Genomic DNA, 115,343 nt, shown 5'->3' with positions numbered 1-115,343 from the left:
TGCTAGCATTTGCGTTTCAATGGACTTGGCTAGTTGCCTTGCTTTGGCTGATTCAGTTGCTTGGCCTAGTAAGTGGTGGGAAATGGAATCTGTTCGTAGTGGTGTCTAAACCGTTTCTATCTCGAAGCGGTATTGAAACACAAGCCGCAGAGTTGACAAGGTTTAACAATACTTTGGCTGTATTATTTCTTACTTTATCACTTGCATCTTTTGCCATCGGTTGGAGTATGGCGGGATATATCTTCACTGGCTTTTTACTCTTAGCTGCAGGCGCAGCCTTGCTGGGCTATTGTATCGGATGTACGATCTATTATCAGTATAAGCAATTCATCCTCAGACGAGAGTGAAGCGCGGTTAAGGAAAGGTAAATATGGAAAGACTCTCACTAGAGCAAGGTGGGAGTCTTTTCTATCCACATAATTAAGTGAAAAAGCTCAAATTAGGGCCAATTATTATTGCCGAAAATATGTTAAAAATAGGATTGACACCTTTAGTAGGTGATGCTAATATTGGTTTATACCTAATTCATACTAAACTTATCGGAATTATATGCGAACGCGAAAGGGAGTTAACATCATGGAGCATGCTATCACAATTCAAAGCGACGACGTCGAATTGGCCGCAACGTTACATTACCCGACAAATCAATCAGGAGCCGCGCAAGTTGATTGTCAACGTTGGCCGCTTATCATCATCTGTCATGGGTTTATTGGCAGCCGGATAGGGGTGGATCGTCTATTTGTGAAAGCAGCTCGTGAGTTTAGCTCGCAAGGATACTTGGTTCTCCGTTTCGATTACGGTGGTTGCGGTGAGAGTACTGGCGACTATGGAGCTGGCGGGCTGGATGTTCTGATTGAACAAACGAGAAGTGTTATTGATTATGCATCGACGATTGATTGTGTAGATCTCAGTCGTGTGATCTTGGTGGGTCATAGCTTAGGCGGTGCGGCTGCAGTTCTAACGGCAGCGAGAGATAATCGCGTGAAAACACTCGTGCTATGGTCAGCTGTCGCTCATCCACACAATGATATTGTAAGAATTGTAAGTAAATCTGAATACGAGAAACTTCCGTTAGGCGGATCGATCGATCATCATGGTTATGTATTGACAAGTAAATTTTTTGATTCTTTATCTCAGCATCAGCCGTTTGAACAACTGCGTAAATTTAACGGTGATGTCCTCGTTATTCACGGTACTGCGGACGATATCATACCAGTCGATTATGCGCCATTATACCAGAAGATGTTCTGGATGCGATCAGAGGGCCAATGCGAACTCGAGCTTGTCTATCAAGCAGATCATACTTATTCAACAACAGGTTCTGCGAAAGAACTTTTTGAGAAAACAGGGAACTGGTTAACCTTTATTCAGAAGCAGAAAAGAGATTGGAATGATTGGACAATTTAATGGAATCGGAGGCAAGAGAATGGCGAAACCACTAGAGTTAGATGATGTTTGGGTGGATAGAATTAAACAAATGTTAAACGGGTTGGAATACGGTTCCGTTCAAATCGTCGTACATGATGGAAAAATTGCTCAAATCGATAAAACAGAGAGAAAACGATTCGACGCGTCATCTCAACCGCAATCCCAACTGCAAGCAGTAAAATCAGTCAAACAAACTAGTAAAGGTTAGCATACAGCGGTTAAGTATAAAAGTGATTTACAAGCCCTCTTTCTTCGGAAAGGGGGCTGTTTTCATAAAGCGGAAGCCTTATAATAATGAAGAACAGGTTGGAGTGAAATGGAAAGTTTATGGGGGGATCCTATGCAGAAGCAGCATTTTATATGGAAAGACTCTAAGCAGATTAATAATTATGTATATGAATGGCTGCCTGATGAGACCACTGAAGTAAAAGCAATTGTTCAAATTGCACATGGCATGTCCGAAACGGCCTTTAGGTACGAGAGGCTTGCTGCTTTATTAACGAGTCAAGGTTTTGCTGTCTATGCGAACGATCATTTGGGGCATGGACGAACTGCAGGAACACCTGAAGCCGTAGGTAAATTTGGCAAAGATTGCTTTCATGGTATGGTTGAAAATATGGGGCAGATCACTAGTGAGATCCGTAAAAGGTATCCAAAGCAGATTCCTTTATTTCTGATGGGCCATAGTATGGGCTCGTTCTTAACACAGCATTACATGGTATCGTATATAAAAGAACATCCCGACAACGTTCAAGGTATCATTCTTTCAGGTACAAATGGCAAACAGGGTGCAGCTTTACATGCAGCAATCGCTATTGCAACAGCAGAAGCAGCTATTCGTGGAGATCATCACCGGAGTAAGCTTGTTACGTCTCTTTCATTTGGAGCTTTTAATAAAAAATTCGCGCCGAACCGAACGCCATTCGATTGGTTAAGTAATGATGCAGCCGAAGTTGATAAGTATGTAGAAGATCCATATTGCGGAGTTACGTTTACATCGGGTTATTTCAGAGATTTCTTTAGAGGACTAAAGGAAATTCATCAAGCTAAGCATGTCCACCAAATCCGTAAAGATTTGCCTATATACGTATTTTCAGGTGAAGAGGATCCGGTTGGTGGAGGTAAGGGGGTGCTCAGGCTGCTTAGCATGTACGAGGAACTTGGGCTTAAAAACGTTAGCAGTAAGCTTTATCCCCACGGCAGACATGAAATGTTGAATGAAGTGAATCGGGATGAAGTCATGGATGACATTGCAGCATGGCTGAATGAGCAGGTTGCATCTAGGGGTTAAAATCATGAAGTGAATAGAAGAGAAAAGAAAAGGCTGCTCCTCTTTGTAGAGAAATCTATGATTGAGGGGCAGCTTTTGCTTTTAAGTGAGTACAAGGAGTGGGAATTATGCGTTTCTTTGGAGCTGCAGGCGAATGCCTTCACGATCGATTTGAATCCAGTATTCTACGATTCGTTCGTTTTCGATGCGATACACGGCACTAGCGATCTCAATGATGGTTTGGCCAGTTGGCGGAAAGCCGTCGACTTCTCCGATGTGAGTGCCGGTCTGTTTCCAGCGTACGTAAACACGATCATCCTGTGCAATAAGTTCTTGTACCTCTAGGTGGAAGTCACCGTAGGATGCGATCATTTCCCTAACGTGGTCCGCATAATTGGCTGGTGTTCGGCGAACGGTGGTTTCGTTTTCTGCGGTCATTTGATGAGCAAGCACCTGCTCGGCCATGAATTGAATGGCGGCATCGGGTTGTTTGCCAGAACGAACTTGGTTGAAAAACTGCAGAACGATTTCTGTTGGCATCTTAGGCATAGGAAATGCTCCTGTCATTATGAATGTATGCTGAGTTTACTGGATAGCCAGGTGGAGTTCAAGCAAAGAATTTGCGGCGATCATGGGCATATCTATGTGGGGGGCGATTAAAGTGCAATACAAGAGTATTAATGAGCCATGGATGAGTGTTGGTATATCACAAGAGCATTGAATAGATATGGATGAGCGTTGGTACATCACAATAGCATTAAATGAGTTTTGGATGAGCGTTTGGTGATGCTGAGTAGCTAAAATATGTAGAATTACTTTTTACCTTTTCTATAAAGACGTTTCATTGGAAAATGTACAATAGAATTGATTCAGCTTTCTAAAAAATTAAAAACCACCCTGATAGCAGGCTGGCCTGATATCATGATGGTTAATTTACAAGTAGAAAGGGAGCCTCTACTTCAACAGCTGGCGGAATTCCTCGGTTAGAAGTGGAACGACTTCGAACAGATCGCCGACGATACCGTAGTCGGCGACTTTAAAGATCGGCGCCTCAGCATCTTTGTTAATCGCGATGATGACGCGCGAGGAGCTCATCCCGGCAAGATGCTGGATGGCGCCGCTAATGCCGCACGCGATGTAGATCTCCGGCGTCACGACCTTGCCGGTCTGGCCGATTTGCATCGCGTACTCGCAGTAGCCCGCGTCGCAGGCTCCGCGGGAAGCCCCAACAGCGCCGCCCAAGACGGCAGCCAGCTCTTCGAGCGGCTGAAAGCCATCGGCGCTGCGAACGCCCCGTCCGCCGGAGACAACGATCTTGGCTTCTGCCAAGTCGATGGTGCCGGACGTTTTCTTGACGACCTCCCGAATGATGCTGCGCAGGGAGGGAGCGGGGTAAGACACATCGATGACCGATGCTTGACGCGATGTGTCAGGCTCGGAGGCTGCGATGTTGTTCGGTCTTATCGTGACGACCCATGTGCCATCCGGGTCGGTAAACGCTTTCTTTTCGACAGCTTTGCCTGCGTAAAGCGGTCGCGTGAACTGCACGCTATCTCCGCTGCGCGAGATAGCCGTTACGTCCGAGAGCTGGCCAGCTGCGAGCTTCGCCGCGGCCAGCGGTGCGAGATCTCGGCCGACTGCGGTGTGGCCGAAGTAGAGCGCGCCTGGCTGTGCGGTATCCGTGACAGCCAGTAAAGCGCTAAAATAGGCTTCCGAGCTGTAGCTCTCCAGCTGGTTGTCTTCGACAACATAGATGGTGTCTGCGCCATAAGCCGCAAGCTCACCAGCAAGCGCTTTGCTTCCTGCACCGCCAATCAATACTGCGGCGATGGCATCACCATCAGCAGCGGAAAGCTGTGCTGCGCGTAACGCTTCAAAGGATACCTGTCGCAGCTTGCCGCCGCGTGCTTCTGCAACAACGAGAAATGTTTTGCTCATAAATGTAGCCTCCCCATATTTAGATCACTTTGGATTCGCTGCGTAATGCTTGCACGAGTTCGGTAACTTGCTGCGGAAGGTCGCCCTTTAGAATACGGCCTGCCTTACGCTCAGGCGGTAGGGTCAATTCCGTGCGTTCTGTTTTGGCGACTGCAGAATCAGCGCCCTCAATATCATCAAGTGATAAGTGCTGGAACGGTTTTTTCTTTGCCTTCATAATCCCAGGAAGTGAAGGATAGCGCGGCTCGTTCAAGCCTTGCTGTGCCGTGAACAGAGCAGGGAGAGGTACCTCGATCACTTCGATATCGCCTTCTGCATCGCGGTGGGCAACTGCTTTTCCTCCGGAAATTTCCAATTTCGTTATAGAAGCAACGTGAGGTAAGCCTAGGAGGTAAGAAAGTCGGATAGCGACTTGCCCAGCCCCATTGTCGACGGAGAAATTACCGCCTAATAGAAGATCGACGGACTGTCCACGCAAATAGTTGGCCAAAATTTCAGCGACTTCGAACTCATCTCCCTTAATGCGCTCATCGGAGATAAGAACGGCTTCATCAGCTCCCATCGCCAGAGCAGTACGTAGAGCTTCAGCGGTACGTTCGGGACCAACGGAGAGCAGGGTGACTTTGCCGCCTAGCTCATCTCGAATTTGAATCGCTTGCTCAACCGCATATTCATCGTAAGGATTAATGACGAATTTTACGCCATCCTCTTGAACGGCCCCATTATGCAGGACGATTTTTTCCTCCGTATCAAACGTTTGCTTCAATAATACAAAAATGTCCATAGTCAAGCTCCTTCCTGAATATACATGTTATACAGACGTTAAGACTCGATGCCTTTCATGAAAAAATTAATGGTAGGTCCAACTTGAGCGGTTAACGAATACTTTTGCCCAGAAATAAGCCAAGAAGTAACGACTTCATCCATGCCGCCAAAAATGAGAAGCCTCACAAGCTTCACTTCAAAATCCGGACGGAAACTGCCGTCTTTCTTACCTTTTTCTAATATATTTTCAATAAGGATAATATATCTCTTTAGTGCAAGGCCAATCTCTTTGCGAAGCTCGAGATCACTCTGTCTGAGCTCGATTTGGGTGAGGTAAGCAAGATGAATATTCCCTTCCAATACACTGAAATGAATCTCACATACTTTGTGCAGCGCTTCTCTAGCTGTCATTTGGTCATTCAGTCCATTATTGAGCTTCTCTACAAGTTCGCCTAATTTCTCCTGAAACAGGCTGGTCAAAATATCCTCCTTCTTCTTGAAATAAAGATAAATGGTGCCATCAGCGACGCCAGCTTCCTTGGCGATTCGGGATACTTGGGATTTGTGAAAGCCATGCTCAGCAAACACTTTCAGAGCGCCTTCGAGAATTGCGTAATACTTGTCTGGTTTTTTGCCACTTGTCAAGGAGATCACCTCGGTGTTAGAATACAAATATCGGTGAATGAATACTCATTCATTTTCGTAATTTCATCATAAAATACGCAGTACGCCTTGTCAACGACTTATTCAGCTTATTAAAGCAAGTAGGAAGGTTTGCCGGCTTACACTCCACAATGAAGCAGTTTTCAACTCTGGGAATAGGGTCAAATGGAACTTGCTTTTTTACGATATTCGAATGTAAGCGGTTACTTTGTTGGGTGTGTGGGGTTACGAGTTCAGTAGAAGGTGGGGCGATGTTATGGCTCATTATTGTTGGATTCGAGCAGGATGTCTTGGCCAGCTTGGAATAAGAGTCCATAAAGACTCCTATATCTGTAAAAGGCAATGAAAATGAGGAAATAGCAGTCTCCAGAGACTCTTATTTATCAGGATTTTGATCAAAAGGTGTGATTCAAGTGGAATAAGAGTCCCTAGAGACTCGTAAATCCGTGGATATCAATGAAAATGGGCAAATAGCAGTCTCCAGAGGCTCTTATTTATCGGGATTTTGATCAAAAAGGTATGATTCAAGTGGAATAAGAGTCCCTAGAGACTCCTATATCGGTAGAAGTCAATGAAAATGAGGAAATAGCAGTCTCCAGAGGCTCTTATTTATCAGGATTTTGGTCAAAAAGGTGTGATTCAAGTGGAATAAGAGTCCCTAGAGACTCCTATATCGGTAGAAGTCAATGAAGATGAGGAAATAGCAGACTGCAGAGACTTTTATTTATCCGGATTTCAAGCAAGATGGTGTGATTCAAGTGGAATAAGAGTCCCTAAAGACTCGTAAATCCCTGGATATCAATGAAAATGGGCAAATAGCAGTCTCTAGAGGCTCTTAATTATGTGAATGACGAGCAAGATGGTGTAGTTCAAGTGGAATAAGAATCCCTAAAGACTCGTAAATCCGTGGATATCAATGAAAATGGGCAAATAGCAGTCTCTAGAGGCTCTTAATTATGTGAATGACGAGCAAGATGGTGTAGTTCAAGTGGAATAAGAGTCCCTAGAGACTCCTATATCTGTAGAAGGCAATGAAGATGAGGAAATAGCAGACTGCAGAGACTCTTATTTATCCGGATTTCAAGCAAGATGGTGTGATTCGTTCGAATCTTATTAACTGCTCATCGCTCAAAACAACCTCATTTGCAGGGATTTTGGATGGAGTAGTAGGGGGACTTGCTAAACTCACTTACGAAATCTTGCAATATCTCACGAAATCTACAAGATCTTACAAAGTCTTACCAAGTATTACCAAGTCCTACGAAGTCTTACGAAGTCCTAGGCAAACGCAGAACATGCTAAAAGAAGAAAGTTTTGCAAAAGCAAAAGGCTAGGGAGGGTCCTCAATGACCGGTTCACTCATTCAGTTTCTATTATTTCTGGCGGTTACGGGGTTTGCAGTGTATTTGTTTGTACGTGTTGTGTATCACCGATATTTGTACATTAGGCTTGGCAAGTCTGTGAATTTGAAAAAGGAAGCGAAAGCAAGGTTGAAGGAGTTTGCGATTCAGGTATTTGGCCAGACCAAGCTGTTGAAGGATAAGAAGAGCGGCATTATGCACATTGTGATCTTTTACGGATTCATTATTTTGCAGCTTGGGGCGCTGGATCTCATTCTGAAGGGATTAATTGGCCATGGGTTACCAATACCAGGTTACGATTATTTCACATTGATGCAGGAAGTGACGGTAGCGCTGATTCTTCTGGCTATGGGATATGCGACCTATCGACGTTATGTAGAAAAGCTAAAACGGCTGAAACGCGGTTGGAAGCCGAGTATCGTTATATTCTTCATTTTTTTCTTGATGCTAACTGTCGTCGTCAGCGGTGGGTTTGAACGGGTAAAGGATGGGATGGAGATATCCACATTTACACCTATTTCATCTCTGTTCGCAGCAGCTTTCAGCGGTATGTCGCATACAGCGGCAACGGTTGGTTTCTATATAAGCTGGTGGATGCATTTGCTGATCCTACTTTCTTTTCTGATCTATGTGCCGCAGTCGAAGCATTTTCACATTATTACAGCACCAATCAATATCTTGCTGCGCCGAACAGAACCTACTGGTAAATTGGCTTCACTGGATTTGGAGGATGAAGAAGCGGAGTCGTTCGGTGTAGGCAAAATCGAAGATTTCACTCAGAAGCAGATGCTTGATTTCTACTCCTGTGTGGAATGTGGGCGCTGCACGAATGTTTGTCCCGCGAATACGACAGGGAAGATGCTATCGCCGATGCATTTGATTACAAAACTTCGTGATCATTTGACGGAAAAAGGCGCAGCCATCACCTCGAAATCACCATGGGTGCCAGCTTTTGCTTTCGCTAGTCCAAGTACTCAAAACCCGCTGGAAGTTGAGCTCATTGGCGGCGTTATAACGGAAGAAGAGCTGTGGGCTTGTACAACCTGCCGCAATTGTGAGGATCAATGTCCTGTAGGAAATGAGCATGTGGATAAGATTATTGATCTGCGCCGACATCTTGTACTGACGCAAGGCATCATGCCTCACGATGGTCAACGAGCATTACAAAACATCGAGAGACAAGGAAATCCTTGGGGCATTAGCCGAAATGATCGCGTGAAATGGGTCAAAGAAGTAGATCCGGATGATGAACTTGGCGTACGTACGGTGAAGGAAAACCCGGAATTCGAGTACTTGTTTTTCTTGGGTTCTATGGGCGCTTATGATAATCGCAGCCGCAAGATCACGCATTCTTTTGTGAAATTGATGAAGGAAGCCGGAGTCTCCTTTGCCATTTTGGGCAATGAGGAGAAGAATTCCGGAGACACACCTCGCCGTATGGGCAATGAATTTTTATTCCAACAGCTGTGTGCGGACAATATTGCGACTTTTCAAAAGTATAAGGTTCAGAAAATCGTAACGACGTGCCCGCATACGTATCATACATTCAAAAATGAATATCCCGAATTTGGCCTTACGGCAGACGTTTTCCATCACACCGAGCTGTTGGATCTGTGGGTGAAAGAGGGGCGTCTTAAGCCGCAACATGAAGTTAGAGAGCGTATTACGTACCACGATTCTTGCTATCTAGGCCGCTACAATGAAGTTTATGAGGAGCCACGCAATGTACTGCGAGCAATTCCAGGGGTTGAGTTGGTTGAGCAAGACCGTTCTCGCGAAAACAGTATGTGCTGCGGTGCCGGAGGCGGCATGATGTGGATGGAAGAAACAGCAGGTACACGCGTTAACGTAGCACGTACTGAACAGCTTTTAAGTGTGAAACCCACTGTTATCAGTTCTGCCTGTCCATATTGCTTAACGATGGTGGAGGATGGAACGAAGCTTAAGGAGGTCGAGGAACAGGTTAAAGCGCGAGATATCGCTGAAATTCTTGCCTTGTCTGTGTTTGGAACGCCTTAATGGGCGAGAGCGGTTGTCAAGGTTGACGCGAAAACTGAAAAAATCATGTAGGAGGAAATTTCCATATGACAAAGATTCGTACAGCGGCCGTTATCGGCTCCGGTGTGATGGGCTCCGGTATCGCTGCCCATTTGGCAAATGTAGGCATTCCTGTGTTATTGCTCGATATGGTGCCTGCTCAGCTGCAGCCGCAAGAACAAGCTGCCGGCCTTACGTTAGATCATCCTAAGGTGCGGAATCGACTTGCTCTTAATGCGATGGATAAGCTCAAGAAGACGAACCCAGCTCCCCTTTATAGTGAATCTTTCGCTGAACGTATTACACCAGGCAATCTAGAGGATGATTTAGCGAAGCTTGGAAGCGTGGATTGGATAATTGAAGTTATTGTGGAAAATTTGCAAGCGAAGCAGCAGCTCATTAACCGTATTGAAACCGTTTGGAAGCCGGGAACGATTGTTTCCTCGAATACATCGGGCATTTCAATCAATGCCATGGTCCAAAGCGCAAGCCCTGAGTTTAAAAAGCATTTCCTTGGCACTCATTTTTTTAATCCTCCTCGTTATATGAAATTATTGGAAGTGATTCCAAATGAACAGACAGACCCTGCAATTGTTGCTTTTATGACTGATTTTTGTGAGAAAAAGCTTGGAAAAGGTGTTGTTCAAGCGAAAGATACGCCGAATTTTATCGGCAATCGCATTGGCACTTATGGGCTTTTAGTTACTTTGCGTGAAATGCTTGCAAATGGATATACCGTCGAAGAAGTGGATGCTGTAACTGGTCCAGCAATGGGCCGCCCTAAGAGCGCGACGTTCCGTACGCTGGATTTGGTGGGTCTAGATACTTTCGTCCATGTAGCCAACAATGTGTTTGATCTTGTGACTGACCCTGCGGAGAAGGAAGTTTTCAATACACCGGCCATTTTAAGAACGATGGTAGAAAAAGGCTGGATCGGAGAGAAGCAGGGCCAAGGGTTTTATAAAAAAGTGAAGTCCGAAGCTGGCAAAGAAATTCAATCCCTAGACTTAAATACCATGGAATATTCGGCAAGCCGCAAAATCAGTTCAGGCTCTTTGGAAGCTGCGAAGCAAGCGAAAGGTACGGTAGGGAAGTTAAAGGCCTTGCTCGGCGCCAAAGATCGCTATTCGGATCTGGCGTGGAACATTTTGAAGCCGGTGCTGCTTTATTCCGCTGAGAAATTAGATGAGATTGCAGATTCCATTGTCGAGATTGATAATGCGCTCAAATGGGGCTTTAACTGGGATCTCGGTCCTTTTGAAACGTGGGATGCTATTGGGCTAAAACGTTCTGTGGAACGAATGGAAGCGGAAGGCAGTAATGTACCTGAGTGGGTAAAAGCTTGGATTGCCGCTGGCAATGACAGCTTTTATGAGAACAGGGAAGGCCAAAGTTTTTACTATCTGAAAAATGAGTTTCGCGGCGTTGAAACAAGGCCAGAACTCATTTCACTTGCTTCATTAAAACAGCAAAATAAAGTCATTCGCTCTAATAGCGGCGCGAGCTTGATAGACATTGGAGACGGGGTAGCTTGCTTAGAGTTTCACTCGCCGAACAATGCCATTGGAGCCGATATTCTCACAATGATTCAGCAAAGCGTGGACGAAGTACGCAGTAACTATCGCGGAATGGTTGTCGCTAACGAAGGTAAAAATTTCTGTGTCGGCGCCAATGTGATGCTGTTGTTAATGGAAGCGCAGGATGGCGAGTGGGATGAAGTTGACGGCATCATTCGTTTATTCCAAAACTCCATGCTGAAGCTCAAAAGGCTGGAAAAGCCAGTTGTTGCTGCTCCGCATAAGATGACGCTGGGTGGCGGAGTTGAGGCTTGTATGCCGGCAGACCAAATCATTTTCTCGGCTGAAACGTATTATGGACTCGTTGAGGTGGGAGTTGGCTTAATTCCTGCCGGTGGCGGATGTAAGGAGTTAGCCCTTCTAGCAAGTCAACAGGTTCGTGACCCAGAAGTTGATCTTCAGCCGTGGATCAATGCGATTTTTGAAACGGTGGCCATGGCAAAGGTGTCGACGAGCGGTCATGATACGAAACGTCTTGGCTATATGCGTGCGGGGGATACGGTCGTTGTGAATCCGGATCATCGTATTTATGAAGCGAAGCAAGCGGTTCTTCGCTTGGAAGCAGCGGGATACACACCTCCTGTGCAAGAGAAAATCCGCGTCGTTGGCGAGAACGGCAAAGCGGTCATGCAGATTGCTGCCTATACGATGCGCCAAGGCGGATATATCAGTGAGCACGATCAATTGATTGCGAATAAGCTTGCGCACGTGCTTGCAGGAGGTAATGTGCCAGCAGGAACGTTAGTCACAGAGCAGTACGTGCTCGATCTAGAGCGTGAAGCTTTCCTTAGTCTTTGTGGAGAGCTGAAAACACAGCAGCGTATGCAATACATGCTTTCCAAAGGGAAGGCACTGCGGAACTAAGGGAGAAGAATTTGCCTTTCTAATTAGAAACCCCGAATGGTGTATGCCTATTACTCATAATGAGGTGAAATCGATGAAAGAAGCAGTCATTGTATCGATAACGCGCACAGCAGTCGGTCGCGCGAAGAAAGGCAGTTTCGCTCAAACGAGAGCGGAGGATCTGGGTAAAGCCGTATTAGAAGAGGCTATACGGCGTGCTCCTGGACTCGACAAAGGTGATGTCGAGGACATCATTATCGGGTGCGCGATGCCCGAAGGCGAGCAAGGGCTGAACTTCGCCCGCACGATGTCGCTGTATGCGGGCTTCCCTGTGACCGTGCCGGCGATCACGGTCAATCGTTTTTGCTCCTCCGGGCTGCAAGCCATCGCATATGCGGCGGAGCGCATTATGCTCGGCCACGCGGAGGTGATCGTCGCCGGAGGCGTTGAGAGCATGAGCCACGTCCCGATGACGGGCTTCAAGCTCTCGCCGCATCCGGGGCTGGTTGAGAGCATGCCCGAGGTGTACATGGGCATGGGCCACACAGCCGAAGAAGTCGCGCAGCGCTTCGGCATCTCGCGCGAAGCGCAGGATGGCTTCGCAACGCGGAGCCATCAGAAGGCAGCCGCAGCGATCGCAGCCGGCAAGTTCGTAGACGAGATCGTGCCGGTAGAGACGAGCGTGAAGGGTGTTGACGAACGCGGTAAGGCGTTCGAGCGGAAGTTCGTGTTTGCCATGGATGAGGGCGTTCGCCCCGATACATCCGTGGAAGGGCTTGCCAAGCTGAAGCCTGCGTTCAGCTTGGGCGGCTCTGTGACGGCGGGCAACGCGTCACAGACGTCGGACGGCGCAGCGGCAGCCGTGCTGATGAGCCGCGAGCGCGCGGAAGCGCTCGGGTTGAAGCCGCTGGCGACGTTCAAGGCTTTCGCGCTTTCCGGCGTAGAGCCGGAAATTATGGGCGTAGGGCCAGTAAAGGCGATTCCGAAGGCTTTGCAGATGGCAGGAATCACGCAAGACCAAGTGAATCTGTTTGAAATCAACGAAGCGTTCGCTTCGCAATGTGTCCATATTATTCGCGAGCTAGGCTTAAATGAAGAATTGGTGAATGTGAACGGTGGTGCCATTGCCCTCGGGCATCCACTCGGGTGTACGGGTGCGAAGCTGACAACGAGCTTAATTCATGAGCTGCAGCGGCGTGGCGGCGGCTATGGCGTAGTGTCCATGTGTATCGGCGGCGGGATGGGAGCTGCCGGTGTATTTGAAGTGCATCCTGTTTAATTGAAGGCAGATAAGGAATAAGAACAGATTCATGAGAGTCTATCTAGGCTCTCATAAATCCTAATATTTACCCTTGTACAATTAATTTAGAGGAGAGATGAACCATGGCGGAGAAAGTTATAGGCGGAAGTTTTGTTATTTCAGATACGGATTTCCATGATATTGTGACCCCTGAGGATTTTACCGAAGAGCATCGCATGATTGCCGATACAACGCGTGATTTTGTAGCTCGGGAAGTCATGCCGAATGATGAGCATTTGGAAAAGCTCGATTATGATTTAACGGTAAAATTGATGCGCAGCGCGGGTGATCTCGGATTACTTGGCTCTGATGTACCTGAGATTTATGGCGGACTTGGGTTGGATAAAGTAAGTTCCACTGTGATTAGTGAAAATCTCGCACGCGCTTCATCCTTTGCTTTGTCCATTGGGGCGCATGTCGGGATAGGTACGTTGCCGATTGTATTTTTTGGCACAACTGAACAGAAGAAGAAGTATTTGCCAGACCTTGCGACAGGCGCGAAAATCGCGGCTTACTGTTTAACGGAACCTACATCCGGCTCGGATGCTTTGGGGGCAAAAACGACAGCTCGGTTGTCTGAGGATGGCAAGTATTACCTATTAAACGGATCCAAATTATATATCACTAATGCCGGATTTGCTGATATTTTCATCGTTTATGCCAAAATCAATGGCACTGATTTCACGGCCTTTATCGTAGAGAAAGGTGATCCTGGCTTTACGATGGGACCGGAAGAGAAGAAGATGGGGATCAAAGGCTCGTCGACGCGTCCGCTTTATTTTGAAGATGTCCGTGTGCCGGTCGAGAACTTATTGGGTGAAATCGGTAAGGGTCACCTGATTGCTTTTAACATTCTAAATATTGGCCGTTACAAATTGGCGACCGGTTGTCTGGGTGCTTCCAAGGAGACGATTGAGTTAGCTTCGAAATATGCGAATACCCGTCAACAGTTTAATACACCCATTTCACGTTTTCCTTTGATTGGTAAAAAGCTGGCGGAAATGAATATTCAAACGTATATGCTGGAAAGCATGGTGTATAGAACGACTGGATTGTTCGATACCATTCTCAAAGACATTGATCATACGAGCCCTGATGCAGGTAAACATTCGTCGAAAGGGATTTCTGAATATGCGTTGGAATGCTCCATTAATAAGGTGTTCGCTTCTGAAGTGTTGGATTTTGTTGCGGATGAGGGCTTGCAAATTCATGGCGGTTACGGTTTTATCCAGGAGTACAAAGTGGAGCGTATTTATCGGGATTCACGGATTAACCGAATTTTTGAAGGTACGAATGAAATTAATCGTCTGCTAATTCCAGGTACATTAGTGAAGAAAGCGATGAAAGGCGAACTGCCTTTGCTGCAAAAAGCACAAGCGCTGCAAGCGGAGTTGCTCTCTATCGTTCCGGGCCAAACGTTTGAAGGCACGCTAGCCGAAGAGGTGCATCTGGTTTCAATGGCTAAGAAAGTATTCCTTATGGTTGGTGGGCTTGCTGTACAGAAATATGGCATGGCACTAGAAAAAAATCAGGAAGTTTTAAGTCATTTAGCCGACATCATGATCCAAATTTTCGCTGCTGAAAGCGGGCTTCTTCGTACGCAAAAGCTGATTGAAAAAGCAGGGGAAGAAAAGGCAAAGAATGCGATCCAAATCACGACAGTTTTTGTTCATGAAGCCTTTGACAAAATAGAGGCATATGCGAAGGAAGCGCTCAGTACGATGGAAGAAGGAGATGTTCTTCGGACTCAATTATCGATTTTGAAAAAGCTGTCCAGACGCAGCAGTGTGAATACGGTTGGTTTGAAGCGCGACATCGCCGCACGTGTTATTCAGGGTGAGAAATTCATCGTATAGTCATCGATGTCAAGAACCTGAAGGGGATGGTTTTGTATGAATGAGGCAAAGCCTTGGCTGCGCCATTATCCGTCTGAAGTGGCGCCGACTTACGAGTACCCGAAGCATAATCTTGCACGTTTGTTGGTAGATTCCGCGCATAAGTTTCCGGACCGACCTGCCTTGTATTTCTTGGGGAAAACGCTGCGTTATCGGGAGGTATTGGAAGCGTCCTATCGTTTTGCCAATGCTTTAAAAGAGCTGGGCGTTAGCCCAGGGGATCGAGTGTCGATTATGCTGCCGAATTGTCCTTCGGCTATCATTGCGTACTTCGGAACCCTGATGATGGGCGGGATCGTCGTCATGACGAATCCGCTCTACGTGGAGCGAGAGCTGGTTCACCAGCTCTCGGATTCCGGAGCAACCGTTATTGTAACGTTGGATTTGCTGTTTGATCGTGTGCAAAAGGCGAAAGCGAAAACACCGATTCAACATGTTATTGTGACTTCAATTAAGGACTATTTGCCCTTTCCCAAAAATGTCTTATATCCGATTAAAATGAAGAAAGATGGTGCAAACCTTGCCGTCACTTACGAGGAGGGTGTCTATTCTTATAAAAAGCTGCTCCGAACAGCTTCTCGGGCCCCAATTTGTATAGATGTGGAGGCTGACGAGGATATTGCCCTTCTTCAATACACGGGTGGGACGACGGGGATATCCAAAGGGGTCATGCTGACTCATACCAATTTGATTGCTAATACGTACCAAACAAGTCATTGGTGTTATCGTATTCGGTTAGGTGAAGAAAGATTCTTGGGAGCCATCCCTTGCTTTCATGTCTTTGGTTTGACAGTCTTGCTGAATCAATCCATGTATAGGGCGGGAATGCTGATCCTCATTCCTAAGTTTGATATCAACCTGATTTTAGATACAATTCATACGCTGAAGCCAACGATTTTCCCAGGTGCGCCAACCATGTACATTGCTTTAATCAATCATAAGCGCGTGAAGGAAGTGGACATTTCCTCTATTAATGTTTGTGTAAGCGGTTCAGCGCCTCTCCCGTTAGAGGTACAAGAGCGCTTCGAGGCACTGACAGGCGGTAGATTAATCGAAGGCTATGGGTTGACGGAAGCATCCCCTGTTACACATGCGAATCCTATTTGGGGTTTTCGGAAAATAGGCTCAATTGGTATCCCTTTTCCAGATACAGATACGAAAGTTGTTGATTCGGATTCAGGTCAAGAGCTGCCGATTGGCGAAATTGGCGAAATTATCATTAAAGGGCCTCAAGTGATGAAAGGGTATTGGCTACGCGAGCACGAAACGGCCATGACCATCAGAAATGGCTGGTTATATACGGGCGACATGGGGCGTATCGACGAGGATGGTTTCTTCTCGATTGTTGATCGCAAGAAGGATTTAATCATAGCCGGAGGCTACAATATTTATCCTCGTGACATAGAGGAGGTTCTCTTCGAGCATCCCGCGATTCTCGAGGCGGCTGTTGCAGGCGTACCGGATGAATATCGGGGAGAAACGGTGAAAGCATTTGTGGTGCTGAGACCGGGAATGACGTTAACGGAAAAGGAGCTAGAATTGTGGTGCCGTGAGCGTTTGGCTGCCTACAAGGTGCCTCGGAAAGTCGAATTCCGCCAGTCTTTGCCGAAAACGATGATTGGAAAGGTGCTGCGCAGGCAATTACTAGAGGAAGAGACGAAGGTTTAAGAGCCTTATCCTGAATAACAATTAAGGGGAAGCCCTTTACAAGAAGAGTGGAGGGAATCCTATGGATGATTCTAACGAACAAATAAATAAGAGACTTCAGCAATTAGCAGCGTCAGCGGAGCCTACGTTTTGGGGCTTTCTTGGCTGTGAATTTGTGAGTATGAAAGACAACATCATCACGATTGCTTTGGAAGCCAAAACGCATCACTTGAACCCGATTGGGATCGTGCATGGCGGTGTACTATCTTCCTTACTGGACAATGCGATGGGGATTGTTGTGATGATGGCTAGGCCGGAGGATAAGGTTGTTACGACGAATTTAAATGTTCATTTCGTAGCTCCGCTATATGAAGGCCGCTTGGTGGTGACGGCTGAGCTTGTTCATCAATCCCGTAAGATGATAACTACCCAAGGTCGTGTTGTTGACCGTGAAGGCAATTTGGGGACGATTGGAACGGGAACGTTTCGAGTGATTTAAGGGTTGAATTATTTAGATGGGGGGCATGTGCTGAGCATGTCTCTCTTTGTTGTGGGTGTTATATTTCATATATTGTGTCATATAACCTTACATAAAATTAGAAATATGTCATAAAATATTCATGAACTTCTTGTTCATGTTATGTAAGTTAACACAAAACCATTGACTGAAATGGCAAGGTCATCCTATAATCATTTAAAAGGCACTAAGGGGGAAGCACCATGCATCTTACCATTCGTGAGGCATTATCCATATATCCATTAACGGAAGCGAAGCTAGTAGCAGGCAAACAAGGTGATTCCCGCATCGTCAAATCAGTCAATGTGATGGACGCTCCTGATATTGCGGATTGGACGAAATCCGGAGAGATGCTCTTCACTACTGCTTTCGCGATGAAGGATAGTCCGCAAGAAACGGTTAATTTACTTCGTAAATTAAATGATCGCGGAGCTGCAGGGTTAGGGATCAAGCTGGGGCGTTTTTGGTCGGAGCTGCCGCAGATTGTGGCAGATGAAGCAGATCGGCTTCATTTTCCAATTATTGAGATGCCATTTCAATTTACGTTCTCTGATCAAATGAATGCCTTGTTTAACGCTGAATACCGCCGCAATACACAGCTGCTGCAATCTGTTCTTGAGAAACAGAAGAAGCTGATGCAATTCGGATTGAAACAGGATAATATGCTTTCCATGTTCCAATTAATCAGTGACATTCTTGGTTATCCTATGGCGGTAGTGGGAGCTAGAGGACAAATTTTATATAACACAAGCGCATGGAGTCCTGATCAACTCTCCCAGAATTGGCCGTGGAAACGGAAATCAGGATGGGTATACGCAGGTAAAGAGCGTGCTTATCGTGTAGGACTGCATCAGCAGGACGATGAGCCTCTTGGACATTTGTTGATCATACCGGATTCGGTTCTGCTCGCAAACGTGGAGGAAGGCTTATTCCAGCAAGCTGCGGATATCCTGACCTTCCATATGTGTTATACATTCCGATCGCATGTGGAAGCATCCGCACAGCGCGATTTACAAAACAATCTCCTACGCTATTTGGAGAAAGGAACCTCTCTAGAGGAGTTCCTTGAACAGGCGGAAGCTAGAGGGCTATCTATCTTTACTGGAGCTTATCAATGTGTGATTAGCAAAAATAAGCCGGAAAATCTGGTGGAGGAGCAGCCCCAAATTAAGCTCAAAAACCTCAAGCAATACATGGAATCACATCCGAAATCAAGCAGTTTGACCGGGCACCATTTTGTGTTCAAGGATATGATGTTCTCGATCTATTCAACGAATCAAGCAGACGGATTTCCAGAGGAAGAGCTGTCACAGCTTCTGACCAAGTACGCTAGCGATTCAGGATGCATCGAAGAAGCCGGAGAAATAACTTTCTATTCGAGCTCCATGAAATTAAAGCCAACAGCGTTAAGGGAAGCCTATATGGAATGTTTGGAGACACAGCGTATGGCGTCCAAGCTTGGACTGCCAGATCGAGTGCTTCATTATGAAACCATTGAATTCGCGCATCTCTTCCAGAGCGTTTCTTCTACTATGATGGAAGATTACTGTGCCAAAATTCTTCGTCCTTTACTTGAAAAAGATGCCGAGTACTCGCAAGAAATGATTCGCACTTTAGAGGTGTTCATTCGTAACGATGGTCAAGTAAGCGAGGCGGCCAAGCAATTATTTATTCATAGGAATACAGTGACGTATCGCTTGGAGAAGATTAGTGATCTCTTACAGGTTGATTTCAAAAAAGTAAACGATCTATTAAAATTGAAGGCCGTCTTCTTATTCCGCCAATTTTTACATGTTAGATAGTAAACATAAAACCCTGAGACGCTTTAGGCGCTCAGGGTTTTCGCTTTTCCAAAGTAATTACGGTAATCTCCGGCCTGCACATTAGGCGAAAGGGGAGTGTCGTTGTTCCAATGCCGCGATTGACGTAAACAAGCATTTTCGAATTAGGCACTTCGCTAAGCCCTATTACATAATTTCTACCGCGCGGTGGTGTGATGACAGCTCCAACTCCCGGTAACCGGATCTGACCGCCATGGGTGTGGCCGGATAGTTGCAAATCGATGGCTTGTTCCGTTACCTTATCCGCGAAATCAGGGCAGTGGGATAGCAGCAAGGTAAATATTTGGGCATTGGCCCCGCGTAAGGTTTTCGCGATATCCGGTTTACCCGTCAGCATATCCTCAACGCCAGCTATCTGAATGGTTTGTCCTTTATAGGTGATCGTCTGAAAAGCGTTAACGAGAGACTGAAAGCCTCCGTTATGCAGGATCGGGAGGGTGTAGTTGTACCCAATCCACTTATCATGGTTGCCAAGTACAGCCCACTTTCCCAAAGGCGCCTCTAAGCTGCCCAGTAACTGACTGGTTAAATCTGGATCTTCACTAATATTGGCGTCAAATAAATCGCCGGTAAAAGTTAGCATGTCCGCTTTTTCTTTCTCAATGAGCTTCACGACACGTTCTAAATCTTGAAGGTCGAAGTGATGACCAATATGGATATCGCTGAATTGTAAAAGTTTAATACCATGGAAGGCATTAGGGAGTCGCTCGAAAGGCAGCGTTATTCTCGTAATCTCAACCCATTTGGGTTCCAAGAAACTAGCATAACTGCCAAGTAATCCTCCGGAAGCGATGAAAGAGCCTGCAAGCACAGTACCTTTCTTGAGAAAAGAGCGTCTTGAGATCGGGGGTGGTGATTGCATATGTTCCTCCTGTTCTTCCCTAGGAATATTTACAATTTTATTATACCAGTTAGATAGAGGGGGTTGCGAGTTGTGTGATTTATGTGATTTGCATATGCTGGTAGCTTACTTTATAATCATTATTAATTAGATAGGAAGGGAGATGTTCATATGTCAGCATGGAAAGAATTAACTACAGTAGAAGAGTGGCAGGAAGTACTGAATCGCTCCTCCGAGAAACCCGCTGTCGTTCTTAAGCACAGCACAACATGTCCAGTAAGTGCAAGCGCACTTGATGAATATGAGGAATATCTGTCCGGTAAACCAAATGCGGATGTGGATTATTTCTTAGTGAAAGTTATCGAATCGCGTCCAGTGTCAAATCAAATTGCAGAGGATCTAGGTATCAAACACGCGTCCCCGCAAATCCTTTATTTTAAAGATAAAGAATCCATTTGGAACACATCTCACTGGTCCGTTACAAACAAACATATCACAGCTGTTTTAGATTAATCCTATAATCCAACTCCAAAGAAGCCCTTGGTTACAGCCTATTTTCATTTAGGTGACCTTAGGGTTTTTTTTATGTTTTACATGTTGTATATATTTTACAATTAATTGAACAAAGTTTAAAAAAGATTGGCAAGCTGTTCTTCCTCCTATATACTTATTTGGCAACTATAAGATATCAACCTCTCAAGGAGTTTCACATCATGAATGCGATGAATAAAACGAAAGTACCAATCTCCATGTTTCTTTTGATCGGCATTATTGCCATTTCATTCTCAGCGATTTTTGTTCGGTGGTCGAATGCGCCTGCTTCTGTCATCGCGATGTATAGACTTCTCATGACGAATGCCTTGATGCTGCCTTTTCTTTGGAATTATAGGAAAGAGATTGCTAGAATTCGACTAAGAGATTGGCTGAGAACAGCCATATCCGGTGTTTCGCTTGGTTTGCATTTCTTATTTTGGATGGATTCCCTTCATTTTACGACAGTGGCGAGTTCGACGGCTATTTTAACGTTAGAGCCCATTTTTGTGCTGCTCGGAGCGTTTCTTCTTTATGGACATCGGACTAGTCGAGCGGCCTTGATCGCCATGTGTATGGCTATTGTGGGTGCGATTTGTATCGGATGGGGAGATTTCCAATTTTCCGGTAACGCGCTTAAGGGAGATTTGTTATCACTGGTCGGTACGCTTGCTGTAGCCTTACATATGCTCTTAGGCAAAAGCTTAAGAGAACATATATCTGCCTTTGTTTATAGTTTTTTTGTGTTCTTGTTCGCAGGGCTGGTACTTGCAGTCACCAATGTGTTTACCGGTGTGTCCTTTACTGCTTACCCAGCGAAAGAGTGGGGGATATTCTTGCTTTTGGCGATTGTTCCAACGGTATTTGGTCATTATGTATTTAATTGGCTGCTTAAATATATGAAGGCTTCTTCCGTCTCAATGACTGTTTTAGGGGAACCGCTAGGTGCCACTTTATTGGCTTACTTCTTGCTCGGAGAAACGATCACAACCATTCAATTGCTAGCCGGTTGTTTGCTGTTAGTTGGCGTGGGCATGTTTTTACGCAGTAATGAAAAGCAGTAATTTTTTTTCGTGATTTATTGAACAAAGGTAGAATAAAAGACGAATGACAAAAGCTTGCAGACGCGGAGGTATATCGTGAGATTTCGTGATTTTCATCGTAATGTCAAACTAAGAATCGGACTTTCCTTCATCTCCGGAACCGCTAATAATATGGTGCTACCCTTCATGTCGATTTATTTTTCTGGAAAATTGGGAGATACAAGTGCTGGTCTAGTCGTAATTCTTGGTATTCTTGCTGGTATCATCGCGGGGATAATTGGCGGCTACTATGCAGATCGAATTGGGCGCAAAAAGCTGATGCTGACTGCAGAATTAGGTTGGATGCTCTGTTTCGTTGGAATGGCGATGGCCAATTCGCCTTGGCTTGAATCTCCGGGGATGACCTTTGTTCTGATGATATTTGTTAGTATGTTCTGGGGAATTCATGGTCCTGCAAATGAAGCCATGCTGCTCGATGTAACAGCTCCGGATGTAAGGAAATTCATGTACGCCATCATGTACTGGATGAACAATTTATCTTTTGCAATTGCAGGACTTGCGGGCGCTTTCTTATTCAAATCTTACTTATTCGAGCTGTTCATTGGCTTGTCCGTCATTGGCTTGTTCACTCTGATCGTAACTTATTTCTTTATTGATGAAGTGTATCAACCACAAGTCGCTAGAGAGGATAAAGGCAGTCGAAAAGGTAGTTTGTCGATGTGGGGCAATTATCGGATGGTGCTGGGAGACAAGACTTTCATGATTTTCACTTTGGCATCGCTCCTGCTAGTATCTGTTGAGTTTCATCTTGGTAATTACGTGGGTGTAAGGCTTGAAAGGGAGATGGTGAATATCCCATTCTTCCCATGGAATGAACAATCTTGGCGTATAGACGGGTTGAAAATGTTAGGCTTTATCCGCACTGAAAATACGGTGCTTGTCGTTGTACTCTCCATCCTTATGGGGGTTATGATGCGCAAGTTCTCCGATAGCAAAGTACTGTTCATTGGGTACACTTGTTACATATTGGGTTACAGCTACCTTGCTTATTGCAATCAACCATGGCTGCTGCTCATCTCGATGTTCATTGCAACGGTTGGAGAGCTCATGTATGTACCGATTAAACAAGCCTATCTTGGTAATATTGCACCTGATCATGCGAGAAGCTCTTATATGGCATTATTCGGAATGGTGTATAAAGGGGCCATGCTTTTAGGAGGTTTCGGTGTCATGCTTGGCGGACTGATATCTTCGTGGATGATGGCATCTCTTATCGCGTTAAGCGGCTTCATTGGCATGATCATGTTCTATGCGATTCTAGCTCAATTAGAAGATCGTAAAGTGAAGGCGGAGATTAGCCACCAGGCTTCTTCTGCGAGCGTTTCGGCGTAATGGTCGGATAGGTGAAGAAGTGAATGGTATTTATCGGATGAGGCAGGTTAGGAGCAATAATTGTTGCACTTTTTACAACATCATACCTCCGAAAGAATTGATTCTTTCCATGCAACCCCAGATTTGCAAGCAAAAAAACGTCTTTATCCACAGCCGCTATCCGGGTGAAAACCAATGAAAAATGTGAAAACCGAGTAAACCGAGTTAAACCAAGATCTCCATACGAGCTCGGCGTAAACAAAGGAGGCAAAATAAGCCGCAAATAAAACAGCCGCATGAAACAGAGCAGGAGCTCAGTTTCATGCGGCTGGTCTTTCGTATGAAGAGTTATTTCTTCGCTGCATCAAATTCTGTTTTGATTTTACTTAACAGATCTGGGCTAGTGAGTACTTCGTATGCTGTGAAAGCCAACAGCTTAGCTGTGAAAATCATCGCATTAAGAGCGGGTTCCTGCAGCGCGAGATCACGGAACTCCTTGGTATGGAGCATATGTCTCTCGTCTGCAACTTTGACGAATGGGTGAATCGTCGGGCATTGGGTAGACACGTTGCCTAGGTCGAGGGAACCGTGATCCTTGCCAACTTCGATCTCTTTCGGATCAATTCCCATTGCTAATAACTGATCAGTAAAGACGGCTGATAGTGTCTCATTGGTTCGAAGTTCGTCATACGAATACTCGTAAAAGGAAGTTTTTAACGTGCAGCCGGTTTGCAGGGCAGCGCCTTCAGCGCAGTGAAGGACTTTCTGGACGAGCTCGTTCGTATACGTTCGGGAAGCTGAACGGACATAGAACTGAGCGACGGCATAGTCAGGGATAATATTTGGGGCTTTGCCGCCTTCGCTAATGATGCCGTGAATACGCGCATCTGACTTGGTTTGTTGGCGCAGCGCATTTATGGAATTGAACAGTTGAAGGACAGCATCAAGTGCGTTAACGCCTTCATAAGGTTGTGCAGCTGCATGAGCGGAACGGCCAAAGAATTCGTACTGAATAGCGTCCATAGCTAGTGATTCGCCTGACTTCTCATACGTATAGTACGGGTGAGCCATCAGCGCGATATCCACATCTTTGAATAGTCCAGCCGCGGCCATTGGCACTTTGGCACCCTTAGTTTCCTCGGCAGGTGTGCCATATACACGGATACTGCCGCCTGTTTCGTCGATGACCGACTTAAGGCCTATGGCTGCGCCAATGCTCATCATGCAGATGAGATGGTGACCGCAAGCGTGCCCCAGATCGGGCAATGCGTCATATTCAGCTAAGAAGGCCACGACAGGGCCAGCTTTACCAGAATCATAGGTAGCAATAAAAGAGGTTGCAATATCTAATACACCGCGTTCAACATGGAAGCCATGATAGGCCAATTCCTCAGTTAAGCGATCAGAAGCTTTAAATTCTTCATGCCCTAGCTCCGGGTTTGCCCCTATAAAGCTGGATATGGCTTTGAATCTGTCCGCATGGTTATCAATGGTTTGCGTAATAGTTGTTTTCATAAATGGAAGGCTCCTTTGTTGAATGGTTCTTAGCTCCATTGTAGTATAAAGGAAGGCGAACTACCACTTTACAGTCCACTGGGTTACAATTAATGAACAAAAAAAGTTAATAAACGCAATCTTACCAAACAAGATTTTTTTGCGTAATATTTAGGGGGACTCACACATGATGAAATATGGAGCCGAACACGAAGAACACCGATTTACATTATCTTTCACGGAATCAGAGGTAAGAGGGCAATGGCGGGACATTTTTTTGGGTATTCATAAAGAAGTTGGCGAGGAGTTTCCGGAGGATTTAATCGATCCCTCTATACTAGTTATCTGTAATCTAGATGGAGAAATTGTTCAAATTGTCCTTCACGACGAGGGCTGTGATTGTGAATTCCAATTTACGTTTTCGGAAAAGGCACAAATCGAAAATTATGTGAAGCAGCATGTAAACGTATAAAAAAACGACGAAAGAACTGGTGAGAGTGTCCCTTCCCAAACTGGGCGCTGGCGCATATAGTATTATACGTCAGGCTTTAGGGAGAGGATAGCAATGGAAAAGACGATCAATTATTTGGCATTTGGAGATTCACTAACGGTTGGTTTTGGAGCTCCGGAAGGTCACGGATTCGTATCTATCTATCGGCAAAAGTTGGAGCAATTGCTGAAGGTTCCTATTCACTTAAAGCCTGCAGGCAAGAATGGTGCTACAACTAGTCAATTGCTTCAAACACTTGAGTTAGATCCGCAGATCCAAAGGGATATAAGAGAAGCGAATCTCATCACGATCACAGCTGGCGGCAATGACTTAATCCAGGCAGCAATTCCTTTCTTTTATCAAGGAGATCCTGCTTACTTAAAATCTGCTCTTCAAACGTATGAATCCAACTATAAGAAATTGATCGGTGAAATTGAGGCGCTGCGGCAAGGGGTTGAGGAGCCTTTCTTAATCGTTTTAGTCGGGCTCTACAATCCTCTGCCGCAGGTGCCGGATGCCGCATATTGGGTACAGCGCTTTAATTTATTTCTTCGCAAATTAGAGCAGCCACATATTCTTGTGGTTCAAGTGTATGATGCTTTCGTAGGGCAAGATAGCCGTTATTTGTCAGAAGACGCCATTCATCCAAATGAAATTGGTTATGAAGAACTGGCGCGTCAAGTGGAGAATGCGGTTTCTCTCCAACATCTCCAGCAATTGATCCAATAATTAAGCGGGTATGACATACCAGAAAATGGAGAAGAAATGACAGGCGCTACCAGCAAGCACGAAAACATGCCATATGGCATGGTGATAAGGGATGCGCCGCCATACATAAAAGATGGAACCAAACGTATAGAACAGTCCGCCTACGACAAGCCACACGATACCGCCAAATGGCAGGTTTAAGTACAATGGTTTAAAGGCAAGAACAATCAACCAACCCATGAGTATATAACAAAGAGTTGAAACCAAGACAAAACGTTTCACGTAGAAAACTTTCAAGACGATCCCGGCAATCGCTAAGCCCCAAATCACACCCAAGAAGGTCCAGCCCAATGGTCCGCGCAATGTGACGAGTAAATAGGGTGTATAGCTGCCTGCAATTAACAAATAAATGGCGGAATGATCGAGAAGCTCAAACACATCCTTCAAACGCGGATGGCTCACACTATGAAGCAGCGTGGAGCAGGTATAAAGTATGACTAAAGCTGCACCAAAAATGCTAAAGCTTACAATGTGCCAAACCGTGCCATGTAAGGAAGCCTGCACGATGAGCAGGACAAGCGCTGCGATGCTTAACAACACGCCTACGCCGTGGCTGATGGCGTTGGCCTTCTCTTCCCGAACGGAATAGTCCATAGATAACCCTTCTTTCACTCTTAAATATCCTACTACCCTATAGATTGGACGATGAAAAGATGTTTTTACCTTCATTTCAATTAATAAATAAAATTGCTTTAGTCACAGGAGCAGGAAGAGGCATTGGCAGAGCGCTAGCGATAGGCCTTGCTGAGGCGGGAGCTGACGTAGCTCTTTTTGCGCGCACAGCGAGTGATATTGAGGAAGTAGCTCATGAAATTCGTGCTATGGGACGAAAGGCATATCCGTTTCCAGTTGATGTCACGAATAGAGAACAGATCGAGGAAGCTGTCCAACAAATCATTGAACAGACGGGGCGACTGGATATTCTAGTGAACAATGCGGGAATGAATATTCGCAGTCAAGCGCTGGCTGTTACGGATGAAGAATGGGACACTATTATGCAGACGAATCTTAAATCTGCTTTCTTGTGCTCTCAAATCGTAGGTCGTCACATGCAGCAAAAGGAATATGGAAGAATTATCAATATCGCTTCTGTTGCAGGACAGGTTGCCCTTCGAACAGGTGTTGTATACGCAGCAACCAAAGCTGCGATGATCCAAATGACGAAGGTGCTAGCACTTGAATGGGGTAAATATGGGATCAATGTGAACAGTATTGGACCATGGTATTTCAAAACACCATTGACAGAGAAAATACTTGCTAATCCGGATTACCTAGCCGAAATTATTGCGCGAACACCTCTAGGGCGCGTGGGTGAGCTTGAGGAGTTGGTAGGGCCCGCTGTTTTTCTCGCTTCAGATGCGGCGAATTATGTAACAGGTCAGACCCTGTTCGTTGATGGTGGGATGACCATTTACGGCTTCTAAATTGGAGCTGCTTTATTTTGTAGGATTGAGCTTTTCGACTAGTTCAATTATACTTTACACAATCTTAATAGAGTTGTTGCGGGTTCAAGATAGATAGACAGCATAGATAAGGTGGTATGACCGAAATGTCCCGGGTTCGTATATGTACCGATAGCACAAGTGACTTAAGCGAAGAGCTTTATCGACGCTTTCAAATAGAGGTAGTGCCTCTTTATGTTATTTTTGAGGACAATTCCTATAAAGATGGTATTTCGATAAAACCTGATAGACTCTATGAATTAGTTGACCAAACCGGCAAGTTACCCAAGACCGCTGCTCCATCACCTATTGATTTCGAACGAGCGTTTGAACCCATTATTCAAAGAGGAGAAGACATTGTCTTTATTGGTCTTTCCTCTGAGCTTTCATCAACGATTCAGAATGCTACTATTGCCGCTGCGAGTTTTCCAGAAGGCAGGGTAATGGTCATTGATTCTAGAAATCTATCAACAGGAATAGGTTTGCTAGTTTTAAAAGCTGCTCAAGCGGCAATGGATGGCCGGAGCAGTGCTGAAATAAAATCAATGATAGAACCTCTAATCACCCGAATGGAAGTTGAATTCATCATTGACACATTGGAATATTTGCATAAAGGCGGAAGATGTTCAAGTGTTCAGCATTTTATTGGAAGTCTGTTGAGAATTAGACCGATCGTTAAAGTCATTGACGGGGCTATGACATCGACGGATAAGGTAAGAGGTAAACGGGAAAAAGCACTTCATCAGCTTCTGGATAATGCTTTAGCTCAAAAAGATGACATGGACACGGAATTTCTGTTTATCACTCACTCTTCGGCAGCAGAAGAAGCTGCTTACATCAAACAACAAATTGAACAACAAACGAATGTGAAACATGTTTATATAACTGAAACGGGCTGCGTTGTTGCCAGCCACTGCGGACCGCATACAGTAGGTATTGTTTTCGCCAAAAAATAAGAAATGAGTGGACACCATGACGACAATCAAGATTATCACAGATAGCAGTTGCGACCTTCCCGAAATGATCGTAGATGAGATAGGGATTGCGATTGTTCCATTATCCGTACATTTTGGAGAGGAATGCATGCCGCCTGACATGGAGCTAGCTGATTTTTATGCGAGAATGAAAAAGGAGAGCGTCCTGCCGAAGACGTCAAGTCCGGCTCCACAGCTGTTCCTCGCTGAGTATCAGAAGGCCCGTGTAGATCAAGATATTCTTGTGATCAGTCTTTCATCGGCGCTTAGCAGTACTTATCATCATGCCGTCATGGCTAAAGAGATGCTCCTAGAAGAAGGTTTTGCAGGTCGTATCGAGGTCATTGATTCGAAAACAACTTCACTTGGACTTGGTGTTCTCGTCTATAAGGCAGCCAAAATGGCAAAAGCGAATGTACCATTTGATCAAATTGTAGAAGTGATAAATCAATCCGTAACGACTTCAGGCACTTTTTTCTTTCTCGACACATTAGAAAATGTAATAAAAGGTGGCAGACTCGACCGAGTGCGGGGAGCAGTTGCTTCTGTGCTGAATATAAAGCTTTTAATGAAAGGCAGTGAAGAAGGTACCATAGAAGTAATTGAGAAAATACGCGGCACCCAGCAAGCTTTGAAACGATTAATCACCAAAATTGGGGAAGCTCACCACGATTTCGATAAAGATGTGATTGCTGTCGCGCATTGCAATTGTGAGGATAGAGCGCGTGAAGTCTTGAAGCAACTACTTGAGAAATATCCTTTCCGCAAAGTGCTGTTCTCTAACATGGGCACGGTTATTGGTACTTATGCTGGTGAAGGCGGCGTGTTGATCGCTTACTAAAAATGTGAGAAAAGACACCTATTTACTCGATCTGTATGATCGGTGAATAGGTGTCTTTTTTCATTGTAGAAACTATGAATTTTACTTTCTTGTTGGCCGACCGGTCGCCACAGAATTAATTGCATCTGTAAAGTTGTATAGCGTGCAACAATTTATCTCGATTTCTTTTACCGACGTGGAGATGTTGTAAGAAGTACAACAATTTAGTCGAATTTCATGCCAAATGGCCATTTTTGGGCTAAATTGTTGTATTTTCTGCAACTTTCTTAGGAAAAGACTCTAATATCTTAGAATAAGTTGTACAATCTACAACATTGCTTAAAACTATTCAGGATAATGGGTTTCCACTATTTCCGTATCTTCTGTCGAGACAAGAGGGGACAGCTCGCCTGGAGCCATCAACCATAATTCATGAAGCGCACGCGTACAGCCTACATACAGAAGCTTGGCATCCATAAAAGTGGCTTCGTAATGCCCGGCAGTAACATCCATAAGCAGCACAGCATCAAATTCAAGTCCCTTGGTCAAAAAGACGGGAAGGACCGAGATGCCACCGCGGTATACCCGTTGCTTGGAGGTTATGAGATTCGTTTCGATACCAGCTTCAGTCAACGCATCATGAAGGTCCTGTGCTTGCTTCTCCGTACGGGCAACAACAGCGATTGTACTCGAGCTCCCTTGTATCAAGGTTGCGATGGCACGCTGCAGCAGCGGCATTCGGCCTTTGATATCCGTCTGTAGGACACGGACTTTGTTGCCGCTGCGGAACACTGGAACAGCAAGGAGCGGATTCTCGACGCCTCGTTTCAAGACCTGATTGGCAAACAAGATGATTTCCATGGTGGAACGATAACTGCGTTCAAGTTCGAAATAACCAGTTTCTTCTACTTCAAACAAGCTGGAAAATTCCTTCCAGTCTGTGATGCCTTGATAAGCGTGAATTCCCTGTGATAAATCGCCTAGTATCGTGAACGAACTATTCCTTGTATAAGAATCAAGCACAGCTACCTGGAAAGGTGAAAAGTCCTGCGCCTCATCGATCACGACATGGTCGAATAACCGATCTGAGGGAATGCCGAATAGACGTGTATGAATATAAAGGAGTGGAGCGAGATCCTCGAGCTGCACTTCTTTTTTCTTGAAAAGCTTCAACGAAGCGGTGACAATAGGTTCTGGTATTTGGTTGAGCAGGTCCATGGGCAAGCTGTCCGGACGACCTTTGTCAGAGAAGAGCATTTTGTAAAAGCTGAATGCCGAGTGATCAGGCCATCCTGTCAGATACGTGCGCAGGCGCTGAGAAGCTTTCTTTTTCAGCTCTTTCTTCCGACTTTGCTCCCAAATCTTGTCGAGCTGAATTTCCATCCAGCGTTTGATCCGAGCAATGACACGCTCCCGCCTTTTGACAAGCGGATAGTGCTTGTTCTCTACGAAAAACCATTCGCGAATGGTTGCAATTGGAAGCTTGATATCCTCCCACGGGATGAAATCCGAAGTAGGTACATAAGACCCCTCGAACCTTGTGAGACAGAGATCTAGGTATTGTTTGAACGCAATGGATCCTTTAAATCGTCCCGGCGCTTGGTCATCGACCGATGGTCTTTTGCTGCCGAGCGAGAACCAGGTTTGAAGAACTAGTGCTTGATCCGCTAGTTTCACTTCTTGGTCGAGCACATCGATTGCCCAATCTGTGAAAGTGCTTTGCTGGATATTTCCGACTCCAAGTTCAGGCAGTACGCCGGATATGTAGTCGAGAAACATGGAGTTGGGTGCAAAAATAATCATCCGTTCTGCACGAACCTGTTCGCGGTATTGATAGAGTAAGAAAGCAAGTCGATGCAGAGCGACTGTTGTTTTACCGCTTCCTGCAACCCCTTGGATAATCAGTGCGGTATTCTTCGCTGCGCGGATAATGCGATCTTGCTCAGCTTGGATCGTAGATACAATGTCGCGCAGCTTATTGTCTTTATTTTCGCCAAGGCGGTAGAGTAAAAACTCATCGCCTACGGCCAGAGAGTCTGCATTGCGGTCATAGGTATCAACGACACGCTGGAGAATTTGTTTACGGACAACTAGGTTTCGCTTGAGATATACGAGGCCATCGATAAGGCCGTCCGGAGAATCATAAGAAGCTGCGTCCAGTCCACCCGTGAATGAATAGAAAAGGCTAGCGACTGGTGCCCGCCAGTCAATGACAAGCAATTGGCCTGTTCGCTCGTCCTCGACGCCTGATTTACCAATATAAAGCGGAAGGGCGGAAGCCGATCCAGTCTCTTGGAAGTCTAGGCGGCCGAAATACGGTTCATCGACGGCTTTAGCTAAATTATGTCGGCCATTCTCGCGTGCTGCCTCCAACGCTTGCTCCGTTAAATCCGGCCCATAATAAACAGGAGTCGACCTAAGCCGCTCAAGCTGTTTGTCAATTTCTGCATTCGTTCGTTCAAGTTGTTGTAATTCTTCTTGATAGGCACTTTGAGTCTTTGTGTCCAAGATCAGTTACCTCCTAAGATCAGATGTTGTTTATTTTATGAAATAAACAGGTAAACAATATATCACACCTGTCAGTATATGGGAAGCTAAACTGTCAAGCTTGAGATTTGGGCTCATTGGTAAAGAATGTTATAATGGACTGGAACTTATTATAATTTGAAGGAGTGCGGAGCTATGTCCATCTATAATATTGACGTTCAAACGATCTCAGGCGAAACGAAGTCACTTTCCGAATATAAAGGAAAAGTACTGCTCATTGTAAATACAGCAAGTGCATGTGGGCTTACACCGCATTATAAAGGGCTCCAAAGCTTATATGAACAGTTTCAAGACAAAGGATTGGTTGTTCTTGGATTCCCTTGTAATCAGTTTGGCGGTCAAGAACCAGGCACGAATGAAGAAATCCAAAGCTTCTGCGAACTCAACTACAAAGTGACATTCCCGTTATTTGATAAAATCGATGTGAAGGGTGAAAATGCTCATCCCTTATATACTTACCTGTTAAGCCATACACCTGAGCCGTATCGTACAGGAGAAATCGAATGGAATTTCGTGAAATTCCTAGTTGACGCAAACGGTATTGTTGTTAAGCAGTACAGCGCAAGTACCGATCCAGCAACTATCGCTCCGGATATCGAAGCCATTTTAGCATAGGATAAATAAAAAAAGCTGTTGCATCTACATCAGCGGCTCGCTATAATCATAATAATCATGAAGTTGAAGGAGACGAATCATATGAAGAATACAACTTGGTTCGTACAAATTCATTATTTTTATAGGCGTTAGCACACACCTGTACATATCAGGGTGGGCTAACGCATTTCGCGTTGGCCTCCCTGCGGGATAGCAATTCGCGCAGGACCATAGGTCCGGCGCGTTTTTTTATCTCGTTAAGAAAGGGAAGGGTGGATGGTATGCGAAACGTGGAAGGATCAAATGTAAGTTGGAGATCAGAAGATTCGTATAGAAAGCAGCTAGAAGAACAAGCTATGGTAATCATTCTTGACCCTATAGCTTCTGAAGCTGCATGTAGAATGACAAATGAGCTGAAACTAGTTGGTATCGGTATAAAGATGGTTGATGAGAAATTGGATGTGGATAAGCAGCTAACTATTGCGAAAAAGCTTGGAATTCGCTTTATCATCTGTATAGGCATGACAGACAGCTCATCTGATCAAGTGAAGTTAATGGATATGCTAGATCTGCATGAGAAAGTGATGCCGATAGATCAAGCCATTTATTGCATCGAAAAGATTTATCCGCCAGCAGATTTTACATAAAAAGAGAGTGGAGTGAAGAGATGAAGCACCGATATGGATTTATATATGCACATCCGGATGATGAGACGTTTCTTAGTGCGTGCATCATTCGCAAGCTTGCCGATCAAGGGGGAAATCCTGTTTTGTTGTTGGCAACACGAGGTGAAGCGGGAAGACAAGGGTTAGAGCGGGCAAAAGATCGATCAGAGCTGGCTAAACTACGAGAGAAAGAGATGGATGAAGCCGCCAAAATACTGGGCTTATCACACGTGGAGCACTTAGGTTGGCCAGATGGTCAGCTCGCAGAGATTAATTTCGATGCACTAGTTGCAGGTGTTATCGCATTTATTCAGCGGTACGAGATTGAGGTACTATTCACTTTTCCAGAGGATGGGGGCAATGGTCACCCTGATCATATCACCATTTCCAAGGCGACAACGGCGGCAGTATTAAGTGGGAAATGTCCGAGTGTGCGCAAGTTATACTATGCAGCAGCCTCATTACTAGCAAAAGGTCACAAGCCTTCGATAGTTGTAGATACAGAAACTGGTTGGCCGATCAAGGCAGCAGCCTTGCGGGCTCATGCAACTCAGCATGTAACAATTTCCAATCATTTCGGTGAACTTGATGTTTTTCCGGAAAATCGTCGATGGGAAGCTTTTGTGCTGGGTTGGCAGGATGGAACAATGTGGCCTGAGCAGGATCGAACGAAGGTACTGGAAGAATAGGGAAAGTAAGTGGTATAATAGGGGACAAGGCAGGTGAACGACATCATGGCAATTATAGCCAAAATTGAAGCTGTACTTATCGCGGATGATGCTTCAACGTTTGTAACGAGAGAAATCGACGGTGTCGAACTAAGTTTTGGGGGCATTGAAGGCGATCGTCACTTCGGTTTATTCGCCAAAGCGGACTCGCGGCAGCCCATGTACAAAAGAGGCCAAGAGATCATGAATCGTCGTCAACTCAGTATCGTATCTGTTGAGGAACTGCAAGGCATTGCGCAGCGACTGGGTGTGGAAACAATTAAACCTGAGTGGTTGGGTGCAAATATTGTTGTGAGCGGTGCTCCTGAATTAACCAAGCTCCCTATGGGAATCCGAATGATTCTGCCAAGTGGCGGCGGACTTGTGTGTGAAGGGGAGAACGAGCCCTGTGCAGGACCTGGCAAGCAGATTGCCAATCATTACGGAGACAGAAGCCTAACGCAACAATTTATCAAACATGCTGGGCAAAGCAGAGGGATTGTCGCTTACGTGGAACGCCCAGGTGAAATAAAACCAGGTGACTTGGTTGAGATTCAAATTTAATTGCATTTATTTTATAAGGTACCCCCAGAAGTGTGCTCCTCTTCTCGAAATCTATATTAGAGAGCTTTATCATAGAGAATTGGATCAGGAAGGTGTGGAGAAATGTCACTTTGCAACTGTGAAACATGCGGACAAGTTTATATTTCGAAATTTGAAAAGCATTGTAAATCTTGCTCCCAGCTTCAATTGAAAGAGTCCCACAAAGTGAAGGATTTCGTTCGGGCTCATCCGCGTGCCACACTTATTGAGGTTTACCACCAAACGGGTGTATCTTTGAAAACGATAAAAGAACTTATGAGAGCTTGAATACATAGAAAATGACAAAAACCATGATGGTCTTCATTGAAGATTTCATGGTTTTTTTATGTGGGAGCAGATTGATTGGCTGCAACTTTAAGGCTTGGAAGGAGTTAGAGACAATAGTTAAAGGCAATAGTGAAAATAACTAGCTAAAGAAACTGGGGTAATGGAACTAGTTAATTGAAGTAGGATGCGCTATTTGTCCAAATACCTTCCTTTATTCGTATAAAGGGAATATGGATTCGTTATTTTGCTGTTTTTGGCGGGAAATGCGGCATCCGAAAGGAAATAAGTGTGACGTTCCGTATCCAAAGCAAAATAGCGACTTTCGAGCAAAATAAGGCATTGACGCTCCGCTCATGAAGGTTCAGGGTGGGGGTATTATGAGAGTGATTGCTATTCTAGTATATGAATCAGTTGAAAACTAGCACCCAGGTCCCCCCGCCGCGCTTTTATTGGTTCAAAACGAAGTAACTGAGACAAGAAAGAAAAAGCCTTCAATTCCCAAGGGATTGAAGGCTTTTTCGCTATTTTAAAACTCTCACTATCGCTTAGCAAACACATCCAGGAGAAGCTCATCCTTCACTGGATCTTGAACATCCCAGGCTGTCGCGAATCTAACTTGGTGAGAAACGCCGACAATTTCGTACTTCTGAACGAGATGTTGGCGCGCGGAGCCGATAATGAGAGAATGCAGCCGCAGCTGCTTCTTCTGACCAAGAGCGCCAAGCTTCTGCAGCGTTGCTTTGGAGATTTGGCCGACACCATCGGTGACCATCACGAAGTCGGCATCGTGAAACTGCCGCTCGTGCTGTACGATGTCCATGCCTCTGCTCAGCGGCGCGTCGAAGTTCGTGCCGCCACCGAAAGCGAGCTGAGCCAGACCATAGAAGCGGTCCCAATCCGGCCGCTTATAAGATAGCACATGCTCGATGAGCTCGCCCTTCGCCCCGAACAGGAGCAGGACGAAGTCCCGCCGTTCGAGGAGGGAGAAGGAGGCGAAGGTCGCCGTAAACAGCTGCGCAAGCCGCAGCTTGCTGCCTCGCATCGAGTGGGAGGTATCGAGCATGCAGATAACAGGACCTTTCTGCGGCTCCTCAACAGAGCCGGTGTAGTTGTAGGTCATGAGCTTATTTTCCATCCATTTGACGAGAAAATAAGGCTCAAAATCTTCATCAGCGAGCAGGCTGGCTTCGCTCGGAAGCAGATGCGCGATGTCGCCAGACTGGCGTAAATCATCGTAGGCTTCCGGAACGTAAGGCGAGCGCAGCTTCTTCCGCTGCACCCGAAGGTGATGGATGTTCCGTCCCACCTCCTGCAGGAAAGACACCAGATCCTTGCTGCGCTTCAGTTTCTCAATCCACTGCACGTAGCGCTCGAACGTCTGCCGCCGCAATTTCCCCAGCTCGCTGCCCCAGCGCCGGTTCGCGAGCCGCTGACTCGCTTGCACGAGCTCGTGCACATTGAAGCTGTCCGCCTCTTCGAGGGACAGCGTCTCCTTTAAAGCTTGCCCGAGCCAGTCGCCAAGCTCGGCCTCGATCTCCTTCATGGCCGCGATGTCGCGCGCGCTCATGCGGTCCAGCTGCCGCTCGCGGCGCTCGAGTTCCTCTTCCGCCTTGCGCAGCTTCGCTTTGAGCTTATCGCGCTTCATGAACTCGGTGCGCATCTCGCTTTGCAGCTCCGTGATGCGCTGCTTCAGCGCGCGTATCTCCTCGGCGATGAGCGGCCTCGAATCGACAGCTTCCTGTTTGTCTTCGACGGCGCGCTTCCCTTGCTGCAGTGTATAGCCTACGAGCCGCAGCTTCTCGATTTGCTTCTCGGAGAGACGCTCACTGACGCTCTTTTCCTCTTGTCCGCTCATCTGCTGCTTCTTCTCGAAGCCGAAGCCGCTCATTTGCTGTTCCTTTTGTCTGCGTTTGACTTCTTTTTCATAGGACTCGGTAAGCCACATCAGCGCCTTAAGCGCTGTTTTGAAAGAGGCATTTACTTGTCCAATTGTTCGAGGATGAATGGACATATAGAAGTACTGCTTGCGCAGCGTTAAGACCATCCATCGGTGGAAAGGGGTTTCCTCTACGGTGCCGTCCACATCAGGCTTCGTTAAATAGAAGCACATAAAGAAATCTGCAAAAAGTTCAAGCGTAAACCAAGGGGCTTGCTTTACGGCCTCGCGCATCCATTCTTGTGCGACGCGCGATGAGTGTACGTAGCCCTCGAACACATACCTGTCAACCCGAGTGCAGCGTATGATCATATAGGTAACCTCTTATAACGTATAGTCGTATATGATTCCCGGGATTTCCCGGTCAAACAATGTGCGATATAAGCCTTGGATCGATTGTAATATGCGCTCTCCTTGAATGCGCAAGTGCGTGAATTTAACGGCATACTGCTCGGGATGCTGCAGAAAAATAGATTGAGAAGCAATCCATTCCGGTAATTTCTTTTCTTTCTCCTGCCAGGAGACAAGTCTGCCGCGTAAGCTTCTGGCTGTTTCTTCCAGCTCAGTGCGGCAATCTTCCAAAGTTACTTTCAATCGCTCGGAAGCATCCTTATTTAAAGCGCCGCCGATTTCTTTTTTAAATTGGAAGGCATGTAATTCATCTTCTTTCTCCAACCATTTCTTAACCGTCAAGTTATATTGAAGCAGCGGGAGTTCTTGTTCCATTTCTCGTTTGAGCATGTCCTGGAATAAGGTGTCGAAGATGGCTTTGAGCTCTGCCAAATCTTCAGGGAAATCCCACAGCATATGCGGGGTTAGTACGGTATCCCACACATTGACAGCGCTGCGCCCATGGATAGCTGCTGAAATCTTCCACGAATGGCCAATCTTGTGGTAGCGTCGATCCGAAAGTACATATTCTTTCTCTTCAAGAGCTGTCTTCAATTGAAAAAGCATGTAAACCAGCGCATCTGGCAATTGAACCTCGGCCGCTTGAGATTTCAACTGTTTCACCAATTCCGTTGATAGAAGGGCAGGGAGAGGTGTGGTTGGTGCCTGAAACATAAGTTCAAAGCTGGATATTTGCTTGACATATTCGACTTCAAAACGGAACAGGAAACGGTCGTACAGCGCTGCTAATTGTTCGTTATCTTCAGGCAATTCATTCGATGCTGCCATTAAGAATAGAAGGGGAGACTGCTGCTTCTGCCGTCCATTGAAGAAGACACGTTCATTCAAGACAGAAAGAAGCGCATTAAGTATGGCACTGTTCGCTTTGAATATTTCATCGAGAAAGGCGAAGCGGGCGCTCGGTAAGTAGCCGTCTGTGAGCCTTACATACTCATCATTTTTAAGCTTTTGTAAGGAGACAGGCCCGAATAATTCGTCAGGTGTTGTGAATCGGGTTAATAAATAATCATAATAAGGTTCGTTACCGAATAATTCGGCGGCAGCGCGTGCTAATTGAGATTTGGCTGAACCGGGAGGTCCAACCAATAAGACATGTTCGCCGCTCATGATAGCGAGCAGTAAGACACGGATGAGCTCTTCCCGTTCCATGAACCGTTTTTCGAGATGACCCATAGCTTCTCTTAATTTGTTCTGTATGACGATGGGTTCTTTCACATTGTTGTCCCCCTTGGCGTAATCAAAGCTCGTATGTTTATATTGTATCAAACTGCCCGGTAAACATCGAATATGCTACAATAAGACCTGTAGTATCTACACTACTTTTATCTGAACCTGCAGCAATCAGTCTTCTAAGAAAATATAAAGGAGCGTTATCCATGCCACAAATGATCGTTAGAGGAATTAGTGTTCCTCAAATTCAATCCATTAGTACGGCGTTAATTGAAGAACTAGCTCAAGTATGCTCGTGCGGAACGGACAATTTTATGCTGGAATGTCTTCCCACAGTTTCTATATTTCAAGGAAAGCAAGTCCATACATACCCTTTTATTGAAGTAGGTTGGTTCGAGAGAGGGCAGGAAACGCGTGACCAGTATGCTAGTGTGCTGACCAAACACGTTCTTTCGCTGGGCATTCCTGAGGTGGAGATCGCTTTTCGGGTATACCGGGAGGACAGCTATTATTGGAATGGGAAGTTAATTTGAACGAATATCATGGCTAATAGATTTAATGAAGGAGTGGTCCATATGCGGATTGGTGTGATCTCGGATACTCATTTATCACCTCGGGTTCAGAAACTGCCAGATGCGTTACTTGCAGGTTTACAAGGTGTTGATCTTATTATTCATGCCGGGGACTGGGTGAGTGAGCACGTTGTCGACTTGGTTGAGCGAATCGCACCTTGCGAATCTGTGGCAGGTAACAATGACGGATCTGACATCATAGAACGATTTGGCTTGAGGAAAATTCTGACACTCGGCGACTATCGAATAGGTCTTATCCATGGAGATGGCTTTCGTAAAACGACAGAGGAAAGAGCCCGAGAAGCGTTCCAGGCCGAGCGGCCGGATATCGTCATCTTCGGACATTCCCATGTTCCATACCAGCAAACGATTAATGGCATTCTCATGTTTAATCCAGGCTCGCCTACGGATAAAAGAAGGCAGCCGCAATACTCCTACGGCATCATCGAGCTCGGTGATAGCATTCATGCGAAGCATTTCTTTTACGATAGTAAGGTTTAGCATCTGTCAGTGCGTACATCTATTTTACCCGCCGGAGACAGCCTGGAAAACGATAAGCTGATCCCCTTGCTGCAGCGTGATATTTAAGTCATCCAGCCATGCGATATTCGTGTCATTGTAATAGAGCAGGACATGCTTTCGGACTTGTCCGGTTTCTGTCCAAAGATGAACGCGCAGCAGGGGATAGCTCGATATAAGTTGATCTAGTGCATCCTGTAACGTAAGCGCATCCAATTGAAATTTGACGTTTCCCCCTGTGCAATCACGCAGCAAAGAGGGGACGCTGACGGTAATAAGCATGCTAGTCCTCCAAAATCATTGGCTTCACAGTTAGGATTCGTGATAATTGTCCTGGCAGACGTTCCCAGCTTTCTCCGCGGTCTAATGAACAGTAAATTTCACCTGATGTTGTTCCAAAATAAAGTCCATAAGGCTCAAGTGAGTCCACAGCCATCGCATCTCTCAGTACGCTGACATGTCGTTCTTCTTCTGGGAGAACATCCCCAATAGGCTTCCAGGTATGTTCACCGCGAGCCATTCTGTAAACTATTAACTTGCCGTCTCGCATAGATCGTTGTTCGCTGCTTTCCAGCGGGATAAGAAATAAATCACCTGTTGGTGAAATGCTAATCGGGAAACCAAACGGGGCATCACCTTCGCGTAATGTAAGACCTTCCTCGATAGGATGCCAGCTGTCACCGCCATCAATGGATTTGAACACCCCGCTATGCTCCTGCATATAGAGAACATCGGAGTTTTCCGGGTCGAGCACCATCTTATGCACACAGTATCCGACACGCTCATCAGGTTGACCTGTTGGTATCCGATTCAAGCCGTTATTGCAGGGCTTCCAGCTAATCCCCCCGTCAAGTGTACGGAAGACACCGACAGCGGATATTCCAATCCACATACGCTGCGAATTCCTTGGATCGATAAGAATGGTATGCAAGCACATACCGCCGGCTCCGGGAAACCACTCGGGACGTGTGGGGTGCTTCGTTAAACCATCTAACTCTTGCCACGTTTGACCGTTGTCGCGGCTAACGAATAATCCCGCTTCTTCGACACCCGCAAAAAGAGTTTCGGGCTGAGAGGCAAGACCAGGCACCAACTGCCAAATACGGTTTAGTGAAAAACCGCTCTCTTCGGAGTACCTCGGACTATCCGCAATCTGTTCCCACGTTTCACCGCCATTGCTGGACACTCGAATGGTCGCTCCATAAGCGGCATGAGAGGTTCCCGCATACAACGTACTTGCTGTTCGTGTATCTCCAAGAACACTATAAGCTTCCCATCCTGGTAAAAAAGGTCCTTGCATGGACCAGTTCCGTCTTTCAGTCGTTGAGGAATAAATGAAAATGCCTTTATTGGTGCCGACGAGCAGTTGAACGCGCTTTGACATAAGTGCCCTCCTATAATCATACTCCTAAGATAATTTCGACAGATGGCAAAAAATTCCTTCTCTTAAATTGTGTCATTTCCTTCCTTTGCTTAGGTGTTCACCGTGTTTGCAAGAGTAAGAGGGACATACACTGTCATAGTTCTATTATTCGAATGGTGGTGATTCGATGCGTGCTACGGTAGGTGTCCTATTGGATTTGGAAACTTATTTGGGTATTGCAAGAGGAAGAACAGGAAATGAACGCTTAGCCCTGTATAACAAAGCAGGAAAGATGCATGGAGTAAGACCTTTTTATATGTGTTTACAGCATGTAAAAGGTAAATCTGCTTTGGGCTATTACTATGAGAATAATGCGTACAGGCTCGTTAGGCGATCTATTCCTCGTGTGACACATAACCGTGCCATTAGCTTATCTCCTTATTTAAGAAAAAAATTAAAAGAGCTTTCGCGATCGAGCATCGTGTTCAACAGGCAAAATCGATACGACAAATATCGCATACATCAACTCTTATACACCAATCATTCGCTGCGCAAGTATCTTCCTGATTCTATTAAATATTCGCGGGAAAAATTAGAAGACTCCATGAAGAAGTACGCCTCACTTTTCATCAAGCCAACAAACAGCAGTGTAGGTGACGGGATCATTAAAATATCCAAGCAGGAGAGTGGGGATTGGACTTTATACTGGATGAAAAAGAAACCAAAGCTTGTTTCCAAGAAGAAAGCCATTTCATTCATTGGGAAGGTAGTGGGTAAACAAAACTACATGATTCAGGAAGCAATCCAGTTAGCAACTTACAAAGAAAGGCCTTATGATCTTCGTGTATCGGTACAGCGTGGAGGTAATGGGCAGTGGCAAGTTACCGGAATGATTGGGAAAGTCGCAGCCTCCGGCCGTCATGTGACTAATGTGGCAAAGGGAGGGAAAGTTAAACGGTGTGAGCAGCTATTTGAGTCCAGTAGATTTGATTCCACCCAAATGAAGCAAGAGTTACAGCAAGTATCTCTGGCTATTGCCCAGTATATTGGCACAAAATTGCCTCATATGGCTGACATCGGATTAGATGTGGGCGTTGATCAGGATGGCCACATTAAATTGATCGAAGTAAACGGCAGAGACCAACGTTACACCTTTAAAAAAGCAGGCCTAGAAACGACTTTTTATCGAACTTATGAAACACCTATGCGATACGCAAAGTTTCTCTTGCATCAATCAACGTAACTGCATGGTTAATTTGCCCCAGTATTCTGGGGCTTTTGAAAAAGAAACTAGGTAGAGACTGATTACAGCGAAATTCTCATTATTTTCTCATTTACATAGCCTATACTTATTGGATTAACGAGACAAGGGAGATATTCATGAAACGGGTATTGCTCATAGAAGATGAAAAAAACTTAGTTCGTTTCATTCAATTGGAACTAGAGCACGAATCATTCGAAGTACATACAGCTTACGATGGGAAAACAGGATTAGAATTAGCCCTTCAAGATCATTGGGATTTGATATTGTTAGATATTATGCTGCCAGAGCTGAACGGAATTGAGGTTTGCCACCGTATACGTGCAGCGAAGAAGACTCCAATCCTCATGTTGACAGCCAGAGATAGCGTTGTTGATCGTGTATCAGGCTTAGATAGCGGCGCCGATGATTATATGCCCAAACCCTTTGCCATTGAGGAATTATTGGCTAGGATAAGGTCTATTTTCCGACGTATCGAACTCGAGGGAAACGACCCGCATGCTATGCTTTCATTTCAAAATATTCACGTCGATATGGATGCTCGTATAGTTTATAAAGACAAACAAATCATTGAGCTTACTAAGCGTGAGTTCGATCTATTAGTGATGTTCATGAAAAACCTTAATCTCGTGCTGACGCGCGATATGCTTTTGGATCATGTATGGGGGTATGATTCGTTAGTGGAGACGAATGTTGTCGATGTTTATGTCAGGTATTTGAGGAACAAGTTAGATCAAGCTGGCGAGAATAGCTGTATTCATACGGTTCGGGGAATCGGATACGTGATGCGATGATGGAACGATTAACTCGTTTATTTCGACAACTCCCCATCAAGTGGAAGCTCATGTTAGGAGCAACTGCCCTCATCTTCCTTTTATTTGCAACCTATAATTTCTCCCAATATCTTGTTCTCAAACAGTGGATGATGAATCAAGAGAAGGACAAAATTCAAGTTAGTATGGCGCAGCTTCAAGACTATTTACTTGAAAAATCAAATACAATGGATGCCTTGTTGATAACGGAAGCTCGTCCCTACATAGAAAAAATGATTGGAAAAAACCAATTAGTACGTATTATTGGGAATAATGGAGAGCCCCTCCTGACCGTATCAAATCATTTTGAAGAAAGTTGGGTTACACCTAGGACTGTGACTGCGCCTGAACTATTTGATACTATCCGCCAAGAAGATCACATTCTCATTTATAGGAGTCCATTTATAACGGCAAAGTTTGTTGGAACCTTAGAGTTCGCAAGTAATCTAGAAACGTTCGATCATTTTAGCCGGACGTTATTCTGGGTGATGCTGATCGGCGGGGTGTTGGCTGTTTTTATAAGTGCAGTTAGTGGCTTAGCAATTGCGAGGCAATTGATGCGCCCTATTCGGGCATTGGCAGCAACCATTCGAAGTGTGAAGGAGAAAGGGCTGAAAGAGCGCGTTAGCAACATAGAAAATGGAGATGAATTATCCAGTTTAGCGCAATTATTTAATGAATTGATGAATCAGTTGGAAGTCTCCTTTCACCAACAAAAGCAATTTGTTGAGGATGCCTCTCATGAGCTGCGGACACCCATAACGATATTGGAAGGTCACTTGTCCCTCTTAAATCGCTGGGGTAAATCAGATCCTGAAGTCTTAAATGAATCTTTGCAAGCTTCCCTCCAAGAGACAAGACGCTTGAAAGGGATCGTCGAAGAACTGCTGACCCTAACGAGAGTAGAAACTCACCTCGATTCTGAAATTAGTGAGCCTATTCCAATAGAACCCGTAATCTTAGAAACGCTCAAAAGATTTGAGGTCCTTAATCCCGATTTTGAATTTCAAGTGAATACGGAGAAAATGAGTGATGCTTTGGTATCCATAAGTCCGCTGCACCTGGAGCAAATTCTCCTAATCATTCTGGAGAACGCGGTTAAATACTCCATGCAAGATAGACGGATCGTTATTGAGGGACTACGATTGATAAATGAAGTGCAAATTACTATCGAAGATCATGGAATAGGGATTCCGCAAGCCGAATTACCCTATGTATTTGATCGGTTCTATCGTGTTGATAAAGCAAGAAATCGTGAGATAGCGGGTACAGGGCTAGGATTGTCTATTGCCAAGCAATTTGTTCACAAGTATCAGGGGGAAATAACCATCCGAAGCAAGGAAAACGAAGGTACCACAGTCATAATTACATTACCAATAAACCAGATTATTAAATAGTGCATTTCTCATGTTGTTCTCATCTTTATCATGTAAAGTCAATGCAAATGCTTTCGTTAGAGCATTCAGTATAAATAAAGGATGATGAAGATGAGCTTTACACAGTTGGATTATCATTGGTTTCAACTCATTAATCAATTAGGGAATACGATACCCGCTCTAAACCCGATTATGCGTTTGTTAGCTTCTTATGCGGAGTACGTGTTTTACATCGGAATTGTGATTTATTGGTTTACGAGGCATGATCTCAAGCGTAGAATGATTGCTGAATCACTTCTGTCCGCATGTGTGGCAGTAGCTTTCAGCGGAATACTTGCGCATTTCTTTTACCGGGATCGTCCGTTTGTCACACATAATGTCATTCAACTGATCGCTCATCCGGCCAATGCCTCTTTTCCAAGTGACCATGCCATCGGCGCTTTCGTTATAGCCACATCCATTTGGATTCACCGGAGAAAAGAAGGGAAGTTATGGCTTGTATTAGCAGCTGGTATTGCTTTCTCAAGAATTTGGACAGGGATTCATTATCCTTCTGATGTTATAGGAGGCGCTGTGATTGGAATCGCTGCCGCGGTTCTCATCCATCAGTTATTTAAGCGTTCGCCGTTGGCACTGACATGGTTGAAGAAATGCATCCATTGCTATGAAGCTGTCGAGTCCAAGATATGGCGAAGGAACGAAGCGCCGCGATCTTCAGTAAATGAATTATGAATACATTCTGGGCGAAAGACCGTAAATGGGTGATTCTTAGTCTTGGAATTACACTGCTAATCGTCATATATGGCGCATGGATAATGTTCCATATACCATCTATACAATGGCATGATCGCTCTTTCAAAGGTATATTTAAAAATTATGGATCTCAAGCAAGTTTTTTATTATTTGCTGTTTTGGCGTACTATGTGCTCAAAATAATGATACAGAGACGATGGGTGGAACAATGGCTTATACTGAAAAGGAGTGTTATTACCCTTTTGAGAATAACTCGGAAATTCCATACACCTATCGCCATTCTTGCCATCGGCGTCATTGTTCTGCATATCGTGGGTGCTATTCTATATGGTATCAAGCTAGACTTTGCCAATATAAGTGGACTTCTAGCAGGACTTGCCTTGTTGCCTGTACCGATTGCAGGGGTATTTCGATCTCGAGGTCTTGATCGGAAATGGCATTTGCGATTAGGACTAATCTTTGCTGTCTTATTTTTAATTCATGCATACCTTTGATAAGCGGGGAATGACGGGAGGACATCCATTGAAAAAAACGTTCTTGGCAGTATCCATTCTTATGCTAATGGTGACAGCTTGTTCCACTCCGGATCAAGGTCATGTAGCGACATCAACCCAACCACAAACTCAAATAGCAACACCCGCTGCTTCGCCAACGGCTTCCCCTGTAAATACGAATAAACCTAATAAACAAGAAGTTCCAATACAAACCCCAACCATATTACCTTCACCAAGTCCGTTGACCACCGCTTCAAGTCCGGCGAAAGTGCCTAACCCGGCAATTTCCGAAGGCGGTAAACCCGACCATGTTGTTATAGTGGTAGAAGAGAATCATTCTTATGAGAAATTAATTGGCAATGCTTCAGCTCCTTATATCAATGCTTTGGCTGGGCAAGGAGCGTTCTTCACACATTCCTATGCGGTGGCACATCCCAGTCAGCCTAATTATTTCGTCTTATTCTCGGGCTCCGATCAAGGTATTAAAAATGATTCTTGCGGTCATGAATTTAAGACGGCTAATTTGGCTAGTGAACTGGTGAAGGCAGGCTATTCATTTGCAGGCTACTCGGAGGATTTACCAGCAATTGCTTCAACCGTTTGTACGAATCAGCAGTATGGCCGCAAACACAGTCCATGGGTTAGTTTCTCCAATGTTGCCAAAGAGAGCAATCAACCTTTTAACCTATTTCCAAAAGACTTCAGCAAACTGCCAACGGTATCTTTCGTTATCCCTAATCAGGATAATGACATGCATGACGGGACAATTCTTGCTGCAGATGAGTGGCTAAAAAAACACATTGGTCCCTATGTAACCTGGGCTCAAAGCCATAACAGCTTGCTCATTCTCACCTGGGACGAAGATGATAATTCCAAAGACAATCATATCCCAACAATCTTTGTAGGACCAATGGTCAAAGCAGCTAAATATGATCAGCATATTACGCATTTGAATGTATTACGTACATTAGAAGAGTTGTATAAACTGCCTTATTTGGGCGGAACAAATGAAGTTCCTGCTATTCAAGGTATTTGGAAGTAAAGTTAAAAACCAAATAACTCACCGCTTTTTGGTGAAACAGTGTGGAAATCCGTTTAGATGCTAAACGGGTTTTTCTTATGTGGGCAGAGAGTTAAGAAAGATTTAAGAAATGGTTCACAAGCACTTCACTATTGTTGACTATGATGTAGTTGTAAGCCCATATCAAAGGAGAGTTTGAGCTCCACTCAAAGATCCCAAAGCGGAGAGACTTTGAGCTCCACTCAAAGATCCCAAAGCGGAGAGACTTTGAGCTCCACTCAAAGATCCCTATATTAGGAGGAGAAAATGAAAAAGAAATGGTTAATGTTAGGCAGCGCTGTTGGAATTAGCAGCATTGTCATGGTGACGACGGGGTTTAGTGCATTGGCGAGTTCATCTGGGTATGATGCTTATAAATCAGCTTTGAAAAACACCAAAACGGTTCAGAATGTAGCTGTACAAGCTTCAGCCGCCTTACAAGATAACGGTAATGTGCTTGCAAGCGCAAATGGAAGCTTCAAAGTGAGCTTGGATACGAAAACGGCAAGCGGAAGTGCAGATGTGTTAGCGAATGGCAGCCAACAATCGCTCAGCTTCTATAAGCAAAATAATCAAACTGTACTTAAATCAAACGCTAGCGATATTTATTTTGTGAAGCAAGAGGGCGTTAAGAAACACAAAACCGAGAAAAAGCTGAATGAAACTGACATTCCTCAGCAAGTTGAGACCGTCATCGACGCTTTAGTTGGTAATCTGAAGGACTATGTGTCCGTTGATACGAAAGCTGATGGGTCGAAAGAGATCGCCATTCAACTCGACAATGCTCAGATTCCTACTGTAGTCAATGCTCTAGCACCGCTTGCAATTAAAGAAGCAACCAAAGCAGAGAATGACGGTGAGACTAATGATGACGCCGTTAAAGGAAATGAGCTGCCGTTCAAAGAAGATTTCTTGAAGAATGCGGCTCCACAGCTAACGCAAGAGATCAAAATCGATAAAGTATCCATTAAGGCAACCGTAGATGCTAATAATTATATCTCTCATCAAGAAGCAGATTTAACGGTCTCTGGTAAAGATGATAGTGGAGTGGTGCACCAAGTTACCCTTCACCTTCAAGCGGATCTGTCCGGTTATAACAGCACAACACCTGAAACCATTGATTTGGCTGGTAAAACCGTACAGACATTGAAGAATGATCACCAAGGTAAACACGGCCATAACGAATAGTAAACCTATTAGGTAATAGCAGATAGGCTTCCCTGTCCGAGCCTATCTGCTTTATCTCTTATGAGAAGGGGGAACTTAATGAACACCATATTAGAAACGGCTCATTTGAGCAAAATGTATGGCAACGATCGCGGAATTCGTGATATGAGTCTCCAGTTACATGAAGGTGACGTTTATGGTTTATTAGGACCGAACGGCGCTGGCAAAACAACGTTTCTTAAGTTGATAACTGGTTTGATACGTCCCGATAAAGGCTCGATTTCATTGTTTAATGCCAATCTTTTCGAACAATTCGAACAAGGAATGCAGCACGTAGGCAGCATGATTGAATCGGCAGATTTTCATGAATTTCTTAGCGCATGGCAGTACTTAGAACTTGTCGCCCGGTACTATCCGAATGTCACGCCGAAGGGTATAGAAGAAGTCTTGGATCTTGTGGGCTTGTTCAAAGTTCGTAAGGAGAAAATCAAAGGCTATTCAACAGGTATGAAACAAAAGCTAGCACTTGCCGCTGCGATCCTGCCGGAACCAAAGCTTGTCATCCTGGATGAGCCTACGAATGGGCTGGATATCGAAGGTACAGTGACGTTTCGAAAGTTGATAAAGCAGTTGACCGAAGAAAAAGGGACATCGTTCTTAATCTCGAGCCATATGATTCATGAGCTAGAGCAGCTATGTAATCGGGTGGGGATTGTCGTAGAAGGACATTTGAAAAAAGAAGGGTACGTATCTGAACTGCTGCAAAGCAATCAATCCTTAGAGCAATTCTATATAGACGAACTTCAGCTTGCAAAGGAGGACAAAGATTGTGCATAGATGGCGCGCCGGTTACTTAAATGAACTTTACTTGCTATGGTATCGAAAGAAAGTAGTTATGTTCGCTATCTTTTCAGCGATTCTTCCTCTCCTGCTTGCCATTTCGCTGGGCGCTTTACAACCAATTCTCGGTCTTATTGCCGAGAGTCAGTCCTTTCCAATTGAGATGTTAACGATTTATACAAGTATTTGGATTCCACTGTTTATCTTAACGGTTACTGGCGATTTATTTCCAAATGAATTGGCATCTAGAACGCTGAAGCTTGCTTTGCTTCGTCCGAATTCACGCTTTCAAGTTTTTGGAACAAAAGTCGCTGCTCTTGGAACAGGTATTGCTGGAATATTGATTCTACTCGGCATTATTACCTTTATTTGCAACCTATTTGCTGGGACATCAGCCAGCTTCACGGATTCGTTCCATATGATGAAAGCTTACATCGCGGCATTTTTCTCCATGTTTGCTTTATCAGCCTTGTTTGTATTCGTTTCTCAGTTTTTCAAAAGTGCTAGCAGCTTCATGGTCTTTTCACACGTATTATACGCGGCTGCAAAAATTGCTCCATTTTTGATGAGCTCCATTGCTGCGTTTTCACCTGCCTCCTATACGGATTGGCATATGTTATGGCTCAGTCAAACCGTTTCCGCCGGCAAGCTATTAACAACGTCTCTGTTCCTAATTTCCAGTTGTATGTTGTTTTTGGCACTTGGTTACTATAAATTTGATAGAAAAGAAGTATAAAAACGGGGAATCTACTCATGTCTATTCGTCTGAAGTTATTGCTTTCCTATGCGGCTATGCTGCTAATTCCACTTGTTATGATGATGATTACAGCTGTTCTATTGGTCGTTGTTTTTAAAGGCGATTTCCAAAGCATCCGTGATCAGTATGGATCTGGTATCGGACTATTCGAGAATCAGAATGTGGAACATACGGTTAAAGATCTGAAACGTTCCGTGGAGAAGAATCCGTCCATCCTAGCTGACTCGGCGTACTTAGCGGATATTGATCAAGAGCTTCAGTTAAGTAACTCAAAGCTGGTTGTACGTAAGGATAATACGTTAGTCTATGTTTCTCCAACCTTGCAAGGATCAGATGCACTCCAGCAGCTGCCTGCATTCAAGCACCCTGGACATCCAGAACGGGAAGATGCCAAGCGGTATGGGAGAGAGTTACTGGGTGTAACCTCTTTCGATTTTTATTATATCGGACAACAACCGGGAAGTGTTTTCATTATTACGACGGTTAATCCAATCGTTAATTTCACGCAGAAATTTTTCCCTATTCTTTTTATCACGTTACTTATTATTCTGATTCTCACGCATACCTTGTTAACCTATTTTGTCTCAAAAAGTATCATTACCCCTCTCCGAAAGTTAAAGAATGCTATGAAAAGGATTCAATCTGGAGATCTTGATTTCCAAGTACAGATTACAAGTAAGGATGAAATTGGGCAACTCAGCATAGCCTTTGAACAAATGAGAAAACAATTGCGGGAATCCATTCAGACACAAATTCAATATGAAGAAAATCGTAAAGAGCTTATCTCTAACATTTCACACGATATTCGGACGCCTCTTACAGCAATTAGAGGTTATGTAGATGGTCTAGGTGACGGAATAGCCGATACGGATGACAAAAAACAAAAATACATCGAAATCATTTCCTCCAAAGCCGAAGAGATGGATCATTTAATTGATGAATTATTTCTATATTCCAAATTGGATTTGAAGCGGGTACCCTTCAATTTTGAAGTCGTGGATTTCGCCTCTTTTTTGGAAGATTGGTCCGATGAACTTGAATTTGAACTTGGCAAACAAGGCGTTCATTATAAGTCAGATATCGCGTTAAACCAGCAGATTCAGGTCTCAATTGATCGGGATAAAATGAAGCGCGTTTTCTCTAATATAATGGACAATAGCTTAAAATATATGAATAAACCAGAGAAACACATTAGCTTGCATGCTAGGATAGCCGGGGAACATGTTATCATTGAAATTTCAGATAATGGAATAGGTATGAATGCTGAGTCGTTGCCGCATATTTTTGATCGCTTTTACCGAGCAGATCCTTCCAGGAACAGTAATAATGGGGGAAGCGGTCTAGGGTTAGCGATTTCGAAGCAAATGATCGAAGGTCATGGCGGAACCATTGGGGCTCGCAGTATGAAAGGTGAAGGGACTTGTATGACTATCAAATTGCCGCTTAGAAGGCACAAAGACGGTGATAACGAATGAAACGACTATTAATTGTAGAAGATGAACAACTTATTGCTGAACTTGAACGTGATTATTTGGAAGTGAGTGGCTTTAAGGTTGATATTGCGATGGATGGCGAGCAAGGTCTAAAGTTGGGACTCAGCGGAGAGTATGATTTAATCATTCTTGATGTCATGCTCCCTTTATTGAACGGGTTCGAAGTATGCAAGCAAATTCGCGAGAAACATCAAATTCCAATCCTAATGGTAACTGCCAAAAAAGAGGATATCGATGTGATTAGGGGTCTTGGTCTTGGAGCAGATGACTATATTACTAAGCCGTTTAAACCTGGAGAGCTGGTTGCAAGAGTCAAAGCGCATTTGGCACGCTATGAGCGATTAATAGGCACCAAAGAAAACAGTGAAGAAATTCGCATCCATGGTCTTTTAATCGATTATGGTTCCCGTCGTGTTTTTGTTCATGAGCAAGAAATTAACCTTACGACGAAGGAATTTGATTTACTCTATTTTTTGGCTATGAATCCAAATCGTGTTTATAGCAAAGATAACCTTTTCGACCGCATATGGGGAATGGATGCAATGGGAGATTCACAGACCGTTACGGTCCATATCCGTAAAATAAGAGAAAAAATTGAATTAGATGCATCCAACGCTCAATATATTGAAACGGTATGGGGAGCAGGTTATCGTTTTCGCCTATAATTATATGCGATGAAAGGTGGGTTTTCCTTGAGCATGAATGTGAATCCTCGTGTATTGATACTAACAGCCAGCTATGGTAACGGACATCTACAAGCTTCAAAAGCCCTGCAGCAGCAATTCTTGAGGCAAGGTGTAGATCAGGTGAAAATCGTCAATTTGATGCAAGAAGGCCATCCATTCATTAACTTAATTACAACCTCGCTAGTTAACAAAAGCACAAAAAGTTCTCGCATAGGTCTCGATTATTACGGCTGGAGCTATTACTTAACCCGTGAAACCTCACGAACCGCTTTATTCCAGAGATCCATGACCTATCTTGGTAAAAAAAAGCTGAAAGAACTTATTCATCAAGAGCGCCCGGATGTTGTTGTTAACACCTTTCCATTCGGCGCATCACCCGAAGTATGCAGTTCTATGGGCATTACGAATTTCACTGTACTGACGGATTATGCTTTACATGCCAGCTGGTTACACCCGAATGTTGATAAATACTATGTGGCAACGGAAGAATTAAAGCAGCAAATCATTTTCAAAGGATTCAGCAGGGATCGTATTGAGGTTAGCGGAATTCCGTTGCGGCAAGAGTTCGCAAATGAGAGGAATACCAGCACCCAAAGACAAAAAAAGAAGATCATTCTTATCATGGCATCAGACAGCGGGGCTACCAGCTATATAGAGGAAATGTTGAATAATCTAGCTTTACTGGACAATTGTCAATTGGTCGTTGTTTGTGGCCGAAATGAGAGGTTAAAAAGTAAACTTGAAGACCAGTTTGCTGCTTTTTCGGGAATAACATTTCTGGGATTTGTTGAAAATGTGCATGAATGGATGTCTCAGGCAACTTGTATTGTAACCAAAGCAGGTGGGTTAACTTTGACAGAGGCCATTGTTTTACGACTGCCTATCTTTATTTATAGGCCCTATGCCGGTCAAGAAAAGGAAAATGCCTTGTATCTCTCTAGCCGTGGAATGGCATCGGTTTCTACGAACATGAAGGAATTTACCAGTAAAATCACTTATTTAATCAATCATCCAAGCTTGCATGAAGAAATAAAAGAACGCATGAGAGCGCTGCAACGAAGTCAAGCGGCTGTTCACATCGTGAATGATATGATGCTAAGCGTGAATAATCAATCAGTATCGTTATCCATATAAGATGAGAGGACTGATCCGGATGAAGGAGAGTCTAGATGATTTTTTATCCTAGACCATATTCTTATCATTCCCGGAAAAAGTGTAGATCATGAAGAGAATAAAGTCATTTAATGAATAAAAAAACTCCTTCAGATGGATAGCTGGAAGGAGTTTTTTGCGAATATCCGGCTTAGTTAATCACTCGGCGAGCTGTTTTGTAATTTCTGCTCCACCAACCGGAATTCATATCTGAAATCGTTACGCCAGGATTGCCGTACGTATGAAGAATCTTACCATTACCCATATAGATACCTACGTGATGAATAGGTGAATAGAAGAAGACAAGGTCTCCAGGTTGCAGTTGATTTCTAGGCACAAATGTACCAACCTGTGATTGCTGTTTGGATGAACGAGGCAAATTGATCCCATTCTTACCATATACGTATTGCGTAAAAGATGAGCAGTCAAAGGAACTTGCACTGCTTTTCTGCGATCCGAACATGTACCTCACGCCAAGGTATTGCTTGCCGGTTAAGATAACACGATTTGCTTTTCCCGACATCGATGTTGAAGCTGCTGTTATAGAAGCTGCGCTTGCAGCATGTGCGGATTGAGGGGCTGCTATTAGATTAGCTGATGCAAATAAGGATACACTAAGTGTAATTCCTAATAGCGATTTACTTAGGCGGTTCTTTTTCATGTTGTTCATGATAGGATGTCCTCCTTCAGGATCGTGTTTTAGGTTTCCACCTGGGATAACCTTAACACATCCAGAATGACCTATAGATTACCAAACATATGGGAACACTAGGTCAAATCAGGCTTAAACGAGGTTTATTAGAAAACCATGAGAATCCAATGAAGCCAAAACCCTTGACAAGAAAAAAACAAAGGTCTGTTCCACTTCTGAGAACGGCTGATGGTTCGCCAACGCCGATTAACCTCATAAAGCAAATAAACCTCCAGTCCCATTTCAAGTGGGATTGGAGGTTTTTACTAAATATAGGAAACAAGGGTTACTTACGTTTTTTGGGTAAGAATCGGCCGTTCGCTCTCGAATAACGCAGTACTTTGAAGAACATTTTTTTATCTTTTAATTGGTTAAATATAAAGGGGTCAGGTGCTGTGTTTACTTCTATGACCCATGGTTTTAACTTTTTATCAATACCGATATCAACACCAATTTCTTTAAATCTCGGATAAACTTTCTGGTAATGCGTTGCGATTTGAAATCCTAGATGTCGCAAGCTTTTGATATAATCATCTTTTTTCGGATTCTTTAAGTAAGGAGTAAGTAATAATTCTAATGGCAGCGGTTTGCCGCTATTATGAAAGTTCGTTACTATTTTTTGTGGATGAGCAACTCGACCAATATAACCAGTAGCTTCCCAAGTTTTCTTAGGGCTTTTTTGTACCATTATACGTATGTCGAAAATTCTCTTTTGATGGGTTAAGAGATGAATGCCTTGCTGAACCAAATAGGATCTAGCTAACTTGGCTTTGTTTAGGGCACCGAATAAACCTAAAAAAGTTCGAAAGGATTTAGCTGTTTTGCCGGACTGAAATCGATAAGTCTCATTTTTCTCTACACGAATAACGCCATGTCCAGAAGAGCCATTGAGTGGTTTGACATAAACCATTTTATGTTTATTTAGCATTTCAAGCAGGTTTTTTTGACTATAGATTCTTGTTTCCGGAACAAATTTACGAAGTTCTTTGTTTAATAAAAGAACTTTCGTCTTGACCCATTTGCTGCCTACTGTTCTAGCTCGATTCATGGACATAACAGCACCTCTACGTGGGATTTTTCGTATAAATCTTTTCTAATTTGCTGGCTGTGGCTCGCCAACTAAATTTTCTCGTTACATCTAGTCGGGCTTGCTTGGCCAGTCTTTTGGCCTTAGAAGGGTCTTTGGCTAGTTTAATAATTTGTTTGGCAAAAGCCCTTGGGCTTCGATAATTCGCCACTAAAAGTCCGTTATGCTTATGTCGAATAATTTCAGGAATCCCGCCATTTCTAGAAGCGATCGCTGGAATGCCGGATGCCATCGCCTCCACATTCACTAAGCCAAACGCTTCATGACCTTGAGACGGGCAAACGAAACAATCCCCGGACTGATAGAAACGAGGCATTTGACTGCGTGAAACATAACCCTTGAACGTTACTGGGATTCGAAGTGAGGAAGCTAATTTTTTCAAATAATGCTTGTAGCTTGGCTTACCAGTCCCGCCGGCAATGTGAAGCCTCGCTGAAGGGATGGATTTTCTAACGATCTGTGTAGCTTTCATAAGTACGGGAATTCCTTTCCTCGGAATCAATCTGCCTGCAAATAGAATGATAAATGGCCGGCGACCGCCCGTTGAATGCTTTTTCACTTTACGTGGACGGAATTGAGCAAGATCGACGCCCAGATGAACGTAACGAACCTTATGGCTGATTTTTGGAAAGGTTCGTTTCAGGTGATTTTGCAGCGAAAGGCTGTTGCCAATAATACGATTAGCCGCACGGAGATCGCTTGCAGCGAGTTTCTTGGATGTCATCGGAGGGGAAATAAACGTCGTTGAATGTAAAAAAACAGAGATAGGCGTATGCGGGAATACTTTTCTCACGGCATGCACAAACCTAGGGCGGTTATCGATTTGAATTATATCGTAATGATGCCCTTTGACAGTCTTCAGTACATTAGATAAATAAGCATGTTTATTGGCACCGGGTACTCGAAGAATCGTAATATGACCTAATCTACTTGTCTTTGGGTAGTTGGAGCGCAGCCGACTTATTATGGTCACTTTATGCTTGGAGGATATTTTTTTGGCGATTTGGTATATACAATGCTCCACAGAGCCTCCGACGGGAGGAGGGACGGGGATTTGTTCAGGAGCAATAATCAGAATATGCATAATAAGAACCTTCACCTCTTGGCTTCATTTGACGTTTCCAGTTATCATATTCAAAGGAAGTGAAGGGACTTGGAGTAAAGTCTACTTACTAAAATAAAATTTTTCGATCATTACCATATTGCAGCCATTTATAAAGTGGGATACACTGAGGCGACAGATTCTGATCTACTTAGAAAGTTCAATTAAGGAGCGATACTCTCTTGAAGACATTAATTATTGCGGAAAAACCCGATATGGGACGTAATATAGCCGCCGCAATAGAACCCAAAGCCAAAAATCTCAGGTCCCATCTAGAGGGTGAGCAGTACATCATCACCTGGGCGATCGGACACTTAATTGAGTTGGCTGAACCTGATCAATATGATGATAAATATAAAAAATGGAATATTAATCACCTGCCGATTATTCCTGATGAATTTAAGTTGATTCCAAACCCGCGGACTTACGATCAGCTTAAAGTGATTGCTGAGCTTGCGAAGAAATGCGACATGCTTGTCAATGCGTGTGATGCGGGGAGGGAAGGGCAGCATATCTTCTCGCTTATTCAGCGGCATCTTGGACTGAAGCAGCCTGTTAAGCGCCTCTGGATTTCCGATTTAACCTCGGAAACGATTCGAAATGGCTTCGCTACATTAAAGGACGGCGCAGAATACGAGAATTTAACGCGCGCCGCGCGCTCCCGCAGTGAAGCTGATTGGCTAATCGGCATGAATGGTTCTCGTGCATTCACAACCAAGCATAACGTATTGCTTTCCGTTGGCCGCGTTCAAACGCCTGTACTAGCGCTTATTTATGACCGACAGAAGCAGATTGAAGCCTTCTCTTCGCTCAAATTTTATGAGCTGGAAGGACATTTTACACAAGGCGAGACGACGTATAGAGGCATGTGGCAGGGAGAGCGCTTGACGGATGGACCGAAGGTCGAGGCGCTTGCTGCCAAGGTCAAAGGGAAGCCAGCACGGATTATCTCCTATGAAGTGAAAGAGACGAAGGAATATCCGTTTAAATTGTATGATTTGACGCTGCTGCAGCGTGAGGCGAATGGGAAATACGCCTTCTCAGCGAAGAAGACGTTGGATACGGCTCAGGCACTCTATGAGAAGCATAAGGTCATTTCCTATCCTAGAACCAATTCCAACTATGTGACTGAGCAAAATATACCGGAAATGCACAAGTCCTTATCCGCATTACAAGGAACGGCTTACCATGAGCTTGTGCAAGGGGCAAACCGAAATCTGGTGCATAAAAATAACAAGTTTATTTGCAATCCGAGCAAAGTTGAAGATCACCATGCGATCCTTCCGACGAATCGCAAAGCATCAGGACTGAGTCCAGATGAACAGAAATTGTACGATTTGATTGTAAGACGTTTCTTATCCCAGTTTTACCCTCCAGCTGAATATAAGGTTCATACGGTTATGACTGAGGTAGAACAAGAAATGTTTAAAACCACGGTTAAAGAGCTGCTCCAATTAGGCTGGAAAGTCATCTATGCCGATCAGAAAAAAGAAAAGGCAAAGAGCCCGAAGGGGAAGGAGAAGGAAGAGGAAGAAGACGAAGAGGTTGAAGTAAACGAGCCTTTCTCCATCGATTCACAGGGAAATGTCCTTTGCCATGACGCGATTGTGAAGGAAAAAGATACACAGCCGCCTAAGCATTTTAACGAAGGAACGCTGCTCAAAGCTATGGAAAGCGCCGGTAAGCAGATTGAAGATGAGGAGCTCCGCGATGCGATGAAAGATTCGGGACTCGGCACTCCGGCAACTCGTGCAGCGACTATCGAGCGTCTCAAGAAGGTTGGCTACATTGACATGCAGGGCAAGAAAATCGTCCTGACCCAGAAGGGGCGAACGGTGGTTGAATTAATTCGCGGCGCCGGCATTGAACTGCTGACTTCACCTGAAATGACAGGGCAATGGGAGCGCAGACTGAATGAAATCTCCCGTGGTACGGCTTCGGACGAGCAGTTTATGCATAACGTCAAAAGATTCGCAACCCTTATCGTTGATAAGGTTCGCGTGCAAGCTAGGGCTTCCAAAACAGCTTTTGAAGGCGAAACGCCTCCTGCCAGTGCACCCAAACGGGGGTCTGCACGATCGAATGCGGCTTCAGCTTCAGGCGGCACCAAAACAGCAACCGCCCCTAAGAAAGCGGCTCCTGCTAAACAAACAGATGGAGCTAGTACGTTCCTAGCGACATGTCCAAGACCAGGGTGCGGAGGCTCTCTTTTCATGGGACGTAAAGGTTACGGCTGCTCGCACTATAAGGAAGGCTGCAAATTCGTCATCTGGAAAGAAAGCTTTGGCCGGAATCTAACGGACGCCCAAGTTCAGGCGCTCGTAAATAAAGGGAAAACGACGAAGCTGAAGCTCGTACTTGCAGATGGTACAGCGGCGGATGGACGAATCGTGCTGAAAAACATGGATACGGGAGAGCTCGGTACGGAAACGGAGTGATAGGAGGGATGAATGGTGAGCCATTTAACGAACGACTGGGCTTCACTGTTGGGGTCAGAGTTTGAAGAGCCCTATTTCCATGAGTTGCAAAAATTTCTTAATGATGAGTATACGGCACAAACCATTTTTCCAGAACAAAATGAGATTTATAGTGCACTTCATTTAACATCTTATGCGAATACCAAAGTAGTTATTTTGGGACAAGATCCCTATCATGGTAGAGGCCAAGCCCATGGTCTCAGTTTTTCCGTAAAACCGGGTATACCGATACCGCCATCTTTGCAAAATATGTATAAAGAATTACAGTCTGACCTTGGCTGCTATATCCCCGATAACGGCTACTTGAAGACTTGGGCAGAACAAGGCGTACTGCTGTTGAACACTGTTCTAACAGTGAGAGCAGATACGCCGAATTCGCATAAAGGAAAAGGGTGGGAACGTTTTACAGACAAAGTCATAACAACGCTTAGTGATCGGGAGAAACCGATCATTTTTGTACTGTGGGGAAGTCATGCACAGGCTAAGCAGCGTCTAATTGATACTTCGAAGCATGTAATCATAAAATCAGTTCACCCAAGTCCGCTTTCTTCGTATCGCGGATTTTTTGGCAGTAAGCCTTTTTCGCAAGTGAACGCGTATCTTAGGGACTTTGGATATTTGGAAATTGATTGGCAAATACCAAATTTATTTGTGAAGGAGCGGGAATAATGAGCGACAATAAAGAATTTATTTATGTCTTACGATTAAAACCTGCTTTTCTAGATCGCAGTGTTTGGACAGATAGAGAAGAGAAAATTGTTGAAGAGCACTTTCAATACCTTTTACAGTTGAAAGAGGAGGGGGAGCTCATTTTGGCAGGCAGAACACAAACTTTTGATGAAAAAACATTTGGCATTGTTATCCTAAGGGTGGATAATGAGTTAGAAGCTACACTGATCATGGAACAAGACCCTGCTGTTTCTAATCAACTTATGACCAGTGAATTGTTTCCATACAGTATTGCAGTTATGTAAGTAGACTGCCAGTTTTCTGGCGAAAACTCAAAGGAGTGAATCCAATGAAATTTCAAGAATTTAAGTACGAACGACCTGACTTTAGCGCTTTTGAAATTAAATTTAAGGAGCTTTTAGAAGCGTTTAAACGAGCATCTTCGTTTGGCGATCAGGACCAAGCGATGGAAGCGATCGTTAGTCTGCGAAGTGAGTTGGAGTCAATGGAGTCTATTGCGCGGATTCGTCACAGTGTGGATACAAATGATGAATTTTACAAAGCGGAGCAAGAGTATTTCGACGAAATTGAGCCTTTATATCAAGGGCTAATTACCGAATTTTATAAAGCTCTCATTGAATCCTCCTATCGATCAGAGTTAGAGGTCAAATGGGGGAAGCAGCTGTTCACGATTGCCTCCTTATCATTGAAGACGTTTTCACCGGAAATTGTTGAAGATCTTGTACAGGAAAACAAACTGGCCAGTGAATATTCGAAGCTGCTTGCATCTGCGAAGCTCATTTATGCAGGGGAAGAACGAAATTTATCCCAACTCGTGCCTTTTCAATTATCAACAGACCGAAATGTACGTAAAGAAGCGAATGATGTGAAATATAGCTTTTTTATAGAGAATGAAGCGAAATTGGATGAACTGTATGACCAATTAGTGAAGATTCGTACTCTCATAGCTAAGAAGCTCGGATACAACAATTTTGTTGAACTCGCATATGCTCGTTTGAACCGTTCTGATTATAATGCCACAGATGTGGATGTATTTAGGAATCAAGTTCTTGAACACATTGTACCCGTGGCAACCAAACTAAAGGAGCGGCAGAAGGCTAGAATCGGCGTAGACTCGCTGCACTATTACGACGACAAGTTTGGTTTCGCCTCCGGGAATGCAACGCCTAAAGGCGATGCGGATTGGATTGTGAAACAAGCTCGTAAGATGTATGCAGAGCTATCCCCGGAAACGGATGAGTTCTTTACCTTTATGATCGATAACGGTTTGATGGATCTAGTGGCTAAGAAGGGGAAACGCGTAGGTGGTTATTGCTCTTATATTAGTACATACAAAGCACCGTATATTTTCTCTAATTTTAACGGAACTTCAGGTGACATTGATGTCTTAACGCACGAAGTAGGTCATGCATTCCAGGGCTTTAGCAGCCGAGAGTTTCAAGTGCCTGAATACATATTCCCAACCTTGGAAGCCTGTGAAATTCACTCGATGAGCATGGAGTTTCTCGCTTGGCCTTGGATGTCGTTGTTCTTCGAGGAAGAGACAGATAAGTATAAATTCAAGCATCTTAGTGAGTCGCTCTTATTCATTCCATACGGTGTTGCAGTAGATGAATTTCAGCATCGGATCTATGAGCAGCCGGAACTTACACCCGCTGAGCGTAAGTTAGTTTGGCGCGAGGTTGAGCGCAAATATTTGCCGCATCGTGTTTACGAGGATAATGACTATTTGGAAAGAGGGGGCTTTTGGCAGCAGCAAGCCCACATTTACAAAAGCCCGTTTTACTACATTGATTACACCCTTGCGCAAGTGTGCGCGTTTCAATTCTGGAAACGAGCTAATGAAAATTCAGAATTAGCTTGGGAGGATTACTTAAGACTTTGTCAGCAAGGCGGAAGTCTGAATTTCACAGAGCTTGTGCAAGTCGCTAAGCTAATTTCACCCTTCAAAGATGGCTGTGTGGCTTCGGTAATTGGTCATATCGACTCATGGCTTGATCAGGTTGATGATGCTAAGCTTTAAATCATAGGCTTCACATGAGTGATTTGCAGTCCGCTGTCACAGTATTTACCTGTTTCATAGGAGAGATTGCCGAGAACTTCTTCTAAGGCTTGGTAATCAGCCGAAGAACCTCGTTGTATGGCTTGTATGGCTGCTTGGAGGACGATTTGTCCATCTGCCATCGCGATATCCCATAAGTCCCAAACGCTGTATGTGTACGTTTCCTCTAATGAGGTAGGACAATTCCAAACCGTCTTGGCTTCGTTTAAATAATCAAGCGGAGCCGGATGCTTGGTATAGACCAAAGGCGATATTTGACCGAAGGTGAATAAACGTTTGATTCCTTTTGGATCGTGGAATAAGCGTTGAGCTCGAATCATGTCCATGTAAGCATCGTTCCAATCCTTATCAGTAATCTGCGATGCATGGTCAGGGTAGTGGATGGCGGCAGCGTGGGCAAGCGCAGGTACAATACCAAGGGGCAGAGCTTCTCCAACATAAATTTCTTTCCATACAGGCGTATTCCATGTCTGAAGTCCAAGCTTGCGACGAACAATGAGTGTGTCCATAATAATCTCAAATCGTTGGTGATCCCATTTCTTGAAGCCTGATTTGTAAAAAACATAGGGATGCATATTACGGTCGAGAATATGGTGTGTAAGGAATCCAAGTGCATAAACAACAGCGGGATTATACAAGCCTCGACCTTGCATATGGGAAAGTAGATCCATCAAGAACGGACCGCATGCTCTTGTATGCATGAGACTTCCCAATTGATTGAGTTTCTTGTCTTTTTTCCAAGGTAAGAAGTTATGATAGAACAAGAAATCGGGTCCTTGGCAGCCAAGAGAGAAAACATGTCTCAGCTGCTTATCATTCAGCATATTGGCATGCCCTAATTCGTTCATTAATTCTTGACCGAAAATCAGATGTGTCCAGATGTTAGGCAATTGTGCCCCTCCTAATTTGTGATGTTCAAACATACCTAGAAGAACCATTTTATTTTATCATAACGAGGAATTTCAAGGGCACATTTCATGAACTATTTGATCAACCAAGAGCTATTACGGGAGGAATCATCTTTAAATCGTCGAATTCAAACATTTGGTGATGGAAACCATCCATGTATGTTTAAGATGGGGGATAAATGAATGGATATGCTTTCGAGAACGGAACCGTCATTTGCCACGGTATTCGAATTCACAACGATGGGCATGGCGATTATTTCGCTCAATGGACAATGGATGAAGATGAATAACAGCCTAAGCGCGATAACTGGATATTCGGAAGAAGAATTAGTAAATACCGATATAACCACGATCTTTTTGCCCGAAGAGAACGACAAACTGCCTGGACACTTAGCGCAACTGTTGTCTGGGGATTTACGCTATTTTCAGATCGAACAACGATTGAAGTCAAAAGAGGGAGCAATCAAAAGGGTGGAATGCGGAATTTCGCTAATTAGAAACTCTGACAATGAACCTCTTTATTATATGGCTCAGATGAAAGATCTCTCGATAAAGTCCGAGATGGAACTTAAACTTGCTGAGAGTGAGCAGCGGTATAATTCGTTAATTGAGCATAATCCTGCGGGGATCATAACAGGTGATTTGAACGGTGTGATCATAAGTGTGAATCCTGCTATGGAACGGATTCTGGGTTACACGAAGACGGATATGGTTGGACGGTCCATCCATCAATTCTGGGAGCAAGAGAAACAAGAGGATCCATCTGAATACGCGACCGATAGTGTGCTCTTGCAGACGGATAATTATATGCTTCGGGTTACGCATAAGAGTGGCGGCATGATAGAATTAGGCTTAAAAAATGTGCCGATTATTGTGAATGGGATAACGGAAGGCGTTTATATTATCGCTAGAGATATCACCCAGCATAATAAAGACCGTGAGTCCTTGAGAGTTGCGCAGCAGGATCTGCATGACACTGTTCGCAGACAGCAAGGAATGACCATGAAATTCAGACAAATGCAAGGGAAATTCATTCATACCTTATGTGACGGTGAACTTCTGTATAGGCTCGGCTATAAGCCATCGCATATCCTTGGCAACGGCTTATACGAGATATGGCCATTCTATATGGCTGTCAATATCGATAAGTATTATCGCAGGGCATGGAGCGGGGAAGAAAATGTCATGTATGAAGCCACATTCCGGGGGATTACCTATTTGACATCGTTACGTCCCATTTTTGAAAATGGCCGCGTAATTGAAGTGATCGGCTCTTGTGTGGACATTACGGAACGTAAACAGATGGAAACAGAGCTTAGAGAAACGAAGGAGCTGCTGGAATCTTTTATTAATAATACAACAGATGCCATCTGCGTACTTGATCAACGGTTTAAGGTTATTTCTGTCAATTCCGCCTATGAGAAAGTATTTGGTTGGAATCAGGATGAGCTTCTAAACCAACTATTACCCATATATCCAGATTTCTTGGAAGAGCATCGTATAGAAATTCATGACATATTGAAAGCGGGTAATCAAATTTCTGGGTTAGAGACGGTTCGAGTTCGTAAAGATGGACAGCTCATTCACGTAAGTGTGACCAAAACGCCGATCAAGAATGAGAAGGGCGAGATTATCGGGTTTGCTGGCATTACGCGAGATATTACTGAACGGAAACGAACTGAGGAATTGTTGCGTAAATCAGATAAACTCTCCGTCGCTGGCCAATTAGCTGCCGGACTTGCTCATGAAATCAGGAATCCGCTCACGTCACTCCGAGGCTTCCTACAGCTGCTGCAGAACGATATGAAGGGAAAACAGCACTATTTTGACATTATGCTGTCCGAACTGGATCGGATTAATTTCATTGTTAGCGAATTCCTCGTCATTGCGAAACCGGAAGCTATTCAATACAAAAAAAGTGATTTGATAAATATATTACAAACCGTGATTGCGCTGCTTGATACGCAGGCTAATCTATGTAATGTGCAGCTTTTGCTCGAGTTTGAGTCTGATATTCCGGAGTTCATTTGTTCTGAGATGCATCTTAAGCAATTGTTTATTAATTTGGTGAAAAATGCGATTGAAGCGATAACGAAGGATGGACAAATTAAGATTACCGTTTCCATGCAGGGCAGCGGGATGATTCGAGTAAGGACTCAGGATAATGGATGCGGCATCCCAGAGGAGCGGGTCAAGCAATTAGGTGAACCTTTCTATACAACGAAGGAAAAGGGCACAGGACTCGGTCTGATGATGTGTTTCAAAATCGTTGAAGCGCACAAAGGCACAATGTCAATTCAGAGCCAAATTGGAGTAGGAACCATTATTGATGTGTTTTTGCCGACGCAGACGATAGGTAAGGACATGAGTGAATTTGAATAGCATGAATGTAAAAACCGCCAGGCCTGTTAAGTAACAGGAACGGGCGGTTTTATTCATTTCTAGAAACGGATACTAAATTCATTCGTCTCTCTTGAATACCATTTTGTCTTTGAGGAGTCCTGTTCAGGATGAATTTGTACTTCATCAGGTGTATATTTTACGATAAAACCCGAATTTACCTGATAATAAACGCCTAATGAATCTAACGACCAAACATAAACAGGTGTTTTTGTAAGAGCGGCAATGAAAATTTCTGTATCTGTTTCCAGTAGTTTGGTTCCGTAAATCATCTTCACACCTCTGTCTTATTATTTTGAAAAAGCAGCGCTTATTAGTAGTGACAGCATGAGCTTACAAACAATCACAAACTGTTCCTTTTTTTTTTGTGGTGTTTCGGTTTTATACCAAGTACAATCAAAGTTGTGCAATTTTGAATACGATTGACAGGGAGAAGCAGCATGAAATTCGCAGTTCAATATATATCATTTTTTGTGATCCAAGGGGAAGGTGCCGACTCGGCATCCGCTAAAAGTTATCGCCATTACCAGACTTTGGACGAGAATGATTATGAAGACAGTGCGTTACAACAATTCTTAGACGGAGAGTTCGCCCGAATTGCTAAACGCAAAGTTGAGCGAAACCCGAGAGCTGAGCAGGTGCCTACGAAGATAGGACGTTTCATTACCGAGCCAGGCTTCGAATTAGAAAGTAATCCGAACTATAATCTATTCGCGCGTTTGCGCTATGCAGAGAATAAACAGGACTTCCTTAATGTCGCTGACGAACTCTTAAACGCTTATCTGAACACAAGTGCGGTCAGGGGCGGAGCTTTTCTTGTCGCAAGTGCGAAGCTCAATCAATATTTTGATGATCCTTTTGTATTTATCCTTAAGTGCGATTTTGAGCCGAAAATTGCACGGATTACCGACGAAAAGAGCTTATTGAATCAAGTGGAAATGGCGATTAATGCAAAAAACATGAAATCGATCCAATATCCGTTTATGCCTGAGGAAGGCATGTTAGAACCAGCGGAGCTGAAAATTCACCAGGCTTCACATGCTCGTTACTTTGAGGATTTCCTAAAATATGTAGAATATGAGCAGTCCATGCCAGAAATTTTGCATCATCAAGTACTAGGGCTCGTTCAGCAGCAGCTGGAGAGAGACTATGAGCATAAACCGGAGGAACGCGAGCAGGAAGAAAAGGATTTGGAAATTTGGGCAGCCAGTGAAAAGCGCGAGCTTCAGGAGAAGTGGACACCGACACAGGTCATGGATGCCGCTAATTATTTGGCCCAGCAGAAGCCGGATCTGGAAATGCGCATCAAGCTAGATCATATCAGTGTGAAGGCCCAGCTTGCCGATTATGGACGCAAAGTTCACATTGCCAGACAAGGTGAACGTTACGTTATCCTGATTGAAGGCGATTATTTATACTTCGAAAAAGGCGTATCACCGGTTGAATTACTTAGACCAGATGATCTTCATGCTGTCATTGAGCGGATTACAAGAGAAGAAGAAAACGATAGATAAAGGTGAAAAAATAGGGTTCCCACCACTATGAATTCCTTGTATAATAGGGAAGCTTTGCAAGAATTGACTGACGGTAAATTAGGAATGGGCAGAAGGAGAAAGGGGTCAATGGCTGTGATCGTGGTTGGGGGAATGATCGGTCTAGGTAAAACATCGGTATCGACTTTACTTGGGCAAGAATTAAATTCTAATGTTTATTATGAAAGTGTCGATGATAATCCGATACTACCGCTATTTTACACGGCATCACCGGAAGAAATTGAGTTGAAGCGATATCCGTTTTTACTTCAATTGCACTTCTTGAATACAAGATTTAAGGCAATTAAACAAGCGTTAGTACATAATCGAAATGTACTGGATAGAAGTATTTATGAGGATTGGTACTTTGCCAAAGTGAATCGGGAGTTAGGCCGTATTTCACAGCTGGAATTTGATGTTTATGAGGGGCTTGCCGACAATATGATGTCTGAGCTTGCCGAGCTTCCTAAGAAAGCGCCAGACCTTATGGTATATCTAAAAGCTTCATTCGAAACGGTTATGTACCGCATCGGACTGCGGGGACGCAGCTTCGAGCAGGATCAATCTTTGGTTGATTATTATCGGCAGCTTTGGTCAGGTTATGATGACTGGGTGATGAATCATTATCATGCCTCTGAAGTGTTGATTGTAGATATGGATCGTGTTGATGTTGTGAATCGTTCCGAAGATGCGATTGAATTAGTTGAGCAGGTACGTGCCAAGCTTTCCGAATTGGTCATCGTTTAAAATATCGAAGGGCCCCCTCATTCCGAGGGGGTCTTTCGAATTATGTAGGAGTTTAATGGTTATAAAGTCCTGTGAAATTACATATACTATCGAAATATGACGGTATTTATCTCTATTTGTTGTATCTAGAGTAAAATTATTGTATGATACGTTATGTATCAAGTGGAAATGTGATTCTTGAATGGAAGAGTAGGTGATGAGTTTGTTATTTATCGTATGTTACAGAGGAAAGCCTATGTGCCCGCCACTTTCTAAATTGGCAGCAAATGAGAAAATGATGAAGTTAAGCCGATTTTTCTCGAATCTTGAGATCGTTGAGGTTAAACAACAATTAGTTGCAACATAACAGAATATAAACTTCATACCCTCATAATAACGCACCTCCTTAACCCATGGTTTTAGGAGGTTTTTGTCTTGAATGGAATATGTTACAGTAGATGGAAATGGTTCGTTGGTTATGGAGGGCAACATGAAGAATATCTTACCTTCTACTAGGAAAGCAATTATCATAGGAGCTGGGATTGGTGGATTAACGACAGCGCTTTTCTTAGAAAAGCAAGGTTGGAAAGTTATCATCTACGAGAAAAAGAAAGAGCTATCCGAGTTCGGTGCTGGAATTGTGTTAGCTGCGAATGCGATGCATGTATTATCGGAGCTTGGCTTGGATGAACAGGTGCGGGGGACCGGTGCTAAAGTTGGCTTGGCTGAAATTCGCTCATGGGATGGTAAACCGATCACTTCAGTTCCCGTCTCGAAGCAAGCCGCTCAATATGGAACTTATAGCTACCTTATTCATCGCGCGAAGCTTCAAATGATTTTATTTCAACAACTAGATGAGCGAACAATCGTTTATATGAATAAAAAGCTGATAACCTTTGAACAGGATCCGCATCAGGTAGTTGTCCATTTTGATGATGGAACAGAAGATAGCGGACATATCTTAATCGGTGCAGATGGCATTCATTCACGAGTTGCTCAACTATTATTTGGTTTAGAACAACTGCGATATTCAGGTTTTAGAGCTTTCCGAGGTATTACTACATTCTTGGATAAGCGTTATATGCCTGAGATCGGTGGAGGATTTGAGGCATGGGGTAGAGGACGACGGTTCGGTTTTTCCCAGATTGGCGAGGGGCAAGTTTTTTGGTTCGCGGCAATCAATGCAGCTTCAGGGATAGGTGTAGATCGTAAGAAGGAATACGTTCTTATGCAATTTGAGGGCTGGCATAATCCGATTGAGCAGGCTATCCAGTCTACTGATGAGGGGGCAATTTTAACGCATGACATTCATGATCGTAAACCACTTGAAAGATGGAGCCGAGGGAGAGTAACACTGGTTGGTGATGCAGCTCATCCTATGCTGCCTAATCTCGGGCAAGGAGGCGCTCAGGCGATGGAGGATGCTCTTGTTGTAGCTAGATGTCTAGAAGGAATTTCAATGCTTTCATTAAATAGCGTTACATCCGCACTTCATTCTTATGAAAGCAATCGAAAACCACGAGCCAATCAAGTTGTGCGTCAATCCAGACGAATGGCGCGCATCGTGCAAATGAGCAATCCAGCCGCTATTGTGCTGCGAAATCAGGTGCTTAGACTCCTTCCTGATAATGTCCAAATGAAGCAGTTGGATTGGCTTCTGGGTTATCGCGTGTAGATAAATAAACTAAATATTTGGAGGTAGTCCATGAATATACTAATTCTAGGCGGTACGAAATTCCTAGGAAGAGCGCTTACAGAAGCCGCATTAGCTAGGGGGCATGAAGTAACTTTATTTCACCGGGGACTGCATGACGCTAATGCCTTTCCACAGGTCCGGCATATCCATGGTGATCGGAACGTTGATTTACTCTTGCTTCAAGAGCACGAATGGGATGCGGTAATCGATACGAGCGGATATCAGCCAGAGGTTGTAGATGCCGCTGCAAAGTTGTTGAAGGATCGAGTGAAGCACTTTACCTTCATTTCTACTGTTTCCGTCTATGACGATCTTCGGAAGGAAAATTTGAATGAGTCGGCACCAGTGGCTGAATTGGAATCGGTAGAAACAATTGATCCAGGGCGGCGTTACGGTGCGCTAAAAGCCCTCTGTGAGCAAGCGGTGAACCAATCATTTCCTGACCGGTCACTAGTTATACGTCCAGGTCTCATTGTTGGACCGTATGATGCATCGGATAGATTCACCTATTGGCCATCTCGTTTTCATCGGGGCGGAGACGTGTTAGTTCCTCTGCCGAAAGAACGGAAGCTCCAATTTATTGATGTAAGAGATTTATCGGCTTGGATTATTCGGTTAGTTGAACAAGGTATAACGGGCACACTCCATGCAAGCGGCAACGATTATACAATGGAAGATGTAGTTAAGGCATGTAAAAGTGTATGTGTATCTGAAACATCTTGTTCATGGGTATCGGAAACGTTCTTAGTGGCACATGAAGTCGGGGAGTGGATGGAGCTTCCACTTTGGATAAAGAGCGATAGTTTAGTCGGGATGTTTGCTTTGGACAATGCCAAAGCCTTCGAATCGGGACTAACAACTAGGCCGTTAAGTGAGACTGTCCAAGACACTTTGGTTTGGGATTTAGGACGATCATCTGAGATAGTTCGCCTTGCAGGTATGGACCCTTCCCGCGAACAAGAATTACTCAGACTCTGGCGTGATTTTAGCAACTGATGGGATATTTGACTCCGGAAAATAATTTTTCGAAAAGTATGAAATTCAATAGAATAGATGGAAAACACCGAATATAATGGAATAGTATACTTTGAGAAAAAGAAAGAGGTGCTGTCTATGTATGATTCTTCGGATATTCAAAGTAATAAGGGAATGGCCATCATTGCATACATCTTGTTTTTTATCCCGCTCATCGCTGCAAAGGACTCCAAGTTTGCATGGTATCATGCTAACCAAGGTCTTACGTTATTACTAGCCGCTGTCATCGTAAATGTTGTTTTGGGTATTATTCCTTTCATTGGTTGGATTCTATTGCCTTTAGCGAATTTAGCTGTGTTTGTTTTAGCCATTTTAGGTATAGTCGCTGCGGCCCAAGGCCAAGTAAAACCCCTTCCGTTTATCGGAGGTTACACGTTATTGAAGTAGCAGGACATTACATATGAGAAGCAGGTTGCCAATTGTGGCAGCCTGCTTTTTCGATTTTAAACGATAAGATGATGATTCAGTTAAAAGAAGAAGCTGCCAATTGCGCAATACGTTGATTTACGTTGTCTTTATACAACCCGCCGTGATAGCAGATAACAGCCTCAATGTCGTATTTGATGAACTTCTTAATTGATTGCATCGCTAACTCATAGTTAACGGAGTACTCCGGAATAGGGCCGAGAAGTTGACCATCTGAAACGACCAAGGCATCAGCCGCAATCAATGTTTTGCTCTGTTTGTGGTACAGACTAACATGTCCCGGAGTATGACCTGGGGTATGTATGACGATAATTCCACCACTATAGGTAAGTTCGTGTCCATCTTCAAGAATGCCATTGACCGGTCCTTTGGGCGGATTCTCCAAAGCTGATCGAAAAGCTTTTCGCCATTCAGGAGAAATGTCCGCAGGTAAACTAGCGACCGCTTTTTCGATCGATTCTGGTGTGATTTTGATCAACATTTTCTCACCTTGAATATAAGGTTTCTCGATTTCACTGGCCAAGATATCAAGTTTATGCGGAGATTTGCTTATGAAATCAGGTAAACTTCCGATATGATCTATGTCTTGATGGGTAATAATAATTGTTTTCAAATGACGGAATGGAACGTTATGTTCCTCCATGGCATTCTGTATAAGCGGTAATATACCGGGATATCCGGTGTCCACGAGAGTGGCGCCCCCTTCATCGATTAAAAGGGTTGGGTGTATGACATCGATACGCCCCATTACAGGAACTGACAGTTCAAGCATGTAAATACCGTTCGCAATCTGCATTCGAATCCCTCCAAAGAGAAATGATAATGAAATAACAGTGCTATCATACCCAGGAGGTTGGTGGATTGTCAAACAAATATTTTATTATAACACAAATTTATCTGAATGTCAATATATTTCTATTTGTGAACTAGACGTATTTAGTTTTGTCCAAATTTTGATCAACGTGTGAATAAAGTATGAACAAATTTTGGATTTGTGATATAATATGTTTATAAAGCACTTACATTGGAGTTTGGAGTTGATAACGATGGCAAATAGAGCCGTTTTGATCAGTAGTAATGAGCGCAGTGAGCGCGATGTAATGCCATTAGTCAAGATGATGACAATAGCGGCATGGACGTTGCTAGGCATAGGATTACTATTAAGCTTGATGAATATGGATCATTTTAGTGACCGTAATGCTTCTTTAATGGTTGGTATTGGCTTCATGGTAGGTAGTGTGCACATCTATGTCATTCGGACGGCTATTCACTTGGTGCATTCTCGTGCAGCTTCAAAGTCGGAATGATTACAACGTATTATGAGTAATAAAAAAAGCCTTTCAAGTTACAACTTGAAGGGCTTTTTCGTTTTCATGCATTTTCATACATTTTTATAATAGTCAACAAACGTTCTGTGACATTTGTTTTACAGTAAAACGTCGATCCTTTGACGTATTTGTTAAGTTGCATTTGCGACAGTGTACTTTTATCAGCGAGATGATATCTTGATAATAGATCAGATTTGTTGATAGGGAGGTTAAGTAGGATGAAGAAGAGAACACTCGTACAAGCTTTGCTGCCCTTTATGATGGTCGCCATCATTATTTTATTGGCAGGCTGCAGTAATCAAGCTATGGTACTGAATCCCAAAGGACCTGTGGGTGCTGAACAGAAAGATTTGATTGTGATTTCTACTATTTTATGTACGGTAATCCTCGTACCTGTTCTTGCGCTAACTGCATGGATCGTATGGCGGTATCGGGATAAAGAAGGCAATAAAGCATCTTATAAGCCAAATTGGGCGCACAGTACTACTTTAGAAATCGTTTGGTGGTCAATTCCCATCATTATTATTGTGGCACTGGCAGTCATAACTATTCGTTATACGCACTCACTAGAGCCTTCTAAGCCGTTGAAATCCAATAAACCACCCGTCACCATTCAAGTGACATCACTGGATTGGAAATGGTTGTTTACGTATCCGGAGCAGGGCATAGCAACAGTCAACTACTTGCAAATTCCAGAGGATACGCCGATTAAGTTTGAACTGACCTCAGATGCTCCGATGAACTCGTTCTGGGTCCCGCAGTTGGGTGGGCAGATATATACGATGTCAGGTATGAAGATGACACTGTATTTGCAAGCCGATGAGATCGGGCATTACTTCGGAACGGGAGCGAATTTCAGCGGTGCGCATTTTGCGGATATGACATTCGATGTGAATGCGACATCTCAGAGCGATTTCGATGCTTTCGTAGCCAAAACGAAAAAGGTTCCAACAAAACTTACGATGGAAAGCTATGAAACATTAGCAAAGCCTGGTAAGTCAGATGTGCAATACTTCTCATCGGTGCCAGATGGACTTTTCGATAAGATTGTAACGAAATATACGAATGGTCAATCCATTCACAGTGGTCATGGCGGTACAGAATCCGTGAAAGAGACGAGTAAGCCTCAAGCAACGGACAAAAATGCCCCTATGAATCATAATGATCACAGTCAAATGAATATGACAAAATGATCGATCAAAGCTTTTGAGAAAGGGAGATCTGCTCATGTTGGATAAAATAAAGCAATTCGCATCAGAGTTTTTCGTAACGGGCGATCCACTCATCCTGGGTGCTCAGGTTAGTATCGGACTCTCGATGATCGCAATGATTTTCGTGCTGTCTTATTTCAGGAAGTGGGGCTGGCTCTGGCGTGAATGGTTAACAAGTGTTGACCATAAACGAATCGGGATCATGTACATTATTTGCTCGATCATGATGCTGTTCCGCGGCGGTGTGGATGCGCTACTAATGCGTGTACAGCTAGCAATGCCAAACAGCGAATTTTTGCAACCAGAGCACTATAATCAAATTTTCACAACGCATGGCGTGATTATGATTTTATTCATGGCTATGCCTCTAATGTTTGGTTTATTTAATATTGTAGTCCCTCTGCAAATTGGAGCTCGAGACGTCGCTTATCCGTTCTTGAACTCACTTAGCTTCTGGATGTTCTTCTGGGGAGCGATGCTTTTCAACGTATCCTTTGTCATCGGCGGATCACCGGATGCAGGATGGCTTAGCTATCCGCCGCTTTCGGAAGTGTCCCACAGTCCGGGTGTTGGACAGAACTTCTATATCTGGGGGATTCAAATATCCGGTATCGGTAGTTTGGCAACAGGGATTAACTTTATCGTAACTATTTTGAAAATGCGTGCACCTGGCATGAAGTTGATGAAAATGCCGATGTTTACATGGTCCGTATTTTCAAGCTGTATTATGATTATCTTTGCTTTCCCGATCCTAACAGTTACGTTAGCCTTATTATTCCTTGACCGTTTCCTTGGCGCCCATTTCTTCACGTTGGACGGCGGCGGGAATCCGATGATGTACATTAATTTGATTTGGATGTGGGGTCACCCCGAGGTCTATATTGTTGTCGTTCCGGCTTTCGGGATTTTCTCAGAAGTTGTTTCGACCTTCTCCAAAAAGAAATTATTTGGTTACAAATCGATGGTTTTTGCTATGCTGATCATTAGTTTATTGTCCTTCTTCACATGGGCGCATCACTTCTTTACGATGGGCTCCGGCGCGAATGTTAACGCCTTTTTCGCCATTAGTACGATGTTGATTGCGATACCGACCGGAGCTAAAGTATTTAACTGGTTATTCACTATGTTCCGCGGTAAAATTCGTTTTACGACACCAATGATGTGGACGATTGCCTTCATTCCTTGTTTCGTTGTTGGGGGCATGACAGGGGTATTGTTATCTGTTGCGCCTGCTGATTTTCAATTCCATAATAGCTACTTCCTGATTGCGCATTTCCATCAAGTTTTAATTGGCGGTGTAGCTTTTGGTTACTTCGCTGGACTTTACTACTGGTGGCCGAAAATGTTCGGCTTCAAACTTAATGAACACTTAGGTAAATGGGCATTCTGGCTGTGGAACATTGGATTCTATGTTTGTTTCATGCCGCAATATTTCTTAGGCTTAGATGGTATGACTCGTCGTACGTACACGTACGATTTCGATATGGGCTGGGGACCGTTAAATCTGGTGTCAACAGTTGGTGGTTTCCTTATGGGTATTGGGTTCATTTTCCAAGTATGGCAAATTGCCCACTCGATTAAATTCAGAGAACCGGATGTTTCCGGGGATCCGTGGGATGGCCGAACACTAGAGTGGTCGATTCCTTCGCCAGCTCCAATATATAACTTTGCCGTATTGCCAGAAGTAAACGAGGCAGATGCATGGTGGGAAATAAAGCAGAAGCAAAGCTTATCTGCCAAGCAATCAGCCAAGATCGTATATGAAGCGATTCACATGCCTAAGAATTCTTCCATACCATTCATAATGTCCGCTTTGTGGTTTTTCGCAGGATTTGGTTTTGTATTTGATTGGATGTGGCTGACGATTCCTGCCTTAATTGGTGTCGCGATTAGTATGATTGCACGTTCGTTCAGCTATGATACGGATTATTATATTCCTGCTGATGAAGTGAAACGTACGGAAGCCGCATTGAAAGGGGCGAAAGTATAATGGCACATGCAGCTGCGCAAGGTGGGCATCACGCCCACGATCATGAACATGATCACGAGTCGCTCAAAACGTTCGGATTCTGGATATTTCTAATCACGGACTGTATTTTATTTGGATCTTTATTTGCAACGTACATGGTTCTTCATCAAAATACGAACGGGGGACCTACCCCGGAAGAATTGTTCAAGATGCCAGGTATCATTGCAGAAACCTTTATCTTGCTAACTAGCAGCTTCACAAGCGGTTTAGCCGTGCTTGGTATGCATAAAGGGAACATGAAGCAGTTAATCGGTTGGCTCGCCGTAACCGTGCTTCTGGGAGCGTCATTCGTTGGACTCGAGCTTAATGAATTCATTAACATGGTTAATCATGAGGGTGCAACTATTAGTACGAGCGCTTTTTTATCAGCCTTCTTTGCATTAGTTGGTACACACGGTTTGCACGTATCGGTTGGCTTGATCTGGATGGTCGGGTTGATGCTGCAATTGAAACGCCGCGGCATCACAGCAGTAACCAAACGGAAAGTGGCTGTCATTTCCCTGTACTGGCATTTCCTTGATGTTGTTTGGATCTTCGTATTTACAGTCGTCTATTTGATGGGGGTGATGTAAGATGAGTCAACCGCATACAGGTTCACATGAAAACCATGACGCTCATGGTTCATTGAAATCTTATATCATTGGCTTTGCTCTCTCGATCATTCTGACCATCATTCCACTCGTTGCCGTCATGAACCATATGTTGAGCAAAACAGGCACAATCGTATTGATCCTCATCATGGCTGTACTGCAATTCGGTGTTCAATTGTTCTTCTTCATGCATGTGAAAGAGGGCGAGAACGCTCGCTGGAATATCATGGCGCTGATCTTTGGTCTTGTTATTTTATTGACGATTGTGGCCGGTTCGATTTGGATTATGACTTATAATCAAGTGGCTCATTAAGTTTTGATAAAAGGAAAGACGTTTTCACCACGATTGGCGTGGTGAGAACGTCTTTTTTATTGTGTTGGAATGCAGCAGTTCCTCGGACAAGTCAAAAAATTAGGAGAAGGCATCTGGAACGATGAAATTCATCGCTAAAGAACATGGAGTAGCTAGAATTGACTCCATAACGATGAAAAACATCCTTTCAGGCACCGAGCCAGCCTAAGTCTTCTGAAGGTAGCAGCTGAAACGATGAAATTCATCGCTAAAGTACACGTAGTAGCTGAAAGAGTCTCCATAGCGATGTAAAACATGCTTATGGACGCGGAATCAGCCTCAATCCACTCAAGTTGGCAGCTGAGACGATGAATTTCATCACTAAAGTATTCAGAGTATCACTAGCATGTAGGATTGTTACGTTCCTTAGCTTCTCGTTTCTCTTGTTGTACGGCTTTTTCTCCGAATTGATCTAAGCGAGAAGGGCTGCCTGCAGGTCCAGTGTTCTTGGGCTTACTATTTCTTCCACTCATGATTTATCACCTCCGTCGATACAGCTTTTGCTAAATGATTATCGTTCATTCAATAAGACAAAAGGTAATAAATAGTTGTCTTTCTATCTTACGCATGATACATTATGTATCAGAGATACTAATTGTATCATTCAGCCAGAGTGGACAAGCAATTCTATTGAACGGAGAGGAGCCGAATGATTCGCAGAAGCCAACGATTTCGTAACCATCTCGACGATAATCTGATTCATCTGCATAAGAACTTGTTCATAAGCCCTTCTGATCCACAATATTACGAAAAAGTGATCCGATATATTGACGCTAATTCTCCGGAAGCTCATTATAAGATCGGACAAAAATTTCAGTTAAAAGGAAATTTGAAAAGAGCGATTTTCCATTACAAAGAAGTTCTTCGAACGTATCCATCACCATTTTATTCGGCTGCTAATCGAGCCATTCGTGAATTTGATCAACAACAAGCGGATCATGCAGCTAGTATGCAAAAGGCTTTCCCAGAGGCGGAAAAACGGCTGTTACCTCCATTTATGAAAACAATGCTTATCGTTCTCTTTGTACTTAATTTGATGTTAGTCTTCTTGTTTGTTGGAGATGCCCCGATCTATAAAGCGATTTCGAAAATGAAAGTCTGGGGTGTTGGAAGCGACATTACATATGAGACAGTAGATGTCCCATTTATCATGTATCTTGATCCTGACACCAAAAATGAAGATATTGAAACAGCACTGCATAAGCAGGCTTTGGAATTAGCCAAGGAGATGCCGAATTCCAGTATTCTTATTTATGGCATTGTTTCACAAGATAACGTGAACCAAGGGAAAACAATGCTTCTCACGAATGATGAGTTGACGAAAAGCGCCATTGTTATCGCTCAATATCATCCCGCGACGGATCGTACAGTGAGAATTCGCTTTCTGAATTCCGAATTTGAAAAGCACCAACCGCTTAGTGCGATTGGTGCTAATTTAGTTCGTACAGCTTTGGAATCGTACCGCAAAGATTATGGGAAGGCTCCCGTTCATCTGAATGCTCTCTTGCAAGATTATCCGAATAATTATTTAAGCTTCATTCCGTTAGAAGCGGTCACAAGTTCCAATGACATATCCACGGAGTTTAACGGGCGAGGCGGTTGGGTCTACAATTTCGGCGCGGCTGATGTCGAGCAGATGTTTTATGCGAATACTGCAGGCGTTGGCCGAGTACCCTATGAACCTGTGCATATAGAAATCAACAAGGCAGAACATCAATTGAAACTGGTTAGCGGCAGCTATTTACTGTGGGTTAAAGATATTGGTCTTGGAGCCAACGGGAGCACACCCCAAGGAGATTTTCGGGTGATGGATCGTGTACAGAAGCCCAAAGGTAACCATGCACAGGTATATGGGGAGGCCGGCTTGGGACTTGGAGTGATTGCACTTCATGGAACATTCGATGAAAGCTCAATCGGCACGGATCAATCATTGGGCTGTATTCGACTGACGAATCCGGATGTGCAGCAATTATTCCAGTTTGTTCCTAAGGGCACAGAGGTTCAAATAAATTCTGCCAAATGGGCAACGATCCATAATGAGCAAGTCAAGGACACGATATTGCTCATTCCAAATAAGCTGCCATCCCTTGATCAATCGCCGAAACAGGTATTTCACTGGCTTGGTTAATCACGTTTTGTTAATGGCATTACATATTATTTCCTGCGATCTTATGAAAAAAGCAGCCAAGGCTTACCGAGGATTAGTCGGAAGCAGCGGCTGCTTTTTAAATTAACTACATTAAGTTCTCAGGGTTCAGTTTTTCCAATTCAGGGATGACGAAGCGTCCGTCTTTGCGAATGAGAACATCATCAAAGTAGATTTCGCCGCCACCATATTCGGGACGCTGGATAAGCACCATATCCCAGTGAACGGAGGAGCGGTTCGTATTATCCGCTGTTTCATATGCTTGTCCTGGAGTAAAGTGAATGCTGCCATCAATCTTCTCATCGAATAAAATATCTTTCATTGGATGTTGGATGTACGGGTTTACACCAATTGCGAATTCGCCGATATATCGAGCACCATCATCGGTATCCAGGATATCATTCAATTTCTTGCTGTCATTGCTTGTAGCTTCAACAATACGGCCATTTTCGAACCGTAATACAATATTTTCAAAAGAAGTGCCGGAATATATCGTAGGTGTGTTATAGCTGATTACTCCATTGACGGAGTCCTTCACAGGCGCTGTGTATACTTCACCATCAGGTATGTTTCTCAAACCAGAGCAAGGAACGGCGCCAATATTTTTGATCGAGAAGCTAATATCAGTCCCTTTGGCAACAAGGCGAACGCGGTCTGTACGGTTCATCAGGTCGACAAGTGATTCCATAGCGACAGCCATTTTGCTGTAATCGAGATTACAAACATTGAAATAGAAATCTTCGAAAGCCTCGGTGCTTTTGCCGGCAAGCTGAGCCATCGAAGGATTCGGATAACGCATTACACACCATTTAGTATTGTTAATGCGTTCGTCGAAAAGAGGACGTTGGAAGTATTTTAGGTAGAGCCTCATTTGGTCATCGGGTACATCGGACGATTCGGTAATATTATCACCGCTACGGACGGCTACGTAAGCATCCATCTGCTTCATCCTCGCAAGCTCAAATTCGGACCATTGGGTAAATAGCTCTTGTGTGCCTGTCATCTGTAAACTTCTCATGATGGCTGGATCGCGCAGCTCGATGAATGGTTTACCGCCTACGGCATACACTTCTTCAATGAAGCATTTGGCGAGTTCAGGGTCTTTGACTCCAATCATTTCAATCAATATGTTCTCACCAGGCTGAAGGCTAACTGAATAACGGATTATATTTCGGGCAAAAGTTTGAAGTCTTGGATCTCTCATTCTATAGGTCTCCCTTGATTGAATATATGTACTAACAAATTATATCGCAACAAGCGTTCTTAAGCCAATAATGACTAATGATTTCGTGGAACTTAATGGGGTATGCTACAATATATCAAGGAATGACAGACAACAGAAAATTACAACTAGAGGAGGACGCAATGGCAAGAGATCAGATTAAAGTACCATTCGGGTACGAACCTCCAGCGGAGACTCATAAAGGAACCGTTTTATTATTTGAAACATTTGAGGACTGGACGAAGACAGAGCTGCAAGCTTTTACCAAATGGGCGGAGGAAAGAAAGTTCGTTCGGGCTATCTTTTATCCCCAGCATGAGGAAACGCTACGGAGAATGGACATACCTAGTCAACAGCCCTATTATGCCCGTGTGAAGCATTTGGAAAGCCTACTGGAACATGTGGATACCACCCTTCAATTGGACGTGGATAAGTGGGAAGGGAAGCGTAAGAAGTACACACCGATAGATACATCTTTGAAATTTTTGACGGATAAAACGCCCGGACCCCATTTCGTATGCATGAGTGATCGCTATGCGAATCTATTCGTGACATATCCTTCCTTCAAGGAATGGATCAAAAAAGTAAGACTCGTCATCATCAACCAATTCCATGTCCCACTCCATGGTAAGCTGAATGAATACGCGGAGAGATGGGAAGCTGTGGATTTTGGAAATGGCTCTTAAACAACGGATCTCAACTAACAAATTAATCATATTAATTATGGTCGTTATCGTGGCAGGGATGAGTCAAGGTATGCTCCTGCCGCTGCTAACGATCCTTTTGGATCGTTCGGGTGTCTCAACGGAAGCCAATGGCCTGAATGCTGCTGCGCTTTATATTGGTATTTTCTCCACGATGTTCTTCATAGAAAGACCTGTGCGAAGATACGGATATAAGCCAGTCATCATGGTTGGGATGGGACTGGTCATCTTGGCAACTTGTTTGTTTCCGTTATGGCAGCAGATTGGTTTCTGGTTTGTACTTCGTTTGCTTGTAGGGATCGGGGATAGCGCCCTGCATTATGCAACCCAGTTATGGATCGTTACATCAAGCCCTAAAGAGCGTAGAGGACGTAATATCTCTTTATACGGCATGGCTTATGGCGTTGGTTTTAGCTTAGGACCTATAGGAATTACCTTGCTCAAAGCAGGTAGTTGGGTTCCCTTTTTGACGACCAGTAGCTTTTTCTTAATCGTTCTAACGCTTGTGCTGCAGTTGTCCAATGAGAAGCCAGAGCAACTAGACAAAGTGGAAGCGGTGCATAAGCGTGCTTCAAAGGTATTAGCAATCGCTTGGTTCCCGCTCATTACCTCCTTACTCTATGGCTATATGGAAGCCTCGATGAACAGCAACTTTCCGATTTATGGACTGCGTGCAGGTCTCACGGAATCTAATATTGGTGTTCTGCTGCCCATCATGGGGGTAGGGGGTCTCATCATGCAGCTGCCCCTAGGGATCTGGAGTGATCGTGTAGGGCGGAGAAGTATCCTTATTGTGAGTGGCCTCATTGGCTCCATCGCATTTCTATGTATTCCGTTTGCAGGCTCGAATCTTTGGTTGATTGGACTCTGTTTCGGCGTTGCCGGGGGCATGGTGGGCTCGTTTTTCTCACTAGGTTTGGCCTACGCGGCAGATATATTGCCCAGACATTTAGTACCTACTGCGAATGTACTTGCTTCTATCCAGTACAGCTTAGGAAGTATAGCCGGCCCTTTAATGGGAGGACTAGCTATACGGTATATTAGCACGGCCAGTATTTTTTACTTAATAGGCCTTATCTATATCTTATTTGCCCTATCTGGGTTTACTTTTCGACGTCAATCTGTATGAAAAAAAGACACTAAACCTAACGAAGGTTTGGTGTCCTTTTTCATTTAGTCAACATTTAGCCTATTTCATAGCTTGCTGCTTGATCCGTCATATACCGCTCTGTCAAAATAGTGAGCATAGAAATTCCGATTTGATTCTCTCCGCCCTCAGGAATAATAATGTCAGCATATTTCTTGGACGGCTCAATAAATGCGTCATGCATTGGCTTAACGGTTGTCAAATATTGATCAAAGACAGATTGGAGCGTACGTCCACGTTCATTAATATCTCGGGATAGTCGGCGCAGAATACGGACGTCTGGATCGGTATCAACGAACACCTTAATGTTCAAAGCACCGCGCAGCTCTTCATCTGTTAAGACATGAATGCCTTCAAGAAGCACAATCGGTTTTACTTCGATACGAATCGTCTCTTGAGAGCGAGCGTGCTGCGAGAAATCGTACACAGGAATGTCAACGGCATTGCCGTTTTTCAATTCATTTAAATGCTTGAGCAGCAAGGTATTTTCGAAGGCACGGGGATGATCATAATTAATACGTTCCCGTTCTTCAAAAGTAAGACCACTATGATGAAGATAATAATTATCTTGTGAAATTAATGTCACGTTCGTGGATCCTAGCTTGGTAATGATAGATCGAGCTACTGTAGTTTTTCCTGAACCGGTACCACCGGCAATTCCGATAACGAGCATGAAATGTAGTGCCTCCCCAAATAACTTGAAAACCTTCCTCCGTAGTTTAACATAATGTTTGTATAAAAAGAAAAAGCGATCGAATTTCGATCACCTTTTGCAGAGAATAATAGCCTTATCGAATTTGCTTCGGGGTATGGAACTTCTCTTGATTGGCCTCGATATCTTGTGAAGCTTGCGTCAATTGTTCCATGGTTTGCTGTATCTGCTGCCCATACTCATCGTTATTAAAAGCTTGTAGCTGCTCATGTGCTTCATGAACTTGCTGCTTAGCCTCTGTAAGCGCTGCTTGTGCAGATTGAATAGACCGAGGGTTGGCCTGTGTAATGGCAACTTGCAGCTGATGCTCAGCGTCTTGAGCTTGGAGTATAGCATGATCTGCTGCGTCAATGGCGTGCTGAAGCGGCTGCTGATGCTGACGGGTTTCTGTCATAGGGGAATGCCTCCTAAGGATAATTGTTATGGGTAAAAAAGAACAGCGACTTTACTACATTGCTCCAAAGTTGGGGAAATCATTCTTCGATTGGGAAATGAAATTATTTCCTGGGGAAGCGCAAAATGTGAGCGTTCTTATGATAATTCGACATGAAAAGTCAGAAAATTTCGAATACAAAATCAATTACATGAAAAGGCTATTGTTTCCAAAATAAAAGTGGACAAACCGCTTGAATATTCATAAGCTAAAGAAGATAGCTTTTTTTTGACATGATTAGACAATTTGGGTCTAAATAGGGGATGAAACGATGAGAACATGGAAAGGTTTTTGTATAATTGCAGCTGTTACACTAAGTATTTCCGGATGTGGATCATCCAAAACAAATACTTCACCGGCAAATTCATTCACGCCTACCTTAGAGGCAAGTATTATTGTTAATGGAGATGCTGCAACCCTTCGAATTACAACGGACCTTAAGCTTTCCAAAGAGCATTATGATCAACAGCGCAAGCAAGGGGAAGGGCACGTTCATGTTTCCTTGGACAAAGCAGAAAAAGAAATCATGACGACCACTGAAAAAAATTATGAACATTTAAGCAAAGGTCCTCACGAATTAAAGGTTTCCTTACATAATAACGATCACACACCTTATGATGTAAGCAAGACGATCACGTTTGAAGTGAAGTAGGAGCATCCCATGTCATTTCTTCCAAAGAGATTGAGCTTACAGAAAAGAATTGTTTTCCTCGTGACTACAGTTACGGTCAGTATGCTCTCAACAATGTTGGTTTTCGATACCATAAGTTTAAATCAATCCATTCGAGAAGCCTATGTGAGTCAAATAAGCGGTATGACGATTGCCATTAATGGACGCTATGAAGAATCTCGTTCCGTTACAGATGTACAGCAAATATTTGATTATATTCAATACAAAAATACGCGTGTACTCGAAATGAAGCTTTACGATAAACAAGGCATAGTTCTTGCGGCTTCCAATCGTTCTGAAGTCGGTAATCATATGCCTCTTGATAGTGTAATCATTCCTAAGCAGGATCATACCATTGTTGACCGTGTGCCTATGGCACAAACGGATAAACCGGTAGTCCGTCTGACGGCGCCTCTACAGGAGGATGGCCTTGTTGTAGGTGCGGTAGAAGTTATTTTTGATTCGTCCGAGGAAGCCGTACTACTTGCAAAGCGAACGAAACTTATTCTGATTGTGGGCATTAGTGTAGCTATTGTTATGTCAACATTGCTTTGGCTTATTTTGAGAAGAATTGTTATTCGACCATTAAGCCGACTTCGTGAAGCCGCGCTTGTTGTAAGGCAAGGAGGAGATCTTCCTAGCCTGCAGTTCAAAGCTTCCCCTGAAATCGACGAAGTGTCTGAAGCTTTTAATGATATGGTCAAAAATTTGGATGAACGCTACCAAGAGCTTCAACAGGTACTAAAAACATTGCAGGTGACACAGGACCATCTTGTCCAATCTGAGAAAATGGGAGCTTTGGGTAATCTTGTAGCCGGTGTCTCACATGAAATCAACACACCAATCGGGATTGGTGTAACAGCAATCAGCTATTTAGATCAAAAGACGAAGGAATTTAAGAACCTGTATGAGACAGGTAAAATGAAAAAGTCTGACCTTGAGCAGTTTCTATCCATCACACAAGAGACGAATGCCATGGTGCAGACCAATCTGGAACGCGCTTCTTCCTTGGTGCGCAGTTTTAAACAAATTTCTGTTGATCAAAGCGTTGAAGTCAAGCGCTCGTTTCATTTGAAGGAGTATTTAGAGGGAATCATTTCAAGCTTGAAACCTACGCTCAAGAAAACAAGGCTACGAGTAGATGTTTATTGTGATAATGAGCTGATTCTTTACACTTACCCAGGTGCTTTATCACAAATTATTACGAATTTAGTCATGAATTCTTTGAACCATGCCTATGCAATAGAGGAAGAAGGCAGTTTAACCATACGTGTTGAAGAGCATCAAGACTATATTATCCTTGCCTATACCGATGACGGTAAAGGGATGACGAAAGAAGTGCTAGATCAAATTTTTGATCCTTTCTTCACGACGAGCCGCGGCAAAGGCGGAACAGGGTTAGGGATGAATATTGTCTATAATCTCGTTACACAATCACTGAATGGAACCATCGAAGGTTCTAGTACCTTGGGACAAGGAAGTTTATTTACCATTACAATTCCGAAAGAGGAGGAAGCTGTGCAATGACAGGACAAGATGGGTTAATGGACCAGGATGAGCTTTTTTTTGCTGAGGAAGAAGAGACCGATTCAGCAAAGGAAGTTCCGATCGAACAAGACCCTTGGGTCGTACTCATTGTTGACGATGAGAAACAAATCCATCAAGTGACGAAAATGGTTCTGCAAGACTTTGAATTTGATGGAAAGAAGCTGGAATTCCATAGTGCTTATTCGGCTTTAGAAGCCAAACAGCTGTTAAAACAACAACCTAATGCCTCATTAGTTCTTTTGGATGTTGTCATGGAGCAAGATGATGCGGGGCTGCAAATTGTTAAGTACATACGCGAAGAATTGAATAATCAGGCGATACGTATTATTTTGCGGACAGGTCAGCCAGGTCAAGCGCCTGAACGCACGGTCATCATGGATTATGACATTAATGATTACAAAGAAAAGACAGAACTCACAACACAGAAGCTGTTCACCACAGTGGTTACGGCGCTGCGTTCCTATCGCGATATTAAAACAATTGAGAAAAGCAGATCGGGCTTGGAGGAGATTATTAAGTCATCTGCTTCGTTATTCGAGCTGCAATCTATGAAGAAATTTGCTTCCGGCGTTTTAACACAAATGACCTCCATCGTTAACTTACATAAAAATGCGCTTCATTGCAGCTTTGCTGTTACTAAAGGCGTGGAAGATATTTATATCCTAGCAGCAAGCGGGGATTATGCATCCAATCAAGACGAACGAGCACGGGATGTTGTTCCTACAGATGTACTCCAAGAGATTGAACATGCCTTTCATTCCAAAAAAAGCAGCTTCGCATCGGATCGCTTTGTGATTTATTTTCAAAGTAAGATGGGGATGGAAAATGTCATCTATATGAATGGATTCAAAGCACTCAGCGAGTGGGAGCATTATTTAGTTGATATTTACTGTGCGAATGTTTCTGTGGCTTTCGAAAATATTTATTTGAATGAAGAGCTTGAAAGCACACAGCAAGAAATTATTTATACGATGGGTGAAATCACGGAAACGAGATCCAAGGAAACGGGACACCATGTGAAAAGAGTTGCCGAATACTCCCGTTTACTGGCCATTAAATATGGATTATCTGAGCAGGAAGCCGAAGTCATTCGCTTGGCTTCGCCGATGCATGATGTTGGTAAAGTTGGCATACCAGACGCGATTTTAAATAAGCCTGGATCGCTAACAAGTGAAGAATTCGATGTTATGAAGACTCATTCGAATCTGGGGTACGAAATGCTCAAGCATTCGAACAAGCAAGTCTTAAATGCCGCTGCTATCATCGCACAGCAGCATCATGAGCGTTTTGATGGAACAGGGTATCCTCAAGGACTTCGCGGCGACGAGATACATCTCTATGGTCGTATAACCGCATTAGCTGATGTATTTGATGCTTTATGCAGTGATCGTGTTTATAAGAAAGCTTGGGAACTTGATCGTGTAATGGATTTGCTTAAAACGGAACGCGGTCGGCATTTCGATCCTGTGATCGTTGATCTCTTCATTAAGCATTTGGATGAGTTCCTGGTTATCAAAGAGTTCTACAAGGAGCAGCGTTAACGGCATCATCTGAAATTCGCCAAAAACGTGGATTATCTGGGGTAATTCCTGAATCCATCTAATAAAGTGGTATGAAATCTGCTTCTTTGTCTCTTTTACGGAGATGGAGGAGCATTTCTTTTAATTGACATTTCCTGTATGCTAGAAAGGGGCTAGAGACAGAGAGAAAGAGAAAGAAGGTGTGACCATGGAAGGAATTGGACTCGTACTGGAAGGCGGAGGTATGCGAGGCGTATACACCGCAGGAGTCTTGGAATACTTTATGGAACAGGATTTATATTTTCCTTATGTGGTTGGTGTATCCGCAGGTGCATGCAACGCAGTTTCGTATATTTCCAAACAACCCGGGCGTAATAAAAAAGTAACGATCGGTTATATTAGAGATCACCGATATTTAAGCTATCGTAATTTATTCCGTCATAAGAGCATATTTGGGATGGATTTTATATTTAAAGAGTTGCCGAATAAGTTGGTACCGTTTGATTACGATACCTTCTATAACTCGTCACAGCAGTTCGCGATCGGTACAACCGATGCGCATACGGGCGAACCCATTTATTACACGAAACATCAGCTTATGCAGCAAACCTTGCCGATTGTTCAAGCATCAAGTTCATTGCCATTTGTAGCCACTCCGATTCATTATGAAGGTCGGACCTTGTTTGACGGCGGCTTAGTAGATCCGATTCCTGTGAAGAAGTCTCTAGCTGATGGGAACAAAAAGCATGTTATCGTGTTGACCAAAGAACAGGGGTATCGCAAGAGTCCCTTTAAGCAGCGGTGGCTAGCTAAAAGTTTCTACCCGGCTTATAACGGCCTTGTCAATGTACTTGTCAATCGAAGTGAAATCTATAATGGAACCTTAGAAACCATTGAACGAATGGAAGCAGATGGAAGTGCGATCATTATACGACCTTCGTCCAAAGTAGTAGTAGGCCGTATGGAAAAGGATCCAAAGAAACTAGAAGCGCTGCACGAGCTTGGCTATCAGGATGCGAAACGAATGGGATCACAGATGAAAGAATGGTTACTTAGTTGACCGTAAGGAGCTGTGTACTTGGAAAAATTAAATCAAAAAATTATTTAGTGAAAAGTTTGGTTGGGTTAGTGATCGTTTCGGCGTCACCTGGGCATTGACTCTTGCGAAAAACTAGACATATTAATTAAGGCCACTGTTCCTTTGAAGTGCGCCCCTTAGAATAGACATTGGAAAAACCCCTGGGTTAAGCCGATGAAAAATTTAAGGGTGCATGCATAAGGTGAATGGTGGTTTTTATTGTTTTATGGGTTGGTGAAGGACTGGATCGAGAATTTCGATGGTTGATGTTGTAGAAAATGCAACAATTGCAGCCCATTAAAGCGCTATTGCGATACGATGTTGCATAAAGTGCAACAGTTTGGACCGTCACAGGTCATTTTTGCGTAAATGGGTTAAAAGTGTTGTAAAAACTACAACTTCCACTTAAAAAATAGCCTTTGGGAGTGAAAATTGTTGCAGAAAATACAACATCAGTAACCACGGATGGCTGCCTATATGTACAAAGCCTTTGACCAACTTTATAAACAAAATTTGAAGTTATGGCCGTCGGGTCTGCTGAGGAAGTTAAAAAGAGTTATCAACAAGCATCGAAAGTGCATAACATAGGCTCTATTTGCTGGATGCAGCAGGAATGTAATTATCATTTCTGTTTGCAATAAGTACGAACATGAGGTATGGTATAAACAAACCAATAAGAACCCACGGGAGCTTGAGAAGTCAGGCTGAGATTGTGACCGTCATTGTCACTCACCGTTAATCTGATCTGGGTAATGCCAGCGTAGAGAACACTAATAAATGCACGTTCATTCGATTTGTTTCGAATGGGTTTATCATTTTCTACTCATGGCGCTCCCGGATAACGGGGGCTTTTTCTTGTGGTTAAATAGAGATGTGGAGAGGGGAAACAAAGAATGAAATGGAAGAAAATTGCACCACTTATGTTAGTTAGCTTAACGGTAGCCTTGGCTGGATGCGGTAATAAGATGGCTGAACAGCCGGCAAAACAAACGGCCAAGCCGTTAACGAACGTGAAGGTCGTTCTAGACTGGACGCCAAATACGAACCATACGGGGTTATACGTCGCTAAGGATCAAGGCTTTTTTGAAAAAGAGGGACTGAATGTAGAAATTATTGCTCCTGGTGAAGGCGGAGCCGATGCGATGATTGCTTCAGGAGCTGCGGAATTCGGTGTCAGTTATCAAGAAAGTATTACACAAGGACGAATTCAAGGTGTGCCGTTAGTTTCCATTGCTGCGGTGATTCAGCATAACACATCCGGTTTTGCATCGCCGGTAGCGAAGAACATCAAGTCGCCTAAGGATTTCGAGGGGAAAACGTATGGCGGTTGGGGTGCTCCGTCAGAAAGTGCGATGATCGACTCGCTAGTGCAATCCGAGAAAGCAGATCCGAGCAAAGTGAAGATCGTGAATATCGGTGATGCCGATTATTTCACAGCTGTGAAGCGGGATATTGATTTCGCATGGATTTACTACGCTTGGACAGGTGTAGATGCCGAGCTGCGCGGCGAGCCGCTGAACATGATTTATTTGAACAAATATTCGGATAAACTGGATTACTATACACCGGTTCTTGCGACGAATGAGAAAATGATCAAAGAGAAGCCTGAGCTCGTGAAAGCTTTCATGGCTGCTGCATCGAAAGGTTATCAATTCGCGATCAGCAAGCCTGAGGACGCTGCTAATATTTTGATCAAAGCGGTTCCTGATTTAGATAAAAAACTTGTGCTTGCCAGTCAAAAATGGCTTAGCCCGCGTTATCAAGATGATGCCGCTCGTTGGGGTGAACAAAAAAAATCCGTATGGGAAAATTATGCGAACTGGATGCTTGATCACAAACTGCTCGAGAAAAATATCGATGCAGATGCTGCATTCACGAACAAATTTTTACCGGAAAGCTCAAAATAACACGATTTGTTGGAGGAGGCACTTATAGTGGCTAATGCACTTGTCAGTATTCAAATCATTCCGAAAACGAAAAACAATGAAGATGTCATCCCCTATGTAGACCGTGCTATTGAAGTCATAGCCAAGTCTGGCGTGAAATATTTCGTATCTCCGCTGGAAACGACAATGGAAGGGGAGCTCGACCAACTTCTGGCGATCATTCAAGATATGAATGCCGCGATGATTGAGATGGGCAGCCCTAACGTAATTTCGCAGGTGAAAATTTACTTCAATCCGTCAGGTGCTTCGATGGACAAATTGACGGAGAAATACAGATAATGAAACAGCATCGCTGGTTCAAAGCAGGGTGGCCACCGATTGTTGTGGTCATCCTTCTGTTGCTTTTATGGCAGCTTGCCGTGACTTGGGGAGGTACAGCAAGCTGGCTGCTGCCTAGTCCGCTCAAAATATGGAAAGACGGCACTACGGATATGCCCAGAGTATGGATGCACACATTCGCTACACTGCGCTTAATGTTGATTGGGTTTAGTGCTGGTGTAACAGGCGGCGTGATTGTCGCTAGCTGCTTACATCGAGTGCCTGCGCTAAAGGCTGGTTTTTACCCGCTGCTTATTTTATCTCAAAATGTCCCGACTATTGCACTGGGGCCTCTGCTTATCATTTTATTTGGTTTTGGCATTTTACCTAAAATTCTATTAATCTCACTTGTTTGCTTTTTTCCTGTAACGATGTCTACCTTGGACGGTTTTATGCAAACGGATCGCAGTATGTATAACTATATGCAGATGATCGGCGCCAGCAAACGGCAAATCTTTTATAAATTAGAACTGCCGCATGCTTTGCCATTTCTCTTCACAGGACTCAAAATATCGGCCACATACAGTGTGATGGGGGCCGTGATTGCCGAATGGCTTGGCGGAGGCGTTGGACTGGGCTATTATATGATTTTGCAAAAATCGGCGTTCCGCGCTGATCGCGAATTTGTCGCTATTCTGATGATCGTTACTCTCAGCTTACTCTTTTTCTGGCTCATCGCAGGGCTTGAGAAGCTCGTCATTCGATGGAATGCGAAACGATCATCTTAAGAAAGGGGAGATGAGCTCATGAGCAAATTAGAACTTAGAGGCATTCATCAAACGTTCCCTGGTAAAAAACAGCGCATATCCGTGCTTGCGGATATTTCTTTACATGTTAAAGAAGGGGAGTTCGTTTCACTTATCGGTCCATCAGGCAGCGGAAAGAGTACCCTTTTTCACATTATTGGCGGGCTTGTAAAGCCTTCTTCAGGGGAGGTATGGCTGAATGGTGTGAATGTGACCGGCTCTAAAGGCCTAATCTCATACATGCCACAGCAGCCTGCCTTGTTCCCATGGCGTTCTATTGAGTCCAACGTAGCACTTGCACAGGAAGTTGCAGGAGAAACGCGAACAGATGCGCTTGCCAAAGCAAGGGAGTGGCTGCCCAAGGTCGGATTAGGCGGTTATGAGCAAGAGCTTCCGCATGTACTTTCAGGTGGGATGCAGCAGCGTGTTTCTTTTCTGAGAGCTTTGCTCAGTCCACAGGAACTCATGTGTCTGGACGAGCCGTTCGGCTCCTTAGACGCACTTACACGGCAAGACATGCAAGCATGGCTGCTTAATATATGGGAACAGAATAAGCGCTCCATTTTATTTGTGACGCATAGCATTGAAGAAGCGTTGTTTCTATCCGATCGTATCTATGTACTCTCTAACAAGCCTGCCAAGATCATAGAAGAGCTGGTTATTCCGTTTGCAAGGCCGCGTCAAGAGTCCGTCATGCTTGAACCGAAATTTCAAGAGCTCCGGCAGCATATTCAAGGGCTTTTGCGTCAGGAGATTACCTATGATAAAAGCCATTGATGCTCATATTCATCTCGATATGTACACAGAATCTGCTGCACGGACTCTGTTAACGGAATTAGCAGAGTGCCGCATTGAGGCACTGATAGCAGTGTCGAGACATCTGGACTCCTGTAAGGCAACTGAGCAGCTGTTAATGCAAGCCCCAGAGCAAGTTTTTGCAGCATATGGCTATCACCCTGAACAAGATCTGCCTACGGAAAATCAGTTGAATGATTTAAACGAATGGATTCGTGAGCATTCGTCTAGGATGATCGCTGTTGGTGAAATTGGTTTGCCTTATTATATGAGGCTGGAGGCTGAAGCAGAGGGGCGTGTTTTTGAATTAGCGCCTTACATTGCACTTCTTGAGAGCTTCTTGAAGCTGGCAGTGGAATTGGATAAACCGGTAGTCTTGCACGCAGTATACGAGGATGCTGACATTGTGTGCGGCTTACTTGAAAAGCATGGCATGAAAAAGGCGCATTTTCATTGGTTCAAAGGGTCACATTCAACGGTAGAGCGTATGATTCAAGCTGGCTATTTTATCTCCATAACACCGGACGTTCTATATGAAGAAGAAATACGGACACTCGTTCGTAATTATCCTATTACGCTGTTGATGGTCGAAACGGATGGCCCATGGCCTTTCGAGGGGCCCTTTGAGGGGCAGCAGACGCATCCGCGTATGGTCCATGCTGTCATTGAACAGATAGCGCTTCTAAAAGGACTGCCAGTGGAAGAAGCGGCACATACGCTTTTGAATAATACCAAACAATTCTATGGCATTCCTACACCTCACTTATTCTAATTAAATCTAACTGGACATCTATTCGTATAGGTTTTATAATAATACAGAACGCATGTTCGATTTCTAGATAAGGTGAGTGTTTAAATGACTATTAGATGCGGTTGGGTTAATGAAGATCCGTTATATATCGATTACCATGATCATGAATGGGGTGTTCCTGTCCATGATGACCGGCATTTGTTCGAGATGCTTAATCTGGAAGGCGCACAAGCGGGGCTGAGCTGGTATACGATTCTGAAGAAGCGGGAGAGCTATCGAGAAGCTTTCGATGGGTTTGATCCGCAGATTATTGTGAACTATGACGATAAAAAGCTGAATGAACTTCTTGAGAACTCAGGGATCGTTCGCAATCGCTTGAAAATTGCGTCTGTAGTTCAGAATGCGAAAGCCTTTATAAAGGTGCAGCAGGAGTTTGGTACGTTTGATTCCTATATCTGGGGATTCGTTGGCGGGAAGCCGATTAACAATCATTGGACGGATATGAGTCAGGTGCCTGCGACGACAGAAATCTCTGATGCTATGAGTAAAGATTTAAAAAAACGCGGCTTTAAGTTCGTAGGTTCGACGATTTGTTATGCTTATATGCAAGCGGTTGGCATGGTGAACGATCACAATCAAACCTGTTTTCGATATAAATAAAGTGTAGAGAAAAGGCCATCTGATCGGACGATCGTCCAAATCAGATGGCCTTTTTGTGCTTCAATCAGGCGTATTGGAGTTGCTTCTCCATTAGATTGGTTTTAATTAAATAAATACGCTTACGAATGTAGAAGTCATATACGGCTCCTGTTAGCTCGCGAGGTTTAATGCGGTTATTTGTGTCGTTATCTATGATTGTCACCGAACCATCGTCATAAAACTTGAACGTATAATCGGCGTAGTGGGTGTGTGCTTCGTCCAGCATGGCGTCAATCTGTCCGGGAAGAAGATGGTCAGTGTTACACAATGCCTTGTGGTACCAATAATCCCTCTCAATAAACCGAAAATTGTGACTGGTGTTCATCATGTTAACAACCTCCTCATCTAATTGGAACATTTGTTCTTATTTTCATTATAGCAAACAAATGTTCGTGATGGAAGAGGAATCTATGAAAAATGGGAAATATTTTCATATATAAAAAAACCTCCAATCAATTGGATTGGAGGTTCGTTCTGGAAACGATATGCTTCGTGATTGCCAGACCATGCGTACGGCCTGTTTCAATGAAAATTTCGTTCGCATCATACTTAGATGAAGCGACAACTCCAGCTACATATAAACCTGGGATGTTCGTTTCCATCGTGTCTGGTTGAACAAGAGGAGCGTTGGTTTCTTCGTGGAAATGTACACCGATGGAGGTTAGAAGCTCACGGTCCGGTCGAAATCCGGTTAGGGCAAGTACGAAGTCATTATCTAAAGTGACGTGTTCGGTTCCTTTTCGCACGTTAATGGTATGCTCATCAATACGTTCTACTTGGGAATCGAACCACATTCGAATACGGCCCTTATTCACCATACTTTCAAATATCGGACGAACCCACGGTTTAATGTTGGCTGAGAAGTCCTTGCCGCGGTAAACCACTGTAACTTCAGCGCCAACTCTAAGTAAATCCATAGCAGCATCAACAGCGGAGTTGTTTCCGCCAATAACGGCAACTTTTGCCCCTGCATAAGGATGTGCTTCTTTATAATAATGCGTCGTCTTTGGCAGTTCTTCACCGGGAATACCGAGTAAATTAGGATGATCAAAATAGCCCGTAGCTACGATAACATTGCGCGTGATATACGCCGCCTTTTTCCCAAATTGATCCTCTGTATGAACTTTAAATCCCGTCTCTAGTCGTTCGATAGAAACAGCTTCCTCATAGGAATGAATTCGCAGCTGTTCTCTTCGCGCAACCTCTCTGTAGTAGACCAAAGCTTCTTGGCGATAAGGCTTTTCATGAGGTGTTGTGAATGGATAACCGCCAATTTCCAACAGCTCTGGTGTGCTGAAAAACTGTAAATAGGTTGGATATAAATAAATGGCATTTACGATGCAGCTTTTTTCTATAAGTAAAGGTGAAAGGCCTTCGCGCTGTAAGGCGATAGCGGCTGACAACCCGCAAGGACCGGCACCTATGACGATGACTTGTTCCAATGTAACAACCTCCCCAAGATTGAATACTCATTACATAGTATCGCAAGCTGAGGAAGATGCCAAGTTTAGGTATGGAAATAAGAGCAGACAACTACCCCCTTGATGTAGGAAATAGAAGGCTGCTCTGAATCTAAGAAGACACTTACTTCTGATTCAATTGTTGTTCTTCGTTACCTTCACTAATGTCGTCCTTGGCGATGTTGATAGGTGTCGTCTCGGGTGCATTTTCTAATGTGTCGTTAACGAAAGCCATATCTTGATTTTTGGCATTCATATTCGTTGTGCCTTTGTATTTGCCTCTATGCTTCTCGTTTTCCATGTCGTTCTTCCTTTCAAGGGCAGTTTAACGTTCATCTTTAACGTGTACAGTTGTGGTTTTTTTATTCTCCATAAATAGGAAAATTGATGAAACCAATGAAAGCTGGACGTCGTCTATTAGAGTAGATGAATCGCGTAAGGGATGGTGGAATATGATTCAAGAGCTTGTGCAAAGATTAGCAGCTGCCAAAGAAAATGGCCGCTTGCAAGCAGTTTGGTCGACCCGGTTAGCGGATTTAGAAAGAGAATGGAGTAACTCAAAAGATCATATTGTCATTTGGGAAGAACAGCTCATCAAAGAAAAAAGAGATGTGGAAAAATTGAAAACTCGCAGTTTTACCAGCTTTCTGTATGATTTAATGAACAAGAAAGCAGAGAAGCTGGCTGTTGAGGAACAAGAACTGCTGGAATTGAAATTTAGATATAATGAAGCTGTTCGTCGAAGGGATCATCTTGAGCAGGAGATACAAGAGATGCGGAACAAGCTCCATTCCGTGCGATTTTGGGACATAGAAGTGGAAGATCTGACTCTCCGAATTGAATCCTATATTCATGCTAATGACTCTGGGAAGAGCGGGCAGCTGCGGGAGCTCTCTGAACGGATAGCGGAATTTCAATTACAAATCAAAGAGCTTAAAGAAGCGTTAAGTGCAGGAGAGTCAGTCGTGAAATATTTGCAATTAGCAGCGGATTCACTTCGTTCTGCACGGAATTGGGGTACATATGATATGCTCGGCGGGGGCATGCTGTCTACGCATATCAAACACGGGAAAATTGATGAAGCCATGGATCATGTACACGCTGCTCAGAATAGACTAAGCCGTTTTGAGAAGGAGCTTAAGGATGTCCATATGACGTTATCGATGGATAGCCATATTAGCGGATTTCTCAAATTCTCAGATTATTTCTTTGACGGATTATTAACCGATTGGTTGGTTCAAGGTAAGATTCACGAAACTTCAAAACAAGTAGAAGATAAATCGATGGAAGTGAATCGAATATGTAACGAGTTAGAGCAAGCTTTAAGTAAGTCGGAGTCGAGCATGGAAGAAGTAAAGAGGTTATATAGTTCGTTGATACAAAATCCGCTATAATGGAAATATAGATGGAAACAAAAGGAGAAGAGAGACCTATGAATCAGGCAAGTATCAAACATATGGTTGTATTTAATTTACACGCAGGTAAAGATACGCTGGAAGCCGAACTATTTCTAAAAAGCAGTGCTCAGGAACTGGCGGCAATACCTGGGGTTGAGCAATTTGAAGTGTTTCGTCAAGTCAGCACAAAGACAGATTATGATTACGGATTTTCAATGGTTTTTGCTGATAGAGCGGCTTATGAAGCTTACAATGTTCATCCGGTACATACCCAGTATGTTTCGGAGAGTTGGGCAAAAGAAGTAAGTCGGTTTCAAGAAATCGATTTGATGATTTTTTAATGAGGTGCTCGTATGAAACCATTGAAATTAGCAAAAGAAGAGAAGGAATTGTTGATTGAGGATTTGCAAGGCCATCTGGAGTTGGACCACAATATTGAATTAGGACGGTTGGCCACGGAACAATTAATCGATTATATGCTTCAACAATTGGCTGCACCTATTTATAACCAGGCCATAGAAGATGCTGGCAAGACATTGATGGAAAGAGTGAGTTCATTGGAAGAAGACCTCTACGCCATGAAAATGACGAAAAAAATAACACGCAGGTAAGCAGTACATAGAAGGTTCTGAGGGGAGAACTCGAGCAATTTGAATAAGTCAGAAGAGATGTTTGATATCTATGATGAAAAGATGAATAGGCTTGGGGTGGCTCCGCGCTCAGAAGTGCATGCGAAAGGGCTTTGGCATCGCACTTTTCAGTGCTGGATCGTTAGCCTGGAAGGGAAGGAGCCTAATCTCCTGCTCCAGTTAAGACATCCAGAGAAGGATCTGTTTCCAAACTTGCTGGACATTTCTTGCGCCGGGCATCTCGCAGCCGGAGAAACCACGGAAAACGGTGTGAGGGAACTAGAGGAAGAGCTTGGGCTGAAGGTCGATTTCAGTGATTTAATCCCTTGCGGGATGTTTGCAGAAGAAGACCTGATTTCGGAGCAACTCATTGATCGTGAGTTTTGTCATGTGTTTATATATCGTTGCGACCAACCACTGAATCGTTACGCGCTGCAGCCAGATGAGGTAAGCGGTCTGTTCGCAGTAAGTGTCGCTGATCTTGAACGTTTAGTTCATCAAGAAACAAAAGAAATAATGGCAAATGGCTATAAAATGGGTGTTGAAGGCGAGGTAGATCAAATAAGTCTGCTTCTGACCCTAGATGATATGGTGCCGCATCCAATCGCTTATTTTGATCTTGTGTTTCGTGCATTAAGGGAAAATGGATGGTCGGAATGAAAAAGAACCGTATCGGGTGACCCAATCGGTTCTCTATTCGCGTACAACCTATTTTTCAGACGAAATACTTGTTCGCTATGTAGGCATAGGCGATATAACAGACAATAGAGAGTCCGATACAGACAATTCCGAGAGCTGTTTTCCGCTTAAACAAAAGCAAGAATCCGGCACTAAATGCCGATCCCATAACTAGCATTGAAATAAAAGTTAGAACACCCATCGATATTTATCTCCTTAACCTTTGTTTACGTAATCACGCACCATATCTTCAGTTACATAAGACCGGAGCGGAGAAATACCTTCTTTGGCATGGGCGATGATTTGAGCTGTTATCGCGTTAATCGCATCAACGCTAAAAGGGAGCCCGTTTCTGCACAGATCAACAGCAGCATCAATAGCTTGCTCACGCTGTGCATCTAGCTCTGCGAACCTAACGAGATGTAGGTGCTGTGCATTCGAATGTTTAGTTATCGCTTCATGTACATTCATCTTAAAGTTCTCCTTTAGTGACCGTATTCTAATCTAGTATACACGATTGAATAGGTGAGGAACAGTTTTTGTAAGAGGAAATCCGAACAAAAATCGACAATACAAGCTTCGTTTCATTAATAATTAATGCCATTAATTAAATGCGAGCGGTCCAGATTTGAAATCCAATTCATTTCAAGTGCTAATTCAGAAGCATGAAGGCAAGGATGCCGCTTACATTATATTTCCGTATGATGTAGAACGGTAATTTGGTACCAAGGGGCAAGTGAAAGTGCAGGTATGGAACAAGCGATAATAAGACAGACAGAAGCCTCGGAGTGAAACTAATGAACTCGTTACCGATTGAAACCGTGCTTCCTCAATTGAAAGAAGCGTTACGAACACATGCATGCGCGATATTGGTCGCTCAGCCTGGTGCAGGTAAAACAACGCAAGTGCCGCTTGCTATTCTGCAAGAGTCTTGGCTTCAAAACCAAAAGATACTCATGCTCGAGCCCAGAAGATTGGCAGCTCGTGCGGCTGCTCGCTATATGTCGAAGCTTCGTGGTGAAGAAGTTGGGCAGACCATAGGCTACCGGGTGAAAAATGACTCGCGAATCGGACCGAACACACGAATTGAAGTGATAACAGAAGGTGTTCTTACCCGCATGCTTCAAGCGGATCCTGCCCTGGAAGGGGTAGGGGCTGTTATTTTTGATGAATTTCATGAGCGCAGCTTACATGCTGATTTGGGGTTGGCACTTAGCAGGCAATCACAAACCTTGCTTCGTGAGGATCTGCGAATTCTTATTATGTCGGCTACGATTGAGGCCAACACGGTTTCGGCCATGCTTGATCATGCACCGATTATTCAAAGTGAAGGGCGAACTTATCCGGTTGTAACTCATTATCTGGATGCGAAAATTACGAGCAAATTAGAACAGGCTGTAGTAATAGGCATCCAACGCGCCTTGCAAATGAATGAAGGCAGTTTGCTCGTTTTTCTCCCGGGAGCAGCTGAAATTCATCGTGTAGCTAATAGCCTTACTGCGCTTAAATTAGGAAAAGAGATAGAGATTGCACCTCTGTATGGTAATCTCTCTCAAGAGGCGCAAGACCATGCATTGGCAGTATGTTCCCCTGGACACCGGAAGATTGTGCTGGCCACTTCGATTGCCGAGACAAGCTTGACCGTCGAAGGCGTCACGGTTGTTATCGACAGCGGGCTCATGCGCGTGCCTCGCTTCTCACCACGGACCGGCATGACTCGTCTTACGACGGTGCCTGTGTCAGTCGCCTCTGCGGATCAGCGCAGAGGCCGTGCCGGTCGACTCGGTCCAGGCGTGTGTTACCGCCTATGGACCGAGACAGAGCAGCGGCAGCTCCCGCTGAGCAGCACGCCAGAGATCCGCGAAGCGGATCTGGCACCGCTCGCGCTGGAGCTTGCCGCCTGGGGCGTGCCAGACCCAGCTGCGCTGGTCTGGCTGGACCCGCCGCCTGCTGCTGCGTATCAGCAGGCGCGGGAACTGCTCGTGCAGCTGGGCGCGCTGCACGAGGACGGGGGCTTGAGCGCGCACGGCAAGCGCCTAGCGTCGCTGGGTCTACACCCGCGGCTTGCGCACATGGTGCTGCAAGCCATACCGCTTGAGCTCGGCGCGATGGCGTGCGAGCTCGCCGTAATGCTTGGCGAGCGCGATTTCATGCGCGCTGCTGAGGGAAGAGATGCGGATATTCGTACCCGCATCGAAGTGCTCTGGCGCGCTGCGCAGGGCGAGCAGCGCGCAGATGTTGACTTTGGCTTATGCCGCCGCATCGCGGCGGAAGCCAAAGTGCTCATGCAGCAGCTCGGCATCCGTCCGAGCGGGAATAAACCGAATGCGAGCGGGTTGCTGCTCGCATTCGCTTATCCCGACCGCGTCGCGCAGCGGCGGTCGACGGGGGGGTTCCTGCTCAGCAGCGGGCGCGGCGCTGTGCTGCCCGAGCTGCAGCCGCTCTCGAACGAGCGTTATCTCGTCGCCGCCGAGCTGGACGATAACGGAGTGGAGAGCCGCATATATTTGGCAGCCCCGATACAGGAGGACGAGCTGTTTGAAGCCTTTGATGGCAGCCGCTTGCTCAAAGAGCAAGAAGTGATTTGGGAACAGGCAACGGGTTCCGTTAAAGCAAGACAGCGCCTTCGTTTAGGTGCTATTATCCTCAAAGAAAACCCAATGCAGGATCCAAACCCAGACTTGGTGCTGCAAGCTTTGATATCTGGAATTCAAGAAGAATCTTTGGAGCTGCTGCCTTGGACTCGGAGTGCGAGGCAGCTTCAACAGCGTGTTATGTTTTTGCATCGATTTGATGTAGAATGGCCAGATATGGGGGACGCCAATTTGCTAGCTTCCTTAGAGGACTGGCTAGGACCCCATCTTTATGGTTTGAAAAGCAAAGGGGCTTTAGGGCGTCTTAACTTGACAAGCATATTAGAAGAAATGCTAACATGGGAGCAGCGTCAATGGTTAGAAGAATGGGCGCCAACGCATATTCAGGTACCCAGCGGTTCCCGAATTCCCGTTGATTATAGCGTCAGTGAGTCGCCTGCGTTATCAGTTCGCTTGCAAGAAATGTTTGGTTTAGCCGATACCCCTCGGATCGCAAAGGGTAGGGTACCCGTGACCTTACACTTATTATCGCCTGCTCAGCGTCCAGTTCAGGTGACGAAGGATTTGGCGAGCTTCTGGCGGGATGCTTATTTCGAAGTCAAAAAAGATCTCAAAGGCCGATACCCCAAACATTACTGGCCGGACGATCCGATGGCGGCGATGCCGACTAATCGAGCTAAACCGCGTTCCTAACCTAATTTGTACCAGAAGGGAACTGAGCAAGCCATGACAATCCACTCCGAACCGGAGGAATTCGTCATTTATGTATCTGCTGGTTTTGCCACAGCGCCTTATTTCCTAGATGCTTTCGCCGCGGAATTAGCTTCTCGTTTTGAACAAGCCGGTTCACGTGTCCAAGTCGTTATCCATTATCCATATGGCGATTGGACGCGGCGAAAGCAAGTGCAGCTCCGAGAAATTACCAGCGATCTATGGAACAATGCACATCGAAAAAGGTCTCATTATGGCGGCAAAAGCTTGTTGAAGTTGATCAACGACAATCTGGTCCCTGGACAGCAACTGCTGCTAATTGGGCATAGTGCAGGAGCGGTGGCTTCTATTCTGGCGGCCGATGCCCTTATGAAAGTGGGGGTTTCCATCCTCGGTGTGGTTCAAATCGGATCGCCGAAATGTGCGATTCCTCCATCTTTAAAGAACCGTGTCCTTTATCTTGATGCTGCTAATCAATTGGATAAATCCAATGATCCAGTACCTAGACTGGGCACATGGGGTGGCTGGATGAGAACGCGCTTAGGATTGCGCCGTTGGAATGGCATGAAACATGCACCTTCTCATCGACAAACTTTACCGTTAATAGGTGGGCATGCCGATTATTTCAGAGATCACAATCCCTATATATGGAATGAAGCAACGAACCTGCAAACCACAATGAACACGATTTGGACTTGGTTACAACGAATAGAAAAGGATGATGAACATGATTGAAATTCTAAAGGCAAGCATGGAACACAGCAAAGAAGAAGGCTACCTCGGGCAGGTGCAATTCAAGGTGGAGGGCCACGAGCACCCGTACGAAATTACCCTGCAAAGCAAACGAGGTAAAGATGACTGGAGCTATGCGCTTCACTTTTTACAGGAATCAGGAAAAGAAGAGGATATTGAAGCTGTTGAAGATTTGTTGGAAGACGACGAATGGTTTGATTTGCTAGTGGACGCAGCTCAAAAAAACCTAGTGAAGTAATAATACATTCTGTTACATTTCGATCGTTTGGATAGGAGAAAACGCCGATGGATCCTGAGGTAAAGGCAACGCTTAAGATGAGCTATGATCAACAGGCTCAATTGCGGGCTAGGGATACAGTTCAGTCGTGGAAAGTAGATGAGATGGTTCGTTTTTTGGCTAGGCTTCAGGCAGACGATAAGGGTACAGGGCAAAGGATTTTAGATCTTGGAAGCGGTCCTGGCCATCAAGCGATTTATTTGAAAAATCATGGATGCCACGTCACATGCGTTGATTTATCTAATGAGATGGTGAACATTTGCCTTCAAAAAGGACTTGATGCCTTTGCCATGGATTTCTACACCTTGGAATTGGAGCCGGAGTCGTTTGATGCGATATGGACGATGAATGCCCTGCTTCATGTGCCAAAAGATTGTCTCCTGCAAGTTCTGGCCAATATGGAGCGAGTGCTGAAGCCAGACGGTTTCTTGTACATGGGCCTGTATGGCGGGTACGAAAGCGAAGGGATTTGGGGAAATGACTCGTACAAACCTCAGCGGTTTTTCGCCTTCTATGAAGATGAGCACATTCAGAGAATTGTAAGTGAAGTATTCGACATCGAACACTTTACTGTTCTCCCGATGGAGGGCATGCAGGTCGATTATCAATCGATCTTGGCCAGGAAAAAGCAACAGAAACCTCTCTCAGGACCGAAGTAGCACAAGAACGTGGAAATTTCAGGAAAAGATAAGCCTAATTAGTTCAGAACTAACTGAACTAATTAGGCTTATTTTCGTTACTAATTCCTCGAGATGAATGGGTGATTTCACTCAAGGAATAGGCATTATCTGAATTAACATTAAGTTCTCTGACCATACTGTTATCCAATGAGAGAACCCTGGGATTAGCAAAGCCTTATGAATAATAGTTCAAGGACTTGACCCCTTGTTAAAAATAAGAGTCATGCTGCATTCACAACATGACTCTTCCTCAATTAGAACAATCTCCTAGCCGTGACAAATCGTTTCTTCCATTTTTCATCGAAGTCTGCAATGTGAACGCCGAGCTCTTTCGAATAAGTATGAAGGATTTTCCCGTTTCCCGCATAGATGCCTACGTGACCGATATCTAGCCCGCGAGCACTGAAGAACAGTAGATCGCCTTTACGTATTTGGTCGAGTTCGATTTCTTTCCCTTTTTGGGCTTGGTCATAGGAGACTCGCGGCAGATCGATAGACAGTACTTGGTTGAAAACATGCCGGACGAAAGAAGAGCAGTCGAACGTATTGGTTTGGCCGGAAGCGGCACCGAACTCGTATGGCGTACCCAGGTATTTGGACCCGAAAACGAGCAACTCATCGGCTTTCTTCTCGGCCAAAGCGGAACTTGTGTAATCGGTATACATCGATGCAGCCGAGATGAAACCAATTGTATCGTCTTTGGTCTGTACCTCCAACCAATTTGCGTCGATTTCTCGGATTACGTGGATTCTCTCGTTTTTCGGAAGAACTCGGAGCACTTGGGTTTCCGTATCTTTTGCTGGAGAGTCACGCAGGTTGACGCCGTATTCGATAGTCGTTTCATAGTCATGAGCGGATGAAATGGTAATCGAACGGGAATATTCATGCCATTTCACGATATTGCCAAGTGTTTCGCTAATAAATCGCACCGGAACCATAGTAAACCCGTCGATAATTTTGCCTGGCACGGGCATCTCCAGCCGTTCTTGGTTTTTATAAGCGACTGTTTCTCCGATTCGGTATGTAAGGACGACGTCTTTATTAATGGCAGTAACCGTTCTTGTGGTCTCATCCCAAGAAATTTTTGCACCCTCAGCCTCAAAAATGGCACGCATCGGAACAAGGCTATAGCCGGTTTCGATCACGGGAGGAGTCTGAAAGGACATCGGATGCCCGTCCAGAAATACAGTAGGAGATGGATTCACCTCGGCTTGTGCCGACGTTGTTTGGAGAAGCATCATGGTCAGCAGCGTAAACACTGTGCCTGTAAGAAAGCTGGTTTTAATCTTCATGTGCATACACCCTTACTAAGTTTTCTTTGGTAATCTATAGACGCATCTGCGTGGGTGTTTGTTGCTTTCCAATTTGTGGTAACCATTTCAGCGAGAAATAATAGAAACGATAGAAAATTAATTAATTTGATAAGCCTATATGTTAAAATGTGGGTAGCATTTTTTAAATCACATCCAAATCAAAGGAGCAGAATGATGAATCAACACACAACGAGATCTCAACAAATCACTGCATTTGCTGAGAAGAAAGTTACCTGGCTGGAACTTTTCTATGATCTGCTTTTTGTAGCGGCAGTTTCAAAGGCTAGTCATGTTTTATTACATGTCCAAAATGGATCAATTCCAGTTGAATACTTAGTCAAATTCGTTCTCATATTTATTCCGATTTGGTGGGCATGGGTTGGGCAATCCCTCTTTGTAAACCGGTTTGGACGGGATATCTTATCTCACCGAATATTTCTGATTCTGCAATTATTTTTTGTTCTCATCATGACGGCCAGTCTATCGGTTAATTTTGACCAATATTATGTCCCATTTCTAATAGGTTATATTGGTTTAAGAGCGATGACAGCCATCCAATATCTTTCGGTACATAAAAAAGAAGAAGCACATAGAAAGATCGCAGCCCGTTATTTAGGCAGCCGCTTTTGGATTGGATTGGTGATATCTTCTTGCTCACTTTTCTTCGACTCGTGGATTCGTTATGCCGTTTTGTACGCAGGCATTTCAGTAGACATTTTTCTCCCATTAATCGGTCGGCAATACTTGGTGAAAAGCCCTATAAATACGCATCATCTATTAGAGCGCTTCTCGTTGTTTACACTCATTCTTCTTGGTGAATCCGTAATCAGTATACTAGCAGTCTTGCAGTCTAGTGACTGGACGTGGCAATCTATTGTATTTGCGACCCTCACTTTTTTATTAATTATTGCTATGTGGTGGCAATATTTTGACAATGTTGAAAAGAAAGTGAATAAGACTTTAGAAACAGCAGGGCAAACCATCATTTATGGCCATTTATTCATTTATTTATCCATGTGTATGATTGCAGCATCGATCCAATTGTTATTTTTGAAACAATTAAATTATTCATTTATGCTAAGTTTTGTTTTTGGATCTGTACTGCTTTACTTTTTCTCAACCACGTTGGTTTTTCATAAATATCGACACGCACATCAAAGACTAGGTATATATCACTTAGTGTTATTGGCAGGGTTACTTGGGATATTTTTCACGCTGGATTTGTTTTTTCTTTTACCAAATTACATGATTATTGGAGAAGTGATGCTGTTCTTTGGCGTATATGCGAAATTAACGACCTGAACTTTAGATGAATGAACCAAGACAAACATCGTGCCGAGTCTTATCGCCTTCCTCATATAATGTGGGTAGTTTATTATCCCTAGAAGGAAATGAGAAAGGGTGATGGCCTTGGTCAGAAGACGAACGATATCAAGCTTAGATAATGATATACAAGTTCTGAAGAGAGATGTTAAGAAGCTTGAACAGCCTATAACGTCAGGCAGAATAGCAAGTAGGGCGGTAACGAGAAGGGAACTTGCTCCAAGATCTGTTAGTGGATCCAAGATAGCAAGGAGGGCCATCACACTAGACAAACTTGCTCCCAGCGTGGTTAACAATATCACATCAAACGTTGTGCAATTGATTGGTGCTAGTGCATTAAAAGTCGCAACAGCGGCTAGTCAAGGTGCGTTAGGATCACAAGGGCCTGTTGGATCGACTGGTCCTCAAGGTCCGCTAGGTCTACAGGGTTTACAAGGTCCTGTGGGACCGGCTGGAGTAACAGGACCAACAGGTACTCAAGGACTCCAAGGAGCAGAAGGGCCGACTGGGATGACGGGACCTTCTGGCATTGTCGATGTTCGATTCGCAGGAAGCAACCTTCCTGTCCCATTTACTATTATCCAAGGATCGGGAGATGCTGCGACAGAATTAATTTTACCGCCAATTACATTGCTCGCTAATCAGGTGGTCAAAATAGATGCGTTTGCGAATATTAATTTTATCATCGTTCAAAATTATTCGGTGGATAGCTCTATTTCCAGAAATCAAGGGGACATCGTTACATCGGATAGTTCTGTAATAATCCAAAATCAGGATCAGCCCTTTTTTCCGCAAGCTGCTGTAACGACTTCTCTAACCTGGGTGGATAATCCGGGTCCAGGTAGCTATAATTACTCGTTTACAATCGCAGGATCAGCTAACGGCATAACAGACGCGTTTATAAATAGTAGGGGATTAACCGCCATGGTTATTACCGTAACACAGTAAGTCGTTAATAAGGTTATTGGAAAAAATGGAAATAAGGCTGGACACAAGTCGTGTTCAACCTTATTTTTAATATATGTAAAATTTTAGTGGAAGAACATGGGACTATCGGAAAATGTTAGTCATATGAAAACCAAATTATCAAAGGGGAACCATTTTATGAAAATAACGGATGTTCCATTTTGCACAATTGACTGGAGTGAAATAAGCGCTACTCAACATCCTGGAATTGAAGGTAATGCTTATTGGCGTACATTTGAAATGGGAAACATAAGGGTGCGAATGGTAGAATATACGCCTGGTTATATAGCTGACCATTGGTGTAATAGAGGTCACGTTCTGTTAGTACTAGAAGGTGAATTGTACACCGAACTTTCAGATGGAAGAGAATTTAAACTCACCCCAGGAGTCAGTTATCAAGTGGCTGATGATGCAAATCCGCATAGATCTTATACGAAAACTGGAGCCAAATTATTTATAGTAGATTAAAAAATGATATGCTGCCTCTTTTACGCTAATCTGCTTATAACTGTTTCTTTTGCCAAACAGCATCGAGCTCGGGAAGAAGGAGGACACTTTCCTGTTCATTTGGATCAGTTCGGGCAATCAGAGCGGTGCAGGACTCCGTTTCACTCGGATTATAGGGGAGATGGGGCATCCCTGCTGGGATGTATAGAAAGTCCCCCGCATCCAATTCCATATGCTGTTCAAGCTGCTCACCATACCACATTGCAGATTTTCCTTGAAGCATATAAATGGCTGTCTCATGATCTTGATGAAGGTGAGCCTTTGCTCTTTTTCCTGGTGGTATAGTCAATAAATGCATACAGATCCCTTGAGCACCAACGCTTTCTTTGGATATGGCTTCAACATAATCAAGCCCTTGTTTTCCATGAAAAGTTCGAGACGAACGAATAAGTCGACAACTACTCTTTTTATCCACTAGTTTACGCACCTCCTTAAGAATCAAAATATTAACTTTACGGAGAAATGATGTAAGTGAAAGGAGAATGAATGAAAACCTCTATTGTCGATATTGATTTTGCATGATTCATTTATCGGTCGGAGAACTGATACCACACACGTACTTTGGCATAAATCGTTAATTGTCCCGGTTGGATCGGGGTGACGGCACTTTTGGAAAGCATGGTAGTTGCATAGGGGATAGGTTCGGCGGTTTCGGTAATTTCTTGGATTTGACTGGGGACTGTGACAAGAGTAACTCCCAGTGTATTTGCGATAGTAACAGCCTTTTGATGGGCGTTACGAATGGCAAGCGATAATGCTTGATTCTCGTAAATTTCTGGCTTTGATGTCGTAAATTTAATGTCGGTGATGTTATTGGCGCCACTTGCAACTGCGGTGTCAACGAGAATTCCTGTCAATTCTACTTTATCGTTGGTGATTTGTAAGAGATGGGTTACTTTATAGCCTCGAAAAATTTGCTTACCGTCATGATAATCGTATTGAATTTCAATTCCAAAATCGTACGTTTGTATCTTTTCCCGGGGGATGTTTAGTTTTAATAACGATTGAATGATAGTGGTTACGATTTTTGCGTTTTCGGTTTGGACAGCAGGTAAGACAGGACCTTCGGTTATGACTCCCAGCACCACTAACGCCCTGTCGGGAGCTGCAGCCGCTCTACCCGTACCTAAGACTTCTATTGTCGGTGGGCATTTATATTGAGAAAAAGAGGCCGATTTATTAACTGGATAATTGCACATAGAAGGACTCCTTTCAAGTAAAGGGCATATTCTAATGTATGGAAATAAAGGGACTAAAATTCTTGTTTAAATAAGCAATACGCTGGTATGCAAAAGGGGGAGCAACTGTGGACTGGACACAATTAAAGGAAAGTAAATTATTACGTCTGGAACAAATAGGGGAATCTCTAAGGAAAACAGGTAAAGCTAGGGCGCTCATCGGTTTCGGATCCATGGCAGAGCAAGAGCGAGTAGATGCTTACTCAGATTTAGACTTTTTGGTTATACCAAAAAAGGGATACCAAACAGAACTTATTGAAAATTTGGATTGGCTAACGTCGATCAGTCCTGTTGGATATTACTATCAATTTACTGCCGATGGGTACAAGCTTTTCTATAAAGACGGGATATTCTGCGATTTCGGGATTCTTGAAGCAGATGAGGTCAAACAAATTCCGCATGGGGCAGGCCGTATCATTTGGTGTGAGGAAGGTTTTGACCCAGATATTACAGCGCCCACGTATTCAAGTAATTATGATGTAAACCCTCAGGATATTAACTATGCAGTGGGTGAAATTTTGACCAATCTTTATGTAGGCCTATGTCGATATGCACGCGGTGAGAAACTATCTGCGACCAGACATATTCAAAACATCGCACTAGATAAGCTATTAGCTTGCTCGCAGATTTTTACGAGTGAAGAAGCGTGCTGCAAGGATCCTTTTCAAAATGAGCGGCGGTATGAGCAGAGATTCCCTACATTTGCTGCCTCCTTAACAAGAATGATTCAAGGTTATGAGCGTTGTCCTGAATCAGCCTTAGAAATTATTTCTTTTTTAGAGGAACACACTCCTATCCATCCATTCATGAAGAAGATGATTACAGAAATAGCTGAGGACCTTATAGCCAAAAGATCATCATTTAACGTAGAGTAATCTGTTGCTGCAGCAGCAGGTTATTTTTTTGGATCAGCTTCTAGTGAAGAGGTCCAACACGATTGAAGTCTCAATTCAGCATGTGGTCCATATCTTTTAGTAAGATCTTGTTCTTACGAAAGGATGGTTAAATTGTTGTATTCGCCTCATTTGATTACACGTAGAATCAAGCCAGAAAATCAAGAATTCCCAATGCTGTCACTTTCCAGTCGAATCACGCCTGAACATCTGTTTTATATCCGAAACCATTTTCCATATCCGAATGTGGACATGCGAACTTGGGGACTTTCAATTGAAGGAAGTGTAAATAAACCAATTCATTTTCGGTATCATGATCTCTTGAAAATGCCTCAAGTTACACTGCCTGTAACGCTCGAGTGTGTTGGAGATAAGAGATCGTTTTTTCAGCCGAAAACTCGGGGCGAGCAGTGGGGACTAGGGGCAATTAGTCATGCTGTTTGGACAGGGGTTCGTCTTCAAGATTTATTATATGCAGCCGACGTTCAAAGGAAGGCTCGTGAAGTGACGTTTGAGGGCATGGATAAGGGAGTTCGAACGGATATGCCAGGCGTATTTTCCTATACAAGAAGTTTAACACTCAAACACGCTCTGCATCCCGATACCATTGTAGCCCTTTACATGAACGGAAAACCGCTATCCTTCCGTCACGGTTACCCAGCTAGATTAATTGTTCCAGGATGGTATGGAATGGCTTCAGTCAAATGGCTTCACCGTATCGTCGTGGTGGAGGAGCACTTTCAAGGACCTTTCCAAGTCGTAGATTATGTCTATGATCGAAAATTGACTCCAAATACTCCTGAACCGGTTACTTCCATTCGCGTCAATTCGACCATTGCGGGACCAACAGACCAGGAGGTATTGGCAAAAGGGGGGAATTGGGTATGGGGGATGGCCATATCTGGCAGTGATCCAGTCGTTCTGGTAGAGATAAGTACGGACAATGGAAACACTTGGCACGCAGCATCTTGGTTGGATCAGCAAGAAACTTATTCCTGGAGGCGTTGGTGTTGGAAATGGACGGTAACGGAATCCGGAACCTACGATATTAAAGTCAGAGCTAAGGATGCAGCAGGTAATATTCAAAGCGAAATGGCAGATTGGAATGTAAAAGGTTATGGCTATAATGCGATTCAGCATATACGTGTGTATATTGGCTAATCTTTTAATTCGATTTAATACGGGCGTTGTGCTTCAACAAGTTTGCGCCTATAAAAGCAGTGCGTTCCTTGCGTCAGAGGGCGTGTTGTTTTTTTTCTACCCGTTTCACATTAACAATAACTTAACCCACCATTTGAATTCTATTTGCTATACTTTGTTTGATATGACAAGAGTCTACAAATAAAGAGAGAGTAGCTTTTGCGCAAACAAAAGAGAGAAACTTCTAACACCCCAGATTGGGCTGCATCTTCGATAAGCACGGCCTTAGCCGCAGGTATTCTAAAAGGGTATGAGGATAATACGTTCCGAGCGAACAATGTGGCAACGAGAGCAGAGGCGGCAATGATTTACAAGCTGTTGGAAGCTTTGAACATCTAAACATAGTTTGAAACAAGGGACCATATGCGAATGCATATGGTCTTTTATTAATACTATATGTTTTGAGTTTGGGGGAAGCAAAGCTTCCTCTTTTTTTTGACCGCTCCAGAATAAGAGCGTTTTTCGCGCTTACTGATAGCACATCTCCTGCCACCGTATATGTACATACAAGTTGAGCAAATGATATAATACGGTCAGAATCAATAACCTGAGGTGAATTATGAAAGAAAGGCAAATGCCAAAATACTTACAGCTCAAACAAGAAATCTTATCGTGGCTTCATACCGGGAGGCTGAAACCGAATGATCAAATGCCATCGGAAAATGAAATAGCCGAGCAATTTCAGATGAGCCGTCAAACGGTTCGTCAGACGTTCGGGGAGCTAGAGCAAGAAGGTTGGCTGTATCGGATGCAAGGAAAAGGGACATTTGTTTCCACGCCCCAAACGCAAAAAAGTCGGGATGTTCAAACTATTGGCATTCTGACAACTTATATATCTGATTACATTTTTCCTCATATCGTAAGAGGAGCGGAGTCTGCATTACGCGCGAGAGGATACAGACTACTCTTGTCTTCCACAGACAATGATAAGGGAAAAGAGAAGGAAAGCCTCGACATGATGATGAGTCAGCCCTTGAGCGGTCTTATTATTGAACCAACCAAAAGTGCGGAAGGCAATCCGAATTTAAGCTATTACCTTTCCTTAGACTATCAACATATTCCTTATTTGATGATTAATGAGCGGTACCCGGAGATGAATTGTCCTTCTTTGGTCGTGGATGATGAAGAGGGCGGATTCAAGGCTACTCAGCATTTAATTGAGCTTGGGCATCGCCGTATTGCAGGGTTTTTCAAGACCGATGACTTGCAAGGGGTTAATCGGTTGAAAGGGTTTATTCGAGCTCATCATCACTATCAAATCCCGTTGCTGCCGGAACTCGTCATTCATTATTCGACGGAGGAGAAGAGACAAAAACCCTACGAGAGCGCATTAGTGATGCTAGACCAGGCGGATAAGCGGCCAACGGCTTTCGTTTGCTACAATGATGAGATAGCTATTCACTTGCTTGAAGCTGTACGTACAACAGGCCTTCGAGCGCCGCAGGATATCTCGCTGGTCGGTTTTGATGACTCTTCTTTAGCAACCGCAACAGAAGTCAAGCTAACGACACTTTCGCATCCCAAAACGGAAATGGGCGCTGATGCAGCGGAGATATTGATTGATATGATACAAAATAAACGAGCAAATGGAAGTAAAACAGGGAAAGTCTATAAACCAGAATTAATCGTCAGGGAGTCAACCATCCAAGTTTCACTTTCTTAAAAATTCATCTAGCCAACTTGTACGCACAAGTTATATACTGAATTTAGAAACAGCTGAATATTTGAAGGAGGCTATCCATGTCTAAGATATAAGCGATTGGTGTTGACTATGGAACGGAATCTGGCCGTGCCGTACTGGTCGACTTGAGCGATGGAACTGAGGTTGCCGATCATGTAACGCCATACCCGCACAATGTTATTGATGAGAAACTGCCTGTATCTGAGATCAAACTTGCGTATGATTGGGCTTTGCAGCATCCCCAATTTTTGTATTGACCCAGTCAGTTCCAGCGGTTGTGCAGGCTTCCGGTCATCTTTTTTGAAGGTGACAGAAATAGACGTTTAACGGACCTGGATGCCGTTAACTGCCTATTTGGAGCGATGATTTCGAGGTTACGGACTTCAGCGCCGTTATTCGGTTTCAATCTATCTTATTTTCATAATTTGAAGTAGATTAAGGGCTGTCGAGTCCATTAGATTTTCAAATTCAATCTTTTTCGGGGATTAACATCGCTCCAGTCCTTTAGCCGGGAAAGATGAATCTGAAGTTGATTTCACACCCATTTCCTTACTCAACAGCTGTATGTTGATTGGTCAGTCGTAGTTTTTTTCCTACCTCACCAAAAGTCACATTTATCATTGTTTGCGTTATTTTCATCCATTGACTTCCTTGATTCACATGCTTTAGAGTAAATTCATATAAGCCTGTCCAAATTTAAAGGCACAGCTATGTAGGAGGTTAACGCGAAATGACGACGAAAGCGTTTGAAGGAACATACCAAGGAGAGAAAGCCATTTGGTTACAAGCTGGCCGTTATGAAGCAGCTGTTTTACCGGAAATTGGCGCTAATCTAATTGCTTTTAGAGATACTGAAAAAGAATATCGCTTTTTGCGTGAGCCTGAAATGGAAGAGATGGAAGCTTTTAAAGAACGTCCAATCGTGCACGGGATTCCGGTATTATTTCCACCCAATCGGTATGAGGACGGGAAGTTTCCTTGGAAAGGCAAAGTCTATGAATTTCCGATCAATGAACCGAAAACAGGAAATCACCTACACGGCTTTGTACACAATATTCCATGGGCTGTTGAGAAGTTTAGTAGAGATGAATCTGAGAGTCGTGTTACCTTAGCTTTGCGCGTAAGAGAAGGGCATTCGGTTTATGCTTATTTACCTCATGAATTCACGATTCGCTTGACTTACACATTGAATGCACATGGTTTGCATCAGCATGTATCCGTACATAATGAAGGCAAAGAGGCAATGCCTTGTTTGTTAGCGTATCACACGACGATTAATGCACCTTTTGCGCCGAACAGTCAGGCATCTGATTATGGATTTAAAATGACGATCGGCAACCGTTGGAAAATGAGTGAAAGAATGCTGCCAACTGGTGAGTATCAGCCATTGTCAGCTGAGGAAGAGAAGATGAAAGTAGGCGGCTTGTCGCCGTTCTTTGAATCCATGGATAATCACTATACAACCTTGCCGCAAAATGGTCGCAATTATATGGAGTTGACAGATTCACGCGAAGGGATCAAACTGGTTTATGATGTAGGGACTTCCTACAAACAGTGGATGATCTGGAATAATGGCGCTTCTGAAGGGTTTTTCTGCCCAGAGCCGCAAATGAATCTAGTGAATGCACCGAACGTTGATCTCCCGGCTGATCAAATTGGACTAGTTTCCTTGGAACCAGGCGAAATTTGGGAAGAAACAGGACGACTTTATACGATTGAATTGAACAAATAAAATAGTGACTTTGATCTCCGACCAAAGATCCCTATATAAGTCCCTTTGACGCATGGAGTGAATCCGACGTGATGATCTGCTTGTGGCGAGGGGCATTTTTATCCGGAAGAAAGGGCGGGGTACAGTTGGAAAATAATGAAGGCTCGGAAAAGGAACAGCTCCTAGATCAGATCAAAAAATTAACATTAGAAAACGAGAGATTGAAACAAGAAATCGCGAAACTGCGCGGAGTTAAGCGTCCATCTTCGGGCTCCATGGATAGCATGTCTACGAAATTGAAAGAAGCGTTGAGAGAGTAATCGTAAAGCCTATCTGTGATCACTAAAAAAAAAAGAAGTCTCTTGGAGAGGGTTGAATCTCCAGGAGATTTTTTTTCATGTCAAAATACCAAAGAAAGTAACCACTGTCCCCTATCAAGTCCGCCGCAGATATGATAATTTCTATACCAAACACACAACATAGTGGATTACGCTCTTGGCTCATTGCAAAGGGATGTGAGGAGCGGTTGGGTTAGTTACAAGTAAGACCAAGGCAGGAAAGTAACATGCCATGAGCGAATGGGTTCTGAATACATCTTATCCATCAAGGAGATTCCGACTATGAATTTATTAATTGTGGAAGATGAAATCCGACTCAGAAACGCACTAGCTAACAACATTCCCTGGGATAAGCACGGAATAGAAGTCGTCGGGCAGGCTGGAAACGGAATGGAAGCGCTGCGGCTGATCGACCGTAAAAAGCCTGAGATTATCTTGCTGGACCTGCAGATGCCGGAGATGGACGGACTGACTTTAGCAAGACAACTTCGCCAAGCCGACCCTTTGTTGAAAATCATTGTTCTCAGCGGACATGACGATTTCGCATACGCTCAAGAGGCATTGGGGCTTGGTGTTATGAAATATTTGTTAAAACCGGCAGGGGACGAGGAGATTTTGGAGACGGTGCTTGAAGCGGCCAATCGGTTGAAAAATGAGCTGGAGCAGCGCCATAACGAGGATGAGCTAAAGCATAAATGGAAGCTGCATCTTCCGCAGCTGATCAATGAATTTTTCCAGGGGTGGCTGAACGGGAAGTACGAACCTTGGGAGCTTGAACAGAAAAGCAAGGATCTCCAACTGGATTTACAAAAAGATGCCGTATATGCTGTTGCCGTAGTCGATATGGACCCATTGTCGGAGGATGAAACCCGATTCAGTAAGAAAGATATTTCGCTGCTACAATTTTCGCTCAGCAGTATCGTGAAGGAAACATTGCTGGCCACTCCTTGTTGGGTGTCTACCGATTATGCGGGCTGCACGGTCGTTGTGTTCCAACTTGATGGAAATGAAGAGGCTGGAGTAGCCCTACAGAAAGTCAATGCAGTGACCGAAAAACTGCTGTTAACTGTACGAAGCTGCCTTAGGCTAAGTGCAAGCGCAGGGATTAGCGGGATAACAGGCGGCCAAGAGGATATGAACAAGTTGTATATTCAGGCGGTTCGTGCGTTACAGAATCGGATCGTACTGGGCTATGATCTGGCGATCCCATACCGGGAAGAGCAGGGGAGAGAACCTGAGCTGTCATTTCAACCAAACCTGGAGAAAGCACTGGAAATCGCTCTAGAAACAGGGGAAGGTGACAAAGCGATCGAAACGTTAACAGCCCTCTGGGACGGCGGTATGGCCAAAGCGGAAACGGTTGAAGACATGCATGAGCACATCCTTTATTTCACTAGCCTCTTTATTTGCATGATCCAGAAGCAGGGCTGGCCAGTGCGGGAAGTGGCCGGTGAGGATTACGTTTATTTCCACAATCACTTGGATCTGGCCGCAAAGGAACAAATTCTATTTTGGCTGCAACGGATGATTAGGGCGTATTTAACCTATGCCAGCCAGAGGCGAAAATCGACGAGTCATGGCATGATTAAGACCATATTAAGTCTGGTCGAAAATGAAATTGATCAGGAAATGACGCTGCATGCTGTCGCTGATCGGTTGTATGTTAACTCTTCCTACCTAAGCCGTCTCTTCAAACAAGAAACAGGAAAAGCCTTCTCCACCTATGTACTGGAACGTAAAATGGAGCGGGCCAAGGCATTCCTGCAGGAGGGAGCACGGGTATATGACGCCGCTTCTGGAGTCGGGTATAGGGATGTGAGCTATTTTACAAGAGTATTCCGCAAATATTGGGGCGTGACGCCCGGGGAAGTTCGTCATTGAATTCCTTGCAAGCCGTTTGGCAGCCTTCTCAGTTGATCTGGGAAGGTTTTTTCATATGTCAGAAGCGAGAAGTTATGAAAGTACCAAAACAAGTAATATTCCTCTAATTCGCAAAAAAACGGTGGGTGATAAACTAAATCTAAGAAAGACAGGTAAGAAGGAGGAGACACCTTGCGAGAAACGACCACTACGACGGAAACTATCATATTTACAAAGAAAAATGGTAAAAAGAGCTATAGACGACAATTGTGGATCGATATTAGGAAAGATTGGGATTTGTATCTCGCACTCATCCCTGGCATCGCATTTCTACTGCTGTTTAAGTACACACCGATGTACGGGATTATCATTGCTTTCAAGGATTTCAATATTTTCGATGGTATGGCCGCAAGTCCATGGGTCGGGTGGAAGCATTTCGATAAATTGATTTCCTCCGCTAGTTTTTTGCAAGTTTTCCAGAATACCTTGATCATTTCAGTTTACAAAATCGTATTTCTCTTTCCGCTCCCGATTGTGGTCGCCATTTTGCTTAACGAATTGAAGAACATGGCGTTCAAAAAAAGCATACAAACCGTCGTTTACCTGCCTCACTTCCTGTCTTGGGTTATCGTCAGCGGCTTGTTCATTGATCTGCTTTCCACGAACGGCGGTATCGTCAACAAAATAATCGTCGCCATGGGCGGCGAACCGATCCGCTTTTTCCTGGACAGCCACATTTTCCTCTCGGTTCTCATCAGCACGGCAGGCTGGAAGGAGACCGGCTGGAACACGATCATATACTTGGCGGCTTTGGCCGGTATCGATCCCGGCTTGTACGAAGCGGCCAAAATAGATGGCGCTAATAAATGGAAGCAAATCATACATATTACACTGCCTGGTCTGATTCCGATTATCCTGCTCATGTTCATTCTTCGTCTCGGCTATGTGCTCGAAGCGGGAACTGAACAAATTCTCGTTATGTATAACCCAAGCGTATATAACGTTGCAGATGTTATTGGCACCTTTGTTTATCGCATAGGTCTTGGTGAACAGGATTACAGCTTCTCAACTGCCGTTGGAGTATTCGAATCTGTGGTTGCGTTTATTTTGATCTTAACGGGTAACGGATTGGCCCGTAAGTTTTTCGGACGAGGTATCTGGTAAACGGCGAATAAAGGAGGATCAGCTATGCATACAAAAGGCACCTTACTATCACCTGCCGTCAGAAGGTCTGGAGCCATCCCAACATCCCGTGGCGAAAAAATCTTCACAGTGGTCAATCATATTTTCTTTATCCTGATGGGACTTTCCACCATCTTCCCGTTCGTCAATCTCATCGCCAAATCGCTTAGCAGCGAGGCAGCGGTCGTTTCGGGGATGGTTACCTTGTACCCGATCGATTTTCAGGTAGGGACTTACAAGTATGTGGCGAGCAATTCCTTATTCCTGAATGCGTTTATGGTTTCCATTACGGTGACGCTGGTTGGTTCACTGCTCGCTTTATTCATGACGACGTTAGCCGCTTATCCGCTTTCCAAGCCGAGGCTGCGGGGACGCAAGTTTTTTATCATCATGTACCTGTTTACAATGCTGTTCAGCGGTGGATTGATCCCGACTTACCTGCTTATGCACGAACTCAATCTTATCGATAAACTGCCGGTGCTCTTCCTGCCATTAATGATTAACGTGTACAACATGCTCATTGTCAAAAGCTATTTCGAAAGCCTGCCTGACAGCCTTGAAGAATCGGCGAAAATGGATGGCGCCAGCAATATGATGATCCTTGTGCGCATCATTTTGCCGCTGTCTATGCCAGTGTTGGCGACCATCGCATTGTTCTACGCGGTTACGTTCTGGAATGATTACTTTACGTCGCTTATCTATATCAACTCAGTAGAAATGAAGCCGCTGCAGCTTTATTTAAAGGAATTGTTCGTCTCTTCGACGGATGCCTTCATGCGGACCAATGTTGACGCATCGTTGAACGTTTCACCGCAGTCGATCCAAGCGGCTTCCATCATTCTGGCGACGCTGCCGATCATATTCGTGTATCCGTTCCTTCAAAAATATTTCGTAAAGGGTGTTCTGGTCGGCTCCGTAAAAGGCTGAATCTGACAATCAAAACTTGAAGGGTGGTGGTGGGCAGGCTCAAAGATGGTTCCATGAAATTTGGATTTACGCACTTCTCCATACTCAAAGAATGAAAAAGGGAGGCTCTTTCATGGTAAAAAAATTTTTAGCTCTGATGTCCATCTCGACTTTGGCAGCGTCTATCACTGCTTGTGGCGGAAGCGGC

General features: G+C 44.0%; 116 protein-coding genes and 1 pseudogene (2 of these 117 cut by a window edge). 87 read left to right on the top strand and 30 right to left on the bottom strand.

All coding sequences use genetic code 11. The features are described from left to right. From AC58U0_RS04375 to AC58U0_RS04360, 4 genes are all read left to right on the top strand, one after another. Positions 1–347, top strand: partial view of a DUF4395 domain-containing protein gene (locus AC58U0_RS04375; protein ID WP_497377824.1) — the 3' portion only. The gene continues 61 nt to the left of window position 1, outside the view; 347 of the gene's 408 nt are visible here — the last part of the coding sequence; its start codon lies off the left edge, out of view; it ends in the stop codon at positions 345–347. Between the two features lie 229 nt (positions 348–576). Next, entirely contained in the window at positions 577–1,407 is an 831-nt protein-coding gene (locus tag AC58U0_RS04370) for an alpha/beta hydrolase family protein (RefSeq protein WP_497377823.1), read from the top strand. Positions 1,408–1,426: 19 nt separating this feature from the next. Next, positions 1,427–1,636, top strand: coding sequence for a YezD family protein (locus AC58U0_RS04365; protein WP_057302418.1), 210 nt, complete (start codon positions 1,427–1,429; stop codon positions 1,634–1,636). Between the two features lie 108 nt (positions 1,637–1,744). Beyond that, positions 1,745–2,719 carry an alpha/beta fold hydrolase gene (locus AC58U0_RS04360; RefSeq protein WP_497377822.1) on the top strand — a complete coding sequence of 325 codons (975 nt, stop codon included), beginning with the start codon at positions 1,745–1,747 and terminating at the stop codon, positions 2,717–2,719. Between the two features lie 105 nt (positions 2,720–2,824). Here AC58U0_RS04360 and AC58U0_RS04355 read toward each other — a convergent pair whose 3' ends face one another. The 4 genes from AC58U0_RS04355 to fadR all read right to left on the bottom strand — a co-directional run bounded on the left by AC58U0_RS04355 (position 2,825) and on the right by fadR (position 6,046). Continuing rightward, on the bottom strand, positions 2,825–3,238 hold the full coding sequence (locus tag AC58U0_RS04355) for an ester cyclase (protein ID WP_497378242.1): 414 nt from the start codon (positions 3,236–3,238) through the stop codon (positions 2,825–2,827). A 414-nt stretch (positions 3,239–3,652) separates the two neighbouring features. Further along, entirely contained in the window at positions 3,653–4,636 is a 984-nt protein-coding gene (locus AC58U0_RS04350) for an electron transfer flavoprotein subunit alpha/FixB family protein (RefSeq protein WP_497377821.1), read from the bottom strand. 19 nt (positions 4,637–4,655) lie between these two features. Further along, a complete protein-coding gene (locus tag AC58U0_RS04345; protein ID WP_497377820.1) occupies positions 4,656–5,420 on the bottom strand; it encodes an electron transfer flavoprotein subunit beta/FixA family protein in 765 nt (254 codons plus the stop codon). Positions 5,421–5,458: 38 nt separating this feature from the next. Then, positions 5,459–6,046: a fatty acid metabolism transcriptional regulator FadR gene (gene fadR / locus AC58U0_RS04340; RefSeq protein ID WP_497377819.1), complete on the bottom strand. Its 588-nt coding sequence runs from the start codon at positions 6,044–6,046 to the stop codon at positions 5,459–5,461. Positions 6,047–7,410: 1,364 nt separating this feature from the next. Here fadR and AC58U0_RS04335 point away from each other — a divergent pair. The 7 genes from AC58U0_RS04335 (at position 7,411) to AC58U0_RS04305 (ending at position 19,043) form a co-directional block, all read left to right on the top strand. After that, positions 7,411–9,444 (top strand): heterodisulfide reductase-related iron-sulfur binding cluster, encoded by a 2,034-nt coding sequence (locus AC58U0_RS04335; RefSeq protein ID WP_497377818.1) that lies wholly within the window; start codon positions 7,411–7,413, stop codon positions 9,442–9,444. Between the two features lie 65 nt (positions 9,445–9,509). After that, positions 9,510–11,903, top strand: coding sequence for a 3-hydroxyacyl-CoA dehydrogenase/enoyl-CoA hydratase family protein (locus AC58U0_RS04330; RefSeq protein ID WP_497377817.1), 2,394 nt, complete (start codon positions 9,510–9,512; stop codon positions 11,901–11,903). 73 nt (positions 11,904–11,976) lie between these two features. Beyond that, on the top strand, positions 11,977–13,161 hold the full coding sequence (locus tag AC58U0_RS04325; protein ID WP_497377816.1) for an acetyl-CoA C-acyltransferase: 1,185 nt from the start codon (positions 11,977–11,979) through the stop codon (positions 13,159–13,161). A 104-nt stretch (positions 13,162–13,265) separates the two neighbouring features. Next, a complete protein-coding gene (locus tag AC58U0_RS04320) occupies positions 13,266–15,038 on the top strand; it encodes an acyl-CoA dehydrogenase FadE (RefSeq protein ID WP_497377815.1) in 1,773 nt (590 codons plus the stop codon). Between the two features lie 36 nt (positions 15,039–15,074). Then, on the top strand, positions 15,075–16,745 hold the full coding sequence (locus AC58U0_RS04315; RefSeq protein WP_497377814.1) for a long-chain-fatty-acid--CoA ligase: 1,671 nt from the start codon (positions 15,075–15,077) through the stop codon (positions 16,743–16,745). A gap of 61 nt (positions 16,746–16,806) precedes the next feature. Beyond that, positions 16,807–17,223: a PaaI family thioesterase gene (locus AC58U0_RS04310; RefSeq protein ID WP_057302430.1), complete on the top strand. Its 417-nt coding sequence runs from the start codon at positions 16,807–16,809 to the stop codon at positions 17,221–17,223. A 221-nt stretch (positions 17,224–17,444) separates the two neighbouring features. After that, positions 17,445–19,043, top strand: a complete 1,599-nt coding sequence (locus AC58U0_RS04305; RefSeq protein WP_497377813.1) for a PucR family transcriptional regulator — start codon at positions 17,445–17,447, stop codon at positions 19,041–19,043. Positions 19,044–19,074: 31 nt separating this feature from the next. On the opposite strand, the gene AC58U0_RS04300 is transcribed toward AC58U0_RS04305, so the two are convergent. Further along, entirely contained in the window at positions 19,075–19,944 is an 870-nt protein-coding gene (locus AC58U0_RS04300) for a metallophosphoesterase (RefSeq protein WP_497377812.1), read from the bottom strand. 150 nt (positions 19,945–20,094) lie between these two features. Between AC58U0_RS04300 and ytxJ the strand changes: the two genes are divergently transcribed. The 3 genes from ytxJ (at position 20,095) to AC58U0_RS04285 (ending at position 22,889) form a co-directional block, all read left to right on the top strand. Continuing rightward, positions 20,095–20,436 carry a bacillithiol system redox-active protein YtxJ gene (gene ytxJ, locus AC58U0_RS04295; protein ID WP_029194256.1) on the top strand — a complete coding sequence of 114 codons (342 nt, stop codon included), beginning with the start codon at positions 20,095–20,097 and terminating at the stop codon, positions 20,434–20,436. Positions 20,437–20,636: 200 nt separating this feature from the next. Next, positions 20,637–21,518: a DMT family transporter gene (locus AC58U0_RS04290; RefSeq protein WP_497377811.1), complete on the top strand. Its 882-nt coding sequence runs from the start codon at positions 20,637–20,639 to the stop codon at positions 21,516–21,518. A gap of 75 nt (positions 21,519–21,593) precedes the next feature. Continuing rightward, a complete protein-coding gene (locus tag AC58U0_RS04285) occupies positions 21,594–22,889 on the top strand; it encodes an MFS transporter (protein WP_497377810.1) in 1,296 nt (431 codons plus the stop codon). Positions 22,890–23,216: 327 nt separating this feature from the next. Here AC58U0_RS04285 and AC58U0_RS04280 read toward each other — a convergent pair whose 3' ends face one another. Beyond that, entirely contained in the window at positions 23,217–24,383 is a 1,167-nt protein-coding gene (locus tag AC58U0_RS04280) for a M20 family metallopeptidase (RefSeq protein WP_497377809.1), read from the bottom strand. A 166-nt stretch (positions 24,384–24,549) separates the two neighbouring features. Here AC58U0_RS04280 and AC58U0_RS04275 point away from each other — a divergent pair, with 166 nt between their 5' ends. After that, entirely contained in the window at positions 24,550–24,834 is a 285-nt protein-coding gene (locus AC58U0_RS04275) for a hypothetical protein (protein WP_171649531.1), read from the top strand. A gap of 93 nt (positions 24,835–24,927) precedes the next feature. After that, on the top strand, positions 24,928–25,581 hold the full coding sequence (locus tag AC58U0_RS04270) for a GDSL-type esterase/lipase family protein (protein WP_497377808.1): 654 nt from the start codon (positions 24,928–24,930) through the stop codon (positions 25,579–25,581). On the opposite strand, the gene trhA is transcribed toward AC58U0_RS04270, so the two are convergent. Next, positions 25,582–26,214, bottom strand: coding sequence for a PAQR family membrane homeostasis protein TrhA (gene trhA / locus AC58U0_RS04265; RefSeq protein ID WP_497377807.1), 633 nt, complete (start codon positions 26,212–26,214; stop codon positions 25,582–25,584). Between the two features lie 59 nt (positions 26,215–26,273). Between trhA and AC58U0_RS04260 the strand changes: the two genes are divergently transcribed. The 3 genes from AC58U0_RS04260 to AC58U0_RS04250 all read left to right on the top strand — a co-directional run bounded on the left by AC58U0_RS04260 (position 26,274) and on the right by AC58U0_RS04250 (position 28,877). Continuing rightward, the gene (locus tag AC58U0_RS04260; RefSeq protein WP_497377806.1) at positions 26,274–27,044 is read left to right on the top strand and encodes an SDR family NAD(P)-dependent oxidoreductase; all 771 of its coding nucleotides are present in this window, start codon (positions 26,274–26,276) and stop codon (positions 27,042–27,044) included. A gap of 125 nt (positions 27,045–27,169) precedes the next feature. After that, positions 27,170–28,018, top strand: coding sequence for a DegV family protein (locus AC58U0_RS04255; RefSeq protein ID WP_497377805.1), 849 nt, complete (start codon positions 27,170–27,172; stop codon positions 28,016–28,018). A 16-nt stretch (positions 28,019–28,034) separates the two neighbouring features. Further along, positions 28,035–28,877: a DegV family protein gene (locus AC58U0_RS04250; protein WP_497377804.1), complete on the top strand. Its 843-nt coding sequence runs from the start codon at positions 28,035–28,037 to the stop codon at positions 28,875–28,877. A 324-nt stretch (positions 28,878–29,201) separates the two neighbouring features. Here the strand turns inward: AC58U0_RS04250 and AC58U0_RS04245 are convergent, their stop codons facing one another. Further along, positions 29,202–31,364: a HelD family protein gene (locus AC58U0_RS04245; RefSeq protein WP_497377803.1), complete on the bottom strand. Its 2,163-nt coding sequence runs from the start codon at positions 31,362–31,364 to the stop codon at positions 29,202–29,204. Between the two features lie 174 nt (positions 31,365–31,538). On the opposite strand from AC58U0_RS04245, the gene AC58U0_RS04240 reads away from it, so the two are divergent. The 4 genes from AC58U0_RS04240 (at position 31,539) to AC58U0_RS04225 (ending at position 33,933) form a co-directional block, all read left to right on the top strand. Then, positions 31,539–32,018: a glutathione peroxidase gene (locus tag AC58U0_RS04240; RefSeq protein ID WP_497377802.1), complete on the top strand. Its 480-nt coding sequence runs from the start codon at positions 31,539–31,541 to the stop codon at positions 32,016–32,018. 260 nt (positions 32,019–32,278) lie between these two features. Beyond that, complete coding sequence (locus AC58U0_RS04235; protein ID WP_497377801.1) at positions 32,279–32,644, top strand: His/Gly/Thr/Pro-type tRNA ligase C-terminal domain-containing protein; 366 nt, start codon at positions 32,279–32,281, stop codon at positions 32,642–32,644. 20 nt (positions 32,645–32,664) lie between these two features. Continuing rightward, on the top strand, positions 32,665–33,351 hold the full coding sequence (locus AC58U0_RS04230) for a PIG-L deacetylase family protein (protein WP_497377800.1): 687 nt from the start codon (positions 32,665–32,667) through the stop codon (positions 33,349–33,351). Between the two features lie 45 nt (positions 33,352–33,396). Next, complete coding sequence (locus AC58U0_RS04225) at positions 33,397–33,933, top strand: MOSC domain-containing protein (RefSeq protein WP_497378241.1); 537 nt, start codon at positions 33,397–33,399, stop codon at positions 33,931–33,933. Positions 33,934–34,777: 844 nt separating this feature from the next. Here the strand turns inward: AC58U0_RS04225 and AC58U0_RS04220 are convergent. Further along, complete coding sequence (locus AC58U0_RS04220; protein WP_497377799.1) at positions 34,778–36,487, bottom strand: vWA domain-containing protein; 1,710 nt, start codon at positions 36,485–36,487, stop codon at positions 34,778–34,780. 12 nt (positions 36,488–36,499) lie between these two features. Continuing rightward, entirely contained in the window at positions 36,500–37,801 is a 1,302-nt protein-coding gene (locus AC58U0_RS04215) for an AAA family ATPase (protein WP_497377798.1), read from the bottom strand. Positions 37,802–37,962: 161 nt separating this feature from the next. Between AC58U0_RS04215 and AC58U0_RS04210 the strand changes: the two genes are divergently transcribed. After that, a complete protein-coding gene (locus tag AC58U0_RS04210; RefSeq protein ID WP_497377797.1) occupies positions 37,963–38,289 on the top strand; it encodes a DUF1904 family protein in 327 nt (108 codons plus the stop codon). Positions 38,290–38,331: 42 nt separating this feature from the next. Further along, positions 38,332–38,829 (top strand): metallophosphoesterase family protein, encoded by a 498-nt coding sequence (locus AC58U0_RS04205; RefSeq protein ID WP_497377796.1) that lies wholly within the window; start codon positions 38,332–38,334, stop codon positions 38,827–38,829. A 24-nt stretch (positions 38,830–38,853) separates the two neighbouring features. Here the strand turns inward: AC58U0_RS04205 and AC58U0_RS04200 are convergent, their stop codons facing one another. Both AC58U0_RS04200 and AC58U0_RS04195 read right to left on the bottom strand, forming a co-directional pair. Further along, the gene (locus tag AC58U0_RS04200) at positions 38,854–39,129 is read right to left on the bottom strand and encodes a MoaD/ThiS family protein (protein ID WP_057302667.1); all 276 of its coding nucleotides are present in this window, start codon (positions 39,127–39,129) and stop codon (positions 38,854–38,856) included. Position 39,130: 1 nt separating this feature from the next. Beyond that, positions 39,131–40,231, bottom strand: coding sequence for a WD40/YVTN/BNR-like repeat-containing protein (locus tag AC58U0_RS04195; protein WP_497377795.1), 1,101 nt, complete (start codon positions 40,229–40,231; stop codon positions 39,131–39,133). 166 nt (positions 40,232–40,397) lie between these two features. On the opposite strand from AC58U0_RS04195, the gene AC58U0_RS04190 reads away from it, so the two are divergent. The 12 genes from AC58U0_RS04190 to AC58U0_RS04135 all read left to right on the top strand — a co-directional run bounded on the left by AC58U0_RS04190 (position 40,398) and on the right by AC58U0_RS04135 (position 52,043). Further along, complete coding sequence (locus AC58U0_RS04190; RefSeq protein ID WP_497377794.1) at positions 40,398–41,453, top strand: YheC/YheD family endospore coat-associated protein; 1,056 nt, start codon at positions 40,398–40,400, stop codon at positions 41,451–41,453. 137 nt (positions 41,454–41,590) lie between these two features. After that, positions 41,591–42,265 carry a response regulator transcription factor gene (locus AC58U0_RS04185; protein WP_497377793.1) on the top strand — a complete coding sequence of 225 codons (675 nt, stop codon included), beginning with the start codon at positions 41,591–41,593 and terminating at the stop codon, positions 42,263–42,265. Then, on the top strand, positions 42,262–43,680 hold the full coding sequence (locus tag AC58U0_RS04180) for a HAMP domain-containing sensor histidine kinase (RefSeq protein WP_497377792.1): 1,419 nt from the start codon (positions 42,262–42,264) through the stop codon (positions 43,678–43,680). Before AC58U0_RS04185 ends, AC58U0_RS04180 begins: the two co-directional genes overlap by 4 nt. 90 nt (positions 43,681–43,770) lie before the next feature. Next, a complete protein-coding gene (locus tag AC58U0_RS04175; RefSeq protein WP_497377791.1) occupies positions 43,771–44,391 on the top strand; it encodes an undecaprenyl-diphosphatase in 621 nt (206 codons plus the stop codon). 263 nt (positions 44,392–44,654) lie between these two features. After that, the gene (locus tag AC58U0_RS04170) at positions 44,655–44,906 is read left to right on the top strand and encodes a hypothetical protein (protein WP_156389921.1); all 252 of its coding nucleotides are present in this window, start codon (positions 44,655–44,657) and stop codon (positions 44,904–44,906) included. 28 nt (positions 44,907–44,934) lie between these two features. Then, positions 44,935–45,948, top strand: a complete 1,014-nt coding sequence (locus AC58U0_RS04165; protein WP_497377790.1) for an alkaline phosphatase family protein — start codon at positions 44,935–44,937, stop codon at positions 45,946–45,948. A gap of 285 nt (positions 45,949–46,233) precedes the next feature. Further along, positions 46,234–47,154, top strand: a complete 921-nt coding sequence (locus AC58U0_RS04160; protein ID WP_497377789.1) for a hypothetical protein — start codon at positions 46,234–46,236, stop codon at positions 47,152–47,154. 78 nt (positions 47,155–47,232) lie between these two features. After that, complete coding sequence (locus AC58U0_RS04155; protein WP_497377788.1) at positions 47,233–47,970, top strand: ABC transporter ATP-binding protein; 738 nt, start codon at positions 47,233–47,235, stop codon at positions 47,968–47,970. Continuing rightward, entirely contained in the window at positions 47,963–48,709 is a 747-nt protein-coding gene (locus AC58U0_RS04150; RefSeq protein WP_497377787.1) for an ABC transporter permease, read from the top strand. The genes AC58U0_RS04155 and AC58U0_RS04150 overlap by 8 nt, the downstream gene beginning before the upstream one ends. Before the next feature lie 17 nt (positions 48,710–48,726). Next, a complete protein-coding gene (locus AC58U0_RS04145) occupies positions 48,727–50,205 on the top strand; it encodes a sensor histidine kinase (RefSeq protein ID WP_497377786.1) in 1,479 nt (492 codons plus the stop codon). Beyond that, positions 50,202–50,888, top strand: a complete 687-nt coding sequence (locus tag AC58U0_RS04140) for a response regulator transcription factor (RefSeq protein WP_497377785.1) — start codon at positions 50,202–50,204, stop codon at positions 50,886–50,888. The genes AC58U0_RS04145 and AC58U0_RS04140 overlap by 4 nt, the downstream gene beginning before the upstream one ends. Before the next feature lie 33 nt (positions 50,889–50,921). Continuing rightward, positions 50,922–52,043 (top strand): MGDG synthase family glycosyltransferase, encoded by a 1,122-nt coding sequence (locus AC58U0_RS04135; RefSeq protein ID WP_497378240.1) that lies wholly within the window; start codon positions 50,922–50,924, stop codon positions 52,041–52,043. A 169-nt stretch (positions 52,044–52,212) separates the two neighbouring features. On the opposite strand, the gene AC58U0_RS04130 is transcribed toward AC58U0_RS04135, so the two are convergent. The 3 genes from AC58U0_RS04130 to AC58U0_RS04120 form a co-directional block, all read right to left on the bottom strand. Beyond that, on the bottom strand, positions 52,213–52,731 hold the full coding sequence (locus tag AC58U0_RS04130; RefSeq protein ID WP_497377784.1) for a C40 family peptidase: 519 nt from the start codon (positions 52,729–52,731) through the stop codon (positions 52,213–52,215). A 307-nt stretch (positions 52,732–53,038) separates the two neighbouring features. Beyond that, a complete protein-coding gene (locus tag AC58U0_RS04125; protein WP_497377783.1) occupies positions 53,039–53,806 on the bottom strand; it encodes a YheC/YheD family protein in 768 nt (255 codons plus the stop codon). Between the two features lie 10 nt (positions 53,807–53,816). Continuing rightward, positions 53,817–54,923 (bottom strand): glycosyltransferase family 4 protein, encoded by a 1,107-nt coding sequence (locus AC58U0_RS04120; RefSeq protein ID WP_497377782.1) that lies wholly within the window; start codon positions 54,921–54,923, stop codon positions 53,817–53,819. A 200-nt stretch (positions 54,924–55,123) separates the two neighbouring features. Here AC58U0_RS04120 and AC58U0_RS04115 point away from each other — a divergent pair, with 200 nt between their 5' ends. The 4 genes from AC58U0_RS04115 to AC58U0_RS04100 are packed head-to-tail and all read left to right on the top strand — an operon-like array spanning position 55,124 to position 60,131. After that, positions 55,124–57,379: a type IA DNA topoisomerase gene (locus AC58U0_RS04115; protein ID WP_497377781.1), complete on the top strand. Its 2,256-nt coding sequence runs from the start codon at positions 55,124–55,126 to the stop codon at positions 57,377–57,379. A 12-nt stretch (positions 57,380–57,391) separates the two neighbouring features. Beyond that, a complete protein-coding gene (locus AC58U0_RS04110; RefSeq protein ID WP_497377780.1) occupies positions 57,392–58,087 on the top strand; it encodes a uracil-DNA glycosylase in 696 nt (231 codons plus the stop codon). Next, complete coding sequence (locus AC58U0_RS04105) at positions 58,087–58,392, top strand: YciI family protein (RefSeq protein WP_057302677.1); 306 nt, start codon at positions 58,087–58,089, stop codon at positions 58,390–58,392. Before AC58U0_RS04110 ends, AC58U0_RS04105 begins: the two co-directional genes overlap by 1 nt. A 44-nt stretch (positions 58,393–58,436) precedes the next feature. Beyond that, the gene (locus tag AC58U0_RS04100) at positions 58,437–60,131 is read left to right on the top strand and encodes a M3 family oligoendopeptidase (protein WP_497377779.1); all 1,695 of its coding nucleotides are present in this window, start codon (positions 58,437–58,439) and stop codon (positions 60,129–60,131) included. Here AC58U0_RS04100 and AC58U0_RS04095 read toward each other — a convergent pair. Next, the gene (locus AC58U0_RS04095; RefSeq protein WP_497377778.1) at positions 60,128–61,060 is read right to left on the bottom strand and encodes a zinc dependent phospholipase C family protein; all 933 of its coding nucleotides are present in this window, start codon (positions 61,058–61,060) and stop codon (positions 60,128–60,130) included. The two genes, AC58U0_RS04100 and AC58U0_RS04095, sit on opposite strands and share 4 nt — an antisense overlap. 201 nt (positions 61,061–61,261) lie before the next feature. On the opposite strand from AC58U0_RS04095, the gene AC58U0_RS04090 reads away from it, so the two are divergent. Next, entirely contained in the window at positions 61,262–63,460 is a 2,199-nt protein-coding gene (locus AC58U0_RS04090) for a PAS domain-containing sensor histidine kinase (RefSeq protein ID WP_497377777.1), read from the top strand. A gap of 59 nt (positions 63,461–63,519) precedes the next feature. Here the strand turns inward: AC58U0_RS04090 and AC58U0_RS04085 are convergent, their stop codons facing one another. Then, entirely contained in the window at positions 63,520–63,750 is a 231-nt protein-coding gene (locus AC58U0_RS04085; RefSeq protein WP_497377776.1) for a hypothetical protein, read from the bottom strand. A gap of 168 nt (positions 63,751–63,918) precedes the next feature. Between AC58U0_RS04085 and AC58U0_RS04080 the strand changes: the two genes are divergently transcribed. From AC58U0_RS04080 to AC58U0_RS04060, 5 genes are all read left to right on the top strand, one after another. Further along, the gene (locus AC58U0_RS04080) at positions 63,919–64,992 is read left to right on the top strand and encodes a DUF3900 domain-containing protein (protein WP_497377775.1); all 1,074 of its coding nucleotides are present in this window, start codon (positions 63,919–63,921) and stop codon (positions 64,990–64,992) included. A 108-nt stretch (positions 64,993–65,100) separates the two neighbouring features. After that, the gene (locus tag AC58U0_RS04075) at positions 65,101–65,757 is read left to right on the top strand and encodes a deoxynucleoside kinase (protein ID WP_057302683.1); all 657 of its coding nucleotides are present in this window, start codon (positions 65,101–65,103) and stop codon (positions 65,755–65,757) included. A 418-nt stretch (positions 65,758–66,175) separates the two neighbouring features. Continuing rightward, positions 66,176–67,411 carry an FAD-dependent oxidoreductase gene (locus AC58U0_RS04070; RefSeq protein WP_497377774.1) on the top strand — a complete coding sequence of 412 codons (1,236 nt, stop codon included), beginning with the start codon at positions 66,176–66,178 and terminating at the stop codon, positions 67,409–67,411. Between the two features lie 30 nt (positions 67,412–67,441). After that, the gene (locus AC58U0_RS04065) at positions 67,442–68,428 is read left to right on the top strand and encodes an NAD-dependent epimerase/dehydratase family protein (protein ID WP_497377773.1); all 987 of its coding nucleotides are present in this window, start codon (positions 67,442–67,444) and stop codon (positions 68,426–68,428) included. A 117-nt stretch (positions 68,429–68,545) separates the two neighbouring features. Then, positions 68,546–68,854: a DUF4870 domain-containing protein gene (locus tag AC58U0_RS04060; RefSeq protein ID WP_047677714.1), complete on the top strand. Its 309-nt coding sequence runs from the start codon at positions 68,546–68,548 to the stop codon at positions 68,852–68,854. Between the two features lie 76 nt (positions 68,855–68,930). On the opposite strand, the gene AC58U0_RS04055 is transcribed toward AC58U0_RS04060, so the two are convergent. Next, a complete protein-coding gene (locus AC58U0_RS04055) occupies positions 68,931–69,689 on the bottom strand; it encodes an MBL fold metallo-hydrolase (RefSeq protein ID WP_497377772.1) in 759 nt (252 codons plus the stop codon). Positions 69,690–69,939: 250 nt separating this feature from the next. On the opposite strand from AC58U0_RS04055, the gene AC58U0_RS04050 reads away from it, so the two are divergent. From AC58U0_RS04050 to cyoD, 5 genes are all read left to right on the top strand, one after another. Next, a complete protein-coding gene (locus AC58U0_RS04050) occupies positions 69,940–70,200 on the top strand; it encodes a hypothetical protein (RefSeq protein WP_057302687.1) in 261 nt (86 codons plus the stop codon). 239 nt (positions 70,201–70,439) lie between these two features. Further along, on the top strand, positions 70,440–71,414 hold the full coding sequence (gene cyoA, locus AC58U0_RS04045; RefSeq protein WP_497377771.1) for a ubiquinol oxidase subunit II: 975 nt from the start codon (positions 70,440–70,442) through the stop codon (positions 71,412–71,414). 34 nt (positions 71,415–71,448) lie between these two features. Continuing rightward, complete coding sequence (locus tag AC58U0_RS04040) at positions 71,449–73,422, top strand: cbb3-type cytochrome c oxidase subunit I (RefSeq protein WP_497377770.1); 1,974 nt, start codon at positions 71,449–71,451, stop codon at positions 73,420–73,422. Then, a complete protein-coding gene (gene cyoC, locus AC58U0_RS04035) occupies positions 73,422–74,033 on the top strand; it encodes a cytochrome o ubiquinol oxidase subunit III (protein ID WP_057302690.1) in 612 nt (203 codons plus the stop codon). The genes AC58U0_RS04040 and cyoC overlap by 1 nt, the downstream gene beginning before the upstream one ends. A 1-nt stretch (position 74,034) precedes the next feature. After that, entirely contained in the window at positions 74,035–74,364 is a 330-nt protein-coding gene (cyoD, locus tag AC58U0_RS04030; RefSeq protein WP_047677705.1) for a cytochrome o ubiquinol oxidase subunit IV, read from the top strand. A gap of 380 nt (positions 74,365–74,744) precedes the next feature. Here cyoD and AC58U0_RS04025 read toward each other — a convergent pair whose 3' ends face one another. Beyond that, complete coding sequence (locus AC58U0_RS04025; protein ID WP_268795878.1) at positions 74,745–74,876, bottom strand: hypothetical protein; 132 nt, start codon at positions 74,874–74,876, stop codon at positions 74,745–74,747. A 176-nt stretch (positions 74,877–75,052) separates the two neighbouring features. On the opposite strand from AC58U0_RS04025, the gene AC58U0_RS04020 reads away from it, so the two are divergent. Then, positions 75,053–76,531 (top strand): L,D-transpeptidase family protein, encoded by a 1,479-nt coding sequence (locus AC58U0_RS04020; RefSeq protein ID WP_497377769.1) that lies wholly within the window; start codon positions 75,053–75,055, stop codon positions 76,529–76,531. A 106-nt stretch (positions 76,532–76,637) separates the two neighbouring features. On the opposite strand, the gene AC58U0_RS04015 is transcribed toward AC58U0_RS04020, so the two are convergent. Continuing rightward, complete coding sequence (locus tag AC58U0_RS04015; protein WP_497377768.1) at positions 76,638–77,753, bottom strand: aminopeptidase; 1,116 nt, start codon at positions 77,751–77,753, stop codon at positions 76,638–76,640. A 161-nt stretch (positions 77,754–77,914) separates the two neighbouring features. On the opposite strand from AC58U0_RS04015, the gene AC58U0_RS04010 reads away from it, so the two are divergent. Both AC58U0_RS04010 and AC58U0_RS04005 read left to right on the top strand, forming a co-directional pair. After that, positions 77,915–78,457, top strand: coding sequence for a hypothetical protein (locus tag AC58U0_RS04010; protein WP_497377767.1), 543 nt, complete (start codon positions 77,915–77,917; stop codon positions 78,455–78,457). Next, complete coding sequence (locus tag AC58U0_RS04005) at positions 78,447–79,604, top strand: MFS transporter (RefSeq protein WP_497377766.1); 1,158 nt, start codon at positions 78,447–78,449, stop codon at positions 79,602–79,604. The genes AC58U0_RS04010 and AC58U0_RS04005 overlap by 11 nt, the downstream gene beginning before the upstream one ends. Positions 79,605–79,659: 55 nt before the next feature. On the opposite strand, the gene udk is transcribed toward AC58U0_RS04005, so the two are convergent. Continuing rightward, positions 79,660–80,295: a uridine kinase gene (udk, locus tag AC58U0_RS04000; RefSeq protein ID WP_057302694.1), complete on the bottom strand. Its 636-nt coding sequence runs from the start codon at positions 80,293–80,295 to the stop codon at positions 79,660–79,662. Between the two features lie 115 nt (positions 80,296–80,410). After that, complete coding sequence (locus AC58U0_RS03995; protein WP_497377765.1) at positions 80,411–80,728, bottom strand: hypothetical protein; 318 nt, start codon at positions 80,726–80,728, stop codon at positions 80,411–80,413. Between the two features lie 310 nt (positions 80,729–81,038). Here AC58U0_RS03995 and AC58U0_RS03990 point away from each other — a divergent pair, with 310 nt between their 5' ends. The 10 genes from AC58U0_RS03990 (at position 81,039) to AC58U0_RS03945 (ending at position 90,799) form a co-directional block, all read left to right on the top strand. Then, positions 81,039–81,419, top strand: a complete 381-nt coding sequence (locus AC58U0_RS03990; protein ID WP_497377764.1) for a hypothetical protein — start codon at positions 81,039–81,041, stop codon at positions 81,417–81,419. A gap of 9 nt (positions 81,420–81,428) precedes the next feature. Further along, a complete protein-coding gene (locus tag AC58U0_RS03985) occupies positions 81,429–82,964 on the top strand; it encodes a sensor histidine kinase (protein ID WP_497377763.1) in 1,536 nt (511 codons plus the stop codon). Next, on the top strand, positions 82,961–84,526 hold the full coding sequence (locus AC58U0_RS03980; protein ID WP_200961682.1) for a DUF3369 domain-containing protein: 1,566 nt from the start codon (positions 82,961–82,963) through the stop codon (positions 84,524–84,526). The genes AC58U0_RS03985 and AC58U0_RS03980 overlap by 4 nt, the downstream gene beginning before the upstream one ends. Positions 84,527–84,713: 187 nt before the next feature. Further along, positions 84,714–85,565 (top strand): patatin-like phospholipase family protein, encoded by an 852-nt coding sequence (locus tag AC58U0_RS03975; RefSeq protein WP_057302699.1) that lies wholly within the window; start codon positions 84,714–84,716, stop codon positions 85,563–85,565. 911 nt (positions 85,566–86,476) lie between these two features. Continuing rightward, complete coding sequence (locus AC58U0_RS03970; protein ID WP_497377762.1) at positions 86,477–87,490, top strand: ABC transporter substrate-binding protein; 1,014 nt, start codon at positions 86,477–86,479, stop codon at positions 87,488–87,490. Positions 87,491–87,517: 27 nt separating this feature from the next. Beyond that, on the top strand, positions 87,518–87,808 hold the full coding sequence (locus AC58U0_RS03965; RefSeq protein ID WP_029194191.1) for a thiamine-binding protein: 291 nt from the start codon (positions 87,518–87,520) through the stop codon (positions 87,806–87,808). Continuing rightward, positions 87,808–88,575: an ABC transporter permease gene (locus AC58U0_RS03960; protein ID WP_029194190.1), complete on the top strand. Its 768-nt coding sequence runs from the start codon at positions 87,808–87,810 to the stop codon at positions 88,573–88,575. Before AC58U0_RS03965 ends, AC58U0_RS03960 begins: the two co-directional genes overlap by 1 nt. An 18-nt stretch (positions 88,576–88,593) precedes the next feature. Beyond that, complete coding sequence (locus AC58U0_RS03955) at positions 88,594–89,370, top strand: ABC transporter ATP-binding protein (protein ID WP_497377761.1); 777 nt, start codon at positions 88,594–88,596, stop codon at positions 89,368–89,370. Then, on the top strand, positions 89,354–90,160 hold the full coding sequence (locus AC58U0_RS03950; RefSeq protein WP_497377760.1) for a TatD family hydrolase: 807 nt from the start codon (positions 89,354–89,356) through the stop codon (positions 90,158–90,160). The genes AC58U0_RS03955 and AC58U0_RS03950 overlap by 17 nt, the downstream gene beginning before the upstream one ends. An 84-nt stretch (positions 90,161–90,244) precedes the next feature. After that, positions 90,245–90,799 (top strand): DNA-3-methyladenine glycosylase I, encoded by a 555-nt coding sequence (locus AC58U0_RS03945; protein WP_497377759.1) that lies wholly within the window; start codon positions 90,245–90,247, stop codon positions 90,797–90,799. A 64-nt stretch (positions 90,800–90,863) separates the two neighbouring features. Here the strand turns inward: AC58U0_RS03945 and AC58U0_RS03940 are convergent, their stop codons facing one another. The 3 genes from AC58U0_RS03940 to AC58U0_RS03930 form a co-directional block, all read right to left on the bottom strand. Next, positions 90,864–91,166, bottom strand: a complete 303-nt coding sequence (locus tag AC58U0_RS03940; protein ID WP_235550140.1) for a hypothetical protein — start codon at positions 91,164–91,166, stop codon at positions 90,864–90,866. Positions 91,167–91,290: 124 nt separating this feature from the next. Next, positions 91,291–92,280 (bottom strand): YpdA family putative bacillithiol disulfide reductase, encoded by a 990-nt coding sequence (locus AC58U0_RS03935; protein ID WP_497377758.1) that lies wholly within the window; start codon positions 92,278–92,280, stop codon positions 91,291–91,293. Positions 92,281–92,422: 142 nt separating this feature from the next. Beyond that, on the bottom strand, positions 92,423–92,599 hold the full coding sequence (locus AC58U0_RS03930; protein ID WP_497377757.1) for a hypothetical protein: 177 nt from the start codon (positions 92,597–92,599) through the stop codon (positions 92,423–92,425). A 151-nt stretch (positions 92,600–92,750) separates the two neighbouring features. Between AC58U0_RS03930 and AC58U0_RS03925 the strand changes: the two genes are divergently transcribed. From AC58U0_RS03925 to AC58U0_RS03910, 4 genes are read left to right on the top strand one after another with little or no spacing between them, the layout of a single operon-like run. Further along, a complete protein-coding gene (locus tag AC58U0_RS03925; RefSeq protein ID WP_497377756.1) occupies positions 92,751–93,692 on the top strand; it encodes a hypothetical protein in 942 nt (313 codons plus the stop codon). Positions 93,693–93,730: 38 nt separating this feature from the next. After that, positions 93,731–94,036 (top strand): Dabb family protein, encoded by a 306-nt coding sequence (locus AC58U0_RS03920; protein ID WP_497377755.1) that lies wholly within the window; start codon positions 93,731–93,733, stop codon positions 94,034–94,036. Between the two features lie 12 nt (positions 94,037–94,048). Next, on the top strand, positions 94,049–94,306 hold the full coding sequence (locus AC58U0_RS03915; RefSeq protein WP_497377754.1) for a DUF2164 family protein: 258 nt from the start codon (positions 94,049–94,051) through the stop codon (positions 94,304–94,306). A 39-nt stretch (positions 94,307–94,345) separates the two neighbouring features. After that, positions 94,346–94,984 (top strand): NUDIX hydrolase, encoded by a 639-nt coding sequence (locus AC58U0_RS03910; protein WP_497377753.1) that lies wholly within the window; start codon positions 94,346–94,348, stop codon positions 94,982–94,984. A 55-nt stretch (positions 94,985–95,039) separates the two neighbouring features. Here the strand turns inward: AC58U0_RS03910 and AC58U0_RS03905 are convergent, their stop codons facing one another. Next, on the bottom strand, positions 95,040–95,204 hold the full coding sequence (locus tag AC58U0_RS03905) for a hypothetical protein (RefSeq protein ID WP_157036697.1): 165 nt from the start codon (positions 95,202–95,204) through the stop codon (positions 95,040–95,042). Between the two features lie 14 nt (positions 95,205–95,218). Then, positions 95,219–95,473: a YpbS family protein gene (locus tag AC58U0_RS03900; protein WP_497377752.1), complete on the bottom strand. Its 255-nt coding sequence runs from the start codon at positions 95,471–95,473 to the stop codon at positions 95,219–95,221. 326 nt (positions 95,474–95,799) lie between these two features. Here AC58U0_RS03900 and hrpB point away from each other — a divergent pair, with 326 nt between their 5' ends. The 4 genes from hrpB to AC58U0_RS03880 are packed head-to-tail and all read left to right on the top strand — an operon-like array spanning position 95,800 to position 99,996. After that, on the top strand, positions 95,800–98,289 hold the full coding sequence (gene hrpB, locus AC58U0_RS03895; RefSeq protein WP_497377751.1) for an ATP-dependent helicase HrpB: 2,490 nt from the start codon (positions 95,800–95,802) through the stop codon (positions 98,287–98,289). Between the two features lie 33 nt (positions 98,290–98,322). Then, positions 98,323–99,042 (top strand): alpha/beta hydrolase family protein, encoded by a 720-nt coding sequence (locus AC58U0_RS03890; RefSeq protein ID WP_497377750.1) that lies wholly within the window; start codon positions 98,323–98,325, stop codon positions 99,040–99,042. After that, a complete protein-coding gene (locus AC58U0_RS03885; protein ID WP_497377749.1) occupies positions 99,035–99,298 on the top strand; it encodes a hypothetical protein in 264 nt (87 codons plus the stop codon). The genes AC58U0_RS03890 and AC58U0_RS03885 overlap by 8 nt, the downstream gene beginning before the upstream one ends. Before the next feature lie 47 nt (positions 99,299–99,345). Continuing rightward, positions 99,346–99,996, top strand: a complete 651-nt coding sequence (locus tag AC58U0_RS03880) for a class I SAM-dependent methyltransferase (protein WP_497377748.1) — start codon at positions 99,346–99,348, stop codon at positions 99,994–99,996. Positions 99,997–100,271: 275 nt separating this feature from the next. Here the strand turns inward: AC58U0_RS03880 and AC58U0_RS03875 are convergent, their stop codons facing one another. Beyond that, positions 100,272–101,309 carry a stalk domain-containing protein gene (locus AC58U0_RS03875; protein ID WP_497377747.1) on the bottom strand — a complete coding sequence of 346 codons (1,038 nt, stop codon included), beginning with the start codon at positions 101,307–101,309 and terminating at the stop codon, positions 100,272–100,274. Positions 101,310–101,504: 195 nt separating this feature from the next. Between AC58U0_RS03875 and AC58U0_RS03870 the strand changes: the two genes are divergently transcribed. The 3 genes from AC58U0_RS03870 to AC58U0_RS03860 all read left to right on the top strand — a co-directional run bounded on the left by AC58U0_RS03870 (position 101,505) and on the right by AC58U0_RS03860 (position 104,087). Then, complete coding sequence (locus tag AC58U0_RS03870) at positions 101,505–102,632, top strand: low temperature requirement protein A (RefSeq protein WP_497377746.1); 1,128 nt, start codon at positions 101,505–101,507, stop codon at positions 102,630–102,632. Between the two features lie 108 nt (positions 102,633–102,740). Further along, positions 102,741–103,601: a hypothetical protein gene (locus AC58U0_RS03865; protein WP_497377745.1), complete on the top strand. Its 861-nt coding sequence runs from the start codon at positions 102,741–102,743 to the stop codon at positions 103,599–103,601. 156 nt (positions 103,602–103,757) lie between these two features. Beyond that, on the top strand, positions 103,758–104,087 hold the full coding sequence (locus AC58U0_RS03860; protein WP_497377744.1) for a DHCW motif cupin fold protein: 330 nt from the start codon (positions 103,758–103,760) through the stop codon (positions 104,085–104,087). Positions 104,088–104,121: 34 nt separating this feature from the next. Here the strand turns inward: AC58U0_RS03860 and AC58U0_RS03855 are convergent, their stop codons facing one another. Both AC58U0_RS03855 and AC58U0_RS03850 read right to left on the bottom strand, forming a co-directional pair. Beyond that, complete coding sequence (locus AC58U0_RS03855) at positions 104,122–104,541, bottom strand: cupin domain-containing protein (protein WP_497377743.1); 420 nt, start codon at positions 104,539–104,541, stop codon at positions 104,122–104,124. 112 nt (positions 104,542–104,653) lie between these two features. Continuing rightward, entirely contained in the window at positions 104,654–105,325 is a 672-nt protein-coding gene (locus AC58U0_RS03850; RefSeq protein ID WP_497377742.1) for an SIMPL domain-containing protein, read from the bottom strand. Between the two features lie 107 nt (positions 105,326–105,432). Between AC58U0_RS03850 and AC58U0_RS03845 the strand changes: the two genes are divergently transcribed. The 11 genes and pseudogenes from AC58U0_RS03845 to AC58U0_RS03795 all read left to right on the top strand — a co-directional run. After that, on the top strand, positions 105,433–106,239 hold the full coding sequence (locus tag AC58U0_RS03845; protein WP_497377741.1) for a hypothetical protein: 807 nt from the start codon (positions 105,433–105,435) through the stop codon (positions 106,237–106,239). A gap of 135 nt (positions 106,240–106,374) precedes the next feature. Then, positions 106,375–107,418, top strand: a complete 1,044-nt coding sequence (locus AC58U0_RS03840; protein ID WP_497377740.1) for a sulfite oxidase — start codon at positions 106,375–106,377, stop codon at positions 107,416–107,418. Between the two features lie 198 nt (positions 107,419–107,616). Further along, positions 107,617–107,796, top strand: coding sequence for an S-layer homology domain-containing protein (locus tag AC58U0_RS03835; RefSeq protein WP_497377739.1), 180 nt, complete (start codon positions 107,617–107,619; stop codon positions 107,794–107,796). Between the two features lie 220 nt (positions 107,797–108,016). Further along, positions 108,017–109,120, top strand: a complete 1,104-nt coding sequence (locus tag AC58U0_RS03830; RefSeq protein WP_497377738.1) for a GntR family transcriptional regulator — start codon at positions 108,017–108,019, stop codon at positions 109,118–109,120. A 95-nt stretch (positions 109,121–109,215) separates the two neighbouring features. Further along, positions 109,216–109,430: pseudogene (locus tag AC58U0_RS03825) on the top strand (ribulokinase); the annotation flags it as partial. A gap of 438 nt (positions 109,431–109,868) precedes the next feature. Beyond that, a complete protein-coding gene (locus tag AC58U0_RS03820) occupies positions 109,869–110,870 on the top strand; it encodes an aldose 1-epimerase (RefSeq protein WP_497377737.1) in 1,002 nt (333 codons plus the stop codon). A gap of 68 nt (positions 110,871–110,938) precedes the next feature. Beyond that, a complete protein-coding gene (locus AC58U0_RS03815) occupies positions 110,939–111,169 on the top strand; it encodes a hypothetical protein (protein WP_497377736.1) in 231 nt (76 codons plus the stop codon). 300 nt (positions 111,170–111,469) lie between these two features. After that, positions 111,470–113,068, top strand: a complete 1,599-nt coding sequence (locus tag AC58U0_RS03810; protein ID WP_497377735.1) for a response regulator — start codon at positions 111,470–111,472, stop codon at positions 113,066–113,068. Positions 113,069–113,239: 171 nt separating this feature from the next. Beyond that, the gene (locus AC58U0_RS03805; protein ID WP_497377734.1) at positions 113,240–114,211 is read left to right on the top strand and encodes an ABC transporter permease; all 972 of its coding nucleotides are present in this window, start codon (positions 113,240–113,242) and stop codon (positions 114,209–114,211) included. Between the two features lie 24 nt (positions 114,212–114,235). Further along, the gene (locus tag AC58U0_RS03800) at positions 114,236–115,156 is read left to right on the top strand and encodes a carbohydrate ABC transporter permease (protein ID WP_497377733.1); all 921 of its coding nucleotides are present in this window, start codon (positions 114,236–114,238) and stop codon (positions 115,154–115,156) included. A 112-nt stretch (positions 115,157–115,268) separates the two neighbouring features. Beyond that, positions 115,269–115,343, top strand: partial view of a type 2 periplasmic-binding domain-containing protein gene (locus tag AC58U0_RS03795; RefSeq protein ID WP_497377732.1) — the 5' end (the start) only. Its footprint extends 1,458 nt past the window's final position; only the first 75 of its 1,533 coding nucleotides appear in the window; the start codon lies at positions 115,269–115,271; the stop codon falls past the right edge of the window.

The sequence above is a fragment of the Paenibacillus sp. J31P190 genome, assembly GCF_059692075.1.
This window is presented reverse-complemented; position numbering and strand designations above follow the sequence as displayed.

Coding starts and splice junctions, on each gene's coding strand:
- AC58U0_RS04075 (WP_057302683.1), top strand. CDS start 65,101: ATGGCTGTGATCGTGGTTGGGGGAATGATCGGTCTAGGTAAAACATCG.
- AC58U0_RS04190 (WP_497377794.1), top strand. CDS start 40,398: ATGCGTGCTACGGTAGGTGTCCTATTGGATTTGGAAACTTATTTGGGT.
- AC58U0_RS04070 (WP_497377774.1), top strand. CDS start 66,176: ATGGAATATGTTACAGTAGATGGAAATGGTTCGTTGGTTATGGAGGGC.
- ytxJ (WP_029194256.1), top strand. CDS start 20,095: ATGTCAGCATGGAAAGAATTAACTACAGTAGAAGAGTGGCAGGAAGTA.
- AC58U0_RS04250 (WP_497377804.1), top strand. CDS start 28,035: ATGACGACAATCAAGATTATCACAGATAGCAGTTGCGACCTTCCCGAA.
- AC58U0_RS03970 (WP_497377762.1), top strand. CDS start 86,477: ATGAAATGGAAGAAAATTGCACCACTTATGTTAGTTAGCTTAACGGTA.
- AC58U0_RS04370 (WP_497377823.1), top strand. CDS start 577: ATGGAGCATGCTATCACAATTCAAAGCGACGACGTCGAATTGGCCGCA.
- AC58U0_RS04040 (WP_497377770.1), top strand. CDS start 71,449: ATGTTGGATAAAATAAAGCAATTCGCATCAGAGTTTTTCGTAACGGGC.
- AC58U0_RS04175 (WP_497377791.1), top strand. CDS start 43,771: ATGAGCTTTACACAGTTGGATTATCATTGGTTTCAACTCATTAATCAA.
- AC58U0_RS04210 (WP_497377797.1), top strand. CDS start 37,963: ATGCCACAAATGATCGTTAGAGGAATTAGTGTTCCTCAAATTCAATCC.
- AC58U0_RS04085 (WP_497377776.1), bottom strand. CDS start 63,750: ATGATTTACGGAACCAAACTACTGGAAACAGATACAGAAATTTTCATT.
- AC58U0_RS04105 (WP_057302677.1), top strand. CDS start 58,087: ATGAGCGACAATAAAGAATTTATTTATGTCTTACGATTAAAACCTGCT.
- AC58U0_RS03940 (WP_235550140.1), bottom strand. CDS start 91,166: ATGATGAACACCAGTCACAATTTTCGGTTTATTGAGAGGGATTATTGG.
- AC58U0_RS03800 (WP_497377733.1), top strand. CDS start 114,236: ATGCATACAAAAGGCACCTTACTATCACCTGCCGTCAGAAGGTCTGGA.
- AC58U0_RS03875 (WP_497377747.1), bottom strand. CDS start 101,309: ATGAAGATTAAAACCAGCTTTCTTACAGGCACAGTGTTTACGCTGCTG.
- cyoD (WP_047677705.1), top strand. CDS start 74,035: ATGAGTCAACCGCATACAGGTTCACATGAAAACCATGACGCTCATGGT.
- AC58U0_RS03995 (WP_497377765.1), bottom strand. CDS start 80,728: ATGACAGAAACCCGTCAGCATCAGCAGCCGCTTCAGCACGCCATTGAC.
- AC58U0_RS04315 (WP_497377814.1), top strand. CDS start 15,075: ATGAATGAGGCAAAGCCTTGGCTGCGCCATTATCCGTCTGAAGTGGCG.
- AC58U0_RS04220 (WP_497377799.1), bottom strand. CDS start 36,487: ATGATCATACGCTGCACTCGGGTTGACAGGTATGTGTTCGAGGGCTAC.
- AC58U0_RS03820 (WP_497377737.1), top strand. CDS start 109,869: ATGACGACGAAAGCGTTTGAAGGAACATACCAAGGAGAGAAAGCCATT.
- AC58U0_RS04195 (WP_497377795.1), bottom strand. CDS start 40,231: ATGTCAAAGCGCGTTCAACTGCTCGTCGGCACCAATAAAGGCATTTTC.
- AC58U0_RS03890 (WP_497377750.1), top strand. CDS start 98,323: ATGACAATCCACTCCGAACCGGAGGAATTCGTCATTTATGTATCTGCT.
- AC58U0_RS04310 (WP_057302430.1), top strand. CDS start 16,807: ATGGATGATTCTAACGAACAAATAAATAAGAGACTTCAGCAATTAGCA.
- AC58U0_RS04005 (WP_497377766.1), top strand. CDS start 78,447: ATGGCTCTTAAACAACGGATCTCAACTAACAAATTAATCATATTAATT.
- AC58U0_RS03905 (WP_157036697.1), bottom strand. CDS start 95,204: ATGGGTGTTCTAACTTTTATTTCAATGCTAGTTATGGGATCGGCATTT.
- AC58U0_RS03810 (WP_497377735.1), top strand. CDS start 111,470: ATGAATTTATTAATTGTGGAAGATGAAATCCGACTCAGAAACGCACTA.
- AC58U0_RS03915 (WP_497377754.1), top strand. CDS start 94,049: ATGAAACCATTGAAATTAGCAAAAGAAGAGAAGGAATTGTTGATTGAG.
- AC58U0_RS04180 (WP_497377792.1), top strand. CDS start 42,262: ATGATGGAACGATTAACTCGTTTATTTCGACAACTCCCCATCAAGTGG.
- AC58U0_RS04160 (WP_497377789.1), top strand. CDS start 46,234: ATGAAAAAGAAATGGTTAATGTTAGGCAGCGCTGTTGGAATTAGCAGC.
- AC58U0_RS03950 (WP_497377760.1), top strand. CDS start 89,354: ATGATAAAAGCCATTGATGCTCATATTCATCTCGATATGTACACAGAA.
- AC58U0_RS03980 (WP_200961682.1), top strand. CDS start 82,961: ATGACAGGACAAGATGGGTTAATGGACCAGGATGAGCTTTTTTTTGCT.
- AC58U0_RS04230 (WP_497377800.1), top strand. CDS start 32,665: ATGAAGCACCGATATGGATTTATATATGCACATCCGGATGATGAGACG.
- AC58U0_RS03880 (WP_497377748.1), top strand. CDS start 99,346: ATGGATCCTGAGGTAAAGGCAACGCTTAAGATGAGCTATGATCAACAG.
- AC58U0_RS03830 (WP_497377738.1), top strand. CDS start 108,017: ATGAAAGAAAGGCAAATGCCAAAATACTTACAGCTCAAACAAGAAATC.
- AC58U0_RS04330 (WP_497377817.1), top strand. CDS start 9,510: ATGACAAAGATTCGTACAGCGGCCGTTATCGGCTCCGGTGTGATGGGC.
- AC58U0_RS03985 (WP_497377763.1), top strand. CDS start 81,429: ATGTCATTTCTTCCAAAGAGATTGAGCTTACAGAAAAGAATTGTTTTC.
- AC58U0_RS04200 (WP_057302667.1), bottom strand. CDS start 39,129: ATGCTTATTACCGTCAGCGTCCCCTCTTTGCTGCGTGATTGCACAGGG.
- AC58U0_RS04255 (WP_497377805.1), top strand. CDS start 27,170: ATGTCCCGGGTTCGTATATGTACCGATAGCACAAGTGACTTAAGCGAA.
- AC58U0_RS04135 (WP_497378240.1), top strand. CDS start 50,922: ATGAATGTGAATCCTCGTGTATTGATACTAACAGCCAGCTATGGTAAC.
- AC58U0_RS04355 (WP_497378242.1), bottom strand. CDS start 3,238: ATGCCAACAGAAATCGTTCTGCAGTTTTTCAACCAAGTTCGTTCTGGC.
- AC58U0_RS04270 (WP_497377808.1), top strand. CDS start 24,928: ATGGAAAAGACGATCAATTATTTGGCATTTGGAGATTCACTAACGGTT.
- AC58U0_RS04325 (WP_497377816.1), top strand. CDS start 11,977: ATGAAAGAAGCAGTCATTGTATCGATAACGCGCACAGCAGTCGGTCGC.
- AC58U0_RS04120 (WP_497377782.1), bottom strand. CDS start 54,923: ATGCATATTCTGATTATTGCTCCTGAACAAATCCCCGTCCCTCCTCCC.
- AC58U0_RS04345 (WP_497377820.1), bottom strand. CDS start 5,420: ATGGACATTTTTGTATTATTGAAGCAAACGTTTGATACGGAGGAAAAA.
- AC58U0_RS04225 (WP_497378241.1), top strand. CDS start 33,397: ATGGCAATTATAGCCAAAATTGAAGCTGTACTTATCGCGGATGATGCT.
- AC58U0_RS04350 (WP_497377821.1), bottom strand. CDS start 4,636: ATGAGCAAAACATTTCTCGTTGTTGCAGAAGCACGCGGCGGCAAGCTG.
- AC58U0_RS04110 (WP_497377780.1), top strand. CDS start 57,392: ATGGTGAGCCATTTAACGAACGACTGGGCTTCACTGTTGGGGTCAGAG.
- AC58U0_RS03870 (WP_497377746.1), top strand. CDS start 101,505: ATGAATCAACACACAACGAGATCTCAACAAATCACTGCATTTGCTGAG.
- AC58U0_RS04140 (WP_497377785.1), top strand. CDS start 50,202: ATGAAACGACTATTAATTGTAGAAGATGAACAACTTATTGCTGAACTT.
- AC58U0_RS04185 (WP_497377793.1), top strand. CDS start 41,591: ATGAAACGGGTATTGCTCATAGAAGATGAAAAAAACTTAGTTCGTTTC.
- AC58U0_RS03960 (WP_029194190.1), top strand. CDS start 87,808: ATGAAACAGCATCGCTGGTTCAAAGCAGGGTGGCCACCGATTGTTGTG.
- AC58U0_RS04125 (WP_497377783.1), bottom strand. CDS start 53,806: ATGTCCATGAATCGAGCTAGAACAGTAGGCAGCAAATGGGTCAAGACG.
- hrpB (WP_497377751.1), top strand. CDS start 95,800: ATGAACTCGTTACCGATTGAAACCGTGCTTCCTCAATTGAAAGAAGCG.
- udk (WP_057302694.1), bottom strand. CDS start 80,295: ATGCTCGTTATCGGAATTGCCGGTGGTACCGGTTCAGGAAAAACTACA.
- AC58U0_RS04360 (WP_497377822.1), top strand. CDS start 1,745: ATGGAAAGTTTATGGGGGGATCCTATGCAGAAGCAGCATTTTATATGG.
- AC58U0_RS04060 (WP_047677714.1), top strand. CDS start 68,546: ATGTATGATTCTTCGGATATTCAAAGTAATAAGGGAATGGCCATCATT.
- AC58U0_RS04240 (WP_497377802.1), top strand. CDS start 31,539: ATGTCCATCTATAATATTGACGTTCAAACGATCTCAGGCGAAACGAAG.
- AC58U0_RS03925 (WP_497377756.1), top strand. CDS start 92,751: ATGATTCAAGAGCTTGTGCAAAGATTAGCAGCTGCCAAAGAAAATGGC.
- AC58U0_RS04145 (WP_497377786.1), top strand. CDS start 48,727: ATGTCTATTCGTCTGAAGTTATTGCTTTCCTATGCGGCTATGCTGCTA.
- AC58U0_RS04300 (WP_497377812.1), bottom strand. CDS start 19,944: ATGCAATCACCACCCCCGATCTCAAGACGCTCTTTTCTCAAGAAAGGT.
- AC58U0_RS03975 (WP_057302699.1), top strand. CDS start 84,714: ATGGAAGGAATTGGACTCGTACTGGAAGGCGGAGGTATGCGAGGCGTA.
- AC58U0_RS04130 (WP_497377784.1), bottom strand. CDS start 52,731: ATGAACAACATGAAAAAGAACCGCCTAAGTAAATCGCTATTAGGAATT.
- AC58U0_RS04280 (WP_497377809.1), bottom strand. CDS start 24,383: ATGAAAACAACTATTACGCAAACCATTGATAACCATGCGGACAGATTC.
- AC58U0_RS04305 (WP_497377813.1), top strand. CDS start 17,445: ATGCATCTTACCATTCGTGAGGCATTATCCATATATCCATTAACGGAA.
- AC58U0_RS03900 (WP_497377752.1), bottom strand. CDS start 95,473: ATGAATGTACATGAAGCGATAACTAAACATTCGAATGCACAGCACCTA.
- AC58U0_RS04235 (WP_497377801.1), top strand. CDS start 32,279: ATGCGAAACGTGGAAGGATCAAATGTAAGTTGGAGATCAGAAGATTCG.
- AC58U0_RS04020 (WP_497377769.1), top strand. CDS start 75,053: ATGATTCGCAGAAGCCAACGATTTCGTAACCATCTCGACGATAATCTG.
- AC58U0_RS04290 (WP_497377811.1), top strand. CDS start 20,637: ATGAATGCGATGAATAAAACGAAAGTACCAATCTCCATGTTTCTTTTG.
- AC58U0_RS04365 (WP_057302418.1), top strand. CDS start 1,427: ATGGCGAAACCACTAGAGTTAGATGATGTTTGGGTGGATAGAATTAAA.
- AC58U0_RS04260 (WP_497377806.1), top strand. CDS start 26,274: ATGTTTTTACCTTCATTTCAATTAATAAATAAAATTGCTTTAGTCACA.
- cyoA (WP_497377771.1), top strand. CDS start 70,440: ATGAAGAAGAGAACACTCGTACAAGCTTTGCTGCCCTTTATGATGGTC.
- cyoC (WP_057302690.1), top strand. CDS start 73,422: ATGGCACATGCAGCTGCGCAAGGTGGGCATCACGCCCACGATCATGAA.
- AC58U0_RS04320 (WP_497377815.1), top strand. CDS start 13,266: ATGGCGGAGAAAGTTATAGGCGGAAGTTTTGTTATTTCAGATACGGAT.
- trhA (WP_497377807.1), bottom strand. CDS start 26,214: ATGGACTATTCCGTTCGGGAAGAGAAGGCCAACGCCATCAGCCACGGC.
- AC58U0_RS03955 (WP_497377761.1), top strand. CDS start 88,594: ATGAGCAAATTAGAACTTAGAGGCATTCATCAAACGTTCCCTGGTAAA.
- AC58U0_RS04155 (WP_497377788.1), top strand. CDS start 47,233: ATGAACACCATATTAGAAACGGCTCATTTGAGCAAAATGTATGGCAAC.
- AC58U0_RS04025 (WP_268795878.1), bottom strand. CDS start 74,876: ATGAGTGGAAGAAATAGTAAGCCCAAGAACACTGGACCTGCAGGCAGC.
- AC58U0_RS03920 (WP_497377755.1), top strand. CDS start 93,731: ATGAATCAGGCAAGTATCAAACATATGGTTGTATTTAATTTACACGCA.
- AC58U0_RS04055 (WP_497377772.1), bottom strand. CDS start 69,689: ATGCAGATTGCGAACGGTATTTACATGCTTGAACTGTCAGTTCCTGTA.
- AC58U0_RS04015 (WP_497377768.1), bottom strand. CDS start 77,753: ATGAGAGATCCAAGACTTCAAACTTTTGCCCGAAATATAATCCGTTAT.
- AC58U0_RS04010 (WP_497377767.1), top strand. CDS start 77,915: ATGGCAAGAGATCAGATTAAAGTACCATTCGGGTACGAACCTCCAGCG.
- AC58U0_RS03930 (WP_497377757.1), bottom strand. CDS start 92,599: ATGGAAAACGAGAAGCATAGAGGCAAATACAAAGGCACAACGAATATG.
- AC58U0_RS03850 (WP_497377742.1), bottom strand. CDS start 105,325: ATGTGCAATTATCCAGTTAATAAATCGGCCTCTTTTTCTCAATATAAA.
- AC58U0_RS04050 (WP_057302687.1), top strand. CDS start 69,940: ATGGCAAATAGAGCCGTTTTGATCAGTAGTAATGAGCGCAGTGAGCGC.
- AC58U0_RS04100 (WP_497377779.1), top strand. CDS start 58,437: ATGAAATTTCAAGAATTTAAGTACGAACGACCTGACTTTAGCGCTTTT.
- AC58U0_RS03990 (WP_497377764.1), top strand. CDS start 81,039: ATGAGAACATGGAAAGGTTTTTGTATAATTGCAGCTGTTACACTAAGT.
- AC58U0_RS04090 (WP_497377777.1), top strand. CDS start 61,262: ATGGATATGCTTTCGAGAACGGAACCGTCATTTGCCACGGTATTCGAA.
- AC58U0_RS03860 (WP_497377744.1), top strand. CDS start 103,758: ATGAAAATAACGGATGTTCCATTTTGCACAATTGACTGGAGTGAAATA.
- AC58U0_RS04080 (WP_497377775.1), top strand. CDS start 63,919: ATGAAATTCGCAGTTCAATATATATCATTTTTTGTGATCCAAGGGGAA.
- AC58U0_RS04205 (WP_497377796.1), top strand. CDS start 38,332: ATGCGGATTGGTGTGATCTCGGATACTCATTTATCACCTCGGGTTCAG.
- AC58U0_RS04275 (WP_171649531.1), top strand. CDS start 24,550: ATGATGAAATATGGAGCCGAACACGAAGAACACCGATTTACATTATCT.
- AC58U0_RS04065 (WP_497377773.1), top strand. CDS start 67,442: ATGAATATACTAATTCTAGGCGGTACGAAATTCCTAGGAAGAGCGCTT.
- AC58U0_RS03945 (WP_497377759.1), top strand. CDS start 90,245: ATGACTATTAGATGCGGTTGGGTTAATGAAGATCCGTTATATATCGAT.
- AC58U0_RS03885 (WP_497377749.1), top strand. CDS start 99,035: ATGATTGAAATTCTAAAGGCAAGCATGGAACACAGCAAAGAAGAAGGC.
- AC58U0_RS04335 (WP_497377818.1), top strand. CDS start 7,411: ATGACCGGTTCACTCATTCAGTTTCTATTATTTCTGGCGGTTACGGGG.